This window comes from Actinomycetospora sp. CA-101289 (genome assembly GCF_050955895.1).
In the GTDB taxonomy this organism is placed as follows: domain Bacteria; phylum Actinomycetota; class Actinomycetes; order Mycobacteriales; family Pseudonocardiaceae; genus Actinomycetospora.
Window position 1 is genome coordinate 1,966,257 of record NZ_CP192093.1, and the last position, 112,023, is coordinate 2,078,279.

A 112,023-nucleotide genomic window follows, 5' to 3' on the forward strand; every position below is an offset into this window, starting at 1 on the left:
CAGCGGAGTGGCGCCGCTGACGATCAGTGTCCGTAGCGCCACTCTCATCGGCCGGTGGGTCGACGTCCGCGTCGTCGCTCGTCGCCTCGGCCTCGGCCTCGACCTCGACCTCGACCTCGGCCTCGGCCTCGGCCTCGGCCTCGACCTCGGCCTCGACCTCGGCCTCGACCTCGGCCTCGCGCTCCCGCAGCCGCGCCACCCGCATCCGCGTGGCCTCGAGCTCACGCTCGTGCTCGCGGGCCGCGGCGACCTCCTCGGGCGTGGGCATCGTGATCCGCCCGCCGCTGGCCTGCGCCACCCGGCCGAGGTCGCGGGCCCGGACACCGGTCAGCGCCTGCTCGCCCTCGCCGGTGCGCACCGCCCGCACCCAGCCGCGTGAGGCGACCCGCAGCGTCGCCACCTCGCCCCACGGCAGCCGGCGCGACCCGACCGCCGACACGACGCGCAGCGCGTCGGTGTCCACGACCGTGCGCGTGCGCACCAGCCACCACGCGAGCGCCAGGGGCACGAGGAAGAGCAGGAACCACGGCCCGCCCTGGAACGCGATGGGGGAGATGCCGACGGCCACGAACCCCACCGCGACCAGCGCGGGCAGGGGCACGGCCCGGAAGGTCGCGGGGCTCGCCGTGGGTGCTGCTCCGGCCGCCACCGTCTCCTCGCTCGTCACCGGGTCGATGGTGCCACTCCGGAGAACGGGGGGCGGTTTGACGCCACCTGGAGGCCACGCCTACTCTCGGGCTCGTGATCCAGCGTCGAATTCTCGTACTCCCGGGGCGCGTCAGCGCCTGACGGGTCGCGATCCACCGCACCCGCCCTGAGTACCTGCTGACGCGCCTGCCCTCCCCGCCCTCGAGGCGGTGGGGGCTTTTTCATGTTCGGCTCCTGCTCTCGCTCACCCAGCACCCGGAATCGACCTCTCGAGGCACACACCCGATGACCACAGCCAGACCCACCGCGCCCCCCGGCACCCCGGGCACCGCGGCGAACGGCTCGCGGCGCCCCGCGCCGCGCTCCGGCGTCCCCAGCGAGCAGCAGGACACCGCCCTGCAGGCCCCGCTGCACCCGGACGCCCCCCGCCCGACCCACGTCGACCCCGAGCCCGCGACCGGCGCGCAGTCGCTGGTGCGCTCGCTCGAGGCCGTCGGGTGCGAGGTCGTGTTCGGCATCCCGGGCGGCGCGATCCTCCCGGCCTACGACCCGCTGTTCGACTCGACGCTCGTGCGCCACATCCTCGTGCGCCACGAGCAGGGCGCGGGCCACGCGGCCACCGGGTACGCGCAGGCCACGGGCCGGGTCGGCGTCTGCATCGCCACGTCCGGCCCCGGCGCCACCAACCTCGTCACGCCGCTGGCGGACGCGATGCTCGACTCGGTGCCGGTCGTCGCGATCACGGGGCAGGTCGGGCGCAAGCTCATCGGCACCGACGCGTTCCAGGAAGCCGACATCTGCGGCATCACGCTGCCGATCACCAAGCACAACATGCTGGTGACCGACCCGGCGGACATCCCGCGGGCGATCACCGAGGCGTTCCACATCGCCTCGACCGGGCGTCCCGGGCCGGTGCTCGTCGACCTGCCCAAGGACGTCCTGCAGGCCGCCACCACCTTCCGCTGGCCGGTCGAGACCCAGCTGCCGGGCTACCGGCCCACGACCCGGCCCCACTCCAAGCAGATCCGGGAGGCCGCCCGCCTGATCGGCGAGGCGCGTCGTCCCGTCCTCTACGTCGGCGGCGGTGTGATCAAGGCCGAGGCCTCCACCGAGCTCCTCGACCTCGCCGACGAGACCGGCGCGCCCGTGGTCACCACCCTCATGGCCCGCGGCGCGTTCCCCGATGGCCACCGCCAGAACCTGGGGATGCCCGGCATGCACGGCACCGTCGCCGCCGTGGCGGCGATGCAGAAGGCCGACCTGCTCATCGCCCTCGGGGCGCGGTTCGACGACCGCGTCACCGGCGACCTGTCGACGTTCGCCCCGGACGCCAAGGTCGTCCACGCCGACGTCGACCCGGCCGAGATCGGCAAGAACCGCACGGCCGACGTGCCGATCGTGGGCGACGCCCGCGAGGTGATCACCGAGCTGACCACCGCGCTGCGCACCGCCGGCGGCCGGGACGACCGCCAGGAGGCGCTCGCTCCCTGGTGGGAGCAGCTCGAGCGGTGGCGCACCACGTTCCCGCTGGGCTACGACCACCCCGCCGACGGGACGCTGTCGCCCGAGTACGTCATCGAGCGCATCGGTGCCATCGCCGGCCCGGACGCCATCTACTCCGCGGGCGTCGGGCAGCACCAGATGTGGGCCGCCCAGTTCATCCGCTACGAGAAGCCGCGCACGTGGCTCAACTCCGGCGGCGCCGGGACGATGGGCTACGGCGTGCCCGCGGCGATGGGCGCCAAGGTCGGTATGCCCGACACCACGGTGTGGTGCATCGACGGCGACGGCTGCTTCCAGATGACCAACCAGGAGCTCGCCACCTGCGCGATCGAGGGCATCCCGATCAAGGTCGCGGTCATCAACAACGGCAACCTCGGCATGGTCCGCCAGTGGCAGACCCTGTTCTACGAGGAGCGCTACTCCAACACCGAGCTCGGCACGCACAAGCACCGCGTGCCCGACTTCGTGCTGCTCGCCGAGGCCCTCGGGTGCGTCGGGCTGCGCTGCGAGTCGCGTGACGACGTCGATCGCGTGATCCGTGAGGCCATGGCGATCGACGACCGCCCGGTGGTCATCGACTTCACGGTCGGCGCGGACGCGCAGGTGTGGCCGATGGTCGCCGCCGGCACGGGCAACGACCAGATCATGGCCGCGCGCCACATCCGCCCGCTGTTCGACGACCCCGAGGCCGTCCAGGCCGACGAGGTCTCGCGCGCGGACCACCCCGTCGACGGCGAGGGGCCGGTCGCATGACGACGCACACGCTGTCGGTCCTCGTCGAGGACAAGCCCGGCGTCCTGGCCCGCATCTCGGGCCTGTTCTCCCGCCGCGGCTACAACATCCAGTCGCTCGCCGTGGGCCCCACCGAGGAGGAGGGGATCTCGCGCATGACGATCTGCGTGACCGTCGACGAGTTCCCCCTCGAGCAGGTCACGAAGCAGCTCAACAAGCTCGTGCACGTCATCAAGATCGTCGAGCTGGAGCCGACCTCGTCGGTGCAGCGCGAGCTCGTGATGATGAAGGTGCGCGTCGACGCGACCGTGCGCTCGCAGGTCCTCGAGGTCACCCAGATGTTCCGCGCCAAGGTCGTCGACGTCTCGCCCGAGGCGGTCACGGTCGAGGCCACGGGCACCGAGGACAAGCTCGCCGCCCTGCGCCGCATGCTCGAGCCCTACGGCGTCCGCGAGGTCGTGCAGTCGGGGATGGTGGCGCTGGCCCGCGGGCCGCGCTCCATCGCCGCGCACCACCGCTAGATTGCCCCGTCATCAGTCCCGGAAGGAAGTAGTCCCAGATCATGAGTGCCCCGACCACCGGCAACGCCGAGGTCTTTTACGACGACGACGCCGACCTCTCGATCATCCAGGGGCGCAAGGTCGCCGTCATCGGCTACGGCAGCCAGGGGCACGCGCACGCGCTGTCGCTGCGTGACTCGGGCGTCGACGTGCGGGTCGGCCTGCCGGAGTCGTCGAAGAGCCGTGCCTCCGCCCAGGAGGAGGGGCTGCGCGTCGTCACGCCGGCCGAGGCGTCCGCCGAGGCCGACGTGATCATGATCCTGGCGCCGGACACCCGCCAGCGGTTCATCTACGCCGACGACATCGCGCCCAACCTGAACTCGGGCGACGCGATCTTCTTCGGGCACGGGTTCAACATCCGGTACGACCTCATCCAGCCGCCCAAGGACATCGACGTGGCCATGGTCGCGCCGAAGGGCCCGGGGCACCTGGTGCGCCGCCAGTTCGTCGACGGCAAGGGCGTGCCGTGCCTGATCGCCGTCGAGCAGGACGCGACGGGCGGGGCCCAGGCGCTCGCGCTGTCCTACGCCGCGGCGATCGGCGGCGCGCGGGCGGGCGTCATCAAGACGACCTTCACCGAGGAGACCGAGACCGACCTCTTCGGCGAGCAGGCCGTGCTCTGCGGCGGCACGTCGGCGCTGGTCCAGGCCGGGTTCGAGACGCTGGTCGAGGCCGGCTACCAGCCCGAGATCGCCTACTTCGAGTGCCTCCACGAGCTCAAGCTCATCGTCGACCTCATGTACGAGAACGGCATCTGGGGCCAGCGGTACTCGATCAGCGACACCGCCGAGTACGGCGACCTCACCCGCGGCCCGCGCATCGTCAACTCGGCGGTCAAGGACGAGATGCGCAAGATCCTGGGCGAGATCCAGGACGGCACCTTCGCCCGCGAGTGGGTGGCCGAGGACGACAACGGCCGCCCGAACTTCACCAAGCTCGAGGACGAGGGCAAGGCCCACCAGATCGAGCAGGTCGGGGCCAAGCTCCGCGGCCTCATGCCGTGGATGGCGCGCCCGACCAACTGAGCCGTCCGGAAGTAGTGCCTGAACGAACGAACGGCGCTTTCGTCGCATCAGAAGCAGCGAAAGCGCCGTTCGTTCGTCCGGCACGAAGGGCGCACCGGGCGCTCTCGGCCGTGTGAATCGGTTCACGACCGGTCGGTACGGTCGCCGTGATGCGGGCACGATGACCCGCGAGCACGTCGGCGTGTGACATCGGTAGTGCAGGGCTCGTCGGCGTGTGGACCCACCGCCGACCCCCGGGAGCGATCACACGTGACCACCGCCGCCAGCTTGCCCGTCGTCCTGATGGCCGAGAAGCTCGCGCCGTCGACGCTGGAGGTGTTCGGCGACGAGGTCGAGATCCGCACCGTCGACGGCACCGACCGCGCCGCGCTGCTCGAGGCCGTCGCGACCGCCGACGCCCTGCTGGTCCGCTCGGCCACGCAGGTCGACGCCGAGGTCTTCGGCGCCGCCAAGCAGCTGACGGTCGTCGGCCGCGCGGGCGTGGGCCTCGACAACGTCGACGTGCCCGCCGCCACGGCCGCGGGCGTCATGGTCGTCAACGCGCCGACCTCGAACATCGTCTCCGCCGCCGAGCACGCCATCGCGCTGCTGCTGGCCACCGCGCGCCACATCCCCGCCGCGGACGCGAGCCTGCGCGCGGGCCGCTGGGAGCGCAGCAAGCTCAACGGCGTCGAGATCCAGGGCAAGACCGTCGGCGTCATCGGCCTGGGCAAGATCGGGCAGCTGTTCGCCGCACGCATCGCCGCGTTCGGCACGCACGTCATCGCCTACGACCCCTATCTGCCGCAGAGCCGCGCCACCCAGCTGGGCATCGAGCTCGTCGAGCTCGACGAGCTGCTGCGCCGCAGCGACATGATGACCATCCACCTGCCGAAGACCCCGGAGACCCAGGGCCTCATCGGCAAGGAGGCGCTGGCCAAGACCAAGCCGGGCGTCATCATCGTCAACGCCGCGCGCGGCGGGCTCGTCGACGAGGACGCGCTGGCCGAGGCCGTGCGCACGGGCCACGTCGCCGGCGCGGGCATCGACGTCTACGTCACCGAGCCGACGACGTCCTCGCCGCTGTTCGAGCTGCCGCAGGTCACCGTGACCCCGCACCTCGGTGCCTCCACCGCCGAGGCCCAGGACCGCGCCGGCACCGACGTCGCGCACTCCGTGCTCGCGGGCCTGCGCGGCGACTTCGTCCCCGACGCCGTCAACGTCTCGGGCGGCGCGGTCGGCGAGGAGGTCCGGCCGTGGCTGGGCATCACGCAGAAGCTCGGCACCCTGCTCTCCGACCTCGTCGGCGCCCCTGGCGAGCTGCAGGTGCAGGTGCGCGGCGAGCTGGCGCACGAGGACGTCTCGGTGCTCTCGCTCGCGGCGCTGCGCGGGGTGTTCGGCGAGGTCGTCGACGAGCCCGTCACCTTCGTCAACGCCCCGGCCCTGGCCGAGGAGCGCGGCGTCCGCGTCTCCGTGGAGACGGCCAGCGAGAGCCCCAACCACCGCAGCATGGTCACGCTGCGGGCGGTGCGCGACGGCGGCGACGCCGTGACGGTGTCGGGCACCCTGACCGGCGCCGACGAGGTCGAGAAGCTCGTCGAGATCAACGGGCGCAGCTTCGACCTGCGCGCCGAGGGCCACGTGCTGCTGTTCGAGTACTCCGACCGCCCGGGCGCGATGGGCACCGTCGGGACGATGCTCGGCGAGTCCGACGTCAACATCGAGGCCGCCCAGCTCTCGCAGCTGCGCGATCGCTCCTCGTCGATCATGCTGCTGCGCGTCGACCAGCCGGTCGCGAGCGAGGTCCTCGAGCCGATCGGCCGGTCGCTCGGTGCGCGGACGACGCGGTTGATCTCCTTCGGCTAGCGGGGTTGCTCCCGGCGGGGGAGCGGGCCGAGCCCAAACCCCGCCGGGCGCACGAACCCCGGACGAGACCGAATTCGCTCGATGCGGCGATCCGGTTCCGTGATCGACCGACACGCCTAGTAGTCTCCGCGGGTCGGCCCCGGTCACCCCGTCGCGGGGCGACCCGCTCGTGGAGGTTGTTGCGGATGCGACTCGCGGTGGTGCCCGGCGACGGCATCGGTCCCGAGGTCGTCGGCGAGGCGCTGAAGGTGCTCGACGAGGTCGCCCCCTCGGTGGAGACGACCCAGTACGACCTCGGCGCGGCGCGGTGGCACTCCACCGGCGAGCTGCTGCCGGAGTCGGTGCTCTCGGAGCTGCGCGAGCAGGACGCGATCCTGCTCGGTGCGGTCGGCGACCCGTCGGTCCCCAGCGGGATCCTCGAGCGCGGCTTACTGCTGCGCCTGCGCTTCGAGCTCGACCACCACGTCAACCTGCGTCCGGCGCGGCTCTACCCGGGCGTGCGCGGGCCGCTGTCGGCGAACCCGGAGATCGACCTCGTCGTCGTGCGCGAGGGCACCGAGGGGCCCTACGCGGGCACCGGCGGCCTGCTGCGCAAGGACACGCCGCAGGAGATCGCCACCGAGGTCAGCATCAACACGGCGTTCGGCGTCGAGCGCGTGGTGCGCGACGCGTTCACGCGCGCGTCGAACCGCCCGCGGCGCAAGCTGACGCTGGTGCACAAGACGAACGTCCTGACCCACGCCGGCTCGCTGTGGTCGCGCGTGGTGGAGGAGGTCTCGCTCGAGCACCCCGAGGTCGCCGTCGACTACCAGCACGTCGACGCGACGACCATCCACATGGTCACCGACCCGTCGCGCTACGACGTGATCGTCACCGACAACCTGTTCGGCGACATCCTCACCGACCTCGCGGCGGCGGTCACCGGGGGCATCGGGCTCGCGGCGTCGGGCAACCTGGACGTCTCGCGCGCCAACCCGAGCATGTTCGAGCCGGTCCACGGGTCGGCGCCGGACATCGCGGGCAAGGGCATCGCCGACCCCACGGCCGCCATCCTGTCGGTGGCGCTGCTGCTCGACCACCTCGGTGAGCCCGAGCTCGCGCGCCGCGTCGAGGCCGCGGTGGCCTTCGACCTGGCCACCCGCGACCACGGCAGCCCGGGCGGCACCCACGCCGTGGGCGACCGCCTCGCCGCCCTCGTCTCCTCGGCCGCGGGCACCCGCACCCCGGCGTAGGCGCGGCGAGCCGGTGCCAGCGTGGCGGCCACGCTGGCGTTCAACGCCAGTATCCCCACCACGACCATGAGCCCGCGCCGGTGGGCGTGGGTCGTGGCCGCGGTGGAGCTCGCGTGCGGGATCGTGGTGGCGGCGTACTTCGTCGTCCTCGGCCTCACCGCGCCGGACACCTCGGACCGGACGATGTTCGACCGCGCCTTCCCGTTCGCGCTGGCGGTCCTCGGGTTGGCGCTGCTGGGGACGATGGCGTGGTGGAGCGCGCGCCGGGCGCGGACGCCCCCGGAGCGCGTCGATGATCGTGGGGGATTTGCTGGCGTTGAACGCCAGCGTGGCCCCCACGCTGGCACAACACGCCCGCTGAAGGGAGTGGGTCGACGAGCAGGAACCGGTGGCCGCGGGCGCGCCGTGAGCGCGGGCGCGGGATAGGGTCCGCGGCCGTGCGCCTCGCCCGGATCGCCCACGCCGAGGGCGTGTCGTTCGCCGCCCTGCAGTCGCCCACCACCGCGGGCGGCGAGCCCGACGGCGGGGACGTCTGCGCCGAGATCGCCGAGCACCCCTTCGGCGACCCCACCTTCACCGGCCGCACCTGGCCGCTCGCCGACGTCCGGCTGCTCGCGCCGATCCTGCCCACCAAGGTGGTGTGCATCGGCAAGAACTACGCCGACCACGTCAGCGAGATGGGCGGCGAGGCCCCGCCGGCGCCCCTGATCTTCATGAAGCCCTCGACCACGGTCATCGGGCCGGGCCTGCCGATCCAGATGCCGCCGGACTCCCGGCGCGTCGACTACGAGGGCGAGCTCGCCGTCGTCATCGGCCTCCCGTGCCGCGACGTCCCCGAGGCCCGCGCCCGCGACGTCGTGCTCGGCTACACCGTCGCCAACGACGTCACCGCCCGCGACCTGCAGCAGGCCGACGGCCAGTGGACCCGCGCCAAGGGCTACGACTCGTTCTGCCCCCTGGGCCCGTGGATCGAGACGTCCGTCGACCCCGGTGACCTCGCGATCCGCACCGAGCTCGACGGCGAGGTGCGCCAGCAGTCGCGCACCCACCTGCTCCTGCACCCGGTCGACGAGCTCATCGCCTACATCTCGCGGGTGATGACGCTGCTGCCCGGCGACGTCATCCTCACCGGCACCCCGGCCGGCGTCGGGCCGATGAGCAGCGGCCAGCAGGTCAGCGTCACCGTCGAGGGCATCGGGACGCTGACCAACCCGGTCCGCGCCCGATAGACCCGGCGCCGCCCCGTACCCTGGTCGTGATCGATCAGGAGGGACGGACGCTGGTGGTGGAGACGGCCGGGGCACCGGAGCCGGACTGGGTGTCGCGGATGGCCGACGAGGTGATCGAGGCCGCCGCCCGCCGCGGGTCCCCGCGCATCGTGTGCGCCTCGGGGCTCTCCCCGTCCGGGCCGATCCACCTCGGCAACCTGCGCGAGGTCATGACCCCGCACCTGGTCGCCGACGAGATCCGCCGCCGCGGCCACGACGTCGAGCACCTGATCTCCTGGGACGACTACGACCGCTTCCGCCGCGTCCCCGCCGGCATCGACCCGGCGTGGGAAGAGCACATCGGCAAGCCGCTGTCCGCGGTGCCCGCGCCGATGGGCAGCCCGTTCGCGAACTGGGCCGAGCACTTCAAGGCGCCCATGATCGCGGCGCTCGCCGACCTCGGCGTGCCCCACCGCGGGGTCAACCAGACCGAGCGATACACCGGGGGCGCCTACCGCGACCAGGTGCTGCTGGCCATGCGCGAGCGGGCGCGGATCGACGGCATCCTCGGGCGCTTCCGCACGAAGAAGAAGGACGCCCCCGACAGCGACGACGAGGACGGGGCGTCGGGCCGGGAGTACTACCCCTTCAAGCCCTACTGCAGCGCGTGCGGGCGCGACGACACCACGATCACCGCCTACGACGACGACACCACCGAGATGACCTACACGTGCGCGTGCGGGGCGTCCGAGACCGTGCTGCTGCGCGAGTTCACCCGCGGCAAGCTCGTGTGGAAGGTCGACTGGCCCATGCGCTGGGCCTACGAGGGCGTGCACTTCGAGCCCTCGGGCGTCGACCACTCCTCGCCGGGCTCGTCGTACCAGGTGGGCGGGCTGATCGTCGACGAGGTGTTCGGCGGCGAGGCCCCGATCGGCCCGATGTACGCGTTCGTCGGGATCACCGGGCAGGCGAAGATGTCGAGCTCGAAGGGCGCGGTGCCGACGCCGGGCGACGCGCTGGAGATCCTCGAGGTGCCGGTGCTGCGCTGGCTGTTCGCCCGCCGGCGGCCCAACCAGGCGATCAAGGTCGCGTTCGACCAGGAGCTCCACCGGCTCTACGACGAGTGGGACGCCCTGGAGCGCAAGGTCACCGCCGGCACAGCGGGGGCCGTCGAGACCACCGGGCACGTCCGCGCGGTCACCACCGCCGAGGGCGACCTGCCGCGCACCGCGCAGCCGGTGGCGTACCGGACGCTCGCGTCGGTCGTCGACATCACCGCGGGCGACCCCGCGCAGCTCGAGCGCATCCTCGCCGGGCTCGACGCCACGCCCGAGGGCGCCCGCCCCCGGCTGGACAAGGCCGCGCACTGGGTCGCGTCGTACATGCCCGACGAGGCGCACACCCGCTTGCGCGACGAGCCCGACGCGGCCCTGCTCGCGTCCCTCGACGAGCAGGACCGCGAGGCCGTCGCGATGCTGCGCGACCACCTCACCGACGACTGGTCGCTCGACGGACTCACGACGCTGGTCTACGGCGTGCCCAAGAAGCAGGCGGGCCTGCCGCTGGACGTCAAGCCCACCGACGAGCTCAAGGCCGCGCAGCGCCGCTTCTTCGTGGTCGTCTACCGGCTGCTCGTGGGCGCGGACACCGGCCCGCGCCTGCCCACGCTGCTGCTCGCCGCCGGCCCCGAGCGCGTCCGGCGCCTGCTCGGGGGCTGAGCCGCCCTACCGCAGGAAGCTGCCCAGCACCCCGCCGACGCCGCTCTGCCCGGCCTGCTGCCCGCTGCCCTGGCCGGCGACGCCGCTGACCGGCACCTCCTCGGAGGGCTGGACGATGACGAAGCCGCGGCCGGCGAAGCCCATCGTGAACGCCTCGCCGGTGGTGCGGCCCAGCAGCGTGCCGAGGCCGAGCTGGTCGGCGCGGTGCACGCCGACCTGCAGGCCCGCCGACCAGGCGATGGCGGCCTGCGGGTCGGCGAAGGTCGGCTGGTCGACGTTGAGCACGACCGGCGTGCCCTTGCAGGTGATCGCCAGGCGGCCCTGGCCGGAGAACACGCAGTTGAACAGGCCGGCGCCCGACATCATCCCGGCGCCCTGCACCATCTGGATGTCGTAGGACAGCGACGGCTCGAACGCCAGGACGTTCTTGCCGTTGATGGTCAGGGCGTCGTGGGGCCCCTCGAGGTCGATGAGGTGCACGTCGGACGCGGCGTCGGCGAGGAAGACGTCGCCGCGGCCCGAGACCTTCATCAGCGGCACGCCCTCGCCCGTGAGCTGCTGCTTGATGAACTTGCCGATGCCGCCCGAGCCCTGGGCCTCGAAGTGCACCTGGCCCTGGAACGCCACCATCGAGCCCTGGCGCGCCATGCACTCGCCGTTGAGCTCGACCTTGAGCATCTTGGAGTTCTGCAGCCGTAGGCCCGGCTGCGCCGACTCCTGCTCCTGGTTCTCCGGGGCGAAGAGGTTGCTGCGCATCGGGTTCTCCTCGTTACGCTCTGTGCTCGTCCGGGTGGGATTCGCCGAGATCATCCTCCCGTCGAACACACAGAGTCAACGTGGTGACGCGAAGACGACGACGTTGTCCACGTAGGACCGGGTGCTGCGGTCGAACGCCCCGCCGCAGGTGACCAGGCGCAGCGAGGGGCCGGCGGTCGGGCCGTAGACCCGCTCGGAGGGGAAGGCGTCCTTGTCGAAGCGCTCGACGGCGTCGACGACGAAGTGGGCGACGGTGCCGTCGCTGCGCGGGACGTCGACGGCGTCCCCGGCACGCAGGTCGCGCAGCCGCCAGAACACCCCCGGGCCGCGCCACGAGTCGACGTGCCCGACGAGCACCGACGGGCCCGCCTCGCCGGGCACCGCGCCCCCGGCGAACCAGCCCACGTCCTGCGGCCCGGGCGGGGCCTGCAGGGCGCCCGCACCGTCGACGCCCAGGTCGAGCAGGCGGCCGGCGTCCACGTCCGCGGCCGGGACGACGAGCCCGGTCGGGCGGACGGCGTCACGGGGCCCGGTGGGGACGGCGACGACGGGCATCGGGCGCGCCGCCGGGATCGCCGGCGCGTCCGCCGCGACCAGACCGCCGAAGCCGGCGGGCACCCCGCCCGTCGGCGTGCGGCGCGGGGAGGACGGCGCGGTGGGGGCGGAGGTGGCCGGCGCGCTCGCGGCCGGTGCTGCCGGTGCCGCCGGTGCCTCCGCGGCCGGCGTGGCCGACGCCGCGTCGGGCACGGCCGTGACGGCCAGGGCGCCCTGCGGGTCGCGGCTGACGATCACCGAGCTGACCGAGCGGCTGGCCACCGGCACCGTGACCTGCGTGGACTGCCCGGAGCTGGTGGTGATGTCCATGGTCCAGACGCGGGCGTCGACGGTGGCGTAATCGGACGTGGCGCCGTAGAACACGTCGTCTGCCAGCGGGCCGCCGCCCTGCGCCACGACGTCCACCGCTCCGACGCCCGCCGCGGCCGTGATCACGCGCACGAGCGCGGAGCCGGGCGGCGGGGCGGTCGTGCGGTCGGCGATGACCTCGGCCTGCGGGGTCGAGTTCGGGCCCACGTCGACGAACGCGGCGGTCTGCGCGGAGCCCGGCGTCACCGCGACCGTGGTGGTCAGGGCCGGCACGCTGGTGGCGGACGCCCCCGCGGGCCGGGCCGAGAGCGTGTAGGTCCCGGGCGCGGCCGGGAGGTAGGAGGTCAGCCCGCGGTACGACACCGCCGACGCCACGCGGGTCGCCGGCAGGCCCGGGCCCTCGGCGTACATGTCCACCGCGCCGGTCGACGGCGACAGGTGCGCGACGCGCAGCAGACCGTTCTCCTGCGGCGCCGTCGGTGCGGGGAGACGGTCCGGGGCCGGCGCCGCCGAGGGCAGCGAGGCCGCCGCGGCGATGCCGGTGACGCCCATCGCCGTGGTCACGAGCGCCAGCGCGGTGGTCCCCGCCCACCGGCCCAGCCGCGTCCGTCGCCCCATCGCCGTCTCCTTGCTCGCCGCGGAACCGCTGGACCCGCTGCCGTCCCCCGACGCCGTCAGCGTTCGGCCGATCGGGTGAGAAGGTTCAGCCGCCGGTGAGACGCCGGTCCCACGCCCGTCGTCCGCGGCGGGGTACTCGGCGACGTGGACGTCGACCTCGCGGGACCCGGCCAGCCCCTGCCTCCCGGGTGGCGGCCGCACACCCACGTGCACCGCTTCACCGTCCCGGCCCCGCGTGCCGCGGTGTGGGCGTGGCTGTGCGACCCGGCGACGTTCACCGACACCCAGGTCGGCCCGTTCCGCGTCGAGTTCCTCGGCGGCGGCTTCGAGACCGGCGTGATCGCCCGCTGAGCCTGCTCGCGGTGTTCGGTCTGCGCGAGGGGCTCGGCGGGACGGCGGAGGTCGAACCGACCGTCAGCCGACCGCCGGGGTGATCGCGACGGCCAGGGACAGGTCGTCGGAGCGCGCCGCCGCGTCCCCGTTCACCGTGCCCTCGGTCATCGAGACCGCGAGGACCTCCTCGGCGATGGTGCCCGCGTGGGTGCGCACCGCCTCGGCGACGTCGGTGCGCTCGGCGGTCCAGGTCAGCGCGATGCGGTCGGAGACCTCGAGGCCCCGGGTCTTGCGCGCCTCCTGCACGACGCGCACGACGTCGCGGGCGAGCCCCGCCGCGCGCAGGTCGTCGGTGAGCTCGGTGTCGAGGCCGACCGACAGGCCGCCCTCGGACCGCACCGCCCAGCCCTCGCGCGGGCTCTCCGACACCAGGATCTCGTCGCCGGCGAGCGTGACCTCGGCGCCGTCGACGACCACGGTGAGCTCGCCGTCGACCGGGGCCGCCGTCGTGGTCTTCACGGCCTCGGCGACGACCGGGGTCTGCTTGCCGAAGCGCTTGCCCAGGGCCCGGAAGTTCGGCTTCACGGTGACCTCGACGAGGTCGGAACCGGCCGCCTCGACGCGGGCGACGTTGAGCTCCTCGGCGATCTCGGCGAGCAGCGGCTCCTCGAGGTCGCCGAACCCGCGGGCGGCCACGACGGCCCGGGCGAGCGGCTGGCGGGTGCGGACCCCGCTGGCGGCGCGGGTGGCGCGCCCGAGCTCGACGACCCGGCGCACCAGCGCCATGCGCTCGGCGAGCCCGGCGTCGATCGCGGCCTCGTCGAGCGCCGGCCAGTCGGTGAGGTGCACCGAGTCGGGGGCGTCCGCGACGACGTCACCCTGGAGCAGCGTCCACAGGTAGTCGCTGGTGAACGGGGTGAACGGCGCCATGAGCCGCGAGAGGGTCTCGACGCAGGTGTGCAGCGTCGCCAGCGCCTCGGGCTCGCCGTGCCAGAAGCGGCGCCGCGAGCGGCGGACGTACCAGTTGGACAGGCCGTCGACGAACGACGTGATCGCGCGTCCCGCGCTCGAGGAGTCGAAGTCCTCGAGAGCGCGCGTGACCTCGCGGACGCAGCCGGCCAGCTCGCCGAGCACCCAGCGGTCCATCGGGTGGGCACTTGTCGTCGGCTCACCCGAAGGGCGCCACCCCGACGCGTTCGCGTAGGTGACCAGGAACGACGCGGTGTTCCAGTAGGTCAGCAGGACCTTGCGGACGATCTCGCGCAGCGTGTCGTGCCCGACGCGCCGGTCGACCCACGGCGAGCCCTGGGCCAGCATCAGCCAGCGCACCGCGTCCGCGCCGTGGGACTCGAAGAGCTCGAACGGGTCGAGCACGTTGCCCAGGTGCTTGGACATCTTGCGGCCCTGCTCGTCGAGCAGCAGGCCCAGGCACACGACGTTCTCGTAGGACGACCGGTCGAACACCAGCGTGCCGACGGCCATGAGCGAGTAGAACCAGCCGCGGGTCTGGTCGATGGCCTCGCAGATGTACTGCGCGGGGTAGGCGTGGGAGAAGTCGGCCTCGTGGTGGTGCGGCGCGCCCCACTGGGCGAACGGCATCGCGCCGGAGTCGTACCAGACGTCGATGACGTCGGTGACGCGGCGCATCGTGCCGGTGCCGCTGGGCGCCGGGAACACGACGTCGTCGACGAAGGGGCGGTGCGGGTCGAGCGCGGAGAGGTCCTCGCCCGCCCAGCGACCCAGCTCGGCCAGCGACCCGACGCACACCATCTCCGACGGGTCCGCGTCGTTGCGCCAGATCGGCAACGGCGTGCCCCAGTAGCGGTTGCGCGAGAGCGCCCAGTCGACGTTGTTCTCGAGCCACGCGCCGTAGCGACCGTGCTTGATGTGCGGCGGGTACCAGTTCGTCCGCTCGTTCTCCTCGACCAGCCGGTCGCGGACCTCGGTGGTGCGGATGAACCAGGAGGGGAGCGCGTAGTAGATCAACGGGGTGTGGCAGCGCCAGCAGTGCGGATACGAGTGCTCGTAGGACTCGGAGCGCCACAGCACGCCGCGGGCGCGCAGCTCCTCGACCAGCGTGGGGTCGGCGCCCTTGAAGAACATGCCGCCGACCAGGGGCACGTCGGGCAGGAAGTGCCCGTCGGGGCCGATCGGGTTGACCATCTCGAGGCCCTCGGCCTTGGCCACGAGGTGGTCCTCCGCACCGAAGGCGGGCGCCATGTGCACCAGGCCGGTGCCGGCGTCGGTGGTGACGTGGTCGCCGTGCACGACGCGGTGCGCGTCACCGAAGAGCTCGTCGGCGAGGAGGTCCAGCGGGCGGCGGTAGTGGCTGCCGAGCAGGTCGGCGCCGGTGGCGCGGTCGGTGACGGTGGCGGCGTGGTCGCCGGCGCCGAGCACGCCCAGGAGGTCCTCGGCGACGACCAGGTCGTCGCCGTCGACGGTGGTCGCGCGGACGTAGACGATGTCGCGGGCGACGGCGACGGCGGTGTTCGACGGCAGCGTCCAGGGCGTCGTCGTCCACACCAGCAGGTCGGCGCCGGCCCAGGGCCCGTCGGTGAGCGGGAAGCGGACGTAGACCGAGGGGTCGACGTCGTCCTCGTAGCCGAGCGCGACCTCGTGGTCCGACAGCGGCGTCTCGTCGCGCGGGCAGTAGGGCGTGACGCGGTGGTCCTCGACGAGCAGGCCGTCGTCGAAGATCTTCTTGAGCGACCACCACACGCTCTCGACGTAGCGCGGGGCCATGGTCAGGTAGGCCTCGTCGAGGTCGACCCAGTAGCCCATGCGCTCGGTCATCGCGGCGAAGGCCGAGACGTTGCGCAGCGCGGACTCGCGGCACTTCGCGTTGAACTCGGCGATGCCGTACTTCTCGATGTCGGCCTTGCCCGTGAAGCCGAGCTCCTTCTCGACGGCGAGCTCGACCGGCAGGCCGTGGCAGTCCCAGCCGGCGCGGCGCGGCACGTGGTAGCCGCGCATCGTCCGGAACCGCGGGAAGAGGTCCTTGAACGCCCGGGCCTCGACGTGGTGGGTGCCGGGCTGGCCGTTGGCCGTCGGCGGGCCCTCGTAGAAGATCCACGGCTCGCCGTCGGCGGTGCGCTCCAGGCTGCGCCGGAACACGTCGCGCTCGGACCAGCGGGCGAGGACCTCGCGCTCGACGGCGGGCAGGTCCACGTTCGCGGGCAGGGGAGCGAACACGGGCTCGCTGACCTCACGTGCCGGGGACGGCGGAGAACTCACGTCTCGATCTTCCTGGTCGTACGGTTGCCCAACTCGCCCAGGCTACCGGGGGTACCCGGCGCGCCCTGACGTGCGTCATCGCAGCGCCCCGGGGGGTGTCGAACGCGGTCGCGCGGATGTCCTAGACTGGGACCATCAGCGGGCGGGACGATCAGTCACGCACGGTGATCGCCATGGGGTATGGTGTAATTGGCAACACGGCTGATTCTGGTTCAGTTGTTCTAGGTTCGAGTCCTGGTACCCCAGCTGCGAGCGGTGCTCGGCCCTCGTCTAGGGTCATCGCCGTTCTCCTAGGGCCCCGTCGTCTAGCGGCCTAGGACGCCGCCCTCTCAAGGCGGTAGCGGGGGTTCGAATCCCCTCGGGGCTACATCCCGACCGACGCCCTGCACCCCGGTGCAGGGCGTTCGTCGTCTCCGGGGCGGTTGTGCCCCACCGCACGTGAGGAGTAGCCCTTCCCCGTGGTCGTCGCCGCCATCGTGTTCGGGATCGTCGCGCTCGCCGAGGTGGCCGACACCAGCGCGCTCGCGACGCTCGTCCTCGGCGCGCGCTTCCCGGCGCGGCTCGTGCTGCTCGGCGTGTGCGCCGCCTTCGTCCTGCACGTGGGCCTGGCGCTCCTGGCCGGGAGCCTGGTGGCACTGCTGCCCGAGCGGCCGCTCGAGATCGTGCTCGCCGTGATCTTCCTGGTCGGGGCGGTGCTGGTCCTGCGCGGGGACGACGACGACGACCTGGACCTCGACGCGCCCCCGCGGACGCGCTGGCGGGTGGTGGCGACCGCCTTCGGCGTCACCCTGCTCTCCGAGCTCGGCGACCCGACCCAGATCATCATCGCGACGCTGGCCGCCCGGTACGACGACCCGGTCGCCGTCGGGATCGGCGCGCTCCTCGCGCTGTGGGCCGTGTCGGTCCTCGCGGTGTACGGCGGCAACCGCCTGGCCCGGGTGATCGCGGTGCGCTGGCTCAACCGGGTCGTCGCGGCGATCCTCGTCGTCCTGGCGATCATCAGCGCGATCGCCGCGATCCGGGCCTGAACCCGCGGCGGGCGCCGCTCACCTCGCGACACGATCCGGTGACCGCACGTCACCGACCGCCGAGCCGGGCGCGGCGTTTCGGCGTCCTGAGCAGGGGAACCTCTCCGGTGACACGTTCGATCGGCCCGCACACCACCACGTGGTCGTCGGCCGCTCCACGCCGAGGAGGCCCTCGTGCTCGACGACCGTGAGCAGCAGATCCTGCGGGACATCGAGCGACACCTCGAGCTGACCGATCGACGGCTCGTGCGCCGCGGACGCCGTGAGACCGATCGCCGCTCGTACTGGTGGTCGGTCGTCGCCCTCGTCGCCGGTGTCGTGCTCGGCATGACGCTGGCCGCGCTGGGCCCCGTCGGGCACGGCCTGGTGCTGATCCTGGTGAGCGCGGTGCCGATGGCGCTGTGGCACTGGCGGCGTCCGGGGACGGCGGCCCCGCTGCCGTCCGGCCCGGTCCGCGAGCGACGCGGCTAGGTCGGCGGCTAGGCGGTCGACCGCCGCTGGTCCAGCACGGCCAGCAGGCCCTCGACGGCCCGGTCGAACCGGAGCCGGGCCGCCCCGTCCCCGAGTCGCCGCGCGGCGAGCCCCCGCGCCGCCTCGTCCCGCAGCGTCGCCGCGGGGCCGGCCATCGTCGGCGCGTGGTACGGCGGCAGGCTGGGCACGGTGTGCACCGGGATCGCGTAGCGCCGGGCCAGCGCCCGGAGGGCACCCTCGTCGGGTGTCGCGGGCGAGGCCTGATCGTCGTCCCGCCCGGGGGTCAGCCGCGGGAGCGCGACGTGGAGCACCTCTCCGCGGTCGCGCCGGTCGACGGTCGGCGCGAAGAGGACCAGCGGATAGCCCCGTTCGGCGCGCCAGCCCTCGGTCGCCTCGACCACGCGACCCCACAGCGCCGTGGCGCCGAGGACCGCGCCCGCGGTGACGACGTCGGTCAGGAGGTGGTCGAGCTGCGCCGTGGCGTAGAGGCCGCACCGGCACCCCCACGACGGCGGACGTCCGCAACCCGCCCGGCAGGCCGCCGTGGTCGCCACCCGGGCCGGCCACGGCGTCATCGCCCGGGGTGCGGTCAGCGCCGGGCCGTCGTCGTCGGCGTCCAGCAACCACAGGCGCCACCCGACGACCGGGATCGCCAGGTCGGGCGCCCCGGTCATCAGCGCCCGGGGACGGGCCGCCGCGCCGGCCGCGGGGTGGTGGCCCGGCCCGACCGCGGCGTCGGCCGCGGCGCGGGCGGGCGCACCTCCGCCGGGCGGTCGGGGAAGTCGCCGTCGGGCACGGGGTCGACGATCGGCTCGACGGTCAGCACGCGGACCTGCTCTCCGATGCGCACGGGCGGTCTCCTCTCTCCCGGCCCGGAGCAGGCGGTGGTGTTCCGGGTCTCACTCGAACGGGGTAGCGGCGACTGTACGCGCCCGCCGCTGGGGAGGGGCGACCGCCACCGGACGTCGGTGGATTTCGGGAGCAGGGCGAGGTCGCCGTGCTGACCGACCGCTGAGGGCGGAGGTGCTCGCACGACCGGGCCGACGGGTTCAGGCGACCGCGCCCGGGTCACGCTCCCGTTCCGCCTCCCCGGGACGGAGCACCACGGCCGACCGGACACCCTCACGCCGGCCCAGTCCCGCGTCGATCTCGTCCTGCAGGGCGACGAGGTCGCGCACGGCCCGGACGAGGACGTCAAGGTCGTCGGAGAGCCCGCGCAGGTCCTCGAGGCTCGGGCGGGGGGAGGGGATGTCCGGGACGGCGCGCACCTCGCTGAGCCTGCCGCCGGCGGGTCACGGGACGGGGCGCGCGCTCGTCACGGTTCGTCGTCGACCGGCGACGGAGCGTGCCCCGGGCTCACACGGCGGCGAGGCGGACCTCGAGGTTCCGAGCGGCCGCCAGGAGGGACTCGGCCCACCGGGCGCCGGGCCGGTGCCCGAGGCGGTCGACCGGGCCGGACACCGACACCGCGGCCACGACCGCCCCGTCGGGGGAGCGGACCGGGGCCGAGACGCTGGCGACGCCGGCCTCGCGCTCGGCGACGCTCTGGGCCCAGCCGCGGCGGCGGACCTCGTCGAGCACGAGGTCGGTGAACGCCGAGGGCAGCGGCGACCACGCGGCGAGCACCTTGGCCCCGGACCCCGCGGCCATCGACACGCGCACGCCCACGGGGACGGTGTCGCGCAGCCCGCTGACCGGCTCGGCGGCGGCGACGCACACGCGGGCCGCGGGGTCCACGTCGTCGCGGCGGTAGAGCTGGACGCTCTCGCCGGTGAGGTCGCGCAGCCCGGGCAGCACCTCCTCGGCGGCGATCAGGAGGGGGTCGCCGTGACCGTGGGCGAGCTCGCCGAGCGCGGGGCCGGGGCGCCAGCGGCCGTCGGCGTCGCGGGCGAGCAGCCGGTGCGCCTCGAGCCCGACGGCGAGGCGGTGCGCGGTGGCGCGGGGCAGCCCGGTGCGCTCGCACAGCTCGCCCAGGGCGCACGGCGCCGCCGCCGTGGCCCGCAGGACGACCACCGCCTTGTCGAGCACGCCGATACCGCTACCCTGTCCCACAGGACGACACAGTAGTCCCAAGATGTGAGAAAGAGGCGGAGACGTGGGACAGACGCTCGCAGAGAAGGTCTGGGACCAGCACGTGGTGCGGCGCGGTGAGGGCAGCAACAACGGCGAGCCCGACCTCCTCTACATCGACCTCCACCTCGTCCACGAGGTCACCAGCCCCCAGGCGTTCGACGGGCTGCGTCTCGCCGGTCGCCCCGTGCGCCGCCCCGACCTCACGATCGCCACCGAGGACCACAACGTCCCGACGCTGGACATCCTCGCGCCCATCGCCGACGAGGTCTCCCGCACGCAGGTCGAGACGCTGCGCCGCAACGTCGAGGAGTTCGGCGTCAAGCTCTACCCAATGGGCGACGCGAACCAGGGCATCGTCCACATGATCGGCCCGGAGCTGGGGCTGACGCAGCCGGGCACCACGGTGGTCTGCGGCGACTCGCACACCTCCACCCACGGTGCGTTCGGCGCGCTGGCGTTCGGCATCGGCACGTCCGAGGTCGAGCACGTGCTCGCCACCCAGACGCTGCCGCTGCGCCCGTTCAAGACCATGGCGATCGAGATCTCCGGCACCCTGCGCCCCGGCGTCACCAGCAAGGACGTCATCCTCGCGGTGATCGCGCAGATCGGCACCGGCGGCGGCGCGGGCTACGTGCTCGAGTACCGCGGCGAGGCCGTGCGGGACATGTCGATGGAAGCCCGCATGACGATGTGCAACATGTCGATCGAGGCGGGCGGGCGCGCCGGCATGGTCGCGCCGGACGAGACGACGTTCGAGTACCTCCAGGGCCGCCCGCACGCCCCGCAGGGCGAGCAGTGGGACGCCGCGGTCGAGGCCTGGCGCGAGCTGCGCACCGACGACGACGCCGAGTTCGACGCCGTCGTGCACATCGACGCGGACGCGCTGACCCCGTTCGTCACCTGGGGCACCAACCCCGGCCAGGGGCTGCCGCTGGCCGACAGCGTGCCGGACCCCGCGACGATGGACGACGACGACGCGGCGGCGACGCGCAAGGCGCTGCAGTACATGGCGCTGGAGCCCGGCACGAAGCTGCGCGACATCGCGGTCGACGTGGTGTTCCTCGGCTCGTGCACCAACGCCCGCATCGAGGACCTGCGCGCCGCCGCCGATGTCCTCAAGGGCCACCACGTCGCCGACGACGTGCAGATGCTCGTCGTGCCCGGCTCGATGAAGGTCAAGGCGCAGGCCGAGTCCGAGGGCCTGGACGCGGTGTTCACCGAGGCCGGTGCCGAATGGCGCTCCGCGGGCTGCTCGATGTGCCTGGGCATGAACCCCGACCAGCTCGCCCCCGGCCAGCGGTGCGCGTCGACGTCCAACCGCAACTTCGAGGGCCGTCAGGGCAAGGGCGGGCGCACGCACCTCGTGTCGCCGCTGGTCGCCGCGGCCACCGCGGTGCGCGGCACGCTCTCGTCGCCCGAGGACCTCACGCCCACCACGCTGCAGTTCGCCTGAGGAGCCCGAAGTGGACGCCTTCACCACCCACACCGGCATCGGCACGCCGCTGCGCGTGTCGAACGTCGACACCGACCAGATCATCCCGGCCGTCTACCTCAAGCGCGTGACGCGCACGGGCTTCGAGGACGGGCTGTTCGCCTCCTGGCGGTCGGACCCGGACTTCGTCCTCAACACCGAGCCCTACTCGCGCGGCAGCGTGCTCGTCGCCGGCTCGGACTTCGGTACCGGCTCGTCGCGCGAGCACGCCGTCTGGGCGCTGATGGACTTCGGCTTCCGCGTCGTCGTCTCGTCGCGCTTCGGCGAGATCTTCAAGGGGAACGCGTCGAAGGCGGGCCTGCTGGCCGCGACCGTCGCGCAGTCCGACGTCGAGCTGCTCTGGAAGAAGATCGAGGAGCGCCCGGGCCTGGAGCTCACCGTCGACCTGCAGGCCTGCACGATCACCGCGGACGACGTGGTCGTGTCGTTCACGGTCGACGAGTACAGCCGCTGGCGCCTGCTCGAGGGCCTCGACGACGTCGACCTGACGCTGCGCCACGAAGAGGACATCACGGCCTACGAGGCGACGCGGCCGGCGCACAAGCCGACGACCGTCTGAGTCTCCACCAGGGCCGCGTCACCAGGGGATCGGGCCGGCGTCGTCGAAGAAGCCGCCGGTCGGGCCGTCGTCGGGGAGCGTGGCCAGGCGGATCGCCGTCGCGGCGCCCTCCTGCGGGGTGCGGTGGCCGCGGTGGCCGTTGAGGTCGGTCGCGACGTAGCCGGGGCACGCCAGGTTGATCTTGATGTTCGTGCCCTCCAGCTCGCGGACGTACTGCAGCGTCACGGCGTTCAGGTAGGTCTTGGACGGCGAGTAGCCGATCGCGACCGGGCCGGCCTGGCCGGCGACCTGCCGGGCGAGGGAGCCGACGCTCGAGGACAGGTTGACGATCCGCGGCGCCGGGGAGCGGCGCAGCAGCGGCAGCAGCGCGTTCGTCGTGCGGATGACCCCGAAGACGTTGGTCTCCAGGACCGTGCGCAGGAGGTCGAGGTCGACGGTCGTCGGGTCCTGCGGCGTCCCGCCGGTGATGCCGGCGTTGTTGACGAGCACGTCGAGCCGGTCGAGGGAGGCCGCCGCCGCGGCGACGCTCGCGTCGTCGCTGACGTCGAGCGGCACCCCGAACGCGTCGACGCCCGCGGCCCGCAGCTTCTCGACGGCGTCCTCGCGCCGCTGCTCGTCGCGCGCACCGACGCCGACCCGCAGGCCGAGGGCGCCGAGGCCCGCCGCGATCTCGTAGCCGATGCCCTTGTTCGCCCCGGTGACCAGGGCGGTGGTCTTCTCGCTCATGTCCTCGATGCTCGTCCCGGTCCCGTCGCCGGTCCAAGACCATCTCGGCGCGCGGTGATACCCGGCGGGTATGAATGACGGGGTGGAGACCCGGGAGCTGCGCTACTTCGTCGCGGTGGCCGAGGAGCTGCACTTCGGGCGCGCAGCCGAGCGGCTCGGGATCGCCCAGCCCCCGCTCTCGCGCGCGATCCGGACGCTGGAGCGCCGGCTCGGTGCCCCGCTGTTCGACCGCACCACCCGCGCGGTGGCCCTCACGGACGCCGGCGCGGTGCTGCTCGCCGAGGGCCGGACCGCGCTCGACGCCGTCGACGCCGCGGAGCGCCGGACCCGGCGGGCCGCCGGCGAGCGCCCGGTGCTCGCGCTGGTGGCGAAGGCCGGGGCGTCGCAGGAGCTCCTCGCGAAGCTGCTCGACGCGTACGCCGCGGAGCCGGGGTCGGTCGAGGTCGACGTGACGCTGTGCGGGCCCGGCGAGCAGGAGCGGGTGCTGCGCGACGGCCGCGCCGACGTGGCCCTGCTGCACCGCCCCTTCGACGCCACCGACGGCTACGACACCGAGGAGCTCACCGAGGAGGGCCAGGCCCTGTTCGTCCCGACCGGGCACCCGCTGGCCGACCGCACCGAGCTGCGCCTGGCCGACGTCGTCGACCTGGCGCTGCCGCGCTGGCCCAGGCCCGACGGCGGGTTCCCCCCGGGCGAGGGCCCGCAGGTGCACGACAGCGCCCAGCTCCAGCAGCTCGTCGCGCTCGGGCGTGCGGTGGCGGTGCTGCCGGACTCCGTCCGCGGCGGCCTGCCCGGCGGCATCGTCGCGGTGCCCCTGGTCGACGCGCCCCGGGTGACCACCCTGCTGGCGTGGCCGCCCCGGAGCCGGTCGCGGGCCCTGGCCGACCTGGTCCGTGTGGCCTCGCGACTCTGAACTTAGGCTGCCCTAAGCGTCGGGGGTAGGGTCGTGCCCATGGCTGCTCCCGAGACCCAGGCCCCCGCCCCGCGATCCAAGGGCGGGCCGGGTCACCGCCTGCAGGTGCTGCGCACCGAGCGGCTGACGCCGCACCTGGTGCGCGTGGTGCTCGGCGGCCCCGGGCTCGAGGGCGTCGCCGACAACGGCTTCACCGACAAGTACGTCAAGCTCGCGTTCCCGCGCCCCGGCGTGGAGTACCCGACGCCGTTCGACGTCAGGGCGATCCGCGCGTCGATGCCGCGCGAGGCGTGGCCGATCGTGCGCACGTACACGGTCCGCTCGCTCGACCACGCCGCCGGCGAGATGGCGATCGACTTCGTGGTGCACGGCGACCGCGGGGTCGCGGGCCCGTGGGCGCTCGCCGCCGAGCCCGGCGACGTGCTGGTCTTCATGGGGCCGGGCGGCGCGTACAGCCCGTCGACCGAGGCCGACGCGCACGTCCTCGTCGGCGACGAGGCCGCCCTGCCCGCCATCACCGCGGCGCTCGAGCGGATCGCCCCCGGCGTGCCCGTCCACGCGTACGTGCAGGTCGACGGCCCGGACGACGAGATGGCGCTCGCCACCGACGCCGACCTGTCCCTGCGCTGGCTGCACCGCGACGCCGGCGAGGACCTCGTCGCTGCGGTGGAGGCGGCCGACTGGCCGGCGGGCACCGTGCACGCGTTCGTCCACGGCGAGACCGGCGACGTGAAGGCCCTGCGCCGCCACCTTCTCGACGAGCGCGGCCTCGACCGCGAGCGGCTGTCGATCTCGGGCTACTGGCGCCGCGGCGCCGACGAGGACACGTTCCAGGCGGAGAAGGTGCGCTGACGCGCACGTGAGCACTTCTTGGTGCTGCAGCACCGAGAAGTGCTCACGAGCACGCAGTGCACCTTCAGAAGGCGGCGTCGCGGTGGTAGTCCGCCGCGGCGAGCGTCCCGTCGGTGTCGAACGACAGCACCCACGCGCTGCCCTTGCGGCACGGCGGGTCGGCGAGGTCGCGGTCCGAGGCGGGCGCGTCGCCGGCCTTCTCCGCCGCCTGGGCCAGGGCGCGCACGAGGTGCGGGATGCCGTCGCCCTGCGCGCACACCGCGGCGGTGGCCCCGTCCGCCGCGAGCCGCTCCAGCGTGGCGCGCGCCGTCTCGTCGTCGCGCTCCACCGTGCCGTCGCCGAGCTCGGCGACCTCGTGCACGGGCAGGCCCGCGGCTTCGGCGTACGGCGCGAGCGTCTCCCGGCAGCGGGTCTTGGGCACCGCGTACAGCGCGCCGACGCCGAAGCGCGAGAACAGCGCCGCCAGCTTCTGCGCCTGCGCCCGGCCCTCCTCGACCAGCGGGCGCTCGCCGTCGGGACCCGCCCACTCCGAGCGCCGGCCGGCCAGCGCGTGGCGCACGAGCAGCAGGGTCCGCAGCGCGGGCGGGCGCGCGGTGAACGCCTCGAGGACCTCGCGGTCCGACGAGTACGACACGAGCTCGGCGGCCTCGGTGGGGGAGACCCAGAGCAGCTCGTCGGTCTCGTCGCCGGGGGTGAAGGCGCCGTCGCCGGCGCGCGCCGCCCAGAAGTCGACGATCTTGTCCTCGGCCCCGATCCGGTAGTGCACCGAGCGCAGGTGCCGGCCGAGGACGGCGGCGAAGCCCGTCTCCTCGGCCAGCTCGCGCACCGCGGCGTCGACCCGCGTCTCGCCGGGGTCGACCTTGCCCTTGGGCAGGCTCCAGTCCCGGTGGTGCGGGCGGTGGACCACCGCCACCTCGACCCCGGACGGGTCGGCGGTGGTCGGGCGCCACAGGACGGCCCCGGCGGCGTGGATCGTCATCGGCTCGGGCTCCGCTCGGGCGTCGTGAGTCGTCGTCGGGGGCGGCGGGGTCACTGGTCCTGGCGGCGCCGCAGCAGCTGCACCTGGTGGTCGGACACCGCGAGGCCCTGGTGGTCCTCGCCGGACGCCACGGGCCAGGGGTCCCACGACCCGTCGGGCTGCAGCACCCAGGACCGGGTCGACGGGGCGGTGGTGGAGTCGAGGATCTGGTCCAGCTGCGCGGTCAGGCGCGGGTCGGTGACGGGCACGAGCGCCTCGACCCGGCGGTCGAGGTTGCGGTGCATCATGTCGGCACTGCCGATCCAGTGCTCGTCGGCCCCCACGAAGTGGAAGATCCGCGAGTGCTCCAGGAAGCGCCCGAGGATCGAGCGCACCCGGATGTTCTCCGAGAGCCCCGGCACCCCCGCCCGCAGCGAGCACACGCCGCGCACGACGAGGTCGATCGACACCCCGGCCGCCGACGCCCGGTACAGTGCGTCGATCACCTGCTCGTCGACCAGCCCGTTGACTTTGATCCGGATTCCCGACGGCTCGCCGCGCTCGGCCCGCTCGCGCTCGCCGTCGATCCGCTCGACGACGCCGCGCCGCAGCCCGTACGGGGCCACCAGCAGCTTGCGGTACGACGTGCGGCGCGCGTAGCCCGTGAGCACGTTGAACAGGTCGGTGAGGTCGGCGGCGACGGTCTCGTCGGCGGTGAACACGCCGATGTCCTCGTAGAGCCGCGCGGTCTTCGGGTTGTAGTTGCCGGTGCCCAGGTGGCAGTACCGCTTGATCGTCGAGCCCTCCTGGCGCACGACGAGCACGGCCTTGCAGTGGGTCTTGAGGCCGACGAGGCCGTAGACGACGTGCACGCCCGCCCGCTCCAGGGCGCGCGCCCACCCGATGTTGGCGCGCTCGTCGAAGCGGGCCTTGATCTCCACGACGGCGACGACCTGCTTGCCCGCCTCGGCCGCGTCGATCAGCGACTCCACGATGGGCGAGTCGCCCGAGGTGCGGTAGAGCGTCTGCTTGATCGCGAGCACCTTCGGGTCCGACGCGGCCTGCTCGATGAAGCGGTGGACGCTCGTGGAGAACGAGTCGTAGGGGTGGTGCACGAGCACGTCGCCCTCGCGCAGGGTCGCGAAGACGCTGCGCGGCGTCTCGCCCTCGCTGAACGCCGGGTGCTTGGCCGGCACGAACACCGGGTCCTTGAGGTCCGGGCGGTTGAGCGCCATGAGCTCCATGAGCGCGGAGAGGTCGAGGCGCCCCGGCACCTGCACGACGTCGTGCGGGTCGACGTCGAGCTCGCGCAGCAGCAGCTCGAGCATGTGCTCGCTCATCGTGTCGGTGACCTCGAGGCGCACCGGCGGGCCGAAGCGGCGGCGGGCCAGCTCCCGCTCGAGGGCCTGCAGGAGGTCCTCGTCGCGGTCCTCCTCGACCTCGAGGTCGGCGTTGCGCGTCACCCGGAACACGTGGTGCTCGGTGACGCGCATGCCCTCGAAGAGCTGGTCGAGGTTCTCGGCGATGAGGTCCTCGATCGGCAGGAACCACGCCTCGCGGTCGGAGCCGCCGTCCTCCTCGGGGTCGCGCCCGACGCGCACCAGGCGCGGCACGTTGTTCGGGACCTTGACCCGCGCGAAGTGCTCGGTGCCCGTCTCGGGGTCGTGCACGGCGACCGCGAGGTTCAGCGAGCGGTTGGAGATGTAGGGGAAGGGGTGCGCGGGGTCGACGGCCAGCGGCGTGAGCACCGGGAACACCTGGCGCGCGAACCACTCCGAGAGCCGGGGGCGCGCGGCCTCGGTGACCTGGGACCAGTCGATGACGTGCACGCCGGCGTCCTCGAGGGCCGGGGCCACCTCGTCGCGGAACACGCGGGCGTGCTTGTGCGCCAGCTCCTGGGTGCGCTCGGCGATGCGGCCCAGCTGCTCGCGCGGCGTGAGCCCGTCGGCGCCGCGCACCGCGAGGCCGGCCTGGTCGCGGCGCTTCAGCCCGGCGACGCGCACCATGTAGAACTCGTCGAGGTTCGACGCGAAGATCGACAGGAACTTCGCCCGCTCGAGCAGCGGCTGGCTGGTGTCCTCGGCCAGCGCCAGCACGCGCGCGTTGAACTCCAGCCACGACAGCTCGCGGCTGTCGTACCGGTCGGCGGGCAGGTCGCCGGTGGCCTGCGCGGTCGGCGCCGCGGGGGCGCCCGGCGTGCGCCCGCGGACGCCGCGGCTGTGCTGGTCGGCCGCCGCGGGCGGGCGGGGGCCGACGGGCCCCGCGTCGTCGGCGCCGGGGACCTCGGTGGCCTCCCCGTCCTCGATGGTCGCGTCGGTGCCGGCGGACCCGTCGGTCGTGGCGGTGCCGGTGGCGCTACCGGTGGAGGACGAGGTGCTCACGCCCGCCGATCGTGCCGGAGGCGGGCGCAGGCCGCGAGGGAGCGCGACCCGGCCCTCGCGCGAGGCCGGCGCGTTCACCGCGGCGATACCGGCCCGACACCCGGTCCCGGGGCCGCTCCGTGGTCGATCCGGGCTCACCGCGGCCCGCAGGGTGCGCCGACGGCGGCGGGCGCCGTGACCCGGCCGCACCACGCATCGGTCTCGGGCCCGACGCCGAGCGCCCGGGCGCGGGCCAGGTCGTCGACGGTGTCGACGTCGCCGCGCAGGCCGGGCCAGTCGCCGTCGAGCGCCACCGCCCCGGCCAGCGCGTGGGCCCCGGCCGACCCGGGCCCGAAGCGCGGCCGCGGGGACCGGCCGGGCGCGGTGACCAGCAGCGTGGTCCCGGTGCCGGCGTGGTCGGCGACGAACGCGGCCGGGGCGCCGTCGGCGAACGCGGCCGCGGCGCGGGAGAGCGCGTCGTCGAGCTCGTCGGGACGCAGCGCGGGGAGGTCGGCCTGCAGCGCGGCGACCGCGCGCCGGGCGCCGGCGCGCCGCAGGTGCGCGGCGCCGGCCCGGATCGCGGCGTTGAGCCCGCCGCCGGGGTCGCGCACCGTCTCCCACGGCGCCCCCGCCCCCGCCAGCCGCTCGGCCGGCTCGGCGGTGACGACGACGAGGCGGCCGGCTAGCCCGGCGGCGCGGGCCGCGCGCAGTGTGTCGCGGGCCAGGGCGAGGGCCAGCGCGCGGTGGGCGTGCTCCCGGTCGGCGTCGTCACCGGGGAGGCCGGCGACGGCCGGGGCGAGGCGGGACTTCGCCCGGCGCAGCTCCTTGACCGGCACCACGAGGTCGACCGGATCGGGCACGGCCTCAGTCTGCCCCTTGGCGCCGACACCGGGGCGGGCCCGACCCGCCGGGGTGACCGGTCTCGCTGGACCGGCCCAACCGCTGCGGGAGAGACTGCGCGGCGACGGGTCCTTCCGGACCCGCACGACCTGACGGACGCGGAGGTGGGCGTGCCGGTGGCACGGGTGCGCGAGAAGGGCGGGTGGGCGGTCGCCCTGGCCGCCGCGACCTTCTACCCGCTGACCTGGTTGCTCGCGAAGCGCCGGATGGAGGGGCTCGACCAGGTCCCCGCCAAGGGCCCCGCGCTGCTGGTGTGCAACCACGTCTCCTACCTCGACCCGGTCTACACGGCGGTGTTCGTGCACCGGGCGAAGCGGGTGCCGCGGTTCCTCGCGAAGGCGTCGCTGTGGAAGGTGCCGGTGTTCGGGCGGGTGCTGAGCGGGAGCCGCCAGATCCCGGTGAGCCGGGGCTCGGCCGACGCCGGGGCGAGCCTCGAGGCCGCGCGCGCGTCGTTCGACGACGACGGGGTCGTCGTCATCTACCCGGAGGGCACGATCACCCGCGACGAGGCGGGGTGGCCGATGGCCGCCCGCTCGGGCGCGGCGCGGCTGGCGCTGCAGCGCGAGGGCGTGCCCGTCATCCCCGTCGTGCACTGGGGCACGCTGTCGGTCTACGACCACTACCGCCGCCGGTTCCGGCCGTCGCGGCGCACCATGATCACCGTGAAGGCGGGCGACCCGATCCCGATGGACGACCTGCGGGCCCGCGTGGCCCAGGCCGAGCCCGGCCGTGAGCGGATGGCGGAGGTGTCGGCGCTGCGCGAGGCCACCGAGCGGATGATGACCGCCGTGCGGGAGCTGCTCGGCGAGGTCCGCGGCGAGCCGGTGCCCGCCCCGACGCGCGGCGCGCGGGGCAGCGAGTGAGCGCCGGGAACGGCGTGGCCCCGCTGCGCCGGGTCGCGGTGCTGGGCGCCGGGTCGTGGGGCACCACGTTCGCCAAGGTGCTCGCCGACGCCGGCACGCCCGTCACCCTGTGGGCCCGCCGCGCCGAGGTCGCCGACGCCGTGGTCCGCGATCACCGCAACCACGAGTACCTGCCCGACGTGGCGCTGCCGACGGACCTCGTCGCCACCGCCGACGCCGACGAGGCGCTCGAGGGCGCCGAGGCCGTCGTGCTGGCGCTGCCCGCCCAGCGGCTGCGGGAGAACCTCGAGAACTGGCGCCCGCACCTGCCCGACGGCGTGACGCTGGTCAGCCTCGCCAAGGGGGTCGAGCGCGGCACGCTGCTGCGCATGAGCGAGGTGATCTACGAGGTCACCGGCGCCGAGGCGGGGCGCGTGGCGGTCGTGTCGGGCCCCAACCTCGCGGGCGAGATCGCCGCGGAGCAGCCCACCGCCACCGTCGTCGCCTGCCCCGACCACGACCGCGCGGTCGCCGTCCAGCACGCCTGCTCCACCGGCTACTTCAAGCCCTACACCAACACCGACGTCATCGGCTGCGAGCTCGGCGGGGCGTGCAAGAACGTCATCGCGCTCGCCTGCGGGACGGCTGCGGGGCTGGGCTACGGCGACAACACCGCGGCCTCGCTGATCACCCGCGGGCTGGCGGAGATCTCGCGCCTGGCCGTGGCCCTGGGCGCCGAGCACCTCACGCTCGCGGGCCTCGCCGGCATGGGCGACCTCGTGGCCACCTGCTCCTCGCCGCTGTCGCGCAACCGGCGCTTCGGCGAGGCCCTCGGCCGCGGCCTCACGGTGGCCGAGGCCGAGGAGGCCAACCACGGCCAGGTCGCCGAGGGCGTCAAGTCCTGCGACGCGATCGCCGAGCTCGCCCGCCGCCACGACGTCGACACCCCGATCGTCGACGCGGTCCGGCGGGTGTGCGCCGGGGAGGTGTCGGCCAAGGAGGTCGGCGAGGAGCTGATCAACCGGGAGCTCAAGGTCGAGTAGGGCCCCGTGACTCGACCCGGTGCGTCGACGTTTGCCGCCCCCGACCCCGGGAACACTGGCCGCGATGGACGTGCTGCAGCGCTTGGGCCCCCGGACGGAGCCACGCACCGCCGTGGCGCCGCTGGAGCTCTGTGCGCTCTCGACCACCGAGGACGCCGCGATGATGCGCCGGCGCTTCCGGAGCTGGGTCGGTCCGCTCACCGACGCCGACACCGCCGACGACCTCGCGCTCGCGGTGTACGAGGCCTTGGCCAACGTCGTCGACCACGCCTACGTCGAGCGCGGCGCGCCCGGGCTCATGACGCTGTGGGCCGTGGTGTCCCACCCGTTGCTCACCGGCCGCGACCTGGTCGTCACCGTCCTCGACGAGGGTGCGTGGCGGCCCAGCAGCGGCCCCGGCTGGCGGGGCCGCGGGCTGCCGCTGATGCGTGAGCTCATGCACGCCACCGCGGTGCTGTCCGACGACGACGGCACCACGGTGCAGCTGCGCCGCCGCATCGCCCCGGCGCCGGCCGCGACGCCCGCCCCGCGCACCGGGCCGGGCCGCGCCGCCGCGATGGCCTGACGCTCACCCCGTCGGCACGTGCGCGGGCACCGGGGTGTCCGCGGGGAGCGCCGGGCACGTCGTCACGCCCGTCACCCGCATCTCGAGGCCCACGACGCCCGCCCAGCGGTGGTCGCCGGCCGCGACGGCGTCGCCGTCTCCGGGCGGTCCGCTGCGCGTCTTGACGCTGGCCTCGGTGAGGTCGACGGCGACCATCCCGGTCGCAGCGAGCTCCTTGCGGCTCGGCGGGTCGGCGTGGTCCTCCTGTCCGGGGGCGACCTGGGTGACCAGGGCGCGCAGGGCGACCAGCGCCTCGTCGGGGTCGGTCACCGGCCGGGCGTGCCCGCGGACCACGGCGCTGCGGTAGTTCGCGGACTGGGTGAACCAGCGGCGGGCGTAGACGAGCCCGTCGACGAGCGTCACGGTCACGCACACCGGCTCGTCGCCGCGCAGGCTCGCCGCGCCGCTGGAGCCGTGCAGGTAGAGCGTCTCGCCGACGCGGGCGTGCAGGGTCGGGAGCACGACGGGCTCGCCGTCGACCACGCGCCCGAGGTGGGCGACCAGGGCCTCGTCGAGCACCGCGTGGAGCTCGGCGCGGTCGGTGCGCTGGCGGTCGCGGTGGCGGCGGACCTGCGAGCGTTCGGTGGGGGAGAGCGTCACGGTCACCATGGTCGGGCGCCGAGTGGCATCCTCGAACGGCCACTTCCGCGCGACTCGAGGAGGCCACCGTGCGTGGGCTGCCGCCGGAGCTCGTGCTCCCGCTCGACCGCGCCGGGGCGGCCCCGCTCGCGGTGCAGCTGGCCGACGGGCTGCGCGACGCCGCCGCCCGCGGGGTCCTGCGCGTCGGCCACCGCGTGCCGTCCACCCGCGCCCTGGCCGAGGAGCTGGGCGTCAGCCGCACGGTGACCGCGGCCGCCTACGACCAGCTCGTCGCCGAGGGCTGGCTCGGCCCCCGCCGCGGGGCCGGCACGTACGTGCTGGCGACCTCCTACATGCGTGATCTTCCCGGCTGTCGCCGAGAAGATCACGCACGTACGGGCGTCGACCTGCGGCCCGGGGCCCCGTGCACCGCGGTGCTCGACCGGCGGGCGTGGCGCCGGGCCTGGCGGCGCGCGGGCGACCTCGAGCCCGCAGCGCGCCCCGAGCACGCCGGGGTGCCCGCCTACCGCGACGCCGTCGCGCGCCTGCTGCTGCACCACCGCGGCCTCGCCGCCGCGCCCGGCGACGTCCTCGCCACCGCCGGCACCACCGACGGCTTCGCCGAGCTCGTCGCCCTGCTCGCCGCGCACCACGGGCACCCGCCGCGCGTCGCGGTCGAGGACCCCGGCTACCTGCGCGCGGTCGCGGTGCTGCGCGACGCCGGGGCCGACGTGGTCGGGGTCGGCGTCGACGACGAGGGCCTGCGCGTCGACGACGTCCCCGCCGGGGTCGACGCCGTCTACCTCACGCCCGCGCACCAGTACCCGCTCGGCGCCCGCCTGCCGGTGGCCCGCCGCGCCGCCCTCGTCGCCCGCGCCCGCGACGAGGGCCTGCTGCTCGTCGAGGACGACTACGACGGCGAGCTGCGCTACGACGTCGCGCCGCTGCCCCTGCTCGCCGGCCTCGCGCCCGACGTCACCGTGCACCTCGGCACTGCGAGCAAGGTGCTGACCCCGAGCCTCGGCGCCGGCTGGATGGTCGCCCCGCCGGCCTGGCGCGACCGGGTGCTCGCGCGCCGCCGGGCCACGGGCGTGCGGCCCGCGCCCGCCGGCCAGCACATCGTCGCCGCCCTGCACGCCGACGGCGCGCTGGCCCGCCACCTCGCGCGGCTGCGCCGCGAGCTCGCCGCCCGCCGGGTCCGGGTGGTCGACGCCGTCACCGCCGCGGGCCACCGGGTGCGCGGCGACCGGGCGGGCGCGCACCTCGTCGTCGACCTGCCCGACCGCGACGCCGAGCAGGCGGTGGTGGACGGCGCGGCGGCGGCGGGCGTGCACCTCGGCCCGCTCGGCGCCCACCACCTCGACCCCGCCGGGCCCCGCGCGCACGGCGTGCTCGTCGGCTGGGCCGGCCCGGGCGGCGACGAGCTCGACGAGGCGCTGGCGGTGCTCACCCGGGTGCTCACGGGGGTCGCGCCCGGGGCCGTCGGGCGACGAGGATCGGCGCCGTGCCCGAACACCTGACCTACGGGCGGTACCTGCACCTGGACGAGCTGCTCGCGGCGCAGACCCCGCTCTCGCGCCCCGAGGCGCACGACGAGCTGCTGTTCATCATCCAGCACCAGACCTCCGAGCTGTGGCTCAAGCTCGCCCTCCACGAGCTGACGGGCGCGTGCGACGACCTCGCGGGCGACGACGTCGCGCTCGCCCAGAAGCGCCTGGCGCGCGTGAAGCAGGTGCAGAAGCAGCTCATCGAGCAGTGGTCGGTGCTCGCGACGCTGACGCCGTCGGAGTACCAGCGCTTCCGCGGGTTCCTCGGCTCGTCGTCGGGGTTCCAGAGCTACCAGTACCGCGCCGTCGAGTTCCTGCTCGGCGCCAAGGACCCGGCGATGCTCGACGTGTTCGGCGACGACCCGGACGCCCGGGCGGTGCTCACCGCCGCGCTCGACCGGCGCAGCCTCTACGACGAGTTCCTGCGCCTGCTCGCCCGCCGCGGCCACGACGTGCCCGCCGACGTGCTCGCGCGGGACGTGCGCGAGCCCCACCGCGAGGATCCGCGGCTGGTCGAGGTGTTCCGCACGATCTACGACGACCCGCAGCGCAACTGGGACGTCTACGAGGTCTGCGAGGAGCTCGTCGACATCGAGGACAACCTGCAGCTCTGGCGCTTCCGCCACCTCAAGACGGTCGAGCGGACCATCGGCTTCCGCACCGGCACCGGTGGGACGACCGGGGCGTCGTTCCTGCGCCGCGTGCTCGACCTGTCCTTCTTCCCGGAGCTGTACGCGGTGCGGACCGCGCTGTAGCGCCGCGTAGGCTCCGCCGCCATGACGGGCCAGGCTGAGCCGGATCGCCCCCGCGTCGTCGTCCTCTTCGGGGGACGCAGCAGCGAGCACAAGATCTCCTGTCTCTCCGCGGGCAGCGTGCTCGCCCACCTCGACCCGGCGCGCTACGACGTGCTGCCCGTCGCGATCACGCCCGCCGGCGAGTGGGTGCTCGGCCCGACGGACCCCGAGGTCCTGCGCCTGCACGGCCGCGAGCTGCCCGAGGTCACCTCCGGGCGCCCGGTGGCGCTGCCCGCCGACCCCACGCGCCGTGAGCTGATCGCCCTCGACGACGGCACCTCGCTGGGTCGCGTCGACGTCGTCGTGCCCGTGCTGCACGGCCCCGGCGGGGAGGACGGCACGGTGCAGGGCCTGCTCGAGATGGCCGGCGTGCCCTACGTCGGCGCCGGGGTCTGCTCCAGCGCCGCGTCGATGGACAAGGACGTCACCAAGCGCCTGCTGCGCGACGCGGGCGTCCCCGTCGGCGACCACGCGGTGCTGCGCCCCGACCGCGACACCCTCACCGACGCGGAGAGGGAGCGCCTCGGGCTGCCGGTGTTCGTCAAGCCCGCGCGCGCCGGGTCGTCGGTGGGCATCAGCCGCGTCACCGACTGGTCCGGGCTCGCCGCGGCCGTCGCCACCGCCCGCGCCGAGGACCCGAAGGTGCTCGTCGAGGCCGCGATCGTCGGGCGCGAGATCGAGTGCGGGGTCCTCGAGCACCCCGACGGGCGCGTCGAGGCGAGCGTGCCGGCCGAGGTCCGCGTCGTCGGCGGGGACGCCGGCTGGTACGACTTCGACACCAAGTACCTCGACGACGCCTGCGAGCTCGACGTGCCCGCCAAGCTCGACGACGACGTGGCCGAGATGGTGCGCCGCACCGCGGTCGAGGTGTTCCGGGTGATGGACGTCGAGGGCCTGGCGCGCGTCGACTTCTTCCTCACCGGCGACGGACGGCTGCTGGTCAACGAGCTGAACACCATGCCGGGGTTCACGTCGACGTCGCTCTACCCGCGCATGTGGGCCACGGCGGGCATCGAGTACCCGGTGCTGGTGGAGACGCTGGTCGAGACCGCGCTCAGCCGGCGGGGCGGCTGACCAGCGCGATCTTCACCCCGCGCGAGACGTCCTGCACCGGGCCGGTGCCCACGTCGTCGGGGATCGTCAGCCCCACGTACACGGCGCGGTCGACGGTCACCCACGTCGTGCTGCCCGGCACGCCGTCCTCCACGGCGACCCAGTCGACGCCCGCCGCGTCGAGCGTGGACGCGCCGGGGGCGAGCTCGACGGGGCGCGGCAGGCCGCAGCGCAGCACGATCGGCGCCGCGCCGTCCTCGCCGCCCCACGCGAGCGTGGCCGCGGGGACCGGGTCGGCGAGCACGCGCCGGGGCATCAGGCCGCGCTCGGTGGGGATCTCGCCGGGCAGCCCGGAGAGCAGCCGCGAGCAGTCGGCGCTGGCCGCGGCGGGCACCGGCACGGCGGCGACGTGCAGGCGGACGGTGTCGGCGTCGGGCACGGGGTCGCGCACGAGCACCGCGGAGGCGACCAGCACGCCGGCCACGATCAGCACGGGCAGCGCGAGGGCGATCCCGACCAGGGCGCGGGGCAGCCGGCGCGCCACCCCGAGCCCCCGGGTGGGAGGCACCGCTCAGTCGGCGGACACGACGGGGCAGGTGAGCGTCCGGGTGATGCCCGGGACCTTCTGCACGGCGTTCACGACCGTGCGACCGAGCGACTCCACGTCGTCGGCCTCGGCGGCAACGATGACGTCGTAGGGTCCGGTGACGTCCTGAGCCCGGGTGACCCCGTCGATCCCGGCCACCTCCGAGGCGACCGCGGCGGCACGACCCACCTCGGTCTGGATCAGGATGTAGGCCTGGACCACGGATGTGCCTCCTCGGGGACGGGGGCCGGTCGGGGGCACCGGCACGGCGCAGCAGGCAAGGTACCGCAGGGAGTCGAGGGGTGAGCCGGACGGCGAACGGGCGCGGGGGACACGGACGGACCGGGGGCGCCGGGGGTCGGGCCCGCCGGGGCACCGGCGCGCCCGGCGGCGGACCGGACCGCGCGACGCCGGCCGACGCCGGGACCGCGGCGGAGCTCGGCGAGTTCGGCGTGATCGACCGTCTGACCGGCGACCGCTTCCAGCCCGAGCAGACGCTGCTGGGCCCGGGCGACGACGCGGCGGTGGTCGCGGCGCCCGACGGCCGGGTCGTCGCGACCGTGGACACGCTGGTCCAGGGCGTGCACTTCCGCCTCGACTGGTCGGCGCCCGAGCAGGTGGGCCGCAAGGCGGTGGCCGCGAACCTCGCCGACGTCGCGGCGATGGGCGCGGTGCCGACGGCGCTGCTGCTCTCGCTCGCGTGCCCCGGCGACACGAGCGCCGACGTGCTCGACGGCCTCGCGGCCGGCGTGTGGGACGCCGCGGCGGACGCCGGCGTCGGCGTCGTCGGGGGCGACACCGTGTCCGCCGACACCCTGGTGGTCTCGATCACGGCGCTCGGGGATCTGGAGGGCCGGGCGCCGGTGACGCGCTCCGGCGCGCGCCCCGGGGACGTGGTGGCCGTCTGCGGGCAGCTGGGGTGGTCGGCGGCGGGCATGGCCGTGCTGCGCCGGGGATTCCGCTCGCCGGTGGCGATGGTGGCCGCACACCGCACGCCCCGCCCGCCGTGGCGCGCGGGACCCGTGGCCGCGCGCGCGGGCGCCACGTCGATGATCGACACCTCGGACGGACTGCTCGCCGACCTCGGGCACGTGGCCGCGGCGTCGCGGGTGCACGTCGACCTGTCCTCGCGCCTGGTGCCCGTGGCCGACAAGCTCCGCGACGTGGCCTCGGCGCTCGGCGGCGACGCGCTGGGCTGGGCGCTCACGGGTGGCGAGGACCACGCGCTGGTCGCGACCTTCCCGCGCGAACAGGACGTGCCGGCCGACTGGGTGGTGTGCGGCGAGGTCCGCGCCGGCACGGGCTCGGTCACCGTCGACGCCGACCGCTGGGGCGGCTCCGGCGACCCCGGCTACCTGCACTGGCGCTAGTACGTGCGTGATCTTCTGAGCGATAGCTCAGAAGATCACGCACGTAGGACGGTCAGCCCATCTCCGGCGGGCGGACGCCGCGGATCGAGGCGTCGATCAGCTGGATCGGGTGCAGCATCGGCAGCTCGCCGTCGAGGTACTTGCGGATCTGCAGCAGGCACCCCGGGTTGGCCGTGACCAGCACGTCGGCCCCGGTCCCGCGGATGTTGTCGGCCTTGCGCCGCCCGAGGTCGCCCGCGGCCTCGGGCTGGAGCATGTTGTAGATCCCCGCCGACCCGCAGCAGATCTCGGCCTCGGGCAGCTCGACCAGCTCGACGCCCGGGATCGCGCGCAGCACCCGGCGCGGCTCCGTGCGGATCTTCTGCGCGTGCCCCAGGTGGCAGGCGTCGTGGTAGACGACCTTCGCCTCGATGGGGTGCCGGCGCGCGCGGGCGTCGGCGAGCGTCGCGTCGACGACCTCGGAGATGTCGCGGACCTTCGCCGCGAACGCCGACGCGCGCTCCGCCCACTCCGGGTCGTCGGCCAGCAGCTCGCCGTACTCCTTCATCGACGACCCGCAGCCGGCGACGTTGGTGGCGATCGTGTCGACCCCGGCGCGCTCGAACACCGCGATGAGCTTCTTCGCCCGCTCGATCGCCTCGGCCTCGCGGCCCGCGTGCAGTCCCAGCGCCCCGCAGCACGCCTGCTCGCGCGGCGCGATGACGTCCCAGCCCTCGGCGGCGAGCACGCGGGCGGTGGCCTCGTTGACCGGGTGGAAGAAGACGTCCTGCACGCACCCGGTGAGCAGCCCGACCCGGCCCCGGCGCTCGCCGACGGCCGGGGTGCGCTCGGGCATCCGCCGGAACGCCTGGCGCACGCTCACCGGCGGCAGCAGCGACTCCATCGCCACGAGCCGGGCGAACCGCTCCGGGACCCTCGCCAGCAGCCGGTCCATGCTCTTCGGCCGCAGCTTCTGGTACAGCGCGCCGCCGATCGACGCCGCGCGCAGGCGGCGCTTGTAGGGGAACAGCGTGAAGATCGCCTCGCGGAACCAGCGGTCCGACCGCGACCGCACCACGTTCCGCTCGATCTGCGGGCGGGTGGCCTCGAGCAGCCGGTCGTACTGCACGCCCGACGGGCAGGCCGTCACGCAGGCCATGCAGCCCAGACAGCGGTCCATGTGCGTGGTGAACGAGCCCTCGAGCGGGATCTCGCCCTTCTCCGCCATCTCCATGAGGTAGATGCGCCCGCGCGGGGAGTCCATCTCCTCGCCCCACAGCGCGTAGGTGGGGCACGTCGGCAGGCAGAAGCCACAGTGCACGCAGTCGTCGAGCAGCTCCTGCGCCGGCGGGTGGTGGTCGTCGAACGAGCCGAACTCGCCGCCGAGGACGTCGGCGCGCTCCGGGGCGGCCTTCTCGCCGCGCTCGGAGGAGAAGTCGGGGGAGGGACCGGCGGTCGGGTGGATGGTCATGCGCTGACTCCGCTCGGCTGGGGCGCCGGGATCCACGGGGCGAGGCGCCCGCGGCCGAAGCGCTGGTCGGGGTCGAGGGACGTGGCGACGGCGCGCAGCAGCGCCGCCGAGGTCGGTGCCGGCCCGAAGGCGGGCAGGGTCGCGCCGGGAGGCCGCTGGCGCAGCGACGACGTGCCGCCGGCCGCGGCGACCTGCCGGTGCGCCTCGGCCACGACGTCGGCGTCCGCGGGCAGCCCGACGGTGGCGACGCCGGTGCGCGGCGACGCGGTGACGTCGCTCAGGGCGGCCACCTCGCCGAGCGCGTCGAGGACGTCGGTGAGCTCCGAGGGCGTCACGCCGCAGCGGAGCACCGCCCGGTCGTCGGCGCGCCGGCGCACGGTGGCGGCGTGCGTCTCCCAGGCGGCCGCGGCGTCGTCGTCGGGGAGCACCGCGGCGCCGTCGCCGACGATCCCGACGAGGCGCTCGGCGCGCGAGGCCGCGCCCGCCGTCGAGCCCTCGATCATCACGAGCAGCCGGCCGCCGTGGTCGTCGGCGAGCCACTCGACCGCGACGGGCTCGACGGGGCTGTCGGCGACGCGGCGGGCCACGTCGGCCATCGCCGCCCGCGCGCACGGCACCGCGACGGTGATCGCCGCCTCCGGCGCGGGGTGCAGGCGCAGCACGAGCCGGACGAGCACGCCGAGCGTCCCGTGGGCGCCGTGCAGGAGCTTGGTGAGGTCGTAGCCGGCGACGTTCTTGATGACGTGGCCGCCCGAGTGCGCCACGGTGCCGTCGGCGAGCACGAGCGTCGCGCCGATGACGAGGTCGCGCAGCGAGCCGTACTGCAGCGCGCGCGGGCCGGCGTCGGCCGTGGCGAACAGCCCGCCGACGGTGGCGCCGTCGGCGGTGCGCGCGGGGTCGACGGCCACGCGCTGGTGGTGCGGGGCGAGCTCGGCCTGCAGGTCGCGCAGCGGCGTGCCGGCCCCGACCTCGACGGTCATGTCGCCGGGGTTGTGGGTGACGATCCCGGCGAGTCCGGCGGTGTCGAGCACCGTGTCGACGGGCTCCGGCGTGCCCGCCCAGTCGTGGGCGGTGCCCGCGCCGGCGATGCGGAGGGTGCCGGGGCGGTCGAGGACGGCGGCACGGACCTCGTCGACGGTGGTCGGCGTGACGGTGGTGGTCACAGGCGCTCGATCACTCCCGCTTCCTCGAGGGGATGGGGGCTGTACTTGCCCGGGCGCTCGCCGCAGAGCCGGGGCGTCGGGAAGAGCTTGCCGGGGTTGCAGCGGGAGTCCGGGTCGAAGGCGAGCCGCACGCGGTGCATGACGTTGAGGTCGTCCTCGGAGAACATCTTCGGCATCGAGCACGCCTTGTCGGTGCCGATGCCGTGCTCGCCCGAGAGCGACCCGCCCAGCTCGACGCACAGCTCGGCGATGTCGGTGGAGAGCTTCTCGGCCGCGTGGTGCTCGCCGGCCGCCTCCGAGTAGAGCACCAGCGGGTGCAGGTTGCCGTCGCCCGCGTGGAAGACGTTGGCGACGCGCAGCCCGGCGTCGCGGCCCATGTCCGCGATGCGGGCGAGCACCTCGGCCAGCCGGGTCCGCGGCACCACGCCGTCCTGGACGATGTAGTCGGGGCTGATCCGGCCGACGGCGGCGAAGGCGGCCTTGCGGCCCTTCCACACCTTCTGGCGCTCCTCGGCCGCCTGGGGCACGTGCTGGCGCGTGGCGCCGTGGCGCGTGCAGATGGCCGTGAGCTGCTCGAACTCGGCCTCGACCTCGTCGGCGGGCCCGTCCAGCTCGATGATCAGGGCGGCGGGGGCGTCGACGGTGAGCCCGGCGCCGGTCGCGGCCTCGGAGGCCTCCATCGCCAGCGAGTCCATCATCTCGACCGCGGCGGGGATGATCGCCTCGTCGACGATGTCGCCGACGGTGTCGCCGGCCGCCTCCACCGAGGGGAAGTCGGCGAGGACCGTGCGCACCGTCTCCGGGGTCTGCAGCAGCCGCACGGTGACGCGGGTGCAGACGCCCAGCGTGCCCTCGGAGCCGATGAACAGCCCGCGCAGGTCGGGGCCGGCCTGCTCGCCGGTGGGGCCGCCGAGCGTGACCACCGACCCGTCGGCGAGCACGACCTCCATCTCCAGCACGTGGTTGGTGGTGAAGCCGTACTTCAGGCAGTGGGCGCCGCCGGAGTTCTCCGCGACGTTGCCGCCGATGGTGCAGACCTGCTGGCTGGACGGGTCGGGGGCGTAGTAGAGGCCGCAGGGCGCGGCGGCCTTGGAGATCTCGAGGTTGTAGACGCCGGGCTCGAGCACCGCGCGCCGGTTCTCCACGTCGATCTCGAGGATGCGCCGCAGCTTCTGCAGCGAGATCACCACGCCGTCGGCGACGGGCATCGCCCCGCCGGACAGGCCCGTGCCCGCGCCGCGCGCGACGAACGGCACGCCGTGGCGGGCGCAGATCCGCACGCAGGCGGCGACCTCCTCGGCGGTGCGCGGCAGCACGACCAGGACCGGGACCTGGCGGAAGCCGGTGAGCCCGTCGCACTCGTAACTGCGGCGGCCGACCTCGTCGGTGATCACCAGGTCCGCGGGCAGGACATCGCGGAAGGCCCGGGCCAGCTGCGGTCCCACGTCCGCGGCCGGGGTCGCGGCCTCGGGGGCGTCGTTCCCGGTGCCACCGTGGGGGGTCTCCATCGTGCGCTCGGGCATCACGAGCCTCCTCGGGTGGTGTGCGACCAATCCTCGCGCGTGCCACGGACCACCGCCACCAGACGGCGCGGGTCGGACAGGTCGCCGAACACGTGCTCGGCACCGGAGGCGTGCAGATCGTCGACGCTCGCGGCGCCGGTGGCGACGCCGACGGCGATCGCGCCGGCGGCGTGCGCGGCCTCGACGTCGCGCGGGGTGTCGCCCACGACCACCAGGACCACGGGGGCGTCGTGGTGGGCCTCGAGGGCGGCGCGGGCCGCGTGCACGAGGGTCGAGCGGGGACCGCCGAGGTGGCCGTAGGCGCCGCGGTCGAGGTCGAGCGGCCCGTCCGGGTCGGCGAGCCCGGCGGCCCGCAGCTTGGCCTCGGCGCCCGCCCGCACGTTGCCGGTGACCACGACCTGGGTCACCTCCGGCTCGGCCGCGAGCGCGGCGACGGTCTCGGGCACTCCGGGCAGGGGGGCGGTGACGGCGGCCAGCTCCGCGTCCCGCCCGGCCCAGGCCCGGGTGACGGCGGCGGCGAAGGACACCCCGTACTCGTCGCCGCGGGCGTGCAGCGCCGCGGCGGCCTCGCGCGGCAGCAGGTCCCGGTAGGCGTCGGCCACGAGGCGGTCGGTGAGCCCGCCCATGACGACGCCCTCGGGCGCGTCCAGGCCGGTGACCTCGGCGAACGCGGCGCGCAGGACCGACCCCCCGACGCGCCCGGCGCGCAGCAGCGTGCCGTCCACGTCCCAGCAGACGGCGATCGGCGGGGTCACCGTGCGCCCCGTTCCGAGCGAAGGGCACCGTCGCTCAGAACAGTCGAGCGAAGGGGCCCTTCGCTCGGATCGTCGTCGGGCAGCCCCGCCAGCTCCAGGCCCAGGCGGGCGGCGGCGGCCACGACGGCGGGCCCGGCGCGCTCGGCCTCGGCGGGCGAGAACCGCGCCGCGGGCCCGGACACCGACACCGCGCACGGCGTCGGCGCGCCCGGCACCGGCGCCGCGACGCAGCGCACGCCGACCTCCTGCTCGCCCTCGTCGAGCACCCAGCCCCGTCCGCGCGCGGCGGCGAGCTCCTCGCGCAGCGCCGCGGGGTCGGTGAGGGTGGCCGGGGTGCGGGCGGGCATGCCGGTGCGCGCGACGAGGGCGTCGGCGGCGTCCGGCGCCATGGCCGCGAGCAGCGCCTTGCCGACCCCGGTGGCGTGCAGCGGCACGCGGCGCCCGATCTCGGTGAACATGCGCATCGGGTGCGGCGACGCGGCCTGTGCGAGGTACACCGCGGCGTCGCCGTCGAGGCCCGCGAGGTTGGCCGACTCGCCGGTGACCGCGACCAGCTCGCGCAGCACCGGCCCGACGCCCTCGCCGAGCACCTGGCCCGCGACGTCGCCGAGGCGCACCAGCCGCGGGCCCAGCGCGTAGCGGCGGCCGGCCTCGCGGCGCACGTGGCCCTGGGCGACGAGGGTGGCGAGCAGCCGGTGGACGCTCGCAGCGGGCAGGCCGGAGGCGGCGGCGAGCTCGGAGAGCGTCGCGCGGCCCCCGGCGTCGGCCAGGTGGTCGAGCAGGTCGAGTGCGCGGGTCAGCGACTGCACCGACGGCATCGGGCCCCTCCTCCCCGGGTACGCCCATGACGAGGGTCACGGACGCGATCACTCCATCATTCCGCATTGCGGAAGTCAACTTCCGTGATGTAGAAAAGAGCCAAGCAACACCGTCCCGTCGTGAAGGAGCGTTCAACCATGGCCACCGGTGTCGAGGTGTCGGGTTACACCGTCGAACGCCAGGAGGAGGTGCTCACCGACGACGCGCTGGCGTTCCTCGCCGAGCTGCACCGGCACGCGCAGCCGACGCGCCTCCAGCTCCTGGAGCGCCGCCGCGAGCGCCGCGCCGAGATCGCGCGCACCGGCACGCTGGACTTCCTGCCCGAGACCCAGGAGGTCCGCGACGGCGACTGGACCGTCGCCGAGGCGCCCGCCGACCTGCGCGACCGCCGCGTCGAGATGACCGGTCCCACCGACCGCAAGATGACGATCAACGCGCTGAACTCGGGCGCGAAGGTGTGGCTCGCCGACTTCGAGGACTCCCACGCGCCCACCTGGGAGCTGGTGATCTCGGGGCAGGTCAACCTCATCGACGCCCAGTCCGGCGACGGCAAGCTGACCTTCGACAGCCCCGAGGGCAAGCACTACGAGGTCACGGCCGACGCCCAGCCGACCGTCGTGCTGCGTCCCCGCGGGTGGCACCTCGACGAGAAGCACATCACCGTCGACGGCGAGAAGATCGCCGGCGGACTCGTCGACTTCGGCCTCTACTTCTTCCACAACGCGAAGAAGCTGGTCGACCGCGGCAGCGGGCCGTACTACTACCTGCCGAAGATGGAGTCGCACCTCGAGGCGCGGCTCTGGAACGACGTGTTCACCAAGGCGCAGGACCTGCTCGGCGTCCCGCAGGGCACCGTCCGGGCGACGGTGCTCATCGAGACGATCACCGCGGCGTTCGAGATGGAGGAGATCCTCTACGAGCTGCGCGACCACGCGTCGGGCCTCAACGCCGGGCGGTGGGACTACCTGTTCTCGGTGATCAAGAACTTCCGCGAGCAGGGCCGCGACTTCGTCCTGCCCGACCGCAACTCGGTCGGCATGACCGTGCCGTTCATGCGCGCCTACTCCGAGCTGCTCGTGCGCACCTGCCACAAGCGCGGCGCGTTCGCGATCGGCGGCATGGCCGCGTTCATCCCCTCGCGCAAGGACCCCGAGGCCAACGAGAAGGCCATGGCCAAGGTCCACGAGGACAAGGCCCGCGAGGCCGGCGACGGCTACGACGGCTCGTGGGTGGCGCACCCCGACCTGGTGGAGATCTGCGAGGAGGAGTTCACCAGGGTCCTCGGTGACCGCCCCAACCAGCTCGAGAAGACTCGTGAGGACGTGCGCGTCGGCGCCGCGGAGCTGCTCGACGTGGCCTCGACGCCGGGCGACATCACCGAGGCGGGCCTGCGCAACGACGTCTCGGTGGGCCTGCAGTACATCCAGTCCTGGCTCTCGGGCACCGGCGCGGCCGGCATCTTCAACATGATGGAGGACGCCGCCACCGCCGAGATCTCGCGCTCGCAGATCTGGCAGTGGATCCACAACGACATCGCGCTCGAGGACGGGCAGAAGGTGACGCCCGAGCTCGTCCGCCAGGTGATCGGCGAGGAGCTCGAGAAGATCAAGGACGCCGTCGGCGAGGAGACCTTCGAGAAGGGCCGCTGGCAGGACGCGCGCGACGTGTTCGAGTCGGTGGCGCTCGCCGACGACTACGTCGAGTTCCTCACCCTCCCGGCGTACGAGCTGATCGACTGACCGCGCCCGTGCCGACCGAAGGGCCCGTTCGCTCGGAACAGTCGAGCGGAGGGGCCCTTCGCTCGGATCGGGCGGTGTCGTTCCGCGTCGCCGCCTACGACGACCCGGAGAGCGTGCGCTTCGTCGACGCCGTCCAGGCCTTCTACGTCGAGCGCTACGGCGGCGCCGACGCCACGCCCGTCGACCCCGCCGAGTTCGCGCCGCCGCGCGGGATCTTCGTGCTCGGGAGCCCGCCGGGCTCCGGGCCGGTGTGCTGCGGGGGGTGGCGACGGCACGACGACGCGACGATCGCCGACGCCGACCGCGGCGTGCTGCGCCCGGGCGACGCCGAGATCAAGCGCATGTGGGTCGACCCCGCCCGCCGGCGCCAGGGGCTGGCGACCGCCGTGCTCGCGGAGCTGGAGCGCACGGCCCGGGCGGCCGGGTGCCGGCGGATGGTGCTCGAGACGGGCAGCGCGCAGCCCGAGGCGATCGCGTTCTACGAGGCCCGGGGCTACGCCGGGATGCCGGGGTTCGGCGTCTACCGCGACGCCCCGGCCAGCATCTGCTTCGCCCGCCAGCTGGTGATCACGGCTGCGGCCCCGGGTGGCCACGGCACGCCCACGGTCGGGCGCTAGCGTCGGCCGACCGCCCGACCCGACCCACGGAGGCACCAGCGTGGCCCGTCCCCTCGCAGAGACCGTCGAGGCCGGGTGGGCCGAGGCGCTCGCCCCGGTCGAGGACACCATCGGCGCCATGGGCGACTTCCTGCGCTCCGAGGTGGCGGCCGGGCGGAAGTACCTGCCGGCGGGCGCGAACGTGCTGCGCGCGTTCCAGCAGCCCTTCGACCAGGTGCGCGTGCTGGTGATGGGGCAGGACCCCTACCCGACGCCGGGGCACGCGGTGGGCCTGTCGTTCTCGGTGGCGCCCGACGTGCGCCCGCTGCCCAAGAGCCTGCAGAACATCTTCCGCGAGTACGCGAGCGACCTCGGGCACCCGCCGCCCACCAGCGGCGACCTCTCGCCCTGGGCGGCCAACGGCGTCCTGCTGCTCAACAGGGTGCTCACCGTCGAGCCCGGCGCGCCCGGATCGCACCGCGCGAAGGGGTGGGAGAAGGTCACCGAGGCCGCGGTGGAGGCCCTCGTCGCCCGTCTCGACCAGCCGCTGGTGGCGGTGTTGTGGGGGCGCGACGCGCAGACGGTGAAGCCGCTGCTCGGCGAGGACGTGCCCACCGTCGAGTCGGCGCACCCGAGCCCGATGTCGGCCGACCGCGGGTTCTTCGGATCGCGGCCGTTCAGCCGCGTGGACGAGCACCTGACCGAGCTCGGCGACGACCCGATCGACTGGCGCCTGCCCTAGGCCCCGGACCGGCTCAGCGCCGGCCCCAGCGCCGGCCCGGGGGACGCCGGCGCTGCGGAGCGAACATGCTCCAGCCCTGCGGGGGCGTGGTCTCCGGGCGGTGGCGCCCGGCGCGGCGGCGCGCGAACACCAGGCGCCACAGGTCGCTCATCCGCCGCCGCGGGACCGGGGCGACGACGGGCAGGGCGGGCCGGGCGATGACGGGCGCGGGGGGTGCCGCGACCGCGCCGCGGTACGGGCCCCCGGGGTCGGCGGCCCGGGGCGGCACGCTCGGCATCGGACCGGTCGGGGCGGCGGGCGCGGCGGCGCGCGCCTCCTCATCGGTGAGCCGTTGGGAGGCCACACGCAGCGGCGCGGGAGCCCGCCCCGCTGACCGCGGGTGACCCGGCTGGCTCACGCCGACCTCCGTTCGTCGCTCCGCCCGACGTTCGCGACGGCCCCGATACTCGCCCACGTAGATTGCCGATGCAAGAGCACATGCACCGACCGAGAGCCGGTGCACGTTCCGGGGGAGGGCTCGTGCCCGAGGTGCCGCACGTCGACACGGCCGGTCTGACCTGGCGCGAGAGCAGTCACCGCGACCCGCAGAGCGCAGGTGTGGAGGGTGTGGAGGTCGCGCCGCTGCCCGACGGCGGGGTGGCCGTGCGGAACTCCGGGCACCGCGAGGGGCCCGTGCTCGTCTACACGCGCGCGGAGATGACGGCGTTCGTCCTCGGCGCCAAGGACGGCGAGTTCGACGACCTGCTCGAGTCCGCCTGAGGGAACCGGAGACGCCGAACGCGCGGCCGTCCAGGACGACTGCGCGCTGGGTGGGGCTAAGGGTGCTGACGCGAGGTCAGCGGGCGACCTTGCCGGCCTTGAGGCAGGACGTGCACACGTTCATCCGCTGGCGGTTGCCGTTGCCCAGGCGGGCGTGCACGGTCTGCACGTTCGGGTTCCAGCGGCGGTTCGTGCGCACGTGCGAGTGCGACACCGACTTCCCGAAACCCGGGCCCTTCGCGCACACGTCACACACGGCACTCACGGCTGAACTCCTCGACACGCTGACGATTTCCGCACGCGCGACCCGCCAACCGGCGGTGCGCATCCCGACCAGCGTAACCGAGGACGCGCGCCGGGCCGGGTGGCGGGGTCGCCGGACGATCGCGGGGCGGGTCACCGGCGGCCGCTGTCGGTCCGGGGTGACATCCTCGGGGACGTGGTCGGCATGGAGACGTCGCTGCTCACGGCGCTGGGCGACAAGACCGCCAAGCCCCTCGCCCGCCAGCTCGAGCTGCACACGGTGGGCGACCTGCTGCGCCACTACCCGCGCAAGTACATCGCGCACGCGACCGTGACCCACGCCTCCGAGCGCGAGGACCAGCGGTTCCGTCCCGGCGAGCACGTCACGCTGCTCGGCACGGTGGACGCGGTCACCGGCCGGCGCATGCGCCAGCGCAAGGGCCACATCACCGAGGCCACGATCTCGGTGGGCGCCCAGCGCTTCACGTGCACGTTCTTCAACCAGCCCTACCGCGAGCGCGACCTCCAGCCGGGCACGAAGGCGCTGTTCTCGGGGGACCTGAGCCGCTACCGCGACAAGTGGCAGCTCGCCGCCCCGGAGTTCATCGTGCTGGGCGCGGGCGTCAGCGCCGACCTGCCGGGCCTCATCCCCATCTACCCGGCCACCAAGAAGCTGCGCTCCTGGTCGGTGATGATGGCCGTGCGCCAGGTGCTCGACGTGCTCGACGACCCCGAGGACCCTCTGCCCGAGGTGCTGCGCGCCAGCCACGGCCTGGCGTCGCTGGGCGACGCGCTGCGCCGCGTGCACCTGCCCGACACCTGGGACGAGCAGAAGGCCGCCCGCCGCCGTCTCGTGTGGGACGAGGCGTTCGGCCTGCAGCTCGCCATGGCCGGCCGGCGGGCGAGCGCGACCACCCGGCCGGCGCCGCTGTGCCCGCGCCGCGACGACGGGCTCGCCGCGGCGTTCGACGCACGGCTGCCGTTCGCCCTCACCGCGTCCCAGCGCGAGGTGGGCGAGTCGCTGTCCACCGCGCTGGCGGGTGGCGAGCCGCTCAACCGCCTGCTGCAGGGCGACGTCGGCTCGGGCAAGACGATCGTGGCCCTGCGGGCGATGCTGCAGGTCGTCGACGCCGGCCGGCAGGCGGTGCTGCTCGCGCCGACCGAGGTGCTGGCGTCCCAGCACGCGCGCTCGCTGCGGGCGATGCTCGGGTCGCTGGGCCGGGCGGGCGAGCTGGACGCGGACCCCGCGGGCGCCACGCGCATCACGCTGCTCACCGGGTCGCTGGGCGCCAAGGCCCGCCGCGAGGCGCTGCTCGACGCCCAGTCGGGGGCCGCCGGCATCGTCGTCGGCACCCACGCGGTGATCCAGCAGGGCGTGGGCTTCGCCGACCTCGGGCTCGTCGTCGTCGACGAGCAGCACCGCTTCGGGGTGCACCAGCGCGACGAGCTGCGCTCGCGGCCGGGCGACACCACGCCGCACGTGCTCGTCATGACCGCGACGCCGATCCCGCGCACGGTCGCCCTCACGCTCTACGGCGACCTCGACACCTCCGAGCTCACCGAGCTGCCCGCGGGCCGCCAGCCCATCGCCACCGTCGCGGTGCCGGCGGGCGTGCGGCCCCGCTGGCTCGACCGGGCGTGGGAGCGGGTGCACGAGGAGGTCGCCGCCGGCCACCAGGTGTACGTCGTCTGCCCGCGGATCGGTGAGGAGGGCGGCGAGCCGGGGGAGGAGGAGGCCCCGCCGCCGGCCGGCGACCTGCTCGACCCCGAGCGCGACACCGAGGGCGAGGGCCCGGAGGCGGAGGCGCGCCCGCCGCTCGCGGTGGCCGAGGTCGGGCCGATGCTCGCCGAGGGGCCGCTCGCCGGGCTGCGGCTGGAGATCCTGCACGGCCGGATGCCCACCGACGAGAAGGACGCGGTGATGCGGGCGTTCGGCGAGGGCAAGGTGGACGTGCTGGTGGCGACCACGGTGATCGAGGTCGGCGTCGACGTCCCCAACGCCACGATGATGATCATCATGGACGCCGACCGCTTCGGGGTCTCGCAGCTGCACCAGCTGCGCGGTCGGGTCGGGCGCGGATCGGCGGCGTCCTCCTGCCTGTTCGTCACCGAGGCCGCCGAGGGCTCGCCGGCGCTCGCGCGGCTCGAGCGCCTCGCCGCGACGCCCGACGGCTTCGAGGTGTCGCGGCTCGACCTCGAGGTCCGTGACGAGGGCGACGTCCTCGGCGCTCAGCAGTCGGGGCGCCGCTCGGGGCTGCACATGCTCTCGGTGCTCAAGCACGCCGACCTCGTCGCGGAGGCCCGTGACGAGGCCCGCGAGGTGGTCGGCGCCGACCCCACGCTCGCCCGTCACCCGGGTCTCGCCGGGCTCGTGCGCTCGGTGGTCGACGAGGCCTCGGCGGCGTTCCTCGACCGGCTGTGACACCCGGACGGACCCACCCCGGACGGCCGCACTCCGGCGACCGGGGGTGAACGAGGCCGCTCGTCGTCACCGGTTCGGGTCAGTGGCACGACGAGCGGCACAGGGTGCGGCCTGTCTGCCGATGAGCGCGGTGCGACGACCGGCGAGCGCGCTGTGACGGTGTGGCGTGGCGCCGTCTGGTCACGGATCGGTTACGTTCTGGTGGTCGCCGAGCATCAGCCCGGCGGCGCGCTCGGCCGCTCCGTCCGGTTCCCCGTCCGGCGGCCTCCCCGGAGCGCGAGTCCTCCCAGGACGGGGCGGGTGACCGACGTCGCGCCGCAGCTCCCCAGCGGCGACGCCGTCCGCGGACCCCGGAGCCGTCCCCAGCGGCCTCCCGGGTTCCGACGTGCGCTGCCCGGCGGACGAGGAGAACCGCATGACCGCTGTGCTGCCCGAGATCGACCCGGTCCCGACGCAGGTCCCGACCTCCCGCCCCGGCGGGCGTCACCGTGCCCCCGACGACGCGTCGACCGGCTCGATGGGCGTCCTGCCCGCCGACCTGCGGGCGCGTTCGGCGCACGGTCGTCCGGCCGGCCGCTCCGGGGGCCACGGCGAGCAGACCGGGTCGCACCCCCTGGGCCGCGCCGCGCGCACCGCCGGGCTGTCGCTGGCCGCCCTCGGCGCCGTCGCGACCGCCGGCGGGCTGGCCACGCACGGGCTGCTCGGCGACGACGCGCCGCCGCCGGCCACCGGCGAGACCGCGATCTCTCCGCAGCTCGCGTCGGCGAACCTCGCCCTCGCGCCCGCCGCCCCGGCCCTCGACGCCGCCACGTCCTCGGTGCTCCCGGTCGTGTCGCAGGCGTCGAGCGGCACCTCGTCGATCAAGCACGACTCGCCCGACTCGCGGGCGGCCGCCGCGCGCACCGCCGAGCAGGACCAGCAGCGCCAGAGCGAGCGCTTGTCGGCGTCGTCGGACAGCCAGGGCGAGGCGGCCCCGTCGTCGGCCGGCTCGTCGGTCGCCGCGCAGGCCATCGCCGCGGCGCGCAGCCAGCTCGGCGTGCCCTACGTCTGGGGCGGCACGACCCCCGACGGCTTCGACTGCTCCGGCCTCACGCAGTGGGCGTTCGAGCACGCCGGCATCGAGCTGCCCCGCACCTCGCGGGCGCAGGCGACCGAGGGCCAGGCGGTCGACGCCGACAGCATGCAGCCCGGCGACCTCATCTTCTTCAACAGCCCGGTCAGCCACGTCGGCATCTACATCGGCGGCGGCAAGATGATCGAGGCCCCGCAGACCGGCTCCGACGTGAAGATCTCGAACGTCGAGCGGCGCATGGACGACCTGAACACGATCCGGCGCCTCGCCTGAGGGCGATCCCCGACCTGAGGTAGAGGGGTCCGGGCCCGCCGCCCCGAACGGCGGGCCCGGACCATGCGGTGTGCGGAGGCTCCCCAGCTCCCACTCACCAGGTCTGTCCTCGTCGGGTGCCCGATGAGGGTGACGGCAAACACCGACACCGGGGCGATCGGTCGGATTCGCGGCGGCGGGTCATCCTGGGCAGCGTGATCCCCGGTCGCCTCGTCGCGAGGACGTCCGCCCTGCTCGGGGCCGTGGTCCTGGCGCTGATCGCGGGCTGCGCCCCTGGTGTGTCCCTCCCGGATTCCTGCGCGCCGGCCGTGCCCGGTGGATCGGTGCAGGCCGTCGACGTCCCCGGCGTCCGGCTGCACGTGACGCTGGCGGGACCGCCGACAGCGCCGGTCGTGGTGCTCCTGCACGGGTTCCCCGAGACCGCCGCGACCTGGCGCGCCGTCGCCACCGATCTCGCCGCCAACCACCGCGTCGTCGTGCCGGACCTGCGCGGCGCCGGGTGCTCGGGCCTCGCCCCGCCCGGGACCGACGCCTACGCGACGCGCGACCTCGCGGGCGACCTCGCCGCGCTCGCGGTGGCCCTGCGCCTGCCGCCCGCGACCGTCGTCGGCCACGATCTCGGCGCGATGACGGCGGTCGCCTGGGCCCGCGCGCGCCCCGGGCAGGTCGGGCGCCTGGTGCTCTCGGGCGGCGGGGTGCCGGGCTACGGGCTGGCCGAGCGCGGCCCGCCGCACCTGCGCGCCTTCGGCGACGCGCCGCCGGGGACCGTGGAGCGCGCCGAGCGACCCCGGCTCCGCGCGTTCCTCGCGGGCTTCACCGGGACGCCGGCGTTCCCGCTCGACGAGGCCGTCGCCGCGTACACCCCGTCCGGGCGCCTCGACGCGGCGATGGGCCGCTACCGCGCGCTGGACCGCGACGCGGCGGCGAACCGCGCCGACCCCCGCCCGCTGGCGATGCCGGTGCTCGTCGTCGCGGGCGGCGCGCCGGACCTCGCGGCCGAGACCGTCACCGCGCTGCGCCCGGACCGGCGCGTCGTCGTCGTGCCGGGCGCGGGGCACTACGTGCTCGTCGAGGCGCCGGGAGCCTTCGCGGACGCAGTGCGGTGATCGACGGGGACTTCGCGCGCGTAGAAGCAGCGAGTTCAGGGGAGCACGCCGATAGGCCGTTCGCTGCGGAAAGGGCTACGTGCGCAGGCGGTCGCGCAGATCGCGGGCCCCGCGGGCGGCGGCGCGACGGACGGCCTCGGCGGCCTGGGTGTACTCCGAGCCGGGCGGCGCGACCCGCGGGGGAGCGGGGTCGACGGCGCGGGTCTCGTGTACCGGGGGCGCGGTCCCGGCGGCCTCGCGCCGAGCTTGCGCGAGCCCCTCGGCCACGCGCTGGGCGCTCTCCCACGCCTCGACGGCTCGGTCGACGGCGACGCTGAACTCCGCCCGGCGCGGACCGGCCGGCTCGGCCTCGGTGGCGAGGAACTCGGCGTCGCCCATCGCCTGCACGAAGCGCGCGGTGGCGGGGACCGTGACGTCGGCGAGGGCCGGGCGCGCGGCGACGGCGTGCCGGTCGGCCTCGAACGCGGCGTACTCGGCCTGCAGGTCGGCGAAGCGCCGGCGGGCGAGGTGCCAGCGCGCGCTGTCGTGCTCGGCCATGCGCCCGGCGCGCCCCTGGGCGTGGCCGTGCACGACCGTGCGGACGCGGGTGACGCCCCGGCGGATCGCGAGGACGGTGGCGACCACCGCGGCGACCGCGGCCGCGACGAGGTCGGCCACGGCGGCGAGCAGCGCGACGCCGAAGCCCTCGACGTCGCCGGCGGCCACCCACACCGCGAGGAAGATGACCGGCGAGAGCAGCCCGAGCAGGACCGCGAGGCCGAACAGCCAGGGCGCGGCGGAGCGTCTCGGTCGGTCCACGGTGTCCTCCCCGGGCAGTTGCTTCAGTCCTTGATACCGCACCGACGCGATAGCGTGCTCCATCCCGCGCGGCGGTCGTGCTCGTCAGGAGGATTCCGAGGATGTTCCGCAAGGTGCTCGTGGCCAACCGCGGCGAGATCGCCATCCGGGCCTTCCGGGCCGCGTACGAGCTCGGTGCGCAGACGGTGGCCGTCTTCCCGCACGAGGACCGCAACTCCGAGCACCGGCTCAAGGCCGACGAGGCCTACCAGATCGGCGAGGTCGGCCACCCCGTCCGCGCGTACCTGTCGATCGAGGCGATCATCGACGCCGCGCGGCGCTCCGGCGCCGACGCCGTCTACCCCGGCTACGGCTTCCTGTCGGAGAACCCGGGCCTGGCGACCGCCTGCCAGGACGCGGGCATCACGTTCATCGGCCCGCCCCCGCGGGTGCTCGCGATGGCCGGCAACAAGCACCGCGCCGTGGCCGCGGCCCGCGAGGCCGGCGTCCCGGTGCTCGACTCCAGCGACCCGTCCGACGACCTCGACACCCTGCTCGCCTCGGCGGCCGAGATGACGTTCCCGCTGTTCGTCAAGGCGGTCGCCGGCGGCGGCGGGCGCGGCATGCGCCTGGTGCAGGAGGAGCACGCGCTGCGCGACGCGCTGCAGGCGGCGATGAACGAGGCGGGCTCGGCCTTCGGCGACCCGACGGTGATCCTCGAGCAGGCCGTGATCGACCCGCGGCACATCGAGGTGCAGATCCTCGCCGACGGCGAGGGCCACGTGATGCACCTCTTCGAGCGCGACTGCTCGGTGCAGCGACGTCACCAGAAGGTCGTGGAGATCGCCCCCGCGCCGCACCTGTCGCCCGAGCTGCGGATGAGGATCTGCGCGGACGCCGTCTCGTTCGCCGAGAAGATCGGCTACGTCAACGCGGGCACCGTCGAGTTCCTGCTCGACGCCGACGGGCAGCACCACTTCATCGAGATGAACCCGCGCATCCAGGTGGAGCACACGGTCACCGAGGAGGTCGCCGACGTCGACCTCGTGGCCGCCCAGATGCGCATCGCCGCCGGCGCCACGCTGGCCGACCTCGAGCTCTCGCAGGAGTCGGTGGCCCTGCACGGGTTCGCCGTCCAGTGCCGCATCACCACCGAGGACCCCGCCAACGAGTTCCGCCCCGACATCGGGATGATCTCGGCGTACCGCTCGGCCTCGGGCTCGGGCGTCCGTCTCGACGGCGGCACCGCCTACGCGGGCGCCGAGATCAGCGCCCACTTCGACTCGCTGCTGGTCAAGGTCACGTGCCGCGGCCGCACCTTCGAGACCGCCGTGCGCCGGGCGCGCCGCGCGCTCGCCGAGTTCCGCGTGCGCGGCGTGGCCACCAACATCCCGTTCCTCATGGCCCTGCTCGACGAGCCGGACTTCCGCGAGGGCCGGGTCACCACGTCGTTCATCGCCGAGCACCCCGAGCTCCTGGCCGCGCGGGCGCCCGCCGACCGCGGCACCCGGCTGATGAGCTACCTCGCCGACGTCACCGTCAACAAGCCGCACGGCGAGGCCCCGCAGCTGGCCGACCCGCGCGAGAAGCTCCCGGACGTCGACCTCACGGTCGCGCCGCCCGACGGATCGCGCCAGCGGCTCGCCGAGCTCGGTCCCGAGGGCTTCGCGTCGTGGCTGCGGGCGCAGACCACGGTGCCGGTCACCGACACGACGTTCCGCGACGCCCACCAGTCGCTGCTCGCGACCCGTGTGCGCACCCGCGATCTGCTCGGCATCGCCCCGCACGTGGCGCGCACCGTCCCGGAACTGCTCTCGCTCGAGTGCTGGGGCGGCGCGACCTACGACGTCGCGCTGCGCTTCCTCGCCGAGGACCCGTGGGAGCGGCTCGCCGGGCTGCGCGAGGCCGTGCCGAACCTCTGCCTGCAGATGCTGCTGCGCGGGCGCAACACCGTCGGCTACACGCCCTACCCGACCGAGGTCACCGACGCGTTCGTCGCCGAGGCGGCCCGGACCGGCATCGACATCTTCCGGATCTTCGACGCGCTCAACGACATCAGCCAGATGCGTCCCGCGATCGACGCCGTGCGCCAGTCCGGCGGGGCCGTCGCCGAGGTCGCCCTCTGCTACACGGGCGACCTGTCGGACCCGGGCGAGAAGCTCTACACGCTCGACTACTACCTGGGGCTCGCCGAGCAGATCGTCGAGGCCGGGGCGCACATCCTGGCGATCAAGGACATGGCGGGCCTGCTGCGCCCGCCGGCGGCCCGGACGCTGGTCACGGCGCTGCGCGAGCGCTTCGACCTGCCCGTGCACCTGCACACCCACGACACCGCGGGCGGCCAGCTGGCCACGCTGACGGCCGCGATCGACGCCGGGGTGGACGCCGTCGACGCCGCCGTCGCCTCGATGGCCGGCACGACCTCGCAGCCGTCGCTCTCGGCGCTGGTCGCGGCCACCGACCACTCCGCGCGGGAGACGGGCCTGTCGCTCGACGCCGTCAACGCGCTCGAGCCGTACTGGGAGGTCGTGCGCAAGGTCTACGCGCCGTTCGAGGCCGGCCTGACCTCGCCCACCGGTCGCGTCTACCACCACGAGATCCCCGGCGGGCAGCTGTCGAACCTGCGCACGCAGGCGGTGGCGCTGGGCCTGGGCGACCGGTTCGAGCAGATCGAGGACGCCTACGCCGCCGCCGACCGCATGCTCGGGCACCTGGTGAAGGTCACGCCGTCGTCGAAGGTCGTCGGCGACCTCGCGCTGCACTTCGTCGGCGCCGGCGTCGACCCGGCCGCGTTCGAGGCCGATCCGCGCCGCTACGACATCCCCGACTCGGTGATCGGGTTCCTGCGCGGCGAGCTGGGCGACCCGCCGGGGGGCTGGCCCGAGCCGCTGCGCACGAAGGCGCTCGAGGGCCGCGCCGAGCGTCCGGGCATCACCGACCTCACCGACGACGACCGCAAGGGCCTCGAGGCCGACCGCGCCGCGACGCTCAACGCGCTGCTCTTCCCCGGCCCGACGAAGGACTTCCGCGAGCACCGCCGCTCCTACGGCGACACGTCGGTGCTGCGCAGCCAGGAGTTCTTCTACGGCCTGGAATCCGAGCGCGAGTACGCCGTCGACATCGACACCGGCGTGCAGCTGCTCATCGAGCTCGAGGCCGTCGCCGAGCCGGACGAGCGCGGCATGCGCACCGTGCTGATGTCGCTCAACGGGCAGCTGCGGCCGGTGCAGGTGCGCGACCGGTCGATCACCACCGACGTCAAGGTCGCGGAGAAGGCCGACCGCAGCGAGCCCGGCCACGTCCCCGCGCCGTTCGCGGGCGTGGTGACGCTGCAGGTCGCCGAGGGCGACAGCGTCGACGCCGGGGACACCGTCGCGACCATCGAGGCGATGAAGATGGAGGCCGCGATCACCGCGCCGCAGGCCGGCACGGTCGAGCGGCTGGCGATCAACGCCGTCCAGCAGGTGGAGGGCGGCGACCTGGTGGTCGTGCTCGGTTAGTCGCGCCACGGTTGGGCTGCCCCAGCGCTCGTTCCTCGCGCTGTGCCAGCCCCACCGGCGCGGATCCGTAGCCTCCCGCGGTCGTGACGAGAATTATCGGCGGCGTCGCCGGCGGCCGGCGGATCGCCGTGCCCTCGACGGGGACGCGCCCGACGTCGGACCGGGTGCGGGAGGCGTTGTTCTCGGCGCTGGAGGCCCGCGGGGCGCTCGAGGACGCGGAGGTGCTCGACCTCTACGCCGGCTCCGGCGCGCTCGGGATCGAGGCGCTGTCGCGCGGCGCGTCCACGGCGGTGCTCGTCGAGCGCGATCCGCGGGCGTGCGCGGTGATCCAGGCCAACATCGGGACGGCGGGCGTGCGCGGCGCGCTCGTGCGGCGCTCGGCGGTGCTGGCGTTCCTGCGGCGGACGCCGAGCCCGGTCGACCTGGTGTTCGCCGACCCGCCCTACGCCGACCCGGTCGACGACGTGGTCGCGCTCCTGCCGCGGTGGACGCGCCCCGGTGCGCTCGTCGTCGTCGAGCGCGACGCCCGGTCGCCCGCGCCGGCGTGGCCCGACGGCCTCGAGCCCGAGGAGCCGCGCAGCTACGGGGAGACGACGCTGCACCTCGCGGTGGCGCCGTGAGGTGGGCGGCGGCGCTCGTGCTGGCGCTGTTCGTCGTCGCGGGGTGCACGGTCGGGGAGGCGCCCCGCGAGGACCGGGGCGGGGCCATCGAGGCGACCCCGGAGCGGGTCGCGCGGGCGCTGCGCTTCGCGGCGCTGGCGCCGCTGCCGGCCGCGGCGTCGGTGACCCGGCTCGAGGTGCAGAACGGCATCGACACCCGCGTCGCGCTCGCGGTGCGGCTCCCCGCGGACGCCGCCGGCCCGTGGTTCGCGGCGTCGGGACTGCCCGCCGACGGGTCGCAGCAGCGCGTCGCGAACCCCGACGGCGCGGTCGTCTACCGGTCGGCCATGCGGACCGGGCCGGACGGGGTCACGGTCACCGCGTTCACGACCTGACGGGTTTGAGCGGCGGACGGCGGCGTCCCGCGCGGCCCCGTGGCGCACCGCCGCGCGGTGCCGGGACGCACCGTCTGGACCGCACGGAGCCACTTGTCTCGACGCGCCGACGGCACCGCGTCGGGGCCCGGAGGTGCGGGAATGCCCGGCTCCCGCGCGGCGGGTCGAGCCCCCGGCCCCGGACCCGCGACCGACCGGACAGCGGTGTCCGGACCCCGGAAGGACCACCACACCCATGGACATCGAATCGGTCGACCTGCACGGCTCCGTCGTCATCGGCGGCAAGACCCTGCGGATCGACATCACGACCGAGGACGCCGACACCGACACCGACACCGACGACCTCGTGGAGCAGGACGAGGAGCTGGCCGAGGACGACCTGGCCGAGGACGACCTGGCCGAGGACGACGCCGACCTGGAAGCCGAGGACGTCGAGGAGACCGACGACGAGGCCGACCTGGAGGCCGAGGGCGACGAGGCCTCCGACGAGGACGTCGAGGAGACCGACGACGAGGCCGACCTGGAGTCCGAGGGCGACGAGGCCTCCGACGAGGACGTCGAGGACACCGACGACGAGGCCGAGGTCGAGGGCGAGGACGTCGAGGTGACCGACGACGAGGCCGAGGCCGAGGTCGAGGACGAGGACGAGGACGTCGAGGAGACCGACGACGAGGCCGAGGACGTCGAGGAGACCGACGACGAGGCCGACGTCGAGGAGACCGACGACGAGGCCGAGGACGTCGAGGAGACCGACGACGAGGCCGACGTCGAGGAGACCGACGACCACGCCGACGAGGGCGTCGACGTCGACGAGGCCGCGGAGCAGTCGGAGGAGCAGTCCGGCGAGCAGGACGGCGGGGGCGAGGAGAAGCACGGTCTCGCCGAGCGGTTCGGCCTCCGTCGGCACCGCCAGGGCGAGTCGTCGGACGGCCAGGAGGCCCAGGACGCCCCGTCACGGCGCTCGAAGCGCCCCGAGGACACCCCCGACGCCCAGCCGGGCCGGGGCGCGGGCACGCGGCGCCGCCGCTCGACCGGCGGAGGCGTTGCGGACGCGCCGGCCCGTCCGCGGGCGCCGCGCTCGGCGCGCCGCCCCGAGACCGGCGGCGAGGAGGACGGCGCACGCCCGGCGGGCACGCGCCGTCGCCGCTCGAGCGAGTCCGGCAGCTGACGCGCCCCGGGCGGCCGGTGCACGCCGGCCGCCCGGGCGGTCACTCCTCGGGCTGCTCGAGCCAGGACAGGATCGCGTGGTCGATGCGGACGTCGGTGTAGGTCACGTGCGGCTGCACGCGGTCGGGGAGGTTCTCCCGCTCGCTCCCGGACATCGAGGCGTCGCCCTGGTCGCCCGTCAGGTCGACGCGGACGTCGGGCACCTCCTCGAAGTGCAGTCGGCGCGCCCGCACCGTGCTGCGGACCTCGATGTCCGGCGCCCGGTCCTCGCTCACCCGGTCGCCCGGCGGGCGGGACGGGGCCGCGGGGTGGACGGCGAGCGGCCGCGCCGGGGCTGCGGGACCTCGGCCGGTGCCGGATCCTCGGTCGCGTCGGGCTCGTCGTCCGAGGTGTCGGAGCCGTCACCCGTGCCGGTCGCGTCGCCGACCGCGTCCGTCACGTCGCCGGCCGCGTCGCCGGCCTTGTCGGTGACCTCGCCGACCGCCTCGCCAGCCTTGTCGGCGATCTCGCCGACGGCGTTCCCGGCCCCGTCGGTGAGCTGCTCGACGGCCCCACCGGCCTGCCCGGCGACCTCGCCGACCGCGTCACCGGCCGCGCGCCCCACCGAGCCCACCGCGTCGCCCACGCCCGCGCCCACGTCCTGCACCGCGGTCTGCGCCGTGCGGGCGAGGGTCTCGAGGATCTGGGGGTTGCGGTCGATGGTGGTCAGGACCCGGTCGATGATCCCCGCGACCTCGTCGAGGCGGACCTTCAGCGTCGCCTCGGCCTGCACCCCGTCGATCTCGAGGGCGACGCGACCCAGCTGGACGTCGACGCCGACGTTGAGCTTGACCAGGTCGAGCACCTCGGCCTGCAGCGACACGTGCGCCCGCAGGTCCTCCACCTCCAGGCCGATGTGCTCGACCTCGAGCTTGGGGACGTCGAGGTAGACGTCGGGCCGGGACGCCGCGTCCCCCGAGGGCCGGCCGCGGGGCGCGCCGGCGTCGGGGGCCTCCTCGGACGGCGACGGGTCGGGTGCGCGACGACGACGGCGCTCGGGTGTTCCTGCCGGCATGGGTGCCTCCTCGGTGACCTCCTGAGGATCGGCCCTGCGATGACCTGGGGAAACGGGACCGGACGGCCCAGCGTCAGCCCCCGACCGCCGCCCGGAAGGCGTCCACGCCGTCCACGTCGACGTCGGGCAGGCGCCGGCGTCGCCACGCCGCCGGGGTCACGGCGAGGTGCACCTCGACCACGCCTTCGGGGCCGGGCCCGCGGTGGGTCTCGCGGTAGCCGCAGCGCTGGGACACCCGCAGGGAGGCGGCGTTGCCCTCGGCCGCGGCTGTCACCGCGCGCACCGCCCCGAGGTGGCCGAACGCCAGCTCCAGCAGCATCAGCCGCACCCGGCGCCCGAGCCCGCGTCCCTGCTCGGCGCGGGCGAGCCACGAGGAGGTGCGCACGGTGCCCGCCGGGTCGTGGTGGTCGTGGGAGAGCACCGCGAGGCCCAGGGCCCGCCCGCCGTCGATCACCGCGAGCGGCGCCCGCCAGCGCACCGCCGTCGGGGCCTCGCGTAGCCGCCAGGCCCCCTCCAGGAAGCGGCGCGCGGCAGCGTCGCCCTCGTCGACAGGCCACCCGAGCAGCTCGCTCTCGCGTCCGGGCTCGACCACCCCGCCCGGCTCGGCCACCACCGCGGCCAGCTCGAGGAGCTCCTCGTCGGTGGGCCCGACGAGCACCGTCCCAGCGTGGGCCACGCGCAGCCCGTACTGCGGGTAGAGCGCCGCGACGTCGGCGCGCAGCAGGTCCGCGTCCACCTCTGCGATGATCCCCGGCCATGGCGATCGCGGTCTGCCCCGGCTCGTTCGACCCCGTCACCCTCGGCCACGTCGACGTGGTGACCCGCGCCGCGGCGCTCTTCGAGGAGGTCGTCGTGGCGGTGGCGGTCAACCCCGCCAAGCAGGGCCTGTTCACCGTCGACGAGCGCCGCGACCTGCTCGCGACGGCGCTGGCGGGCGTCGACAACGTGCGCACCGACGCGTTCGAGGGCCTCGTCGTCGACTACTGCACCGCGATCGGCGCCGCGACGCTGATCAAGGGCCTGCGCTCGTCCACCGACTTCGGCTTCGAGGAGCCGATGGCCCAGATGAACCGCCACCAGACCGGCGTCGACTCGGTCTTCCTCATCACCGACCCGGCCCACTCGTTCGTCTCGAGCTCGCTGGTCAAGGAGGTCGCGCGCGGCGGCGGGGACGTCTCGGCGTTCCTGCACCCCGAGGTGCACCGCCGCCTGCTCGAGCGCCTGGGCTGAGGAGTCCCGACACGCCGGGCATCGGGGTGAATCCCGGACCACCGCGCGTGTCGGCGGCACACTCCACGGCGTGTACCGCGTGTTCGAGGCGCTCGACGAGCTCGTGACCCTCTGCGAGGAGGCGCGCGGGCTGCCCATGACGACCAGCTGCGTCGTGCCCCGCGGAGACGTCCTCGAGCTGCTCGACGACGTCCGCGAGGCCCTGCCGGGCGAGCTGGACGACGCCCAGGACGTGCTCGACCACCGCGACAAGCTCGTGGCCGACGCGACCGCGGAGGCCGAGCAGGCACGCGCGGAGGCCCGCGCGGAGGCCGACCGGATGTTGGCCGAGGCCCGCGAGCAGGCCCAGCAGATGATCGCCGAGGCCGAGCACGAGGCGGAGCGCACCGTCGGTCGCGGCCGTCGCGAGTACGCCGAGCTCACCGAGCGCGCCGACGCCGAGGCCCAGCGCATGGCCGAGGCCGGGCGGCAGGACTACGAGCGCTCGGTGGCCGAGGGGCGGGCCGAGCAGGCGCGCCTCGTCGACGCCCACGAGGTCACCCGCGCGGCGCACGCCGAGGGCGAGCGGATCGTCGACGCCGCCACCGACGAGGCCGACCGCCGCCGCGCCGAGTGCGACCACTACGTCGACGGCACCCTCGCCGACTTCTCCGAGACCCTCGAGTCGGTGCTCGACACCGTCGGGCGCCACCGCCACCAGCTGCGCATGAGCGCACCGGGGAGCCCCGTGGCCGGCGGCCCGCCGCGCGAGCGCCCCGAGGACGACCCCGAGGTGCGCGACGAGCCCCGCGAGGGCTGGCGGCGCTGGGGCGAGCGGCTGGGCGAGCGTCTCGGGGCCTGATCCCGCTCGCGTAGACTGATCCGTCGGGCCGCGGCGTGCGGCTCCCCCTGATCGATCAGCGAGATGACAGGCCGAATGACAGGCGCTGAGAAGCACCCGAACCCCACCGTGGACGCGCACAGTCCCTGGGTCGTCGACGTCGCGCGCGAGCTGCTGCGCCGTCCGGGCCAGATGAAGACGCTGCGCCGCGACGTGCCGGCGCCCGAGGGCTTCGGCCTCGAGATGATCGGCGTGCCCGTGGGCGAGCCGATCGAGCTCGACCTGCGCCTCGAGTCGGTGATGGAGGGCGTCCTGGCCTCCGGCACCGTCGACACCGACGTCACGGGGGAGTGCTCGCGCTGCCTCGAGCAGTTCACCGAGCACGTCGGCGTCGACCTCACCGAGCTCTACGCCTACCCGTCCTCGGTCACCGACGAGACGGCCGACGCCGACGAGGTCAGCCGCATCGTCGACGAGCGCATCGACCTGGAGCCGGCGGTGCGCGACGCGGTCCTGCTCGAGCTGCCGGTGACCCCGCTCTGCCGCGAGGACTGCCCCGGCGTGGTGTCCCCGGACCCCGACGCCTGGGCCTTCGTCCCCGCCGGAGAGGCGCATGAGAAGATTGACCCTCGCTGGGCCGCGCTGCAGGAGAAGTACGGCGGCGCCGGCCGCACCGAGAACTAGTCGATAGAGCACGCCCGTAGGGAGACTGAACCACCGTGGCTGTCCCGAAGCGCCGGATGTCCCGCGCCAACACCCACGCCCGCCGCTCGCAGTGGAAGGCGTCGGTGCCGCAGCTCATGGCGTGCCCGAACAAGGCCTGCGCGCAGCCGAAGCCGCCGCACGTGGCCTGCCCGCACTGCGGCCAGTACAACGGCCGCCGGGCCGTCACCCCGGCCTGAGGCCGCGCACGGCGACGTGACGTCCATGAGCGCGGAGCCGGTGGAGCAGCCCCCGTCCGAGCCGACTCTCGGTGAGGTCTTGGGGGTCGATCTCGACGCCGACCTGGTCGAGCTCGCCCTGACGCACCGCTCCTACGCCTACGAGCACGGCGGGCTGCCCACCAACGAGCGCCTGGAGTTCCTGGGCGACTCGGTGCTGGGCGTCGTCGTCACCGAGCGGCTCTACCGCGAGCACCCCGACCTGCCCGAGGGGCAGCTGGCCAAGCTGCGCGCGAGCGTGGTCAACATGCACGCGCTGGCCGGCGTGGCCCGCGAGCTCGACCTCGGCCAGCGCCTCTACCTCGGGCGCGGCGAGGAGCTCACCGGCGGTCGCGACAAGCCGAGCATCCTCGGCGACGCCGTCGAGGCGGTGCTCGGCGCGGTGCACCTCCAGCACGGCATCGAGACCTCGCGCACCGTCGTCGAGCGCCTGTTCGGCGAGCTGCTGCGCACCGCGCCGCTGCTGGGCGCGGGCCTGGACTGGAAGACCAGCCTCCAGGAGCTCACCGCCGCCCGCGACCTCGGCGTGCCGGAGTACCGGATGACCGAGCAGGGCCCGGACCACCTCAAGGAGTTCACGGCGACGGTCGTCGTCGCGGGCGTCGAGCGCGGCACCGGGATCGGGCGCACCAAGAAGGAGGCCGAGCAGAAGGCCGCGCGCTCGGCGTACCAGTACCTGGAGGGGGAGTCGGGCTCGGGCGATGCCTGAGCTCCCCGAGGTCGAGGTCGTCCGCCGGGGTCTCGCCGACCACGTGACCGGGCGCCGGGTCCGCGACGTCGAGGTCCTCCACCCCCGCTCCGTGCGCCGCCAGGCCGGTGGCGGGGCCGAGCTGGTCGAGCGCCTCACCGGGCAGCGCCTGCGCGCCGTGCGGCGCCGGGGCAAGTACTTGTGGGTGGAGCTGGGGGACGACGCCCCCGAGGCCGCCCTCCTGGCCCACCTCGGCATGAGCGGCCAGCTGCTCGTCCAGCCCGCCGACCGTCCCGACGAGAAGCACCTGCGGATCCGCGTGCGGTTCGATCCATCAGAGGAGCACGCCGATAGGGGCCGCGACGAGCTGCGGTTCGTCGACCAGCGCACGTTCGGCGGCCTGACCGTCACCGACGTGACCGGCGCCGACGCGCTACCCGTGCCCGTCGCCCACATCGGGCGCGACCCCATGGATCCGGTGTTCGACGCCGAGGCCGCGGTCGGCGGGCTGCGCCGGCGGCGCACCGGCCTCAAGCGCGCGCTGCTCGACCAGACGCTGGTCTCGGGGATCGGCAACATCTACGCGGACGAGTCGCTGTGGCGGGCGAAGCTGCACTACGAGCGGCCCACCGCGACGCTGACCCGGCCCGAGGGACGGCGGCTGCTCACGGCGGCGCGCGAGGTCATGGACGAGGCGCTGGCGGCCGGCGGCACCTCGTTCGACGCCCTCTACGTCGACGTCCACGGTGACTCGGGCTACTTCGACCGCGCGCTGGCGGTCTACGGGCAGGAGGACCGGCCCTGCCCGCGCTGCGGGACGCCCGTGCGGCGCGCGCCGTTCATGAACCGCTCGTCGTACTGGTGCCCGACGTGCCAGCCCCGGCCGCGGCGGCGCCACCCCTAGACCGTATGGAGGCCCGGCGCCTCGCTCGTAAGTTGGCGCGGGTCGCCGTCGCACTCGGTGACGGTGCCGCAATTACGGGAGGCGCCGGGTGTTGGCAGAGCGTACGTGGGTGGGTCTGGACGTTCATGCTCGTTCGGTCGTGGGGTGCGCGATCGATGACGAGGCGTGCGAGATCCGCACCCAGCGGGTGGCGCCGCAGACCGCCGCGATCGTGGCCTGGGTTCTCGCGCTGCCGGGGCCGGTGGCGGTGACCTATGAGGCCGGGCCGACCGGTTTCGGACTCGCGCGGGCGTTGGCCGCGGCCGGGGTCCGTTGCGAGGTGGTCGCGCCCTCGAAGCTCGAGCGTCCGGCCGGGGACAAGGTCAAGACCGATCGTCGGGACGCTGAGCGCCTGGCGCGGCTGCTGCGCATCGGGGAACTGCCCGCGGTGCGGGTCCCCAGCGAGGCCGAGGAAGCCGCCCGGGATCTGGTGCGGGCCCGTGAAGACGCGCGGGGAGACCTGATGCGTGCCCGGCATCGGCTCTCCAAGCTGCTGCTGCGCCAGGGCATCGTGTGGGACCGCAGCGCGTGGACCGGCGAGCACACCGACTGGTTGCGCCGCCAGCGCTTCGACCGGCGCGGGGTGCAGCTGGCCTTCGACGAAGCCCTCGATGCGGTGTTCAGCGTGCACGCCCGCCGCGACCGGCTCGACACCGCGATCGAGGAGATGGCCCAGACGACGTCGCTGGCCGGGCCGGTGGGACGGCTGCGCTGCTTGCGCGGGGTCTCCACGCTGACCGCGGTCGGGCTCTGCGTCGAGGTCGCCGACTGGCACCGCTTCACCGGCTCGACCATCGGTTCCTACCTCGGGCTGGTGCCCTCGGAGTTCTCCTCGGGAGCTCGGCGGGTCCAGGGCGGGATCACCAAGACCGGCAACGCGCACGCCCGCCGGTTGCTGGTCGAAGCCGCCTGGCATCACCGTCGCCCGCTGCGCCCCAGCCGGGAACGGGCCCGGCGCGCCGACGGTCAGCCCGCCGCGGTGCGGGCGCGCGCCGAGGCCGGCAACCGCCGCCTACACCAACGCTGGTGCCGTCTCGAGCAGCGCCGCAAGCGCCCGACGGTGTCGGTGGTGGCCGTGGCCCGCGAGCTCGCCGGCTGGTGCTGGAGCCTCGCGGTGCTCGACGAGCACCAGCATCACGCGGCCGCCTGACACGCGGCCGCCCCCACAAGCCCCGGCGGGTGCCGGGTGCGGATGCAGGCAGCGCGAGGAGCGACCCGCGAGTTAGCTATGAGCAGCTCCGCCCGACCCTCATCGAGCAGGGCGACGCTCGCCCCTAGATCCGCGGAACGCTCCCGACGAACACCCGGTCATGCGGTAACCAACCCGCGCATATCAGCCTGACCGCGCGTCGAGCCGGCACGCCTCCACCCCACCCGGCCCCGCCGGACCCACAACGCCCTGACCAGCCACGATGCACCGCATCGAGGGCCCATCACCCCTGCCCACTTGACAGAAGTGCCCTCCATATCAGCTAGGGCGTCTCGGCGCGCACGACCTCGAGGTTGTGGAAGGTGACCGGCCCGTCGCAGAGGGCCATCATCTTGCCGGCGAAGGCCGTGGTGACCGGGCTCTCGGAGTTGCGCTGGGCGGCCTCCGCGCTCGGGAACTCGACGACCTCCATGTACGTGCCGGCCCGGTCGCGGTCGCGGCCCATGACCATCCACTCCGCGGTCCGGTCGGTGCCGATCTCGTCCTTCCAGCTGTCGATGAGGGCGTCCATCTGGTCGTACTGCTGGGTCTGGAACTCGATGAGCTGCACGAACGCGCCCGGCCCGGTCGCCTGCGGGGCGGCCCGCAGCCCGGCCCGCAGCCCGGCGCGGAGCTCCTCGCCGTCGGTGTGCCCGTGGACCGCGACGGCGTGGGCGGCCCCGGCCTCGACGACCTCGTCCTCCTCGCCCGTCAGGGTCAGCGAACAGCCACTCTCGCTCGGCATCTCACGGCAGTCGAGCATCATGCGGGGCATGGCGGGCCTCCTGGGGCCGGGATACGGACGGCGGTGCGACCAGTGAAGTCGTGTCACGTATCCGTGATCGATACGGAGGGCTCCGTAGGCCGGACGGGTGACGTAGGCCCGGCGGGCCCTGGCGGGCACCGGCACGCAGGTCGACACTCGGTCACCCGCCCACGGAGCGTGGTCCATGACCGCCGAGCCCGTCCTGTCCGCGGCCCTCGACCTCGTGGCGGCCGCGGCGGTCGTGCGCGGGGCGGACGACCTGGGCGACGCCGTGTGGCCCGGGCTGGCGGCCCTCGTCGGCGGCGACGGGCTCGCGGCGACGGGTTTCGACGGCCGCGCGCTGTCCTGGCCGCCCGGAGCTGCGGCCGGGGTCGGCCGGGACCACCGGGTGACGCTCGTCGTGGACCGGGCGGGCGCCGAGGCGCGCGTGGCGCTCCACCGGGCGGGGCCGGAGTTCACCGACCGCGACCTGGCCCTGCTCGACCTCGTGCGCCCGCACCTCACCGACGCCCTGTGGCGCGTGACCCGGGGGACGCCGCCGCGCCGGCTGACCGCCCGGGAGCGGACGGTGGTCGCCGGCGTGGCCCGGGGCGCCACCGACTCCGCGATCGCCCACGAGCTGGGCATCAGCCGGCGGACGGTGGGCAAGCACCTCGAGAACGCCTACGCGGCCCTCGGCGTGCACGACCGCACCTCGGCGGCCCTGCTCGTCGGCGTCCGGTAGCCGGTCAGCCCTCGCCGCGCACCGAGCGGCGGATCTCCTCGAGCTTGTCGCGCGCGGCGCTCTCGTGCTCCGCCTCGCGCTCGGCCCGCTCCTGGCCCGCGGGGCTGTCGGCGACGAGCTCCTCGTACCCGGCGGCGGTGGCCGACCGCCGCTCGATGGTCTCCCGGACGTGCTCGAACGTCGGGACGCCCTCGTCGGTGTACCCACTCACGGGCGGGTCCGGCTCGCTCATCGACCCAGGCTAGCCGCGGCGGGCACGTCCCGGACACACGTCGGGCCCCGCACCACCTTCAGCGGTGCGGGGCCCGTGACGTGCGCGGGTGCGCGTCAGACGCGCTGGTTCGAGGACTCCATGAGCTGCTTGAACTCCTCGAGGGCCTTCTCGATCTTCTTCTGCGGGTCGGCGAAGAGCTTGGCGCCCAGGTCGCCGATCGCGCCGCCGGGGGTGTTCACGTGGAGGCTGACCTCGACCCCGGTGCTGTCACCGTGCGGGTCGAAGCGCACCGCGCCCCCGGTGTCGACGTGGTTGTTGCTCTCCTCGAGCGACTTCCACGCGATCTTCCGGTCGGTCTCCTCGTCGATGATCTTCGCGTCCCACTCGATCTGCTTGCCGAGCGGGCCGTCGACGACCCAGTGCGTCACGTCCGCGGAGCCGTCCTTGGGCTCGACCGAGGTCACGTCGTCCATAATCTGCGGCAGGTTGGTCAGCGGACGCCACCACTGGTAGCACTGGGCAGCCGGGGCGTTGATCTCGAGGTAGTGCGTTGCGGTTGCCATGCGGTCCGGGTCACCGCTCGCCGTGGGCCGCAAACGGCGCGTGACGGCGGCGACGTCGGGGTTTCGGCCGGTCGATCACCCTGTCGGGGCTCCCGGGTAGCGTCGGGCGCACCGGCGGGGGGAGGGACGTCCGCGTGCACCTGAAGAGCCTGACCCTCAAGGGCTTCAAGTCCTTCGCCTCGTCCACGACGCTGCGCTTCGAGCCCGGCATCACGTGCGTGGTCGGCCCCAACGGCTCGGGCAAGTCCAACGTCGTCGACGCCATCAGCTGGGTGCTGGGCGAGCAGGGCGCCAAGGCGCTGCGCGGCGGCAAGATGGAGGACGTCATCTTCGCCGGCACGGCGGGGCGGGCGCCGCTGGGGCGCGCCGAGGTCACGCTGACCATCGACAACGCCGACGGCGCCCTGCCGGTCGACTACGCCGAGGTGTCGATCACGCGGCGGGTGTTCCGGTCCGGCGCCGGCGAGTACGAGATCAACGGCAGCAGCTGCCGGCTGCTCGACGTGCAGGAGCTGCTGTCGGACTCCGGCATCGGGCGCGAGCTGCACGTGCTCGTCGGCCAGGGCCAGCTCGACGCGATCCTGCAGTCGCGGCCCGAGGAGCGGCGGGCGTTCATCGAGGAGGCGGCCGGCGTCCTCAAGCACCGCAAGCGCAAGGAGAAGGCGCTGCGCAAGCTCGAGGCGATGCAGGCCAACCTCACGCGCCTGTCCGACCTCACCACCGAGCTGCGCCGCCAGCTCAAGCCGCTGGGCCGCCAGGCCGAGATCGCCCGCCGGGCCCAGACCATCCAGGCCGACCTGCGCGACGCCCGCCTGCGCCTCGCCGCCGACGAGCTGGTGACGCTGCGCGGCACCATCGAGCGCGACCAGGCCGACGAGGACGCCGCGCGCCGCCGTCGCGACGAGACCGAGCGGGCGCTGGCCGAGGTCGCCGCCCGGGTCGCGGCGCTGGAGGCCGCGGTCGAGGCCGCGACGCCGGCGCACACGCGGGCCCAGGAGGGCTGGTTCCGGCTCTCCGCGCTGCAGGAGCGCCTGCGCGGCACCACGGCGCTGGCCGTCGAGCGCCACCGGCACGTGGCCACCGCGGAGGAGGCGCCCGCCGGCCCCGACCCCGACGAGCTCGAGCGCCGCGCCGACGAGGCCGCCGGGCAGGAGGCGGCGCTGGAGGCGGAGGTCGCCGAGGCCCGCGCCACCCTCGAGGGGCACGGCGAGCAGCGCGAGACCGCCGAGGACGCGCTGACCACCGCCGAGCGCCGGCTCGCCGCGGCCACGCGGGCGGCGGCCGACCGGCGCGAGGGCGTGGCGCGCCTGGCCGGGCAGGTCGAGACGTTGCGCGGGCGCCTCGCGGCGTCCACCGAGGAGCTCGAGCAGATCGCGGGCTCGCTCACCGCGGCCCAAGAGCGCGCGACCGTGGCCCGCGAGGAGCTGGCGGCGCTCGAGGACGCCGAGCCCGCGCCCGTTGCCGCCGCGGACGACGCCGGGCTGGCGGCTCAGCTCGATCCGGACGACCCCGACGCGCCCGACCCCGAGGCCGCCCTCGACGCCGCGGTCGAGCGCCACGAGGCCGCCCGCGCCGCCGTCGACGCCGCCGGGGCGGCCCACCGCGACGCCGAGCGCGACCGCGCGCACTGGAAGGCCCGCACCGACGCGCTGGCCCTGGGGCTCACCCGCCGCGACGGCGCCGGGGCCCTGCTGGCCGCCGCCGACCGCGTGCCGGGCGTGCTCGGGTCGGTCGCGGCGCTGCTGCGCGTGACGCCGGGCCACGAGGACGCGGTCGCCGCCGCGCTCGGTCCGGCCGCGGACGCGGTGGCCGTCACCGGGTCGGACGCCGCGGCCGACGCGGTCGAGACGCTGCACGCCACCGAGGGCGGGCGGGCGGGGCTGCTGGTGGGCGGGGCGTCGGTGCCCGCTGGGGCGCCGGGCGAGGCCCCGGACGGCGCGCGCTGGGCCGTCGACCTCGTCGCGGCCCCGGACGAGCTGGCCGGCGCGGTGGCGCGGGTCCTCGCCGGCACCGTGGTGGTCGAGGACCTGGCCGCCGCGCGCGCCGTCGTCGCGGGCCACCCGCACCTGCGCGCGGTCACCCGCGCCGGCGACCTCCTCGGGGCCGACTGGGCGGTCGGTGGCCCGTCGGGGCAGAACCTGCTCGAGATGCAGGCCGCCGCCGACGAGGCCGGCGACCGGCTGGCCGCCGCCGAGCGCCACCTGCACGAGGCCCACGCCGCGCTGGAGACCGCGCGCGAGGCCGAGTCCGCGGCGCGCGCCGAGGTCGGCGTCGCCCGCCAGGTCCGCGACGACCGCCGGCGCGCCGACGCCGAGGCCCGCCGCGCCGCCGACGCCCGGCGTGCCGCCGACGACGCCGCGCGCGCCGACTCCGCCCGCCGCCTCGGGCGCCTCGGCGAGGCGGTGCGGGCCGCGGAGGCCGAGGCCCAGCGGCTCACCGAGCGCCGCGCCGCCGTGGAGAACACCCGCGACGAGCGCCGCGCCGAGCTCGACGAGCTCACCGAGCGGCTCGCCATGGCTCAGGACGAGGCCGCCGACTCCTCCCACGGGGCCGCGGGCGAGGACACCGACGAGCACGCCGCCGCCCGCGACGCCGCGGCCGCCGCGCTCGGTGCCGCCCGTTCCGCCGAGGTCGACGCCCGCCTCGCGCTGCGCACGGCCGAGGAGCGCCTGCGCGCGGTCGCCGGCCGCGCCGAGGGCCTGCGGCGGCGGGCCGCCGGTGAGCGCGAGCAGCGCGCCCGGGCGCAGGAGCGGGCGCGGGCCCGGGCGCGGTCCGCCGCGCTGGCCGAGGAGGCCGTCCGCCACGGCCGCGACGCGTTGGCCCGCCTCGAGCACTCCCTGGCCCGCGCCGCGGCGGCCCGCGACGCGGCGGCGGCGGTGCGCATCGCGCGCGCGGGCGAGCTGGACACGGCGCGTGAGCGGCAGCGCGAGCTGCAGGCGAGCCTCGAGCGGCTCACCGACGCGGTGCACCGCGACGAGGTGGTGCGCGCCGAGCAGCGCACCCGGCTGCAGCAGATGGAGGCGGGCATCGGCGAGCGCTTCGGCATCGGGCTCGACGACCTGGTCACCGAGTACGGGCCCGACGTCCCGATCCCGCCGCCCGCCGGGGAGGTCGCCGAGGTCGAGGCCGCGCGCGAGCGTGGCGAGCAGGTCGTCATGCCCCCGCCGGAGCCCTTCGACCGCGCCGTCCAGCAGCGCCGGGCCGCCCGCGCCGAGAAGGAGCTGGGCACGCTCGGCAAGGTCAACCCGCTGGCGCTGGAGGAGTACGCGGCGCTGGAGGAGCGCTACCGCTTCCTCTCCACCCAGCTCGAGGACGTGCGCAACAGCCGCAAGGACCTCCTCGAGGTCGTCTCGCAGGTCGACGCCACCATCCTCGAGGTCTTCGCGTCCGCCTTCGCCGACGTGGCCCGCGAGTTCGAGGCCGTCTTCCCCGTGCTCTTCCCGGGCGGCGACGGGCGCCTGGTGCTCACCGACCCCGACGACCTGTTGGCCACCGGTGTCGACGTCGAGGCCCGGCCGCCGGGCAAGAAGGTCAAGCGGCTCTCGCTGCTCTCGGGCGGCGAGAAGTCGCTGACGGCCGTGGCGATGCTGGTGGCGATCTTCCGGGCCCGCCCGTCGCCGTTCTACGTCATGGACGAGGTCGAGGCCGCGCTCGACGACGCCAACCTCCGGCGCCTCATCGGCCTGCTGTCCGACCTGCGGCGCAGCTCCCAGCTCGTGATCATCACGCACCAGAAGCCGACCATGGAGATCGCCGATGCGCTCTACGGCGTGAGCATGCGCGGCGACGGCATCACCGCGGTGATCTCCCAGCGCCTGCGCGGCGCCGACGCCCCCGGACCGCTCGCGGGCACCACCTCAACGTGATCACCGAGCGTGCTGCTACGTTGCTCTGAGTGTCCAGGGCGGACCACATCGGGGGTCGAGGTCGACGCTGTCGTGGCCTCCCGGCGCGCACTCGGCGCCTCTACCGTGCGCGGTAGGGCGAGGAACGCGGAGGGGGAGCGGACATGACGGCGGTGCAACCCGGTCCGGCCCACGCCGCCCCCGCCGGTGGCCCGCGCACCGGCCGCCACGCCCGCCGCGACGGTGGCGCGCCGTCGGGCCCGCTCGTGCCGCTGCGGGCCCTCGCGCCCGCGCCGCAGCCCGCCCCCGGCCGCCTCGTCATCGACAGCTCCCACTGCCGGCTGACCCCGCACCTCGCGTCGCGGAAGGTCGCGGTCAGCGTCGACGGCCTGCCGCTGCGCTTCGCCTGGGGGCGCACGCCGATCGACCTGCCGCCGGGCCGCCACCTCGTCGAGATCGAGGTCGAGGGCGTCGGGGGCCGCCGGTCCTGGGGCCACGTCGCCGACGCGGTGCCCGTCGCCTCGGGCAACACCGTCGAGGTCTTCTACCGCGCGCCCGCCCTGCCCCGCCTCGCCGGCGCGCTCGGGCCGTCGCGCCAGCGCACCGCCGGGTTCTCCCTGTGCGTCGCGCTGTTGCTCGCCGGGGGCGTCGCCCTGGTGGCGGCGCTGCTCGTCGTCGCGGCCGTGCTGCTCGGCTGACCGCGCCGGAGATCACGAGCACCTCAGCCACCTCCGGGAGGCGTCCGGGGTGCACGGTGCGCTCCTGATCTCGGGGCCGGGCGGGTCGCAGAGATCACCAGGCCGAAAAGCACCTCCCGGAGCCTTTCCGCGGTGCGTTTCGCCCTGCTGATCTCCACGTCGACGCCGCACCCCCGACCGCGCGCCCTCTTGCTCCCGCGCCGGAGATCACGAGCACCTCAGCCACCTCCCGGAGGCGTCCGGGGTGCACGGTGCGCTCCTGATCTCGGGGCCGGGCGGGTCGCAGAGATCACCAGGCCGGGAGGCACCTCCCGGAGCCCTTCCGCGGTGCTTTTCGCCCTGCTGATCTCCGGGTCGGCGCCGCACCCCCGACCGCGCGCCCCCGCGGGGCCCGGCTGCGAGACTGGCGCGGTGTCGTCCCCGACCTCGCTGACCTCCCCGCTCGACCCCGTCACGGCCGACGTCGCGCTCGCCGCGCGGGTCGGGACCGGGACGCTGCCGCCCGGCGTCGTCGCGGCGATCGTGGTGGCGGCGATCGTCGTCGTCCTGCTGATCATCCTGGGGATCGGGCTCTACCTGCGCCGGCGTCGGCGGGTCTCGCTCGCCGAGCAGGAGCAGGAGCCCGTCAAGCCGACCAAGGGCACCTACCAGGCCGGCGGCGCCTTCAACTTCAGCGCGGGCGGCGCCTCGACCCTGACGCCACCGGCCCCTGAGCCGACCAGCCCCCCGGTCGACGCCGCGCCCACCGCCCCCGCGGCACCCACCACCCCCCCGGACACCGACGACGAGCCCGAGGTCGCCGGCCCGCAGGCCACCGCGCCGCCCGAGGCCGCCACCGAGGTTGTCGAGGCACCCCCCGCCGCCACTGCACCCACCACCCCCGCGGCCCCGCCCGTCGAGCCCGAGGTCGAGGCACCCCCCGCCGCCCCGGCCCCCACCACCGACATCACGGACACCACCGCGACGCCCGTCGCCCCCGTCGCCCCCGGCGCGCCCACCGAGGAGATCGCGCCCGCCGAGGGTCGCCTCGAGCGCCTGCGCGGGCGGCTCGGTCGATCGCGGTCGACGCTCGGGCAGGGCCTGCTCGGTCTGCTCGGCGCCGGCGACCTCGACGAGGACTCGTGGGAGGAGGTCGAGGACACCCTGCTCCTGGCCGACCTCGGCTCGGCGACGACCCAGGAGATCGTCGGCAAGCTCCGCGAGCGCATCGCGTCCCGCGGGGTCCGCACGCCCGAGCAGGCCCGCGAGCTGCTGCGCGAGGTGCTGGTCGAGCAGCTCGGGCCGGACATGGAGCGCTCGGTGCGGGCGCTGGCCCACGACGGGCGGCCCGCGGTGGTCCTCGTCGCCGGCGTCAACGGCACTGGCAAGACCACCACCACCGGCAAGCTCGCCCGCGTCCTCGTCGCCGGGGGCCACGTCGTGCTCCTCGGTGCCGCCGACACGTTCCGCGCCGCCGCGGCCGAGCAGCTCGCGACCTGGGGCGAGCGCGCCGGCGCCGAGACCGTGCGCGGCAAGGAGGGCGCCGACCCCGCGAGCGTCGCCTTCGACGCCGTGCGCCGCGGCACCGAGGCGGGCGTCGACGCCGTCCTGCTGGACACCGCGGGACGCCTGCACACCAAGACCGGGCTGATGGACGAGCTCGGCAAGGTCAAGCGGGTGGTCGAGCGCCAGGCCGAGGTGGACGAGGTGCTGCTGGTCCTCGACGCCACGACCGGCCAGAACGGGCTGACCCAGGCGCGGGTGTTCCGCGAGGTCGTCGACGTGACCGGCGTCGTGCTCACCAAGCTCGACGGCACGGCCAAGGGCGGCATCGTGTTCCAGGTCCAGCGCGAGCTGGGGGTGCCGGTGAAGCTCGTCGGCCTGGGCGAGGGGCCCGACGACCTCGCCCCCTTCGAGCCCGGCGCCTTCGTGGACGCGCTGCTGCGCTGAGCCGTCGCTGTCGGGGTGCGCTCCTATCCTGCGCGCCATGTCCGGCATCGCTCGCCTGCAGCTGACCGTCCTCGACACCCCGGAGCCGATGGCGCTCGCGCGCTTCTACTCGGCGCTGGTCGGGCTCCCGATCGCCGAGTCCGAGACCGACCACGACTGGGTCGAGCTCGACGGCGGCGGCGGCCCGTCCCTGGCGTTCCAGCTCGCGCCTCAGCGCACGGCGCCCGCCTGGCCCGAGGACGGCGCCCTGCAGTTCCACCTCGACCTCGAGGTGGACGATCTCGACGCCGGCGAGGCCGCCGTCCTCGAGGCCGGGGCGACGAAGAGCGCCCACCAGCCGGGCGAGACCTTCCGCGTCTTCCTCGACCCCGACGGCAACCCCTTCTGCCTGGTGCTCACCCCGTCCCGGGAGGCAGGCGGCGCGTGAGAGGGTGTCCTCCGATCGGACCGTGGTGATCGCGCAGTGTCATGACCTGCGTCTCGTCCCGAGGGGCGTCGGCCCGGGATGTCCGCCCGGGAAACACGAACGTCACATCGCTCGAGGCCCTGTTAACTGCGGCGAAACGAGCAGCGCAGCTGCGTGAAACACGCCGTACCCATCCTTCTCTCGCAGTGAGCACGACAGGAGCAGGAGGGACGAGCCGACGTGCCAGAACTCAACGCAGGTAGTACCGCGTGGGTCCTCGCCAGCGCTGCGCTGGTGATGCTGATGACCCCCGGACTGGCCTTCTTCTACGGCGGCATGGTCCGCTCTCGCAGTGTTCTGAACATGCTCATGATGAACTTCATGTGCCTGGCGATCGTCGGGGTGCTGTGGTGCCTCTACGGCTTCTCGCTCGCGTTCGGCAACGACGCCTTCGGCGGCCTCGTCGGGAACTTCGAGTTCCTGGGCATGGGCGGCATGGGGAGCGCCGACGCGCCGACGCTGATCGGCACCGCGCCGGACACGATCCCGATCTGGGCCTTCGCGATGTTCCAGCTGATGTTCGCCGTCATCACGCCGGCGCTCATCTCGGGCGCGCTGCCCGACCGCGTCAAGTTCTGGGGCTGGACGCTGTTCGTCGGCCTCTGGGTGACCATCGTCTACTTCCCGGTCGCCCACTGGGTGTTCTCGTTCGACGGGAGCACCGCGGAGACCGGCGGCTGGATCGCCAACACCCTCGGTGGCCTGATCGCCGAGGACGGCTCGGTGCTGGACTTCGCCGGTGGCACCGCGGTGCACATCAACGCCGGTGCCGCGGGCCTCGCGGTCGCGCTGATCGTCGGCAAGCGCCGCGGCTGGCCCCGTGACCCGGGCCGTCCGCACAGCCTGCCGTTCGTCCTGCTCGGTGCGGCGCTGCTGTGGTTCGGCTGGTTCGGCTTCAACGCCGGCTCGGCCCTGGGCGCGAACGTCAACGCCGCCATCGCGTTCACCAACACCATGCTCGCCACCTCGGCCGCCGTCATCGGCTGGCTGATCGTCGAGCAGGTCCGTGACGGCAAGCCCACCACGCTCGGCGCGGCCTCCGGGGCCATCGCCGGCCTGGTCGCGATCACCCCGGCCTGTGCGTTCGTCAACCCGCTCGGGGCCATGGCGATCGGCATCATCGCCGGTGCGCTCTGCGCCGCGGCGGTCTCGCTGAAGTTCCGCCTCGGCTTCGACGACTCGCTCGACGTGGTCGCCGTCCACCTCGTGGGTGGGCTCTGGGGCACGATCTCGCTGGGCTTCTTCGCCACCTCGTCGCTGAACTCCTCCAGCGCCGACGGCCTGTTCTACGGCGGCGGCTTCAGCCAGCTGATCATCCAGCTCGTCGCCGCGCTCGCGGTCCTCATCTACTCCTTCGTGGTCACCTCGATCATCGCCGTGGTGGTCAAGGCGACGGTCGGCCTGCGAGTCTCTGACGAGGACGAGAGCACCGGCATCGACGAGTCGCAGCACGCCGAGTCCGGGTACGACTACTCCGGTCTGCGCATCGGTGGCTCGAGCGGCTCGATGTTCGAGCACTCGACCGCCGGTGACCGCGCCCCTGCGACCCCGAGGGAGGGCTCGACGCCGTGAAGATGGTGACCGCGATCATCAAGCCGTTCGTGCTGGAGGACGTCAAGGGCGCCCTGGAGCAGCTCGGTGTGCTGGGCATGACCGTCAGCGAGGTCCAGGGCTACGGCCGCCAGAAGGGCCACACCGAGGTCTACCGGGGTGCGGAGTACTCCGTGGACTTCGTCCCCAAGGTCCGCATCGAGGTCGTCACCGACGACAGCACGGCCGAGAAGGTCGTCGACGCGATCACCGAGACCGCCCGCACCGGCAAGATCGGTGACGGGAAGGTCTGGGTGACCCCGGTCGAGACCGTGGTGCGCGTGCGCACCGGCGAGCGCGGGGTCGACGCCCTGTAACCGCCATCCACGACGACGGCGCCGGGTCCCCCAGGGGCCCGGCGCCGTCGTCTCACCACGGGCGCACGTGTGGAGAGGACACAGGGATGGCCACGGACGCGCAGCGCAGCGGGGCGACGGGGAACGGGGTGCCGTCGAGCCTCGACGACGAGCGGGGCACCACCAACGGCGACGCCGTCGACCTCGTGCGGGCCCGCGCCGCCCTGCTCGACCCGCCGCCCGGGGCCCGGCGGCTGGGACCGGCGGCCCTGCGCGAGGCCCTGGTGGAGCTGCACGACTTCTGGCTCTCGACGCGAGCGGCCGCGGTCGGGGTGGGGGAGGGCTCGGCGCTGATCGCGGTGGGCGCCCTGGGCCGCCAGGAGCTGGCGCCGTACTCGGACCTCGACCTCGTGCTCGTGCACGACGGGCGCGGCCGCCGCGACGACCGCGAGCGGATCAGCCAGGTCGCCGACGCCCTCTGGTACCCGCTGTGGGACGCCGGGATCGGGCTCGACCACTCCGTGCGCACCGTGGGCGAGGCCATCGAGGTGGCCACCACCGACCTGCGGGTGGCGCTGGGCCTGCTCGAGGCCCGGCACATCGCGGGCGACCCGGAGCTGACCGAGCGCCTGGCCGCCACCGCCCGCCAGGCCTGGCGGGCCGGCATCCGCGGGCGCTTCGACGACCTCGTCGACGCCACCCGGACGCGGTGGTCCCGCTCGGGGGAGGTCGCTCACCGCATCGAGCCCGACCTCAAGAACGGCCACGGGGGCCTGCGCGACATCCAGCTGCTCGACGCGCTCGCCGCGGCGCAGCTGGTGGACCGCCCCACCGTCGACGTCCAGGACGCGCGCCGGCTGATGCTCGACCTGAGGGTCGAGCTGCACCGCCGCGCCGGCCGGGCGCGCGACGTCCTGCAGGCCGAGGACGCCCACGAGGTGGTCGCCGCGGCGGCCGCCGACCTCGGCGTGACCGACCGCTTCGACCTCGCCCGCGCGCTCTCGGGCGCCGCGCGCACCGTCGTCTTCGCCACCGACACCGCCCTGCGCTCGGCGCGCAACGCGCTCCCGCGCCGGGGCCTGGCCGCGCTGCGCCGCACGCCCGCGCGCCGGCCGCTGGACGACGGGGTGGTCGAGCACGCCGGGGAGGTGGTGCTCGCCCGCGACGCGCAGGTGACGCGCGAGCCGGCCCTGGTGCTGCGCCTCGCCGCCACCGCCGCCCGCACGGGCCTGCCGATCGGCGCGAGCACCCTGCACCGCCTGGCCGACGCCGCCCCGGAGCTGCGCGAGCCCTGGCCGCGGGCGGCCCTCTCGGAGCTGCTCGCCCTGCTCGGGGCGGGCGACGGGATGGTCGACGTCGTCGAGGCGCTCGACCGCACCGGCCTGTGGGGGCGCCTGTTCCCCGAGTGGGGCGCGGTGCGCGACCTGCCCCCGCGCGACCGCCAGCACGTGTGGACCGTCGACCGCCACCTCGTCGAGGTGACGCGCCGCGCCGCGGAGCTGACGACCCGCGTCTCGCGGCCGGACCTGCTGCTGCTCGGCGCGCTCGTGCACGACATCGGCAAGGGCCGCGACGAGGACCACTCCGAGGTCGGCGAGCGCCTGGCCCGCCACATCGGGCGCCGCCTGGGGCTGTGGCCCGCGGACGTCGAGACGCTCGCGGCGATGGTGCGCCACCACCTGCTGCTGCCGCACACCGCGTCGCGCCGCGACCCCGAGGACCCGGCGACCGTCGAGCGCGTCGTCGAGACCCTCGGCGCCGACCCGGTGCTGCTCGAACTGCTGCACGCGCTGGCCGAGGCCGACTCGCTGGGCACCGGGCCGGGCGTGTGGACGCCCTGGCGCGCGACGCTCATGGGCGACCTGGTGCGCCGCTGCCGCGTGGTGATGTCCGGCGGGCCGGTGCCCGGGCCGTCGCCGCTGTCCGAGGACGCCGTCGACCTCGCCCGCCGCGTGGCCGACAGCGGGCAGCCGGAGGTCTCGATCTCCGGCGAGGGCGAGCTGACCACCATCACGATGACCGTCGCCGCGCCCGACCGTCCCGGCCTGCTCTCCCGCGCCGCGGGCGTGCTGGCGCTGCACTCGCTGCAGGTCCACACCGCCGATCTCGGCGAGCACGACGGGGTCGCCGTCGACGCGTTCTCGGTGTCGCCGCGCTTCGGACGCCTGCCCGAGGCGTCGCTGCTGCGCGAGGACCTGGTGCGCGTGCTGCGCGGCTCGCTGGACCTGCCCGCGCGGCTCGCGGCCAAGGAGCGCGACTACGACCGGCCGGGCCCCGCGCCCGCGCCGAGCCGGGTGGTCTGGTTCGACGACGAGGCCACGGGCGCGGTCGTCCTCGAGCTGCGCACGAGCAACCGCATCGGCCTGCTGTACCGCGTCGCCGCCGCGCTCGAGGGCCAAGGCCTCGACGTGCGCTGGGCGCGGGTGTCGACGCTGGGCAGCTCGGTGCTCGACGCCTTCTGCCTGGAGACCGCGGAGCACGCGGGCCTCGGGCCCGACCGGCGCCGGGCCGTGGAGGACGCGGTGCTCGGGGCGGCGACGAGCGGCCACACCCCGCCCGCACCGTGAGGCGGCCCCGGCCCGGCGGTTAAGCTGGAGCCAAGTCCCCGCAGGTCCTCCGGGACCTCGGCGCGCGCTACCCGGGAGTGACCACCGTGTTCGACACCCTGTCCGACCGTCTCACGTCGGTCCTGTCCGACCTGCGCGGCAAGGGCCGGCTGTCCGAGACCGACATCGACACCACGTGCCGCGAGATCCGCATCGCGCTGCTCGAGGCCGACGTCGCGCTGCCGGTCGTGCGGGCCTTCGTCAAGCAGGTCAAGGAGCGGGCGCGCGGCGCCGAGGTCTCCGAGGCGCTGAACCCCGCGCAGCAGGTCGTCAAGATCGTCAACGAGGAGCTCGTCGGCATCCTCGGCGGCGAGACCCGACGGCTGCGCTTCGCGAAGACCGCCCCGACGGTGATCATGCTCGCCGGCCTCCAGGGCTCCGGCAAGACGACGCTGGCGGGCAAGCTGGCGCACTGGCTCAAGGGCCAGGGCCACACCCCGATGCTCGCGGCCTGCGACCTGCAGCGCCCGAACGCGGTCACCCAGCTCCAGATCGTCGGCGAGCGCGCCGGGGTCGAGGTCTTCGCGCCCGAGCCCGGCAACGGCGTCGGCGACCCCGTGGACGTCGCCCGCCGCGCCGTCGCCGACGCGCGCAGCCGCCAGTACGACGTGCTCGTCGTCGACACCGCCGGCCGCCTCGGCGTCGACGAGGAGCTGATGCGCCAGGCCGCGGACATCCGCGACGCCGTCTCGCCCGACGAGACGCTGTTCGTCCTCGACGCCATGGTCGGCCAGGACGCCGTCCTCACCGCCGAGGCCTTCCGCGACGGCGTCGGCTTCTCCGGCGTGGTGCTCACCAAGCTCGACGGCGACGCCCGCGGTGGCGCCGCGCTGTCGGTCCGCGAGGTCACCGGCCAGCCCATCCTCTTCGCCTCCAACGGCGAGAAGCTCGACGAGTTCGACGTCTTCCACCCCGACCGGATGGCCTCGCGCATCCTCGGGATGGGCGACGTCCTCACCCTCATCGAGCAGGCCGAGCAGGCCTTCGAGGAGGGCCAGGCCGAGGCCGCCGCGGCCAAGATGGGCAGCGGCGAGCTCACGCTCGAGGACTTCCTCGAGCAGATGATGGCCGTCCGCAAGATGGGCCCGATCGCCAACGTGCTGGGCATGCTGCCCGGCGCGAACCAGATGAAGGACCAGCTCGCGGGGCTCGACGAGAAGCACCTCGACCGCGTGCAGGCCATCATCCGCGGCATGACGCCCGCCGAGCGGGCCGACCCGAAGATCATCAACGGCTCGCGGCGCCTGCGCATCGCCAACGGCTCGGGGGTGGGCGTCACCGACGTCAACCAGCTCGTCGAGCGGTTCTTCGAGGCCCGCAAGATGATGAAGAACATGGCCGGCCAGTTCGGTCTGCCGGGCATGGGCGGCGGGCGCAAGGGCAAGCGCCAGGCGGCGAAGGCCGTCAAGGGCCGCAAGGGCCCGAAGCAGATGCCGGCGATCGCGGGCATCGCCGCGGAGACCAGCACCGACCGCGGCGAGCGCTCGGTGGGCAGCTACCAGACCCCGGGGCTCAACCAGCTCCCGCCGGCGCTGGCCAACATGAACGAGCTCCCGGCGGGCTTCGACCCGGCCTCCCTGTTCCCCGGTACCGCGAGCGGCGCGGGCAACGGGGCCGGCGGGAACGGTGGCGGGGGAACGCGCAGCCCGAAGAAGGGCAACAAGAAGAAGCGCAAGTAGTCAGGAGTGCTCGGCGAGCCAGCGGGTGCGCCGGCGCTCCGAGGCCCGCGCGAGCCACGCGTCCTGCACGATCTCGGCCAGCTCCTCGCGGGACACCTGGTCGAGGTGGGCCGCCCGCAGGAGCACCGAGAGGTGCCCGTCGAAGTGCGGCGTCGTGAAGAACGGCGTCGACGGGTCGTGCACCAGCGCGTCCTTGTCCTCCTCCGACCCGACCCAGAACATGATCACGTCCGTGTACTTCTCGCCGGTGTCCGGATCGCGGGCGTCGGGTCGCGGCGTGCGGAAGAAGACGAACGACTTGCCGCCCACCTGGTAGACGGCGTTGCCCTTCGGCCCCTCCACCACGGTCACGTGCGGCATCGCGAGCGCCAGCGCGTGGACGTCGTCGACGGTCGGGGGCTCGCTCACGCCCGGAGCGTAGGCAGCCGCGCGGGCGGCCTGGCTACCCTGCGCGGCATGTCGCCGACCCCCCGCCCGGCCCTGCACCTGCGCGGCGTCCTGCTCGACGGCACCGCCGAGGGCGAGCACGCCGGCGAGCTGTGGGTCACCCCGGAGGGCCGGATCAGCCTCGAGCCGGTGCCGGACGCCGACACCGTCGTCGACGGCGCGTGGATCCTGCCGGGCCTGGTGGACGCGCACTGCCACGTCGGGATCGGCCCCGACGGCGCAGTCGACCTGGAGACCGCCCGCGAGCAGGGACACACCGACGCGGAGGCCGGCGCGCTGCTGGTGCGCGACTGCGGCAGCCCCGTCGACACCCGCCCGCTCGACGACGACCCGCGGATGCCCGAGATCGTCCGCGCCGGGCGGCACCTCGCGCGGCCCCGGCGCTACATCCGGGACCTCCCGATCGACCTCGAGCCCGACGAGCTGCCCGCCGCCGTCGCGGAGCAGGCGCGCGCCAACCCGTGGGTGAAGCTCGTCGGCGACTGGATCGACCGCGGCGAGGGCGACCTCGCGCCGCTGTGGCCCGACGACGTCCTGCGCGCGGCCATCGACGCCGCGCACGCCGAGGGCGCCCGCGTCACCGCGCACGTGTTCGGCGAGGACGCGCTGCCCGGGCTGATCGGGGCGGGGATCGACGGCATCGAGCACGGCACCGGCCTCACCGACGCGACGATCGCGATGATGGTCGAGCGCGGCACGGTGCTGGTGCCGACGCTGATCAACGTCGAGAACTTCCCGGAGTTCGCCGACGCGGCCGGCGGGAAGTTCCCGCGCTACGGCACCCACATGCGCGAGCTCTACGCCCGCGCGCCCCTGACGATCTCGGCCGCGATCGAGGCGGGCGTGCCCGTCTTCGCCGGCACCGACGCCGGGGGCGGCATCGTCCACGGGCGGATCGTCGACGAGGTCGTGGCGCTGGCGCGCGTGGGCCTCGGGCCGGCCCGGGCGCTGGCCGCGGCGTGCGACGACGCCCGCGCCTGGTTGCGCCGCCCCGGGCTCGCCCACGGCGCGCCGGCCGACCTCCTCGTCGTCGACGGCGACCCGCGCGCCGACCCCGAGGTCCTGCGGGCGCCGACAGCCGTGCTGCGGGCGGGCACGCGGCTGGCGTGATCCGTCAGGTGCGGGCGGGCAGCCGCCGGGAGAGCAGCAGGGCGAGCACCAGCACCCCCGCGATCACCAGCAGGGCGTCGGAGAACGCGGCGCCCGGCCCGTCGTGCAGCGGGTTCCACGAGCCGGCCCCGCTCGCCGACCGCGCGGCGAGCACCGTCCCGAGCACGGCCGCGCCCGTCCCGCCGCCGAGGAAGAACGCGCCCTGGTAGAGCCCGAGGCCGACGCCGGCGTGCTCCTCGGGCACCGCCGTCGCCACGGCGTTGATCAGCGGCGAGGTGATCGTCGCGAGCCCGACGCCGAGCGCGAACGTCACCGCGCCGAGGGCCACGGCCGACCCGCCGGCCAGCGTCGAGAGCGTGAGCACCGCGAGCGCGAGGACGCCCAGGCCCCCGCCGACGAGCCGCCGGGGTCCCAGCCGGTCGGACAGGCGCCCGGCGAACGACGAGAGCACGGCGACGGCGACGGCGCCGGGGAGCAGGACGAGACCCACCTGGCCGACCCCGAGCCCGTTGACGGTGGCGACCAGCAGGGGCACCAGCAGGATCGAGCCGAGGTAGCCGAACATCGCGAGGAAGCCGACGGCCACCGTCGTCACGAAGGGCCCGTGGACCAGCAGCGACGGCGGCGCGAACGGGCGCGGCGTGCGGCGGATGCGCCAGGTGAACGCGCCCGCGAGGGCGAGCGCCGCGAGCACCGCGCCCCACGACGTCGGCCCGCCGAAGCCGGTCTGCTGGGCGCGCGTGAGCCCGAAGAGACCGAGGCCCACCGCCCCGCCGAGCAGCACGCCGCCCACGAGGTCGACGGCGCTCCACGACCCGGGGGAGTCCGGACGGCCGTCGGGCAGTGCCCGGGGCGCGAGCACCAGCAGCGGGGCCACGAGCAGCGCCGCACCGAGGAACGGCCAGCGCCAGCCGAAGGCCTCGGCGACGAGTCCCGCGAGCGGCGGCCCGAGTGCCTGCCCCGCGCCGACGCCCGTGCCCACCACGCCGAACCCGAACCCGCGGCGTCCCGGCGGGAGCGACCGCGCCACCGCGACCGAGCCCAGCGCGGGCACCGCGGCGCTGCCGGCGCCCTGCAGCACGCGGCCGACGAGGTGCCAGCCGAGCTCGGGGGCGAGCCCGGCGACCAGCGAGCCGACGATGAAGATCGCCAGGCCCACGGCGAACACCCGGCGCACGCCGAAGACGTCGGCGATGCGCCCGTAGAGCGGGGTGGCGACCGCGAACGTCAGCGAGAACGCCGTCACCACCCAGGCCAGGCCCGCGGGCGACGCCGCGAAGGCGCGCCCGATCTCGGGCACGAGGACCAGCACCATGCTGTTGGCGAGCACCGCGACCGTCACCGCGATCAGCAGCACCCCGAGCAGCAGCCCGGTGCGCACCGGCGGCTCGGCGTCGACCGGCGGGGCGGGCTCGACCGTCACCGGCCGCGGGTCGCTCATGGGGCCAGCGTGCGCCCTCGATCACGCTCGAGGTCAAGGGGAACGGCGGGTCCTAGGCTGCGGGGGGTGACCGCGACGCTCGACCTCAACGCCGACCTCGCCGAGGGCTTCGGCATCTGGGCGCTGACCGACGACGACGCCCTGCTCGACGTCGTCACCTCGGCGAACGTGGCCTGCGGGTTCCACGCCGGCGACCCGGCCACGATGCGCCGGGTCTGCGCGCGCGCCGTCGAGCGGGGCGTGCGCATCGGCGCCCAGGTGTCCTACCGCGACCTCGCGGGCTTCGGGCGCCGGTTCGTGGACGTCGACCCCGAGGAGCTCACCGCCGACCTGCTCTACCAGGTCGGCGCGCTGCGGGAGTTCGCGCGCGCGGCCGGCGGGGAGGTCGCCTACCTCAAGCCGCACGGCGCGCTCTACAACGCGGTGGTCCACCACGACGCCCAGGCCGCGGCGGTGGTCGCGGCGGCGCGGGAGGCGCGCCTGCCGGTCCTGGGGCTGCCCGGGTCGACGTTCCTCGCCCGGGCGGACGAGGCCGGGCTGGCGACGCACGCCGAGGCCTTCGGCGACCGCGGCTACACGCCCGAGGGCACCCTCGTCCCGCGCCGCGAGCCCGGCGCCCTGCTGCCCGACGCCGACGCCGTGGTCGAGCGCGCCCGCCGCCTGGCCGCCGACGGCGAGATCGTCGCGGTCGACGGCACCGTGATCCCCACCGCGGCCGCGTCCCTGTGCCTGCACGGCGACTCCCCGGGCGCGGTCGACACCGCCCGCCGCGTCGCCGAGGCCCTCCGCGCCGCCGGCGTCACCCTCGCGCCGTTCGCCTGAGGAGCCGTCTGGCACAATTCGTCGGGTTGTCGTGACCACCCCCGGTCCCCGGGGCGTGGGGTCGCGATCGCGCACGAGCGGGCACGCCGTCCCCGGGGATCCCTCCCCGGCCGGGCGGCCCCGAGCACCATCGACCGAGGAGCACTCAGAGCAGTGGCTGTCAAGATCAAGCTGGCCCGCATGGGCAAGATCCGCGAGCCGCACTACCGCGTCGTCGTCGCGGACGCCAAGAACCGCCGCGACGGCCGGGTCATCGAGCAGATCGGTGAGTACCACCCGAAGAGCGAGCCGAGCGACATCAAGATCGACTCGGAGCGCGCGCAGTACTGGCTCGGGGTCGGCGCCATCCCCACCGAGCCGGTGCACAGCCTGCTCAAGATCACCGGCGACTGGCAGAAGTTCAAGGGCCTGCCGGGTGCCGAGGGCAAGCTCAAGCCGCAGCCCCAGAAGGTCGACAAGCAGGCCCGCTTCAACGAGGAGCTGGCCAAGGTTTCCGGCTCCGCGGAGTGAGCGAGCTCGCCGAGGCGCTCGAGCACCTCGTGCGCGGGATCGTCGCGCACCCCGACGACGTCGCGGTCGATCTCGTGACCAACCGTCGCGGTCGCACCCTCGAGGTCCGGGTCCACCCCGACGACCTCGGCAAGGTGATCGGCCGCAACGGGCGCACCGCCACCGCCCTGCGCACCGTCGTGGGCGGCATCGGCGGGCGCGGCGTGCGCGTCGACGTGGTCGACACCGACCGCTGATCAGCATGGACCCCGCCGCCGACGAGCGGGTCGTCGGGCGCGTCGTGCGCTCGCACGGCCTGCGCGGCGAGCTCGTCGTCGAGCCCCGCACCGACCACGTCGAGACCCGGTTCGCGCCGGGCGTCGTGCTCTCGGTGCGGGGCCGCACGCCGTCGTCCCTGACGGTCACCGGTGCCCGCCGCCACGGTGACCGCCTGCTGGTGACGGTCGAGGAGGTCGCCGACCGCGAGGGCGCCGACGCGCTGCGCACCGCGGAGCTCACGGCCCCGGCGCTCGACGAGGTCCCCGAGGACCCCGACGAGTTCCACGACCACCAGCTCGAGGGCCTCGCCGCGGTGCTCCTCGACGGCACCGCCGTGGGCACGGTCAGCGCGGTGATCCACGGCGCGGGGGGCGAGCTGCTCTCGGTCACCACGCCGGGCGGCGAGGTGCTGGTGCCCTTCGTCGCCGCGATCGTCCCCGAGGTCGACGTCGCCGGCGGGCGCGTCGTCCTCGACCCGCCCGAGGGTCTGCTCGAGGTCTGAGCCTCACTCCTCCTCGGTCGGCACCCCGACGGCGAGCACGCCCGGGAGCTCGGAGAGCTCGCCGGACAACGGTGCGAGCGAGCCCCGCCCCGCGAGCGACAGGGTCACGGAGGCGACGCGGGTGGTGCCCTCGACGCCGTCGGTGGAGTCCTCGCGGTCGACGTGCATCCCCGCCACCGAGAACCCCCGCTCGGTGCAGATCGACAGCACCGCGCGCAGCACCCCGCGCCCGTCGGCGTAGGAGAGGTGCAGGTCGCGGGGCACGGTCGACGAGCGCGTGATCAGCCGCGCCAGCGGCCGGTAGCCGCGGGTCACGAGGTAGTGCACGGCCGTGCCCGCCACCGCGAGCAGCGGCAGGCCCGCGCCGCACGCGGTGCCCACCGCGGCCGCCGCCCAGACCGTCGCCGCCGTCGTCAGGCCGCGGACGGCGTCGCGCCGCACGAAGATCAGACCGCCGCCGATGAACCCGATCCCGGAGACGATCTGGGCCGCGACCCGCGAGGGGTCCAGGTCGATGTCGGGGGAGGAGAGCAGGTCGTCGAAGCCGTACTTCGAGATCAGCATGAAGGCGGCCGAGCCGACGCCGACCAGCGTGTGCGTGCGCAGCCCGGCGCTCTTGGCGGCGAGCTCGCGCTCGAGCCCGATCAGCGTGCACAGCACGAGCGCCAGCCCCAGCGGCGCGAGCAGGCGCCACTGCTGCGGGTAGGACAGGAACTGCGCCACCCTGCGACCTCCTCGTGCGTCCGCCCGGGGCAGGATCGTGCCCGATGCGCATCGACGTCGTCACGATCTTCCCCGGCTACCTCGCCCCGCTCGACGAGGCGCTCGTCGGGCGCGCGCGCCGGGCCGGGCGGCTCGACGTCCGGGTGCACGACCTGCGCCGGTGGGCCACCGGCGTGCACCAGGCCGTCGACGACGCGCCGTACGGCGGCGGCCCGGGGATGCTCATGACCGCGCCGGTGTGGGGCGCGGCGCTCGACGAGGTCACGGGCTCGGGGGACGGCGTGCCCCGGCTGCTCGTGCCCACCCCGGCGGGGCCGCCGCTGACCCAGCGGCGGGCCGCGGACTGGGCCGTCGAGCCCTGGCTGGTGATCGCCTGCGGGCGCTACGAGGGCATCGACGCCCGCGTGCTCGCCGACGCGGCGCAGCGCATGCCCGTCGAGGAGGTCTCGCTCGGCGACTACGTGCTCGCGGGCGGTGAGGTCGCGGCGCTCGTCGTCGTCGAGGCCGTCTCGCGGCTCGTGCCCGGCGTGCTCGGCAACCCCGCGTCGGCCGAGCTCGACAGCTTCGCCGAGGGGACGGCCGGGCTCCTGGAGGCCCCCGCCTACACGCGGCCGGAGAGCTGGCGGGGGCACGACGTGCCCCCGGTCCTGCGCGGCGGCGACCACGGGGCGGTCGCGCGCTGGCGCCGGGACCGCTCGCTCGAGCGCACCGCGGCCGTGCGCCCCGACCTGCTCGACGCGCTGCTCGCCCGCGACGGCGACGCGGCGCTCGACGCGCGGGACCGCGAGGTGCTCGCCGCGTGCGGGTACGACCCGGCCGGACGTGCGGGCGCGGCGGCGTGGCAGACTGGGGAGGTTGCCGCGGACGGCGCACGGCCCGATCAGGGCCGCTGAGAGCCGCCCCGTGCCCGAGAACCGACCCCCCTCGGCCGCGCAGGACGCCCGCCCCGCGGGTTCCGGCGCCGAGCCCGTGAGACCGCGAGGACGCTGACGATGAACGCCCTGGACGAGCTCGACGCCAAGTCGCTGCGCTCCGACATCCCCGACTTCCGCGCCGGGGACACCGTGAAGGTGCACGTCCGGGTGATCGAGGGTTCACGCTCCCGTGTACAGGTCTTCCAGGGTGTCGTGATCCGTCGGCACGGCGGCGGGCTGCGCGAGACGTTCACCGTCCGCAAGGTCTCCTTCGGCGTCGGGGTGGAGCGCACCTTCCCGGTGCACACGCCCAACATCGACCACATCGAGGTCGTCACCCGCGGTGACGTCCGCCGGGCGAAGCTGTACTACCTCCGTGATCTGCGCGGCAAGGCCGCGAAGATTCGCGAGAAGCGCGAGACCACGCCGGCCTCCTGAGCCTGCCGCCCCGGTCTCCTAACCTGAGTCGCGTGCGCCCCCAGGAGCCCTCCGTCCCCCCGTTCCGGACCACCGGCCCGGGCGGGACGACCCGCCACGACGCGCCCGGCGCGTACGGGTCCGCCGGCTACGGGGGTCGCGCTCCGTCGCACGCCCGCCCGGACGACGAGCCGGACCACGACGATCCCTACGGGGACGTGGTCGCCCCGCCGTCACGGGGTGACGGCAACGGGATGCACGCGCCCTACGGCGCCTCGGGCTGGAGCGGTTCCGACCGGTACGAGGTCACCCCCGCGCCCGGTCCGGACGCCTACGGCGACCCCCTCGACGACGGGCGCCCCGGCGCCCCGGGTCCCGGGTCGCCGCCGTGGGGTGCGGGGCCTGCTCTCGGTGGTGGGTCGTTCGGGTCCTACGGCAGCGGTCCGTCCCCGGCGGGTCCGAACGGTGCCGGTCAGCGTGGGCCTGGTCCGAGCCCTCTCGCTGGAGGTCCTCTCGGTCCGGGTCGCAACGGTGCCGCACCGAACGGTGCGGGTCCTCTGGGCGCGGGCCCGAACGGTGCCGGCCCCAACGGTGCCGGGCCCCACGGCCCGGGCCCCTTCGGCGGTTCCCCTGCCGGGGGTCCCGGCGGCCCGGCCGGCCCTCCCGGTCCGCCCTGGGGCGCGGCCCCCGCCCCGCCGCCCTTCGGCGTCCCGCGGCCCGACGGCGGCGCGCCGGGCTCCGCGCCCGCCCGCCCCGGCGTGCCCTCCACGGCCCCCGGGAACGGCGCGCCCCGCCCGGCGGCCCCGTCGCCGAGCCCCGGCCCGCGCCCCGCGGCCGCCGCCGGTGCGGACGACCCGGCGGAGCCGACCTCCGCGACGCCCGCGCCCGCCCCCGACGGCGGGCTGGCCGGGTCCGACGGCTTCGCGTCGCGCCCGCGCACGACCCGCGACGGCGCCACGACCACCGGCTCCACCCGGACCGGGGGCGCGGGCGTCGGCCCGGGCCGTCACCGGCGGGCGGGCACCGGTCCGGGCCGCGACGACGACGGCCTCGAGGACCGCGACGACGACGTCGACCCCGACGAGGGCGACGACGAGGCCGAGCCCACCGGCCGCGCCGGCCGCCGCGCCGCGGCCAAGAGCGGCGGCAAGAAGGGCGGCAAGGCCAAGCGGAAGGGCTCCTTCTGGCGCGAGCTCCCGCTGCTCATCGTCGTCGCGGTCGTCCTGACGTTCGTCATCCAGACCTTCCTCGCGCGCATCTACGTCATCCCGTCCGCGTCGATGGAGCGCACGCTGCACGGCTGCAGCGGCTGCGCGAACGACCGCGTGGCGGTCGACAAGGTCACCTACCGCTTCTCGGACCCGGCGCCGGGCGACGTCGTGGTCTTCCGCGGCCCGCCCGCGTGGGGCGACAACGGCGAGGTCTCCGACAGCCAGCGCTCGGACAACGTGCTGATCCGCGGCCTGCAGGGCGGGCTGTCGCTGGTGGGCCTCGCGCCGCCGGACGAGAAGGACTTCGTCAAGCGCGTCATCGCGGTGGGCGGCCAGACGGTGGCCTGCTGCGACCCGCAGAACCGGGTGACGGTCGACGGCCAGCCGCTGACCGAGCCGTACATCTACTACCAGCCCGACCTGGACCGCACGACGCAGGACGACTTCCCGCCGGTGCGGGTCCCCGACGGCCAGCTCTGGGTCATGGGCGACAACCGCAACAACTCCGCCGACGCCCGCGTCCACGGCCCGATCTCGGTCACCGACGTCATCGGCAAGGCCCGCGTCATCGTGCTGCCCGTCGGCCGCTGGAGCGGCGTGCCGGACACCGACCCGCAGGCCCGCGTCGCCGCGATCGGTGCCCCGACCTGGCAGACGGGGGCGCCGCTGGCCGCCGGGGTGGTCGGCGCGCTCCCGCTCGTGGTGCTGTCGCGGCGCTGGCGCCGCTCCCTGCACGGCGGCGTCGACGGTCCCGTCGCGGCCGAGGGCGGTCCCGCCCCGCCGCCGTCCCCCGGCGATCCGGACCGGTGACGGCGGGACACGACGCGGGTCGTCGCCGCGTGGCCGGCCTGCGGGGTCCCCGGCGCCGCGTCGCGCTGCCTCCGCGCACGGGGATCCAGCCGCCACGCGCGATCGTCCGCCGCAGCACCGAGAGCTGGGCGCTGCAGTCGGCCCTCGAGCGCCACGGTCTGGGGCCGGTCGCCGGCGTCGACGAGGCGGGACGCGGCGCGTGCGCCGGCCCGCTGGCGGTCGCCGCGTGCATCCTGCGCCCCGGTGACGCCAAGCGGTTCGAGGGCCTGACCGACTCCAAGCTGCTCACCCCCGACGAGCGCGAGCGCTTCGCCTCCCTCATCCGCCGGCGTGCCCTCGACTGGCACGTCGTGCTCGTCGACCCGCCCGAGGTCGACCGGCGCGGCGTGCACGTGGCCAACATCGACGGGATGCGCCGGGCCGTGGCGCGCCTCGACGTGCGGCCCGGCTACGTGCTCACCGACGGCTTCCCGGTGTCCGGGTTCGGTGTCCCGGCGCTCGCGGTCCCCAAGGGCGACCTCGCGGCGGCGTGCGTCGCCGCGGCGTCCGTGCTGGCCAAGACCACCCGGGACCACCTGATGACCGCGCTCCACAAGAAGCGTCCGGAGTACGGGTTCGACGTCCACAAGGGCTACTGCACGCCGACGCACAGCGCAGCGCTGGCGGAGCACGGGCCGAGCGACGACCACCGGTTCAGCTTCGTCAACGTGGCCGCCGCCGCGCGGGGCCGGGACCAGGACGGCACCGCGGACGGCGTGCGACACAATGGGGCGGTGACGACGGTCGACCTGGTGGGAGCGGGTGCCGACGAGGCCGACGAGCTCGCCGGCGACCCGGACGACATCGACGCTGCGCCGGAGGGGGGAGAGCCGCGATGAGCGCGGAGGATCTCGAGAAGTACGAGACCGACATGGAGCTCTCGCTCTACCGCGAGTACCGCGACATCGTCGCGCAGTTCTCCTACGTGGTGGAGACCGAGCGCCGCTTCTACCTGGCCAACTCGGTGGACGTGAAGGTCCGCAACGCCGACGGCGAGGTCTACTTCGAGGTCACGATGTCCGACGCCTGGGTGTGGGACATGTACCGGCCGGCGCGCTTCGTCAAGAACGTGCGGGTGGTGACGTTCAAGGACGTCAACGTCGAGGAGCTCGACAAGCCCGACCTGCGCCTGGACGAGGGGCCCTTCAGCGGCTGACGCTCGGCCGCACGGACGCTGATCCGGCTCGGCCCGGCCGGGCTCCGTCCACACCCCCTCCGGTTGTCCCCAGGCCGCGAGGCGGTGCTCCCGCCCGCCGGGCTCCGCGCCGCAGGCTCGGTCCTGCCGCCGGACCGCCCGGCCGGCCCGGGTCCACGGCCCGGGGAGGACGAGGGGGCCGGGCATGGCCACCACGCACGACCACGGGAGCAGTCCGCGCGGGACGCCCGACCGCCGCGCGCTGGGGCAGCGCGGCGAGGACGTGGCCGCCGCGTTCCTCGCCGACCGCGGCCTGGTGGTGCTCGACCGCAACTGGCGCTGCCGCGAGGGCGAGCTCGACCTCGTCGCCGCCGACGGCGGGCGCCTCGTCGTCGCCGAGGTGAAGACCCGCTCCGGCACGGGCTACGGCCTGCCCGCGGAGGCGGTCACCGGGCAGAAGGCCGCCCGCATCCGCCGGCTGGCCCAGCGCTGGCTCGCCGCCCGGCACGCCGCCGGCGACAGCGGCTTCGCCGAGGTGCGCTTCGACGTCCTGGCCGTGCTGCTGGTCGGCGGGGCCGCGCCACGGGTCGAGCACTACGAGGGGGCGTTCTGAGGTGGCGCTCTCGTGTGCGTGGTCGATCGGGCTGCGCGGGGTCGACGGCGAGGTCGTCGAGATCGAGGCCGACATCGGCCAGGGCCTGCCCGGGGTGTCGCTGGTGGGGCTGCCGGACGCGGCGCTGGCCGAGTCACGCGACCGGGTGCGCGCCGCGGTGGTCAACTCGGGGGAGACGTGGCCCGCGCGCCGCATCACCCTCGCGCTGTCCCCGGCCACGCTGCCCAAGCAGGGCAGCGGCTACGACATGGCGCTGGCGTGCTCCGTGCTCGCCGCGGCCCGGGAGGTGCCCGCCGCGGCGCTGCGCGGGGTGGTGCTCGTGGGGGAGCTGGCCCTCGACGGGCGGGTCCGCGGGGTCCGGGGCGTCCTGCCGGCACTGCTCGCGGCCCGGCGTCTCGGGGTCGAGCGGGCGATCGTCCCGGCGGCCGCCGCGGTCGAGGCGGGTCTCGTCGAGGGGCTCGAGGTGCTCGGCGCGGAGCACCTGTCCGACGTGCTCGCCTGGCTGCGCGGCGACCACCGGCGCCTGCTGGCGGTGCGGCCGCGGGCACGCCCCGTCGCCCGTGGGCCGCGGGAGGACCTCGCCGACGTGGTGGGGCAGAAGGACGCCCGTCGCGCGGTCGAGGTGGCCGCCGCGGGCGGGCACCACCTGCTGATGCTCGGCCCGCCGGGGTCGGGCAAGACGATGCTGGCGCGCCGCATGACCGGCCTGCTCCCCGATCTCGACGTCGACTCCGCCCTGCAGGTGGCCGCGGTGCGCTCGCTGGCCGGCGCGCTGGACCCGCAGGAGGCGCTGCCCGCGTCCCCGCCGTTCGTCGCCCCGCACCACTCGGTGTCCTCCGCGGCCCTGGTCGGCGGCGGCAGCGGGCTGGCGCGGCCGGGCGCGGTGTCGCTGGCCCACCGCGGCGTCCTGTTCCTCGACGAGATCTACGAGTTCGGCCCGCACGTGCTCGAGATGCTGCGCACGCCGCTCGAGGAGGGCGAGGTCCGGCTCGCGCGCACCGACGGCGTCGTGCGCTACCCCGCGCGCTTCCAGCTCGTCATGGCCGCCAACCCCTGTCCCTGCGCGCCGCCGCGGCCCACCGACTGCCAGTGCTCGAGCCTCGAGAAGCGCCGCTACACCCAGCGGCTGTCGGGCCCGATGCTCGACCGCGTCGACCTGCGGGTCTCGCTGCAGGGGGTCGAGGCACTGTCGTGGGCGGGCGGGCCGACCGAGGACCTCGAGCCGCTCCCCGAGGACACGGCGACCGTGCGCACCCGGGTGCTGGCGGCCCGGGCCGCGGCGCGCGAGCGGTGGCGCGACGCGGGCTGGCGCACCAATGCCGAGGTGCCCGGGCCCGAGCTGCGCCGTCGGGGGCGCCTGCCGCGCGACGCCACCGCGATCCTCGAGAGCCAGCTGCGCACCGGCACCATGACCGCACGCGGCGCCGACCGGGCGCTGCGCGTCGCGAGGAATGACGTCTAGCAGACGTTGCGGCACACCTCGCCGCTGCAAGTCCGGCGCGCCAGCGTCGCTCCATCGGGCCGCGGGCGGCTCCCAGCGCGGCGCGGGCCTCTGTGGTGAGACGCGGTAGCCGCGGCGGTGGATGGTCCGGCCGCTGATGCTCCTTCGCTGTCGACCAGTCGAGCTCCGCGAGGTCCAGCCACGCGGTGACCACGGGCATCCCGCCGACCTCGGCGATGTCGAGCAGCAGCGGCGCGGTGCCGGACGAGCACAGGGCGTCCCAGGTGTCGGAGGGAAGGGCGATCAGCTCGTTTCCGCCCTGGTCCTCGGCAGCGATCTCCTCGTCTGACTGCTCGCGGGCGAGGCCGGCGAAGCGGCGCAGGTCCATGCGCTCCGACGTGGACCAGGTGAGCTGCCGGCGGCCGTGGCTGGCCTTCTCCCACTCCCACAGCAACGCCACGTCCTCCACGCGGTAGGTCTCCGTGGCGTCGCGGAGGATCGCGAGCGGTGACCGGCCGCCGCGGGAGTCCTTGGCGTAGGACGAGGTCACCTCGCGGGCGGCCTTGGTGAAGTAGTCGCCGAGCCCCTCGGCGCCAACGCGGACGCGGCGTGCGTCGACCCCGTGAACGGGGGTGGAGTCAAGGTCACGTCTACGGAGGGCGGCGTCCCAACGGCGCCAGCCGCGGTAGGCGATTCGCTGCGCAGCGAGATCGTCGACCTCGTGGTCCCAGGCCAGGAGAGCGTGCACGTGGACGTGCCACCCGGACCGGGGGGAGTGGGTGACCTCGACGACGCGGGCCCAGCCGAGCATGCCGGCCTGGTCCTGCACCCACGCCCTGCCGGACGTCACGGCGCCCCAGGCAGCGGAAACGGCGTCCCACAGGTCGCGGAGCCGCTGTCCCTGGTGGTGGCGCATCGTGTACGTGACGAGGTACGCGGACCCGCCGGCCCGGTGCACGGCTGCGATGACGTCGGCGAGCTCGGAGGCCCGGGCGGAAGCGATCTTCGCGGCGCAGCAGGGGCAGGCCCACACGCTGCCGCAGGTGGCGAGGCCCGCGTAGCCGGCGCCCCGGGTGCCGGACACCCGCAGCGTCGGGCCACCGGTGCCGGTGATCGTCGTGCGCCGGCACTTCCGCAGCCGCGACAGGGAGGTGACGGGGCGGGCCCGCTCGAGCAACGCCCACCGTTCGCCGCGGCGCACGCGGGCGGCGGTCTCGTCGTCGTCCCGGTCGGTCAGCTCGACACCGGTGGAAGGGCTGTCTGCGTAGTTACCAAGGGGCCCGGTGGGCGGGGGCGCGGCGGCGCCTACGGCGCCGCGCGCGCGGCGCCGCGCTCCTGTCTCCGACCCGCTCGCGCCGCGCGCCGCTGCTGCCTCGGGCACGACACGGAACACGCCGTCGGGCACGTTGGTCACACGCCAGCCGTCCGGACAGCCAGGGGGACCGAGGGGAGCCTCCGGCGGCCGCTCCGCGGGGGGCCTCGCTCCCGGGGGGTGGGAGGGGCGCCCCTCCTCCCCGCTCACGACGACGCCTCACGGGTCGCACGGAACGCCGGCCGCGGCAAGGCCCTGCGGTCGCGTTGGGTAGGCACGTGCGGGGGCCCTGGGGCCGGGTGGGGCCTTGCCCCGGCCGACAACCCGTGCGAGGCGGTGCCCGCCGACGCGACCGGGGAGGAGGGGCCGGGGGCCGGGGTGTGCGGCTGGGGCCGCAGGAGCCACGCCAGGCGGTCGCGCTGCGCCGGCGTGAGTGGTGGGAGGGCGGCGACGACCGCCGCGACGTACTCGGCGAGGTCTACGCGCTGCGGCTCAGGCATCGGCGAGGCCGTGGATGACGGCGAGGACCAGGAACAGCGCCCCGGCGATCGCGAGCAGCACGACGGCCGGCGTCCAGCGCCGGGCGCACGGCACGGCCAGGAACGCGAGTCCACCAGCAACGGTCCACAGCACAGCGGCGGTCATGCGGCGGTCCCGGCGTCGCCCTGGTGGTCGTCGTCGACCAAGTGCAGCGGCGGGCGGTCGAGCTCGGCGGCGGGCCCGACGGCATCGACGTACTCGACGTACTCGCCGAACCACGGGGCCCGCATGCGACACAGCGGCCGGCCGGGCGCGGAGACGACGGCGATGCCGGGGGCGGCGGTGCGGTGTGCGGCGCCGAGCTCGCGGGCGTCGTCGCCGTGGCCCATCACCAGCGAGTCGGCGGGGACGCGGAAAGACACGACGAGGGCGAACTGCTCGCGGGCGTAGCCTCCGCCGGTGGCCTCGGCCTCGGCGCGCTGGGCGAGCATCAGGACCCGGACGGCCACCTTGCGGCCCTCGGAGAGCAGCCGCAGCGTGGCGGACTTGATGCGGTCCAGGACCGGCCGCTCGCCCTTGCCGGGCTTGGGCAGGGATCCGGCGGCGCGCAGCAGCCCGGGGAACTCCTCGAGCACGACGAGCAGGAGCGGCACGGCGGCGGTGGGGTCAAGCTTGTCGACGCCGCGGGGCATGGTCGAGAGCCGGCGGTCCATCTCGGCCACGAGGCCCTCGAGCGCGGCGGCGTGGGCGTCGAGGTCGGCGGTGCCGGCCGCCTGGTGGTCGCGGTGCCGTGTGCCGTCCCAGGGACCACCGAGCAGCAGGCCTGTGATGTCGGAGCCGGTCACGAGGACGTCGGGGGCGTGGGCGCACTGGGCGAGCAGCCCGTAGGTGAAGCGGGACTTCCCGGACCCGTTCTGGCCTTGCACGAGGAGGTGCGCGGACTCGGCGAGGGCGTGGGCGATGGTCTCGCCGTCCTCGGCCCGGCCCAGGATGAGCCGGGTCGCCGCGCCGGTGACGGGTGCGAGCTGCGCGTGGAAGGCGTCGGCGAGCGGATCGGCCATCGACAGCCGGACGCGGGCCCAGCGCAGGCCGTAGGGCTCGACGGTGGCGCACACGGCGCCCAAGGCCGGCGCGATGCGGTGGGCCTGGGCGGCGAGGTCCTCGGCGAGCTGGCCGGGCAGCAGCTCGACGGTGAGGACGGGCTCGGGGTCGGAGCTGACGTCGACGAGCTTGGGCACGAGGACGGTGGTGCCGGCGGCGACGTCGACGGAGTGCACCAGCCCGACGCCCTCGCACACGGCGCGCCAGGCGGGGCGGTAGCCGGTGGTGCGCTCGCGCTGGGCCAAGAGCTCGGATCGGGCCGACGGGCGCCGGCGGGACAGCAGGGACACGGGGACCTCCGGAGACACGTCGGGCCCGGCCGCAGGGGAAGCGCGGCCGGGCCCGAGTGGTGGTGGGGCAGGCTCAGGCGGCCGGGTCGGGCTGTTCGGTCGCGATGACCTGCAGGGGACCGCGGGTGAGGGACCCGTCGGCGTGACGGACCTCGTGCTGCTCGACCTCGCGCCCGTCAGTGGTGCGGCCGAGGTGGATGCGCCGCGCGGTGGTGCCGGTCAGGAGTCCGTGGTTGCTGGGCCGCGTGCACCAGTGCGGGCAGTCCAGGACGAGCAGGTCGTGGGCCGTGGTGTCCATGGCCGCTACGTCTCGCACGACGACGCGAGGGTTACGCGTGATCGGCTCGACCACCGTGGCGGGGGCGCTCACGCCGCCTGCCCCTCGGGCTTGTGCTGGTCGTGGCGCTGCTGCTTGCCGCCGGCGTCGCGGACGGCGGCTGCCTGCCAGTACTGGGCGAGCTTGCCGTCCTTGCCGACGCGGACGTTGACCTCGAGGCCGTCGACCGCGACGGGGCCGAACTGGGTTAGCACGGGCTGCTGGCGGGCCGGGACGCGGACCTGCAGCACCTCCGGGCGCTCGGCGAGGGTGGGCATGAGGTAGCAGGTCCACAGGAAGTCGCCGGCGTCGTCCTTCTCCTGGTGCTCGGTGAGGACGCGGCGGCCGCCCTGGTCGTCCCAGCGCATCAGAGGCTCGGGCTGGCCGGCGGAGACGAAGCCGAGTGACTCGGCGGCGACGGGCAGTGTGCGAAGCATGGCAGGTCAGTTCCTCTCGATCACCGGTGCAACTGATGCATCCGGGGCGACACGAGAGTGGCACATCGAGGGAAACTGGTGCAAGTAGGGCAAGAGGTGGGATCGTGTCAACTGCGCTGCCAACATGCGCCCGTGCCCGAGGAGAGACGGTTGCTGTCGACCGGAGAAGCCGCCCGCCACGTTGGCGTGGACCGCAGCACCCTCGGCCGCTGGGTTGCAGCTGGCCTCATCACCCCAACTCGACGCACAGTCGGCGGGCAGTACCGCTGGGACCTTGAGGAGCTCGACGCTCAGCTGCAGGACCTCGAGCAGCGCGGCGCCGACCAGCCACCGTTCGCTAGGGAACTAGCAGATGCACCGCGACACCCGGAGGAACCGTCGTGAGCCGTGGGAGGACCGTGCGTCGCCGCCCCGGGACCGATGTCACCGGGACGGTCACGGTCGGGCGCCTGCATGAGCTGTCCGATGACGAGCTCGAAGAGGCGAAGCGGTGGCACATTCCCGGCGAGGACCCGGTAGCGCGTCTGCCTGACATCTACGCCGAGGAGCAGCGCCGCGCGGCTGAGCGATTGACCCGGGCGGCCCTGCGCCTGACCCGGTGGAACATGATCGTCGCCGTGACGGCGATCATCGTCGCGGCGACCTTGGGCATCATCCAGATCGTCACGGCGGGCTGACGCCGCCACACCCACAGCCACGCGAGGAGCCTGAGTAAATGCCACACAGCCGCGCGGAGTTCGTCAGCATCGCCGAGCGCGTTCGGAACGTGGTGCACACGATCCGGGCGACCGACGACCTCGGTGAGGCCGCACCGAAGTTCCTCGAGCTCGACGACGACCAGCGCGTGACCGGTGCTCTCATGTTGGCGGCTGTCCTGTCGACACTGCCGCCCGAACTCATCGACCGGAACATCGACGGGGTCGTGGGGGTCATGCTCGAGGGGCTGGCCCGCGAGGAGAACTAGCGGCGATCGAGGCGACGTCGCCCGCGTGCCGTGATGCGCGCAAGTCCCTCCGGGTCCAGGTCCACCCGCCACTGCAGTCCGGTCATCGCCCGCTCAACGGCAGCACCGATCTCACTGGGCGGCGAAGCATGCCCACGTGCAGTAGCTGGCCCTGTCGCCGTGGGGTCCCCGACTGCTGCAGTCGCCGCGGCTCGAGCGGGCGCGTAGACCGCAGCTCCTGACGCGTACGAAGGGCGGAGCCCCGAGAGCGAATCCTGCACAGGCGCCTGGATGCCGGCGGCGATCTGCCCGCCGATGGACTCGCCGACGCGAAGGAACCGCTGGTCGCGAGCGAGGATGTCGCCCTGGCGGATGACGTCGCGGGCGAGGAGCTGCATGGACGCGCGGACATCGCCGGCGCCGGCGTTGAGTCCCTGGACGAGGCCGGCGATCGCCTGCTGGCCAATCTCGCGGTCGAACACCTTCGACGGCGACTTGATCCCGAGGGCGCCCTTGACCGCTCTGATGGCGGCGGTGGCGACGGCGACCGCCGCGGCGACAACCATGGACAAGCCACCGGTGATGGCGGACGCCATGCCCGCGATGAGCATCGAGCCGGCAGCCGACCAACCGGGACGGGTGCCCTCGACCGAGGCCTGGCCCTGCCGGGCGGCATCGCCGGCGTGCTGCGGGATCGGGGCGGCGCCGTTCTTCACTCCGTCGGCCGCGCCAGCGCCCGCACCGCGCCCAGCGGCTTCCCACGCTCCGCGCTGACCGGTGATGTCCGCGGCACCTCGACGGGCAGCGTCACCAGCAGCACCTGGCAGCGGCACCAGACCGCCGCGAGTGCCATCGACAGCGCCCGACCCGACCGCGGTACCGGCGGCCTTCATCCCGGGCACGCCGGCGGCCAGGGCGGCGGTGCTCTGTGCGAGCTCGTTGTCGATGGCCATGGACAGCCCGTCGAACGCGGCCGCCGTGTTCCGCATGGACTCGCCCACCGAGTCCGGCACCCCGGGAATGAAGTCGATCACGGCAGCGAGCGCGCGGAGGATGCCGGCGCAGGCGCTGTACACGGTCGACGCGATCGTCAGGAACGCTGTCTTGAAGAAGTTGACCACCGCGCGGACCGCGCCGAGCAACAGCGTGAACCCGTCGATGACCATCGGGATCATGGTGAGCAGCAGCGTGAAGAACTGCTGCATGGCCGGGTCGTTGGACAACTCCTCGAACTTCAGGGAGAGGTCGCGGACCGAGTCGGCGATCATCTGCCAGACCCGGGGCGGCACCTTGTCGATGAACCGACCAACGGACGCCGCGAACCGGCCGAACGACTGCCCGAGGCTGCCGAAGTCGATCTCCTGAAGGGTGTTGTTGATCGAGTCGAAGAACTCCTTGAGGCCGGGCCCGGCGTTGGTGAAGAACTCGGTGGCCTTGAGGATCAGCGTCGAGATGACGCCGATGACCGAGAAGGTCACGTCGCGGAGCTGCTCAAGCGCCCGAGTCATCAAGGAGGACTCGCCGCCCTCGGAGAACTTCCGGAACAGGTTGCCGATGCGCTCGGCGACGCCCCCGACGATCTCGCCGAGGATGCGGAACGCGCCCGTGGTCTGAGCGGCCTCGAGGAGACCGGACACCAGGCTCTTCAGGCCGGGCGTCAGCGTGTCGAGGAAGACGCGGGTGTTGCCCAACACCACGTTGAGCTGCCGGATGCCCTCGGCGGAGGTGAACACCCCGAGCAGCTCGCGGATCATCCCCGAGACCGAGATGGCGACACCCTGGAAGCCCGTAGTCAGCTGCGGAAGGACGCGCTGGCCCAGGTCGCGGAACACGGGCGTGAGCTCGCGCTGGAAGGTGTCGGAGACCGCGCGGCGGAGGTTGTCCAGGCCAGGCTTGGCGGCCTCGGCAGCCTTCTTGATCCCGTCGAAGCCCAGGGCCACGGCGGCGCCGGCGCCCGCGACGCCGAACAGCAGCGCCGGCAGCCCCGAGACCGCAGCCCCGAGGGCGCCCACGACTGCGGTGACCGCGCCCGCCACGACGAGCATCGAGGCGAGCTGGGCGCCCATACCGACGAGCGCCGTCGCCGCGCCCACGATGACGGCGATCACCGCGCCGATCGGGCCACCCGCTCTACCGAGCATCGAGGTGAAGCCGCCGATGGTGCCTACGGTCTCGCCGAGAGCGGAGCCGAGCTTCCCGCCGGACTCCGCCGCGCCGGCGAGGCCGCCCGCGATGGACCCGAGCAGGCCCGGCAGCCGTGAGCCCGCCGAGAACAAGCCCTTGAAGGTGGTGGTGACGGCGTCCAGGCCGCCGCCCACGCCTCGACGATCCACGTCGACCTTGATCGTGGCCCGCTGGCGGCTGATGCGGGCAGCCGCAGCGCGGGCCTCGGCGAGTGCCTTGCTGGTGTCGGCGCCGACGTCGAAGCGGATGCGCCGGCCGTCGGTGGCCCTGACGAAACGCTCGGTCTCGCCGGAGGCCCGGGCGGTGTCAGCGCCAACGTTGACGTCTACGGCCTCGCGGCTGATGCGGCGCAGGCTGGCGGCGAGCTCGGCCTGGAGCTGCTTGAGGTCCGCGCCGATCTCGACATCGACGCGGGCACCGCGCTCGAACGCGTCCAGCTCGCGCTTGAGCTCGCGGGCGAACCCGCTCGTGTCTGGCGTTACGCGCGCGCTGACCTGCGCCACCTGACGCCCACCAGGGCCAGCCACAGGGTCACCTCGCCGTCGCACTCGTCATGTCGTTGCCGACACGGGACGAGGCGCCTGGCCCTGTGATCCGTGGTACCGCGAGAGGTGAGAGCGCCTGGCTCCGCACCGCCTCTGAGCAGCAAGAATACTAGACCGGGTGGACGATGGGGAAGCGGCGCCGCTGCTCAGCGACCACGTCACGGTGGGAAACGCCGGGAGCGTGCTCGAGCAGCCACGCGCGGCGAGCTCGGCGCCACGAGGGGAAGCCGGCGACGCGGAGCCACTCCTGGTCGCCGAAGGACCAGCCCGCCGGCGGGTCGTGTTCCGGCGGCCACGCCCGCCAGTCGTGGACGAGGAGCTCGTCGGGCATCGCCAACAGGGCAGCGGGACCCCCAGCGCGAGCGTCGCGGCGCCTCACCGGGCCACGCCCTGGATGCCGTAGGTGCCGCGGGCGCCGGCGCGGCGCTGGGGCCGGCGGCCTGCCGCGGGGTCGTCCTCGTCGCCGGTGGGCACGCGCAGCACCGCGAGCAGGCGGGCCAGGACCACGCGCTGCTGTCGGGCCTCGGCCAGCGCCGGGTGCGACACCTGCCCGCCGCGGCCACCGACGATGACCAGCCCGTCGGCCTGGGCCAGCTCGTGCAGCTGGTCGATCAGGTCGACGGTGCGGGCGGCCTCCCGCAGGATCGCCGACTCGTGCTCGTCGAGCTGCCACTGATCGGCGATGCTGCGCCACAGCCGGCGCCCGCTGGCGTGCAGGCCCTTGGGCGCGGGGTGGCGCTGCTCGGTGCCGGCCACGGGCTCACCTCCTGGTGTTCGGTGCGATTCAGGTCAGGCGGATCGGATTCCGCAGTGACCAGCGGGCGCGGGGCCGGGGTCGGGAGGGGCTCCCTGCCCCCGCCGGCCCCGCAGGGCCACGCGCAGGTCGCGCGACGATCCGCACGCCCGAATATTCTCTGCGAATTTGTTTGCATTTCTTTCTGCGATTTCTTGCAATAGTTTCTTCGCGATGTTGCACGAACTCATGTGCGAGAAGTGGCGCGGCACGCCGGCCACCCGTGGCTGAGGACGGGTGGTCGGCGTACCGCTCGGACGCTGGTCGATCTGTGCGCGGACCTGACGCGCTCCCGACCATCGCTCCCCGCGGCTCCCGCCCCCAAGGAGTGGGCGGTGGGGTGACGTTGACGTCCTGCTCAGGGCGCGACCTACCCGCGCTCGCCGTGCGCGGTGGTGTGGCCGGCTGCGATGTGGTCGCGCAGGACGCGGTAGCGCTGCTCGGTGGCGTCGGCCTCGGCCTGTCGTCCGGTCGGGTCGTGGCGCCGCTCGAGCTCCTGGCGCGCTGCCCGTCGCGTGTTGAGGTCGCGGTCGTGGTCGGCTCGGTACTCGAGCTGGCCGTCGTCGAGGTGGCGCACGCTGCCCTCGTCGTGCTGCTGGCGCTGGTGCCGCTGCTGGTAGAGCTCGCGCCCGCGGGCCACGCTCACGACTGCGTGCCCCACTCGCTCGTCCGGCTGGCGCGGTCGGTGCGGCGCTGCGTGCCGGGGTGCTGCTGGCGGTAGAGGTCACGGCCGGCGGCGATGGTGCCGCGCTCAGGCTGGCCGGCGCCGTCTGTGCCGCCCTGGCCGTCACTCCTGGTGCGCGGGTGGCGGCGGGCGTACTCGTCGCGGCCGGTCGCCGTGGTCGCACCGGACCGGCTGGCCGCAGCGAGGCGGGGCCGGTCGCGGACCGCGGTGCTGATGGCGGCGCCGAGCTGGCGGTCGTAGTCGCCGGCGTCGGTCGCGATGGCGCCGGCGGCGGCGGTGAACGCTGTGGAGTCGAGCAGAGCGGCCGGGTCGGCGCCGTGCTCGGCGGCCAGGCGGTTGACGGCGACGGTGAGGTGATCGGTCACGGGTGTGCTCCTCAGGCGATGGAGGCGGTCGCGGTCATGGCGAAGTCAGGGGCGTCGGCAGGCGCGGTGCGGCGCTCGACCTGCTCCTCGTCGGCGGCACGCATCTGCGCGAGGTCGGGGCACCACACGTGGGCGTCGCTGTCGGGGAGGGCCGTCGCGAGCCACCGCAGGCCGGCGCGGTCCCGGGTGGGGCCGTCCTCGGGGTGCAGCTCGACGTGGGGCCAAGGCGGGGTGCGGCCGGCCCAGAGGGTGTCGCGGTGGCGGACCTCGCCCTGCTCGCGGACGAGGCGGGCCCACTCGGCGTCACCGTGGCCGTCGGGTCGGACGACCTCGAGGTGGGCGCGCCGCAGCGCGAGGTAGCGGTCGACGAGCTCTCCGAGCCGGCCCCAGGCGGTGACGGCCTTGCCGCCGGCGGTGATGGCCTGGTCGGCGGTCTCGGCTGAGCCGAGGTGTCTGTCGAGGGTGCGGGCCTCGTCGAGGACCTCGCCGACGCCGGCGCGGATGACGTCGAGCGCGAGGTCCCGGTCGTCGTCGATGGCCTGCTCGAGCATGGAGGTCAGGCGGTTCTCGACGGCGGAGCGGACGTCGTTGGCCGCGCGGGCGGCGGCGATCTGGGCCTGGACCTCGGCCATGCGGGCGCCGGCGTCGGCCGGGTAGTCCTTGCCGCTGGCGATCTCGTCGGCGATGTTCGCGATGAGGGAGCGCCGCTCCTTCTCCCCGTCGGAGTCGACGGCGGCGAAGCGCTGGGCCCGGACGCGCGCGAGAGCAGCACGGAGGCCGTCGACCTCGGGGATGGCGGCGAGGGCGCGGCCGAGCTCGGAGCCGGGCGGGGTGTTGAGCAGGGTTCGGTTCATCGGGTGGGTTCCTTCTCTTCGGGGTCTGGACGGGGGTCCGTACCGTCGTGCTCTTCGACTGCGGCCCACTGCGGCCCACTGCGGCCGGCCGCGGTCGCCGGTGACTGCGGCCCACGGCCCCCCTCTAAGGGGGCCGCAGTCACGGCAGCAGTCCGGGCAGCAGTCGAGTCGTCATCACTGGCAGCGGTCACTGCTCGGTAGCCGCGGGCCTTCCGCTTGCCCTCGATCTCGACGACGCGGCCCTGCGCGATCAGGTCCTCTACGGCGTCTCGGATCGTCTTCTCGCGGAGGCTGAGGCCGGCCTTGCGCGCTTCGGCGAACAGCCGGCGCTCCGATGCGACGGTCCGGTCAGGGACCGCGGCGAGTACCTCGAGCAGGAGGTCGGCGCTCGTCGGGCCGCCGTCGCCGTGTTCGTCCGCGGCGTCGTGGTCGGCTGGTGGCCAGAACCTGAGCTCGAGGTCGGGGCTCCGCTGCTGGGTGTCGTCGACGGTCAGCTCACCCAGGAACGTCTTGCCGACCATCGCCGACGCGCGGCCGTGTCGACGCAGGGTGCCGGGTCGGTCCTTGGTGACGAACACATGTGACCGTCCGCGCTGGCCTCGGCCGAACGGCTCGGCGTTCTCGAGCAGGATGCAGGTCCCGGACAGGCCGTTGGCCTTATGCACCGAGCCGATCGCGCCACGGTTGCGGCGCTCGGGGTCTTTCGGGACGTGGTCGGCCGACAGGACGGCCGCTCCGACACGGGTGCAGGGCTTGACGAGGTGCCGGCGGAACAGGGCGGCGCCGTCTTCCTCGCGGATCGGCCAGCCGTGCAGGCTCATGGCCTCGTTGACCCCGTCGAGGATCACCAGCGATGGGACCGGGTCGAGCAGCGCAGCGAGCGCATCGGGGCTGACCCTGCGCTCGGGGCCGACGAACCTGAGTCTGGCGAGCATGTCGGCCGGCGGGACGCCGAGCGCGCGCAGTCGGTCGATGGTGTCGCCGGGGTCGGCTTCCTCGAAGTGCAGGTACACGACGTGTTGGCCGGCGACGAGCTCGGTGGCGGTGCTGGCGAGGGCGACCCAGGATTTGCCGGACTCCATCTCGCCGATGACGGCGTGCTCCTTGCCGGGGTAGAGCAGTCGTAGCCCGTCGCGGCGAGCGAGCCCGACGGACGGCTGGGCGGGCGTGATCTCGCCGCGGAGGTAGGGGCCGAGGTCGATCGGCGCCCACGAGTCGGGCCCGTCGTCCTCGGGGCCGGGGTAGTCGCGCCCGAAGTCGAGCACCGTCACGACGCTCGGCTCTGCTGCTCGAGGTCCCGCGCGGCTCGCATGCGACGGAACACGCCGCTCTCCGGTGTCTCGCCCCAGGCGCGGACGCCGGGGATGATGCCGTGCGCCGCGATGTCACTGGACGCTTCAACGAACGCGCGCGGGACGGGTGCCCCGATGCCTTGCTCTTCGGCCCAGCGGGCGAGCGCGGCGCGGACGACGCTAGCGAGCCATGGCTGCGACCCGGGCACGAGGGCGAGGTGCTCGGGGGTGAACGCCTCGGGGACGGGCCCGCACGTCAGGAACGGCCCGCAGAGGTCGTACACGGTGACGAGGTGGTCGACGGGGGGAAGGTCATCGTCGGGGCGGTCGATCACGTCGCCCACCACCCCGGCTGAACCTCGATCGCATATCGGCCGCGGCCGCAGTGCGCGCGCCGGATGTTGCCGTGCGGCTCCCTCACACGGTGAAGGTGAATGCTGACGACCCCGGGCACCGAACAGAACGGGCAGCCGACGGGGAGCCCCCACTGCGACCGGCCACACGAAGGCGGAAACACATCCCGGGCCAGCACCACAACAACCGGGCCGCCGTCCTGCGCGGTACGATTCGGGGGACTGGCGCTCTTCTCGGGGCTGGTCGGGTGAAGTGGGGAACTGGTGGGAAGCGCCGGCCGGGTGGGGGCATCTGGCCGGCCTTCTCGTCTCGGGGCGCTCACCCGTTGGCCACCGAACGCTGCGGGCGCAGAAGAGTCGCGATCCGGTCGCGCTGCGCGTCAGTGAGCGGTGGGAGCTGGTCGACGACTCGGCGGACGTGCGCCTCGAGGGACGCCGCGCGGAGCTCGCGGCGCTCCGACGACAGGTCGGCATCGGGGTTGTGTCTGCTGCGCGCGGCGAGTCGTGCGCGGGCTGTTCGCTGCTCAGGCGTCAGCGAGGTGGTCATGGCGGACCTCGTGGTGACGAGGTGCCTGCGGATCGGCGCTACGGGGAGGCGATCCCCAGGCACGAACGGGCCAGGGGTTCACGCTCGACCCGCCTAGGGCGCCTGGCCCACGATCACGCGGTCGTTCTCGGAATCCTCAGTTCCCGCCGCTGCGGCGCCTGGCCCACGGTCTTACGGAATGGCTTTCCCGATAGCGATCATGTTCTGTTGTGCTACATCACCGTAGCATTAACGACGTCGTCGGTGGCGCGGCACTAAGGACGCGTGTCGTCGCCGGGCTGCGGCTTGCCCACTATCTCGACGGTCTCGGGCCGGAAGATGCGGGTCCCGCGTCCTGGCGGGTGCAGCCGAACCACGACCAGGGCGTCGATGACTGCTCGTCGTCGGTCGACGTCGAGAGCGTCCCACGCCGCCGCAACATCGTCGGCGGCCACGAGCGGGGACAGGATGGACGCACGGCCGGCTTCCGCCTGGGCGGTCTGGACCTCGGCGAGGCGCGCCCGGAGCCGCTCGGTGGCGGTGCGGAGCTGCGAGGCGGTGAGCTCCCCGTCGGCGAACTCGGTGGCGAGGCTGTCGAGTCGAGCTCGCAGCATGGCGGCCTCGTCGCGCAGTGCCCCGGCGTCGGGTCTGTCGTGATCGACCAGGAGGTCGACGGCGTCGGCGCGTCCGAGGCGGCCGACGATCACTCGCGTCACGAAGTCGTCGACCGGGTCCCGGAGTCGGCTCAGGTGGCTGCTGACGGTGCACCGGTATACGGGCTTCCCGTGGCTCGCGCCGCCGCCGTGCACCGTTGCGCCGCAGACCCCGCACAGGCCGATGCCCGTGAGCAGTTGGCGATGGGCGCGCCCCATGCCGCCAGTGTTGCGTCCGGGGTCGGCCAGCACCGCACAGGCAGCGCGGAAGGTCTCGACGTCGACCAGCGCCGGCCACAGGGCGGGGCCGACCTCCTCGCCCAGGTGCGCGCGGATGCCGGCGTTGCGCGGATTCGACAGCACTCGCCGCACGGCGTCTGCCCGCCACGTGGTGGGCTCACCGCGGGTGCGAGCCCGGTAGGAGCGCTGTCCGGTGCGGAAGCCCTGGGCGTTCCAGTCACGGGCGATGCGGGCTAGCGGGACGCCTTCGAACAGGTCCTGGTAGCCGCGGCGGACCGCAGCCGCCTCGTCGTCCCGCACCGTCATGCCGTCGTCGCCGTAACCGAACGGGCGTCGTCCGCCGATGCGCCGACCCTGCTGCGCGGCCTGGACCGCGGCTCGTCGCTGACGGTCGGACTTCGCGTCGATCTCGTGCTGAGCGACCTCGCCGAGCACACCAGCCGTCAGCCGGCCCGCGGGCGTGGTCGGGTCGATGTCGGAGCCCCGGGCGAGCGCGATCATCACCCCGGCGTCGCGGCACGCATCGATGAGTGCGAGGCGGTCCCGGGCGGTACGCGCCAGCCGGTCGAGCGCCCACGCCACCACGATGTCGACCTGTTTGGCGCGGACGACACCTAGCAGCGCCTCGAACGCTGGCCGGCGCCGCTTGCCCGCGGCGCTGGTGTCGTTGTCGACGTACTCCCCGGCGAGGGACCAGCCGCGGCCGTCGATGAGGCTCTGGACGTCCTCCCTCTGGCGAGTGACTCCGAGCTCGTCGCCGGTCCGGTCGCTCGAGATGCGCAGGTAGACCGCCGCGCGCGCGGCGTCACTCCGGGTCACGTCGGCTAGGTTACTACCCTCGTGGTCGCGTGGACGCTCGCCGACCTGCGCGGGGCGGCGGGCCCCGAACGCTGCGACCTCGTCGAGGCCGTCCGGTTCAAGGGGTTCACCGGGGCCGGCGACGGCGCCGCCGACGACGAGGACGTGGCGTGAGCGCGGCGGCGGTGCCGGACGCCGGGTCGGTGGTCGCCCGCGACGTGCTGCTCGCCCGCGCCTACCTCTCGCGGGTCGCCGAGCCGCCCGCCCCCGCCCTGGCCGCGCTGGTGGCGGAGATCGGGCCGGTGGCGGCGGCGTGCAGGGTCCGCGAGGGCGCCCTCCACGGGCCGGGCGCGATCCCGCCGGCCGTGGCAGCCGAGACCGCGGCTCGCCGCGCCACCGACCGCGCCGAGGCCGACCTGGCCCTGCTCACGGCCCGCGGCGGGCGCCTGGTCGTCCCCGAGGACCCCGAGTGGCCGGCGCTCGCCCTCGCGGGCCTGGGCATCGCCGCGGGGGTCGACGGCGCCCCGGGGCTCGAGGGCGCCTCGGCACGCGACGGCCTCGCGGAGCCGCTGGCCCTGTGGGCGCGCGGGCCGCTGCGCCTCACCGGGGCGCCGGTCGACTGGGTCGGGATGGTGGGCGCACGGGCGGCGAGCGAGTACGGCCTGTGGGTGGCGCGCGACTGGGGCGCCGACCTCGCCGACCGCGGCAAGACGGTGGTGTCGGGCGCGGCGCTCGGCGTCGACGGGGCCGCGCACCGTGGCGCCCTCGCGGTCGAGGGGCGCACGGTGGCCGTGCTGGCCTGCGGCATCGACCGGGCCTACCCGCCCAGCCACGCCACGCTGCTCGACCACCTCGCCCGCCGGGGGCTGGTGGTCACCGAGTACCCGCCGGGGACGACCCCGGCGCGGCACCGCTTCCTGGTCCGCAACCGGCTGGTCGCCGCGCTCACCGCCGGCACGCTGGTCGTCGAGGCGGCCGCGCGCTCGGGGGCGATGCGCACCGCGCTCGTGGCCGAGGCCCTCGGCCGCTCGGTGATGGTGGTGCCCGGGCCCGTCACGTCCGCGCTCTCGGTGGGCTGCCACGAGCTCGCCCAGCGGCCCGAGGTGTCGGTCGTGGGGCGCCCGGCGCACGTCGCCGAGCGCGTGAGTCGAGTGGGGGACGGGCTCGCGACTCCACCGGGGACCCCGACGCGTCCGACGGACGGGCTTGACCCGGCGGCCCTCCGTGTGCACGAGGCCCTTCCCCTCCACGCGGCGCGCACAGCCGTACGTCTGGCCCACGACAGCGGCGTCGACCCGGCCCACATCGCCACTCACTTGAGTGATCTCCAGGCCTGCGGTCTCGTCGACCGGGAGGGTGACCGGTGGCGGCGTCGACCCGAGTGAACAGGCAGAGCGCGACGAGCGGTTGCAGAGCGCGACGAACGGGACCGCTCCTCGCCGGTGGCACACGGTCACCGCACGGGCCGTGGCGGTGCTTGACCCGCCGCGTCCTGATCGAGACTCTTCACCGCGATGACCGGCACGTTCTCTCCCGACGACTCGCGTGGACGCCTGCCCGGGCCGTCCCGGTCACCCGGTCGAGGGGCCTCTCGTGAGTTCCCCTTCGACCCGGTCACGTCGTCACGCTCCGCGTTCACCGAGACGGACGCCGCGAGCGGCCCGACCGCCACCGATGCACCCGTCGGGGACGCCACGCGCCGTGACCGGCCCGCCGCGGTCCCCGCGCCGCGCCGCCGATCGGCCGCGGAGACGCCCGCGTCCGCCCCGGCCACCGCCGCCGCGCACCTCGACGCCTTCGCGATGCACCTGCGCTACGAGCGGGCCCTCTCGCCGCACACCGTGCGCGCCTACCTCGGCGACGTCACCTCGCTGCTCGGGCACCTGCGGGACCCCGAGAGCGCCGGAGCCGGCGCCGACGCCGCGGTCGACCTGGCGGACCTCGACCTCGCCGTCCTGCGCTCGTGGCTCGCGGCGGGCCTGGCCCGCGGGGCGAGCCGGACCTCGATGGCCCGGCGCGCGGCCGCGGCACGCACCTTCACGGCGTGGACGGCCCGCACCGGGCGCGCCCCCACCGATGCGGGCGCGCGCCTCGCGTCGCCGCGCGCCCACCGCCGGCTGCCCGAGGTGCTGCGCGCGGACCAGGCCGCGGCGGCGCTGTCCGCGGCGGCCACCGGCGCCGCCGAGGGCGACCCCGTGGCGCTGCGCGACCACCTGCTGCTCGAGCTGCTCTACGCCACCGGCGTGCGGGTCTCCGAGCTGTGCGGGCTCGACGTCGACGACGTCGACGACGCCCGGCGCACGCTGCGCGTCCTGGGCAAGGGCGACAAGCAGCGCACGGTCGTCTACGGCACGCCCGCGGCCGCGGCCCTCGACGCCTGGCGTCGCGACGGCCGCCCGCACCTCGCCGTCCCCACCTCACCACCGGCCCTGCTGCTGGGCGCCCGCGGCGGGCGTCTCGACCCGCGGATCGCGCGGACGGTCGTGCACGACGCGGCCGGCGCGGTCCCGGGGGCACCCGACATCGCGCCGCACGGCCTCCGGCACTCGGCGGCCACACACCTGCTCGAGGGGGGAGCGGATCTGAGGAGCGTCCAGGAGCTGTTGGGTCACGCGTCACCGGCGACGACCCAGCTCTACACCCACGTGTCCGCCGAGCGCCTGAGGGCCATCCATGACACCGCCCACCCCCGCGCCTGACGCGGGCCGCGACGGCTCGGCGGTGGCCACGCTGGCCGCCGCGATCGCCGCCGCCAGTGCCGCGACCGGTGCCGCCAGCACTGCCGCCACCGACGCCCCGCCGACGGGGCCCCTGCCGGCTCTGCCCGGGCTCGACGCCGACGCCGCCGTCCGCGCGGCGCAGGCCGCGTCGCGCACCTCCGGGGGCGGTGGCAGCCCCCGCCGGCCCGCGCCGTCCCCGGCGCCCACCGACGGCGCGAACGCGCTGGCCCCCGTGCCGGCGCCCGCGCCCACCCGCGACGACCGGCCCGACGGCCCGCGTCCCGCCCACAGCGGCCCGGCCACGCTCGGCGCCGTTGCGCCCGGCGCGGCCGACGAGGAGGCGCTGGTCGAGGCCGGCATCGCCGAGCTCTGGGCCCGCTACACCGACGACCCGCGCAAGTCGACGAAGGACCGGCTGGTGCTGCACTACGCGCCGCTGGTCAAGTACGTCGCCGGCCGCGTCGGCACCGGGCTGCCCGCGCACGTCGACGTCGCCGACCTCATCCAGTGCGGGATCTTCGGCCTGGTCGACGCCATCGAGCGCTACGAACCCGACCGCGGCCGCAAGTTCGAGGTCTACGCGATGCAGCGCATCCGCGGCGCGATCCTCGACGAGCTGCGCTCGCAGGACTGGGTGCCGCGTTCCGTGCGCTCCCGCGCCCGCGAGATCGAGCGGGCGATCGAGCGCCTCGAGAGCCGCGAGCAGCGCTCGTGCAGCGACTCCGAGCTCGCCGCCGAGCTGGACACCTCCACCGAGGACCTGCGCGCCACCTTCGGGCAGATCGCCATGACGAGCGTCGCCGCGCTCGACGAGCTCGTCGCCGCCGGGCGCGGCGGGAGCTCGGCGCCCGCCGAGGGGGCGGCGCCGTCGCTGGTCGACTCGCTGCCCGACACGGGCGCCGAGGACCCGCTCGCGGCGATGGAGGACCAGGAGACCCGCCGGCTGCTCGCCGAGGCGGTCGGCCAGCTCGCCGAGCGCGACCGGACGGTCGTCGGGCTCTACTACTTCGAGAACCTCACGCTCGCCGAGATCGGCCGGGTGCTCGGGGTGACCGAGTCGCGGGTCTGCCAGCTGCACACCCGCGCGGTGATGCGCCTGCGGGCCCGGCTCGCCGAGCTCCAGCACGCCTGACCCGGCTCACGGGTCGGTCGGCAGGAGCCGCACCGGCCCGAGGCCGAGCAGCAGGAGCGGGTCGAGGTACTCGAGCGCGCCCGCCGCCGGGTCCGGGGACGGCTGGCGCAGGCCCCAGTGCAGGCACGCCGCGACCGGGCAGCCGCGGTGCCCGGGCTCGAGGGCGCCGAGCGGGTCCCCGCGACGGACCACCGCGCCCGGGGCCACGGCGACGGTGACGGGCTCGTAGGTCGTGCGCAGCCCGGCGTCGTGCTCCACCGACACGACGCCCCGGCCCGCCAGCCGCGCGGCGAACACGACCGTTCCCCCGCCCGCGGCGAGCACCGTCAGCCCCGGGTGCCCGGCCAGGTCGACGCCGCGGTGACCGCGGCCGTAGTAGTGCGGCGGCGGGTCGAACAGCCGGGTCGCCGTGCCCACCGCGCCGGCGCGTTCCGGGGCCGCGGTCCCGTCGACGCCGGCCAGCGGCCACGCGTAGGCCCCGACCGGCACCACGAGGGGCGGACCGGACGCGGCGGCGGCGGGCGGGGGCCCGGGGGCGAGGACGAGCGGCACCAGCACCAGCACGGCCAGCACCAGCACGCGGGGGGGCGGACGAGTCGTCACACGGGGTTCGACGCAGTGACCCCGCCATCGGCTCCCTCCTCGGGCGAGGTGGGGGATTTCCTGGCGTTCAACGCCAGCGTGGCCGCCAGGCTGGCACACCCCGTGTGCCACGACAGGGACCACGGCGGCGGGGCGAGGGCGGCGGGGAGGGTGGAGGTGGGGTCGGCGTACACTCCTGACCAGCGGTCCGTCGTCTCCTCGTCCTCGAGGGGGAGTGCGGGCCGACTTCGCGTGTCTTCTCAAGCGTCCGCAGGTCAGGCGCTGCCGGAGCCGCATCCGGGCGGTCCCGCCGAGCGGGTTCCGGATCGGCCACGAGGGCACCAGGGCGACGGCCCGACCGGGACCGTCGCGACAACCGCCAGGCCTGGTCTCGAGCACCGGGCCGCCGAGAGAGGTAGTTCCACCGCATGGCCGTCGTCACGATGCGCCAGCTGCTGGACTCGGGTGTCCACTTCGGACACCAGACCCGCCGCTGGAACCCCAAGATGCGCCGCTTCATCTTCACCGAGCGCAACGGCATCTACATCATCGACCTGCAGCAGACGCTGTCCTACGTCGATCGCGCCTACGAGTTCGTCAAGCAGACCGTCGCCCACGGCGGCACGGTGCTGTTCGTCGGCACGAAGAAGCAGGCCCAGGAG

Annotated in this window: 113 protein-coding genes, 2 tRNA genes and 4 pseudogenes (2 of these 119 running past the window's edge); 71 read left to right on the plus strand and 48 right to left on the minus strand. The window is 75.0% G+C overall.

Annotation, left to right across the window (positions count from 1 at the left end):
• A protein-coding gene (locus tag ACQPX6_RS09735; RefSeq protein WP_433787106.1) for a PH domain-containing protein crosses the window boundary here: on the minus strand, positions 1-667 show its 5' portion. The gene continues 35 nt to the left of window position 1, outside the view; only the first 667 of its 702 coding nucleotides appear in the window; it begins with the start codon at positions 665-667; the stop codon falls past the left edge of the window.
• Positions 668-933: 266 nt separating this feature from the next.
• Here ACQPX6_RS09735 and ACQPX6_RS09740 point away from each other — a divergent pair, with 266 nt between their 5' ends.
• From ACQPX6_RS09740 to lysS, 8 genes are all read left to right on the plus strand, one after another.
• Positions 934-2,904, plus strand: coding sequence for an acetolactate synthase large subunit (locus ACQPX6_RS09740; protein ID WP_433787107.1), 1,971 nt, complete (start codon positions 934-936; stop codon positions 2,902-2,904).
• The gene (ilvN, locus tag ACQPX6_RS09745; RefSeq protein ID WP_433787108.1) at positions 2,901-3,404 is read left to right on the plus strand and encodes an acetolactate synthase small subunit; all 504 of its coding nucleotides are present in this window, start codon (positions 2,901-2,903) and stop codon (positions 3,402-3,404) included. Before ACQPX6_RS09740 ends, ilvN begins: the two co-directional genes overlap by 4 nt.
• A gap of 41 nt (positions 3,405-3,445) precedes the next feature.
• Positions 3,446-4,468, plus strand: coding sequence for a ketol-acid reductoisomerase (gene ilvC, locus ACQPX6_RS09750; RefSeq protein ID WP_433787109.1), 1,023 nt, complete (start codon positions 3,446-3,448; stop codon positions 4,466-4,468).
• Positions 4,469-4,750: 282 nt separating this feature from the next.
• The gene (gene serA / locus ACQPX6_RS09755; RefSeq protein ID WP_433788235.1) at positions 4,751-6,313 is read left to right on the plus strand and encodes a phosphoglycerate dehydrogenase; all 1,563 of its coding nucleotides are present in this window, start codon (positions 4,751-4,753) and stop codon (positions 6,311-6,313) included.
• A gap of 185 nt (positions 6,314-6,498) precedes the next feature.
• Positions 6,499-7,545 (plus strand): 3-isopropylmalate dehydrogenase, encoded by a 1,047-nt coding sequence (locus ACQPX6_RS09760; protein WP_433787110.1) that lies wholly within the window; start codon positions 6,499-6,501, stop codon positions 7,543-7,545.
• A gap of 21 nt (positions 7,546-7,566) precedes the next feature.
• Complete coding sequence (locus ACQPX6_RS09765) at positions 7,567-7,971, plus strand: hypothetical protein (RefSeq protein ID WP_433787111.1); 405 nt, start codon at positions 7,567-7,569, stop codon at positions 7,969-7,971.
• A gap of 11 nt (positions 7,972-7,982) precedes the next feature.
• Positions 7,983-8,774 (plus strand): fumarylacetoacetate hydrolase family protein, encoded by a 792-nt coding sequence (locus ACQPX6_RS09770; protein ID WP_433787112.1) that lies wholly within the window; start codon positions 7,983-7,985, stop codon positions 8,772-8,774.
• A 26-nt stretch (positions 8,775-8,800) separates the two neighbouring features.
• A complete protein-coding gene (gene lysS / locus ACQPX6_RS09775; protein ID WP_433787113.1) occupies positions 8,801-10,471 on the plus strand; it encodes a lysine--tRNA ligase in 1,671 nt (556 codons plus the stop codon).
• Positions 10,472-10,477: 6 nt separating this feature from the next.
• On the opposite strand, the gene ACQPX6_RS09780 is transcribed toward lysS, so the two are convergent.
• The gene (locus ACQPX6_RS09780) at positions 10,478-11,227 is read right to left on the minus strand and encodes an AIM24 family protein (protein WP_433787114.1); all 750 of its coding nucleotides are present in this window, start codon (positions 11,225-11,227) and stop codon (positions 10,478-10,480) included.
• A gap of 75 nt (positions 11,228-11,302) precedes the next feature.
• Positions 11,303-12,709 (minus strand): class F sortase, encoded by a 1,407-nt coding sequence (locus ACQPX6_RS09785; protein WP_433787115.1) that lies wholly within the window; start codon positions 12,707-12,709, stop codon positions 11,303-11,305.
• A gap of 144 nt (positions 12,710-12,853) precedes the next feature.
• Here ACQPX6_RS09785 and ACQPX6_RS09790 point away from each other — a divergent pair, with 144 nt between their 5' ends.
• Complete coding sequence (locus ACQPX6_RS09790) at positions 12,854-13,060, plus strand: hypothetical protein (RefSeq protein ID WP_433787116.1); 207 nt, start codon at positions 12,854-12,856, stop codon at positions 13,058-13,060.
• A 63-nt stretch (positions 13,061-13,123) separates the two neighbouring features.
• Here ACQPX6_RS09790 and ileS read toward each other — a convergent pair whose 3' ends face one another.
• Positions 13,124-16,234 carry an isoleucine--tRNA ligase gene (gene ileS / locus ACQPX6_RS09795; RefSeq protein WP_433787117.1) on the minus strand — a complete coding sequence of 1,037 codons (3,111 nt, stop codon included), beginning with the start codon at positions 16,232-16,234 and terminating at the stop codon, positions 13,124-13,126.
• A gap of 216 nt (positions 16,235-16,450) precedes the next feature.
• Here ileS and ACQPX6_RS09800 point away from each other — a divergent pair.
• From ACQPX6_RS09800 to ACQPX6_RS09815, 4 genes are all read left to right on the plus strand, one after another.
• Positions 16,451-16,522, plus strand: a tRNA-Gln gene (locus tag ACQPX6_RS09800).
• Between the two features lie 48 nt (positions 16,523-16,570).
• Positions 16,571-16,643: transfer RNA gene (locus tag ACQPX6_RS09805), tRNA-Glu, on the plus strand.
• Between the two features lie 91 nt (positions 16,644-16,734).
• A complete protein-coding gene (locus ACQPX6_RS09810) occupies positions 16,735-17,304 on the plus strand; it encodes a TMEM165/GDT1 family protein (protein ID WP_433787118.1) in 570 nt (189 codons plus the stop codon).
• Positions 17,305-17,478: 174 nt separating this feature from the next.
• The gene (locus ACQPX6_RS09815) at positions 17,479-17,775 is read left to right on the plus strand and encodes a DUF3040 domain-containing protein (RefSeq protein ID WP_433787119.1); all 297 of its coding nucleotides are present in this window, start codon (positions 17,479-17,481) and stop codon (positions 17,773-17,775) included.
• An 8-nt stretch (positions 17,776-17,783) separates the two neighbouring features.
• On the opposite strand, the gene ACQPX6_RS09820 is transcribed toward ACQPX6_RS09815, so the two are convergent.
• The 4 genes from ACQPX6_RS09820 to ACQPX6_RS09835 all read right to left on the minus strand — a co-directional run bounded on the left by ACQPX6_RS09820 (position 17,784) and on the right by ACQPX6_RS09835 (position 19,827).
• On the minus strand, positions 17,784-18,449 hold the full coding sequence (locus ACQPX6_RS09820) for a hypothetical protein (RefSeq protein WP_433787120.1): 666 nt from the start codon (positions 18,447-18,449) through the stop codon (positions 17,784-17,786).
• A complete protein-coding gene (locus tag ACQPX6_RS09825) occupies positions 18,449-18,625 on the minus strand; it encodes a hypothetical protein (protein ID WP_433787121.1) in 177 nt (58 codons plus the stop codon). Before ACQPX6_RS09825 ends, ACQPX6_RS09820 begins: the two co-directional genes overlap by 1 nt.
• Before the next feature lie 199 nt (positions 18,626-18,824).
• The gene (locus ACQPX6_RS09830; protein WP_433787122.1) at positions 18,825-19,043 is read right to left on the minus strand and encodes a hypothetical protein; all 219 of its coding nucleotides are present in this window, start codon (positions 19,041-19,043) and stop codon (positions 18,825-18,827) included.
• 88 nt (positions 19,044-19,131) lie between these two features.
• A complete protein-coding gene (locus tag ACQPX6_RS09835) occupies positions 19,132-19,827 on the minus strand; it encodes an IclR family transcriptional regulator (RefSeq protein WP_433787123.1) in 696 nt (231 codons plus the stop codon).
• A gap of 43 nt (positions 19,828-19,870) precedes the next feature.
• Here ACQPX6_RS09835 and leuC point away from each other — a divergent pair, with 43 nt between their 5' ends.
• Positions 19,871-21,301, plus strand: coding sequence for a 3-isopropylmalate dehydratase large subunit (gene leuC / locus ACQPX6_RS09840; RefSeq protein WP_433787124.1), 1,431 nt, complete (start codon positions 19,871-19,873; stop codon positions 21,299-21,301).
• A gap of 10 nt (positions 21,302-21,311) precedes the next feature.
• A complete protein-coding gene (leuD, locus tag ACQPX6_RS09845; protein WP_433787125.1) occupies positions 21,312-21,899 on the plus strand; it encodes a 3-isopropylmalate dehydratase small subunit in 588 nt (195 codons plus the stop codon).
• 18 nt (positions 21,900-21,917) lie between these two features.
• Here the strand turns inward: leuD and ACQPX6_RS09850 are convergent, their stop codons facing one another.
• Complete coding sequence (locus ACQPX6_RS09850) at positions 21,918-22,625, minus strand: SDR family NAD(P)-dependent oxidoreductase (RefSeq protein ID WP_433787126.1); 708 nt, start codon at positions 22,623-22,625, stop codon at positions 21,918-21,920.
• 82 nt (positions 22,626-22,707) lie between these two features.
• Here ACQPX6_RS09850 and ACQPX6_RS09855 point away from each other — a divergent pair, with 82 nt between their 5' ends.
• A complete protein-coding gene (locus ACQPX6_RS09855; RefSeq protein WP_433787127.1) occupies positions 22,708-23,538 on the plus strand; it encodes a LysR family transcriptional regulator in 831 nt (276 codons plus the stop codon).
• A gap of 39 nt (positions 23,539-23,577) precedes the next feature.
• Entirely contained in the window at positions 23,578-24,390 is an 813-nt protein-coding gene (locus ACQPX6_RS09860) for a siderophore-interacting protein (protein WP_433787128.1), read from the plus strand.
• Between the two features lie 64 nt (positions 24,391-24,454).
• Here the strand turns inward: ACQPX6_RS09860 and ACQPX6_RS09865 are convergent, their stop codons facing one another.
• The 3 genes from ACQPX6_RS09865 to cofC all read right to left on the minus strand — a co-directional run bounded on the left by ACQPX6_RS09865 (position 24,455) and on the right by cofC (position 28,568).
• Entirely contained in the window at positions 24,455-25,369 is a 915-nt protein-coding gene (locus ACQPX6_RS09865) for an NUDIX hydrolase (protein ID WP_433787129.1), read from the minus strand.
• Between the two features lie 50 nt (positions 25,370-25,419).
• A complete protein-coding gene (locus tag ACQPX6_RS09870) occupies positions 25,420-27,729 on the minus strand; it encodes an RNA degradosome polyphosphate kinase (protein ID WP_433787130.1) in 2,310 nt (769 codons plus the stop codon).
• 134 nt (positions 27,730-27,863) lie between these two features.
• Positions 27,864-28,568: a 2-phospho-L-lactate guanylyltransferase gene (gene cofC, locus ACQPX6_RS09875; protein WP_433787131.1), complete on the minus strand. Its 705-nt coding sequence runs from the start codon at positions 28,566-28,568 to the stop codon at positions 27,864-27,866.
• 150 nt (positions 28,569-28,718) lie between these two features.
• Here cofC and ACQPX6_RS09880 point away from each other — a divergent pair, with 150 nt between their 5' ends.
• The 3 genes from ACQPX6_RS09880 to ACQPX6_RS09890 all read left to right on the plus strand — a co-directional run bounded on the left by ACQPX6_RS09880 (position 28,719) and on the right by ACQPX6_RS09890 (position 31,058).
• Positions 28,719-29,471 (plus strand): lysophospholipid acyltransferase family protein, encoded by a 753-nt coding sequence (locus tag ACQPX6_RS09880; protein ID WP_433787132.1) that lies wholly within the window; start codon positions 28,719-28,721, stop codon positions 29,469-29,471.
• Positions 29,468-30,493, plus strand: coding sequence for an NAD(P)H-dependent glycerol-3-phosphate dehydrogenase (locus ACQPX6_RS09885; protein WP_433787133.1), 1,026 nt, complete (start codon positions 29,468-29,470; stop codon positions 30,491-30,493). Before ACQPX6_RS09880 ends, ACQPX6_RS09885 begins: the two co-directional genes overlap by 4 nt.
• A gap of 64 nt (positions 30,494-30,557) precedes the next feature.
• Complete coding sequence (locus ACQPX6_RS09890) at positions 30,558-31,058, plus strand: ATP-binding protein (protein ID WP_433787134.1); 501 nt, start codon at positions 30,558-30,560, stop codon at positions 31,056-31,058.
• 3 nt (positions 31,059-31,061) lie between these two features.
• On the opposite strand, the gene ACQPX6_RS09895 is transcribed toward ACQPX6_RS09890, so the two are convergent.
• Positions 31,062-31,706, minus strand: a complete 645-nt coding sequence (locus tag ACQPX6_RS09895) for a pyridoxamine 5'-phosphate oxidase family protein (protein ID WP_433787135.1) — start codon at positions 31,704-31,706, stop codon at positions 31,062-31,064.
• 59 nt (positions 31,707-31,765) lie between these two features.
• Between ACQPX6_RS09895 and ACQPX6_RS09900 the strand changes: the two genes are divergently transcribed.
• The 3 genes from ACQPX6_RS09900 to ACQPX6_RS09910 are packed head-to-tail and all read left to right on the plus strand — an operon-like array spanning position 31,766 to position 35,091.
• Entirely contained in the window at positions 31,766-33,196 is a 1,431-nt protein-coding gene (locus ACQPX6_RS09900) for a PLP-dependent aminotransferase family protein (protein ID WP_433787136.1), read from the plus strand.
• Positions 33,181-33,978, plus strand: a complete 798-nt coding sequence (locus tag ACQPX6_RS09905) for a tryptophan 2,3-dioxygenase (protein WP_433787137.1) — start codon at positions 33,181-33,183, stop codon at positions 33,976-33,978. Before ACQPX6_RS09900 ends, ACQPX6_RS09905 begins: the two co-directional genes overlap by 16 nt.
• A 21-nt stretch (positions 33,979-33,999) precedes the next feature.
• Positions 34,000-35,091 carry a D-alanine--D-alanine ligase family protein gene (locus tag ACQPX6_RS09910; protein WP_433787138.1) on the plus strand — a complete coding sequence of 364 codons (1,092 nt, stop codon included), beginning with the start codon at positions 34,000-34,002 and terminating at the stop codon, positions 35,089-35,091.
• On the opposite strand, the gene ACQPX6_RS09915 is transcribed toward ACQPX6_RS09910, so the two are convergent.
• Together ACQPX6_RS09915 and ACQPX6_RS09920 are read right to left on the minus strand one after the other, a co-directional pair.
• Positions 35,072-35,638 carry a DUF3515 domain-containing protein gene (locus ACQPX6_RS09915; RefSeq protein ID WP_433787139.1) on the minus strand — a complete coding sequence of 189 codons (567 nt, stop codon included), beginning with the start codon at positions 35,636-35,638 and terminating at the stop codon, positions 35,072-35,074. The genes ACQPX6_RS09910 and ACQPX6_RS09915 overlap by 20 nt on opposite strands.
• Before the next feature lie 3 nt (positions 35,639-35,641).
• Positions 35,642-35,878 carry an Lrp/AsnC family transcriptional regulator gene (locus tag ACQPX6_RS09920; RefSeq protein ID WP_433787140.1) on the minus strand — a complete coding sequence of 79 codons (237 nt, stop codon included), beginning with the start codon at positions 35,876-35,878 and terminating at the stop codon, positions 35,642-35,644.
• An 80-nt stretch (positions 35,879-35,958) separates the two neighbouring features.
• Between ACQPX6_RS09920 and ACQPX6_RS09925 the strand changes: the two genes are divergently transcribed.
• Positions 35,959-37,026: a thiamine-phosphate kinase gene (locus ACQPX6_RS09925; protein WP_433787141.1), complete on the plus strand. Its 1,068-nt coding sequence runs from the start codon at positions 35,959-35,961 to the stop codon at positions 37,024-37,026.
• A 52-nt stretch (positions 37,027-37,078) separates the two neighbouring features.
• On the opposite strand, the gene ACQPX6_RS09930 is transcribed toward ACQPX6_RS09925, so the two are convergent.
• From ACQPX6_RS09930 to ACQPX6_RS09950, 5 genes are read right to left on the minus strand one after another with little or no spacing between them, the layout of a single operon-like run.
• Entirely contained in the window at positions 37,079-38,476 is a 1,398-nt protein-coding gene (locus ACQPX6_RS09930; protein WP_433787142.1) for a (Fe-S)-binding protein, read from the minus strand.
• A complete protein-coding gene (locus tag ACQPX6_RS09935) occupies positions 38,473-39,639 on the minus strand; it encodes an FAD-binding oxidoreductase (RefSeq protein WP_433787143.1) in 1,167 nt (388 codons plus the stop codon). The genes ACQPX6_RS09930 and ACQPX6_RS09935 overlap by 4 nt, the downstream gene beginning before the upstream one ends.
• A complete protein-coding gene (locus ACQPX6_RS09940; RefSeq protein ID WP_433787144.1) occupies positions 39,636-41,162 on the minus strand; it encodes an FAD-binding oxidoreductase in 1,527 nt (508 codons plus the stop codon). Before ACQPX6_RS09940 ends, ACQPX6_RS09935 begins: the two co-directional genes overlap by 4 nt.
• Positions 41,162-41,917 carry an HAD family hydrolase gene (locus tag ACQPX6_RS09945; RefSeq protein ID WP_433787145.1) on the minus strand — a complete coding sequence of 252 codons (756 nt, stop codon included), beginning with the start codon at positions 41,915-41,917 and terminating at the stop codon, positions 41,162-41,164. Before ACQPX6_RS09945 ends, ACQPX6_RS09940 begins: the two co-directional genes overlap by 1 nt.
• On the minus strand, positions 41,914-42,735 hold the full coding sequence (locus ACQPX6_RS09950) for an IclR family transcriptional regulator (protein ID WP_433787146.1): 822 nt from the start codon (positions 42,733-42,735) through the stop codon (positions 41,914-41,916). Before ACQPX6_RS09950 ends, ACQPX6_RS09945 begins: the two co-directional genes overlap by 4 nt.
• Before the next feature lie 138 nt (positions 42,736-42,873).
• Between ACQPX6_RS09950 and aceB the strand changes: the two genes are divergently transcribed.
• The 3 genes from aceB (at position 42,874) to ACQPX6_RS09965 (ending at position 45,813) form a co-directional block, all read left to right on the plus strand.
• Complete coding sequence (gene aceB, locus ACQPX6_RS09955; protein ID WP_433787147.1) at positions 42,874-44,475, plus strand: malate synthase A; 1,602 nt, start codon at positions 42,874-42,876, stop codon at positions 44,473-44,475.
• A gap of 74 nt (positions 44,476-44,549) precedes the next feature.
• On the plus strand, positions 44,550-45,092 hold the full coding sequence (locus ACQPX6_RS09960; RefSeq protein ID WP_433787148.1) for a GNAT family N-acetyltransferase: 543 nt from the start codon (positions 44,550-44,552) through the stop codon (positions 45,090-45,092).
• Positions 45,093-45,132: 40 nt separating this feature from the next.
• Positions 45,133-45,813, plus strand: a complete 681-nt coding sequence (locus ACQPX6_RS09965; RefSeq protein ID WP_433787149.1) for a uracil-DNA glycosylase — start codon at positions 45,133-45,135, stop codon at positions 45,811-45,813.
• Between the two features lie 13 nt (positions 45,814-45,826).
• On the opposite strand, the gene ACQPX6_RS09970 is transcribed toward ACQPX6_RS09965, so the two are convergent.
• Positions 45,827-46,210: a hypothetical protein gene (locus tag ACQPX6_RS09970; RefSeq protein ID WP_433787150.1), complete on the minus strand. Its 384-nt coding sequence runs from the start codon at positions 46,208-46,210 to the stop codon at positions 45,827-45,829.
• Between the two features lie 80 nt (positions 46,211-46,290).
• Between ACQPX6_RS09970 and ACQPX6_RS09975 the strand changes: the two genes are divergently transcribed.
• On the plus strand, positions 46,291-46,572 hold the full coding sequence (locus ACQPX6_RS09975) for a DUF397 domain-containing protein (protein WP_433787151.1): 282 nt from the start codon (positions 46,291-46,293) through the stop codon (positions 46,570-46,572).
• A 76-nt stretch (positions 46,573-46,648) separates the two neighbouring features.
• On the opposite strand, the gene rpmB is transcribed toward ACQPX6_RS09975, so the two are convergent.
• Positions 46,649-46,837, minus strand: coding sequence for a large ribosomal subunit protein bL28 (gene rpmB, locus ACQPX6_RS09980; RefSeq protein ID WP_433787152.1), 189 nt, complete (start codon positions 46,835-46,837; stop codon positions 46,649-46,651).
• A 183-nt stretch (positions 46,838-47,020) separates the two neighbouring features.
• On the opposite strand from rpmB, the gene recG reads away from it, so the two are divergent.
• The 3 genes from recG (at position 47,021) to ACQPX6_RS09995 (ending at position 51,688) form a co-directional block, all read left to right on the plus strand.
• Positions 47,021-49,237 (plus strand): ATP-dependent DNA helicase RecG, encoded by a 2,217-nt coding sequence (gene recG / locus ACQPX6_RS09985; protein ID WP_433788236.1) that lies wholly within the window; start codon positions 47,021-47,023, stop codon positions 49,235-49,237.
• A 415-nt stretch (positions 49,238-49,652) separates the two neighbouring features.
• Positions 49,653-50,582, plus strand: coding sequence for a C40 family peptidase (locus ACQPX6_RS09990; RefSeq protein WP_433787153.1), 930 nt, complete (start codon positions 49,653-49,655; stop codon positions 50,580-50,582).
• Between the two features lie 194 nt (positions 50,583-50,776).
• Positions 50,777-51,688, plus strand: a complete 912-nt coding sequence (locus ACQPX6_RS09995) for an alpha/beta fold hydrolase (protein ID WP_433787154.1) — start codon at positions 50,777-50,779, stop codon at positions 51,686-51,688.
• A gap of 75 nt (positions 51,689-51,763) precedes the next feature.
• Here the strand turns inward: ACQPX6_RS09995 and ACQPX6_RS10000 are convergent, their stop codons facing one another.
• Positions 51,764-52,486, minus strand: coding sequence for a hypothetical protein (locus ACQPX6_RS10000; protein WP_433787155.1), 723 nt, complete (start codon positions 52,484-52,486; stop codon positions 51,764-51,766).
• A gap of 101 nt (positions 52,487-52,587) precedes the next feature.
• Between ACQPX6_RS10000 and ACQPX6_RS10005 the strand changes: the two genes are divergently transcribed.
• The 4 genes from ACQPX6_RS10005 (at position 52,588) to ACQPX6_RS10020 (ending at position 58,127) form a co-directional block, all read left to right on the plus strand.
• Positions 52,588-55,965 carry a pyruvate carboxylase gene (locus tag ACQPX6_RS10005; RefSeq protein WP_433787156.1) on the plus strand — a complete coding sequence of 1,126 codons (3,378 nt, stop codon included), beginning with the start codon at positions 52,588-52,590 and terminating at the stop codon, positions 55,963-55,965.
• Between the two features lie 83 nt (positions 55,966-56,048).
• A complete protein-coding gene (gene rsmD, locus ACQPX6_RS10010; RefSeq protein ID WP_433787157.1) occupies positions 56,049-56,585 on the plus strand; it encodes a 16S rRNA (guanine(966)-N(2))-methyltransferase RsmD in 537 nt (178 codons plus the stop codon).
• Positions 56,582-56,959 carry a hypothetical protein gene (locus tag ACQPX6_RS10015; RefSeq protein WP_433787158.1) on the plus strand — a complete coding sequence of 126 codons (378 nt, stop codon included), beginning with the start codon at positions 56,582-56,584 and terminating at the stop codon, positions 56,957-56,959. Before rsmD ends, ACQPX6_RS10015 begins: the two co-directional genes overlap by 4 nt.
• 235 nt (positions 56,960-57,194) lie before the next feature.
• Positions 57,195-58,127, plus strand: a complete 933-nt coding sequence (locus tag ACQPX6_RS10020) for a hypothetical protein (protein ID WP_433787159.1) — start codon at positions 57,195-57,197, stop codon at positions 58,125-58,127.
• Positions 58,128-58,167: 40 nt separating this feature from the next.
• On the opposite strand, the gene ACQPX6_RS10025 is transcribed toward ACQPX6_RS10020, so the two are convergent.
• From ACQPX6_RS10025 to ACQPX6_RS10035, 3 genes are all read right to left on the minus strand, one after another.
• The gene (locus ACQPX6_RS10025) at positions 58,168-58,401 is read right to left on the minus strand and encodes a hypothetical protein (protein WP_433787160.1); all 234 of its coding nucleotides are present in this window, start codon (positions 58,399-58,401) and stop codon (positions 58,168-58,170) included.
• Positions 58,398-59,180 carry a hypothetical protein gene (locus ACQPX6_RS10030; RefSeq protein ID WP_433787161.1) on the minus strand — a complete coding sequence of 261 codons (783 nt, stop codon included), beginning with the start codon at positions 59,178-59,180 and terminating at the stop codon, positions 58,398-58,400. Before ACQPX6_RS10030 ends, ACQPX6_RS10025 begins: the two co-directional genes overlap by 4 nt.
• Positions 59,181-59,253: 73 nt before the next feature.
• Positions 59,254-59,916, minus strand: a complete 663-nt coding sequence (locus tag ACQPX6_RS10035) for a GNAT family N-acetyltransferase (protein WP_433787162.1) — start codon at positions 59,914-59,916, stop codon at positions 59,254-59,256.
• 20 nt (positions 59,917-59,936) lie between these two features.
• On the opposite strand from ACQPX6_RS10035, the gene coaD reads away from it, so the two are divergent.
• The 7 genes from coaD to ACQPX6_RS10070 all read left to right on the plus strand — a co-directional run bounded on the left by coaD (position 59,937) and on the right by ACQPX6_RS10070 (position 64,952).
• Positions 59,937-60,410, plus strand: coding sequence for a pantetheine-phosphate adenylyltransferase (gene coaD, locus ACQPX6_RS10040; RefSeq protein WP_433787163.1), 474 nt, complete (start codon positions 59,937-59,939; stop codon positions 60,408-60,410).
• Between the two features lie 70 nt (positions 60,411-60,480).
• Positions 60,481-61,251 (plus strand): DivIVA domain-containing protein, encoded by a 771-nt coding sequence (locus ACQPX6_RS10045; protein WP_433787164.1) that lies wholly within the window; start codon positions 60,481-60,483, stop codon positions 61,249-61,251.
• Between the two features lie 75 nt (positions 61,252-61,326).
• Positions 61,327-61,914 (plus strand): YceD family protein, encoded by a 588-nt coding sequence (locus tag ACQPX6_RS10050; protein WP_433787165.1) that lies wholly within the window; start codon positions 61,327-61,329, stop codon positions 61,912-61,914.
• A gap of 35 nt (positions 61,915-61,949) precedes the next feature.
• Positions 61,950-62,132, plus strand: coding sequence for a large ribosomal subunit protein bL32 (rpmF, locus tag ACQPX6_RS10055; RefSeq protein ID WP_433787166.1), 183 nt, complete (start codon positions 61,950-61,952; stop codon positions 62,130-62,132).
• 25 nt (positions 62,133-62,157) lie between these two features.
• Positions 62,158-62,880, plus strand: a complete 723-nt coding sequence (rnc, locus tag ACQPX6_RS10060; protein WP_433787167.1) for a ribonuclease III — start codon at positions 62,158-62,160, stop codon at positions 62,878-62,880.
• Positions 62,873-63,763, plus strand: a complete 891-nt coding sequence (gene mutM / locus ACQPX6_RS10065) for a bifunctional DNA-formamidopyrimidine glycosylase/DNA-(apurinic or apyrimidinic site) lyase (protein ID WP_433787168.1) — start codon at positions 62,873-62,875, stop codon at positions 63,761-63,763. The genes rnc and mutM overlap by 8 nt, the downstream gene beginning before the upstream one ends.
• Before the next feature lie 109 nt (positions 63,764-63,872).
• Entirely contained in the window at positions 63,873-64,952 is a 1,080-nt protein-coding gene (locus tag ACQPX6_RS10070) for an IS110 family transposase (protein ID WP_433781620.1), read from the plus strand.
• Between the two features lie 322 nt (positions 64,953-65,274).
• On the opposite strand, the gene ACQPX6_RS10075 is transcribed toward ACQPX6_RS10070, so the two are convergent.
• On the minus strand, positions 65,275-65,766 hold the full coding sequence (locus ACQPX6_RS10075; RefSeq protein WP_433787169.1) for a DUF1059 domain-containing protein: 492 nt from the start codon (positions 65,764-65,766) through the stop codon (positions 65,275-65,277).
• A 175-nt stretch (positions 65,767-65,941) separates the two neighbouring features.
• On the opposite strand from ACQPX6_RS10075, the gene ACQPX6_RS10080 reads away from it, so the two are divergent.
• Entirely contained in the window at positions 65,942-66,481 is a 540-nt protein-coding gene (locus tag ACQPX6_RS10080; RefSeq protein WP_433787170.1) for a response regulator transcription factor, read from the plus strand.
• A 4-nt stretch (positions 66,482-66,485) separates the two neighbouring features.
• Here the strand turns inward: ACQPX6_RS10080 and ACQPX6_RS10085 are convergent, their stop codons facing one another.
• Together ACQPX6_RS10085 and ACQPX6_RS10090 are read right to left on the minus strand one after the other, a co-directional pair.
• Positions 66,486-66,713, minus strand: a complete 228-nt coding sequence (locus ACQPX6_RS10085; RefSeq protein ID WP_433787171.1) for a hypothetical protein — start codon at positions 66,711-66,713, stop codon at positions 66,486-66,488.
• A gap of 95 nt (positions 66,714-66,808) precedes the next feature.
• Complete coding sequence (locus ACQPX6_RS10090) at positions 66,809-67,258, minus strand: SRPBCC family protein (RefSeq protein WP_433787172.1); 450 nt, start codon at positions 67,256-67,258, stop codon at positions 66,809-66,811.
• Positions 67,259-67,392: 134 nt separating this feature from the next.
• On the opposite strand from ACQPX6_RS10090, the gene smc reads away from it, so the two are divergent.
• The 8 genes from smc to ffh all read left to right on the plus strand — a co-directional run bounded on the left by smc (position 67,393) and on the right by ffh (position 80,367).
• Positions 67,393-71,124 carry a chromosome segregation protein SMC gene (smc, locus tag ACQPX6_RS10095; protein WP_433787173.1) on the plus strand — a complete coding sequence of 1,244 codons (3,732 nt, stop codon included), beginning with the start codon at positions 67,393-67,395 and terminating at the stop codon, positions 71,122-71,124.
• Positions 71,125-71,267: 143 nt separating this feature from the next.
• Entirely contained in the window at positions 71,268-71,801 is a 534-nt protein-coding gene (locus ACQPX6_RS10100; RefSeq protein WP_433787174.1) for a hypothetical protein, read from the plus strand.
• Between the two features lie 495 nt (positions 71,802-72,296).
• Positions 72,297-73,730, plus strand: a complete 1,434-nt coding sequence (gene ftsY / locus ACQPX6_RS10105; RefSeq protein WP_433788237.1) for a signal recognition particle-docking protein FtsY — start codon at positions 72,297-72,299, stop codon at positions 73,728-73,730.
• Between the two features lie 37 nt (positions 73,731-73,767).
• Positions 73,768-74,157: a VOC family protein gene (locus ACQPX6_RS10110; protein ID WP_433787175.1), complete on the plus strand. Its 390-nt coding sequence runs from the start codon at positions 73,768-73,770 to the stop codon at positions 74,155-74,157.
• A gap of 276 nt (positions 74,158-74,433) precedes the next feature.
• Positions 74,434-75,768 (plus strand): ammonium transporter, encoded by a 1,335-nt coding sequence (locus ACQPX6_RS10115; protein ID WP_433788238.1) that lies wholly within the window; start codon positions 74,434-74,436, stop codon positions 75,766-75,768.
• Positions 75,765-76,103, plus strand: coding sequence for a P-II family nitrogen regulator (locus tag ACQPX6_RS10120; protein ID WP_433787176.1), 339 nt, complete (start codon positions 75,765-75,767; stop codon positions 76,101-76,103). Before ACQPX6_RS10115 ends, ACQPX6_RS10120 begins: the two co-directional genes overlap by 4 nt.
• An 86-nt stretch (positions 76,104-76,189) precedes the next feature.
• On the plus strand, positions 76,190-78,649 hold the full coding sequence (locus ACQPX6_RS10125; RefSeq protein WP_433787177.1) for a [protein-PII] uridylyltransferase: 2,460 nt from the start codon (positions 76,190-76,192) through the stop codon (positions 78,647-78,649).
• 86 nt (positions 78,650-78,735) lie between these two features.
• Positions 78,736-80,367 (plus strand): signal recognition particle protein, encoded by a 1,632-nt coding sequence (ffh, locus tag ACQPX6_RS10130; RefSeq protein WP_433788239.1) that lies wholly within the window; start codon positions 78,736-78,738, stop codon positions 80,365-80,367.
• Here ffh and ACQPX6_RS10135 read toward each other — a convergent pair whose 3' ends face one another.
• The gene (locus ACQPX6_RS10135; protein WP_433787178.1) at positions 80,368-80,775 is read right to left on the minus strand and encodes an MmcQ/YjbR family DNA-binding protein; all 408 of its coding nucleotides are present in this window, start codon (positions 80,773-80,775) and stop codon (positions 80,368-80,370) included.
• 48 nt (positions 80,776-80,823) lie between these two features.
• On the opposite strand from ACQPX6_RS10135, the gene ACQPX6_RS10140 reads away from it, so the two are divergent.
• Positions 80,824-81,924 (plus strand): amidohydrolase family protein, encoded by a 1,101-nt coding sequence (locus ACQPX6_RS10140; protein ID WP_433787179.1) that lies wholly within the window; start codon positions 80,824-80,826, stop codon positions 81,922-81,924.
• 4 nt (positions 81,925-81,928) lie between these two features.
• Here the strand turns inward: ACQPX6_RS10140 and ACQPX6_RS10145 are convergent, their stop codons facing one another.
• Positions 81,929-83,365, minus strand: a complete 1,437-nt coding sequence (locus tag ACQPX6_RS10145; RefSeq protein WP_433787180.1) for an MFS transporter — start codon at positions 83,363-83,365, stop codon at positions 81,929-81,931.
• Between the two features lie 66 nt (positions 83,366-83,431).
• Between ACQPX6_RS10145 and ACQPX6_RS10150 the strand changes: the two genes are divergently transcribed.
• The 4 genes and pseudogenes from ACQPX6_RS10150 to rimM all read left to right on the plus strand — a co-directional run bounded on the left by ACQPX6_RS10150 (position 83,432) and on the right by rimM (position 85,457).
• Positions 83,432-84,187, plus strand: coding sequence for a LamB/YcsF family protein (locus ACQPX6_RS10150; protein ID WP_433787181.1), 756 nt, complete (start codon positions 83,432-83,434; stop codon positions 84,185-84,187).
• A 153-nt stretch (positions 84,188-84,340) separates the two neighbouring features.
• Positions 84,341-84,673: pseudogene (gene rpsP / locus ACQPX6_RS10155) on the plus strand (30S ribosomal protein S16); the annotation flags it as partial.
• Positions 84,674-84,693: 20 nt separating this feature from the next.
• Complete coding sequence (locus tag ACQPX6_RS10160; RefSeq protein WP_116706343.1) at positions 84,694-84,933, plus strand: RNA-binding protein; 240 nt, start codon at positions 84,694-84,696, stop codon at positions 84,931-84,933.
• Between the two features lie 5 nt (positions 84,934-84,938).
• Positions 84,939-85,457 carry a ribosome maturation factor RimM gene (rimM, locus tag ACQPX6_RS10165; protein ID WP_433787182.1) on the plus strand — a complete coding sequence of 173 codons (519 nt, stop codon included), beginning with the start codon at positions 84,939-84,941 and terminating at the stop codon, positions 85,455-85,457.
• A gap of 3 nt (positions 85,458-85,460) precedes the next feature.
• Here the strand turns inward: rimM and ACQPX6_RS10170 are convergent, their stop codons facing one another.
• Positions 85,461-86,180, minus strand: coding sequence for an MgtC/SapB family protein (locus ACQPX6_RS10170; protein ID WP_433787183.1), 720 nt, complete (start codon positions 86,178-86,180; stop codon positions 85,461-85,463).
• Positions 86,181-86,224: 44 nt separating this feature from the next.
• Here ACQPX6_RS10170 and trmD point away from each other — a divergent pair, with 44 nt between their 5' ends.
• The 7 genes and pseudogenes from trmD to ACQPX6_RS10205 all read left to right on the plus strand — a co-directional run bounded on the left by trmD (position 86,225) and on the right by ACQPX6_RS10205 (position 92,781).
• The gene (trmD, locus tag ACQPX6_RS10175; protein ID WP_433787184.1) at positions 86,225-87,073 is read left to right on the plus strand and encodes a tRNA (guanosine(37)-N1)-methyltransferase TrmD; all 849 of its coding nucleotides are present in this window, start codon (positions 86,225-86,227) and stop codon (positions 87,071-87,073) included.
• A gap of 99 nt (positions 87,074-87,172) precedes the next feature.
• Entirely contained in the window at positions 87,173-87,532 is a 360-nt protein-coding gene (rplS, locus tag ACQPX6_RS10180; protein ID WP_433787185.1) for a 50S ribosomal protein L19, read from the plus strand.
• A 1,052-nt stretch (positions 87,533-88,584) separates the two neighbouring features.
• Positions 88,585-89,532: pseudogene (gene lepB / locus ACQPX6_RS10185) on the plus strand (signal peptidase I); the annotation flags it as partial.
• Positions 89,533-89,615: 83 nt separating this feature from the next.
• Positions 89,616-90,410: a ribonuclease HII gene (locus ACQPX6_RS10190; RefSeq protein WP_433788240.1), complete on the plus strand. Its 795-nt coding sequence runs from the start codon at positions 89,616-89,618 to the stop codon at positions 90,408-90,410.
• Positions 90,407-90,727 (plus strand): DUF2469 domain-containing protein, encoded by a 321-nt coding sequence (locus ACQPX6_RS10195; RefSeq protein WP_116706339.1) that lies wholly within the window; start codon positions 90,407-90,409, stop codon positions 90,725-90,727. Before ACQPX6_RS10190 ends, ACQPX6_RS10195 begins: the two co-directional genes overlap by 4 nt.
• 184 nt (positions 90,728-90,911) lie before the next feature.
• The gene (locus tag ACQPX6_RS10200) at positions 90,912-91,319 is read left to right on the plus strand and encodes a YraN family protein (RefSeq protein WP_433787186.1); all 408 of its coding nucleotides are present in this window, start codon (positions 90,912-90,914) and stop codon (positions 91,317-91,319) included.
• A 1-nt stretch (position 91,320) separates the two neighbouring features.
• Positions 91,321-92,781 carry a YifB family Mg chelatase-like AAA ATPase gene (locus ACQPX6_RS10205; RefSeq protein WP_433787187.1) on the plus strand — a complete coding sequence of 487 codons (1,461 nt, stop codon included), beginning with the start codon at positions 91,321-91,323 and terminating at the stop codon, positions 92,779-92,781.
• Positions 92,782-93,169: 388 nt separating this feature from the next.
• Here the strand turns inward: ACQPX6_RS10205 and ACQPX6_RS10210 are convergent.
• The 5 genes and pseudogenes from ACQPX6_RS10210 to ACQPX6_RS10230 form a co-directional block, all read right to left on the minus strand.
• Positions 93,170-94,282 (minus strand): annotated as a pseudogene (locus ACQPX6_RS10210) (protein rep); the annotation flags it as partial.
• A 282-nt stretch (positions 94,283-94,564) separates the two neighbouring features.
• Entirely contained in the window at positions 94,565-94,717 is a 153-nt protein-coding gene (locus tag ACQPX6_RS10215; RefSeq protein WP_433787188.1) for a hypothetical protein, read from the minus strand.
• Positions 94,714-95,943 carry an FtsK/SpoIIIE domain-containing protein gene (locus tag ACQPX6_RS10220; protein ID WP_433787189.1) on the minus strand — a complete coding sequence of 410 codons (1,230 nt, stop codon included), beginning with the start codon at positions 95,941-95,943 and terminating at the stop codon, positions 94,714-94,716. The genes ACQPX6_RS10215 and ACQPX6_RS10220 overlap by 4 nt, the downstream gene beginning before the upstream one ends.
• Positions 95,944-96,016: 73 nt before the next feature.
• On the minus strand, positions 96,017-96,241 hold the full coding sequence (locus ACQPX6_RS10225; protein WP_433787190.1) for a hypothetical protein: 225 nt from the start codon (positions 96,239-96,241) through the stop codon (positions 96,017-96,019).
• Between the two features lie 68 nt (positions 96,242-96,309).
• Positions 96,310-96,696: a hypothetical protein gene (locus tag ACQPX6_RS10230; RefSeq protein WP_433787191.1), complete on the minus strand. Its 387-nt coding sequence runs from the start codon at positions 96,694-96,696 to the stop codon at positions 96,310-96,312.
• A 132-nt stretch (positions 96,697-96,828) separates the two neighbouring features.
• Here ACQPX6_RS10230 and ACQPX6_RS10235 point away from each other — a divergent pair, with 132 nt between their 5' ends.
• From ACQPX6_RS10235 to ACQPX6_RS10245, 3 genes are read left to right on the plus strand one after another with little or no spacing between them, the layout of a single operon-like run.
• The gene (locus ACQPX6_RS10235; protein ID WP_433787192.1) at positions 96,829-97,080 is read left to right on the plus strand and encodes a helix-turn-helix domain-containing protein; all 252 of its coding nucleotides are present in this window, start codon (positions 96,829-96,831) and stop codon (positions 97,078-97,080) included.
• 14 nt (positions 97,081-97,094) lie between these two features.
• The gene (locus ACQPX6_RS10240; protein WP_433787193.1) at positions 97,095-97,373 is read left to right on the plus strand and encodes a hypothetical protein; all 279 of its coding nucleotides are present in this window, start codon (positions 97,095-97,097) and stop codon (positions 97,371-97,373) included.
• Positions 97,374-97,411: 38 nt separating this feature from the next.
• The gene (locus ACQPX6_RS10245; RefSeq protein ID WP_433787194.1) at positions 97,412-97,660 is read left to right on the plus strand and encodes a hypothetical protein; all 249 of its coding nucleotides are present in this window, start codon (positions 97,412-97,414) and stop codon (positions 97,658-97,660) included.
• Here ACQPX6_RS10245 and ACQPX6_RS10250 read toward each other — a convergent pair.
• The 10 genes from ACQPX6_RS10250 to ACQPX6_RS10295 all read right to left on the minus strand — a co-directional run bounded on the left by ACQPX6_RS10250 (position 97,657) and on the right by ACQPX6_RS10295 (position 106,948).
• Entirely contained in the window at positions 97,657-100,326 is a 2,670-nt protein-coding gene (locus ACQPX6_RS10250) for a hypothetical protein (protein ID WP_433787195.1), read from the minus strand. The genes ACQPX6_RS10245 and ACQPX6_RS10250 overlap by 4 nt on opposite strands.
• Positions 100,327-100,477: 151 nt before the next feature.
• A complete protein-coding gene (locus ACQPX6_RS10255) occupies positions 100,478-100,699 on the minus strand; it encodes a hypothetical protein (protein ID WP_433782436.1) in 222 nt (73 codons plus the stop codon).
• A gap of 44 nt (positions 100,700-100,743) precedes the next feature.
• Positions 100,744-101,124, minus strand: a complete 381-nt coding sequence (locus ACQPX6_RS10260; protein ID WP_433782435.1) for a hypothetical protein — start codon at positions 101,122-101,124, stop codon at positions 100,744-100,746.
• A 407-nt stretch (positions 101,125-101,531) separates the two neighbouring features.
• Entirely contained in the window at positions 101,532-101,807 is a 276-nt protein-coding gene (locus ACQPX6_RS10265) for a hypothetical protein (protein WP_433787196.1), read from the minus strand.
• Positions 101,804-102,211 carry a hypothetical protein gene (locus ACQPX6_RS10270; protein WP_433787197.1) on the minus strand — a complete coding sequence of 136 codons (408 nt, stop codon included), beginning with the start codon at positions 102,209-102,211 and terminating at the stop codon, positions 101,804-101,806. The genes ACQPX6_RS10265 and ACQPX6_RS10270 overlap by 4 nt, the downstream gene beginning before the upstream one ends.
• Positions 102,212-102,222: 11 nt before the next feature.
• Positions 102,223-103,065, minus strand: coding sequence for a hypothetical protein (locus ACQPX6_RS10275; protein ID WP_433787198.1), 843 nt, complete (start codon positions 103,063-103,065; stop codon positions 102,223-102,225).
• The gene (locus ACQPX6_RS10280; RefSeq protein WP_433787199.1) at positions 103,062-104,336 is read right to left on the minus strand and encodes a hypothetical protein; all 1,275 of its coding nucleotides are present in this window, start codon (positions 104,334-104,336) and stop codon (positions 103,062-103,064) included. The genes ACQPX6_RS10275 and ACQPX6_RS10280 overlap by 4 nt, the downstream gene beginning before the upstream one ends.
• A complete protein-coding gene (locus tag ACQPX6_RS10285) occupies positions 104,333-104,692 on the minus strand; it encodes a hypothetical protein (protein ID WP_433787200.1) in 360 nt (119 codons plus the stop codon). Before ACQPX6_RS10285 ends, ACQPX6_RS10280 begins: the two co-directional genes overlap by 4 nt.
• Positions 104,693-105,029: 337 nt before the next feature.
• Positions 105,030-105,257, minus strand: coding sequence for a hypothetical protein (locus ACQPX6_RS10290; protein ID WP_433787201.1), 228 nt, complete (start codon positions 105,255-105,257; stop codon positions 105,030-105,032).
• Between the two features lie 254 nt (positions 105,258-105,511).
• Positions 105,512-106,948, minus strand: coding sequence for a recombinase family protein (locus ACQPX6_RS10295; RefSeq protein ID WP_433787202.1), 1,437 nt, complete (start codon positions 106,946-106,948; stop codon positions 105,512-105,514).
• Between the two features lie 21 nt (positions 106,949-106,969).
• On the opposite strand from ACQPX6_RS10295, the gene ACQPX6_RS10300 reads away from it, so the two are divergent.
• The 4 genes from ACQPX6_RS10300 (at position 106,970) to ACQPX6_RS10315 (ending at position 110,779) form a co-directional block, all read left to right on the plus strand.
• Positions 106,970-107,101: a hypothetical protein gene (locus tag ACQPX6_RS10300; protein ID WP_433787203.1), complete on the plus strand. Its 132-nt coding sequence runs from the start codon at positions 106,970-106,972 to the stop codon at positions 107,099-107,101.
• Positions 107,098-108,312: a DNA-processing protein DprA gene (gene dprA, locus ACQPX6_RS10305; protein ID WP_433787204.1), complete on the plus strand. Its 1,215-nt coding sequence runs from the start codon at positions 107,098-107,100 to the stop codon at positions 108,310-108,312. Before ACQPX6_RS10300 ends, dprA begins: the two co-directional genes overlap by 4 nt.
• Positions 108,313-108,729: 417 nt before the next feature.
• Complete coding sequence (locus ACQPX6_RS10310; RefSeq protein ID WP_433788241.1) at positions 108,730-109,626, plus strand: tyrosine-type recombinase/integrase; 897 nt, start codon at positions 108,730-108,732, stop codon at positions 109,624-109,626.
• Positions 109,601-110,779 (plus strand): FliA/WhiG family RNA polymerase sigma factor, encoded by a 1,179-nt coding sequence (locus ACQPX6_RS10315; RefSeq protein WP_433787205.1) that lies wholly within the window; start codon positions 109,601-109,603, stop codon positions 110,777-110,779. Before ACQPX6_RS10310 ends, ACQPX6_RS10315 begins: the two co-directional genes overlap by 26 nt.
• 6 nt (positions 110,780-110,785) lie before the next feature.
• On the opposite strand, the gene ACQPX6_RS10320 is transcribed toward ACQPX6_RS10315, so the two are convergent.
• Entirely contained in the window at positions 110,786-111,358 is a 573-nt protein-coding gene (locus tag ACQPX6_RS10320; RefSeq protein WP_433787206.1) for a peptidoglycan DD-metalloendopeptidase family protein, read from the minus strand.
• Positions 111,359-111,789: 431 nt separating this feature from the next.
• Here ACQPX6_RS10320 and rpsB point away from each other — a divergent pair.
• A pseudogene (rpsB, locus tag ACQPX6_RS10325) lies at positions 111,790-112,023 on the plus strand (30S ribosomal protein S2); its annotated part runs 630 nt beyond the window's last position; the annotation flags it as partial.

Bases quoted from the DNA above. Each gene is read 5' to 3' on its own strand.
- ACQPX6_RS09740 (WP_433787107.1), top strand. From the start codon at position 934: ATGACCACAGCCAGACCCACCGCGCCCCCCGGCACCCCGGGCACCGCG.
- ACQPX6_RS10030 (WP_433787161.1), bottom strand. From the start codon at position 59,180: ATGCCGGCAGGAACACCCGAGCGCCGTCGTCGTCGCGCACCCGACCCG.
- ACQPX6_RS09990 (WP_433787153.1), top strand. From the start codon at position 49,653: ATGACCGCTGTGCTGCCCGAGATCGACCCGGTCCCGACGCAGGTCCCG.
- serA (WP_433788235.1), top strand. From the start codon at position 4,751: ATGGCCGAGAAGCTCGCGCCGTCGACGCTGGAGGTGTTCGGCGACGAG.
- ACQPX6_RS09760 (WP_433787110.1), top strand. From the start codon at position 6,499: ATGCGACTCGCGGTGGTGCCCGGCGACGGCATCGGTCCCGAGGTCGTC.
- ACQPX6_RS10275 (WP_433787198.1), bottom strand. From the start codon at position 103,065: ATGAACCGAACCCTGCTCAACACCCCGCCCGGCTCCGAGCTCGGCCGC.
- ACQPX6_RS10005 (WP_433787156.1), top strand. From the start codon at position 52,588: ATGTTCCGCAAGGTGCTCGTGGCCAACCGCGGCGAGATCGCCATCCGG.
- recG (WP_433788236.1), top strand. From the start codon at position 47,021: ATGGAGACGTCGCTGCTCACGGCGCTGGGCGACAAGACCGCCAAGCCC.
- ACQPX6_RS09890 (WP_433787134.1), top strand. From the start codon at position 30,558: ATGGACGTGCTGCAGCGCTTGGGCCCCCGGACGGAGCCACGCACCGCC.
- mutM (WP_433787168.1), top strand. From the start codon at position 62,873: ATGCCTGAGCTCCCCGAGGTCGAGGTCGTCCGCCGGGGTCTCGCCGAC.
- ACQPX6_RS10225 (WP_433787190.1), bottom strand. From the start codon at position 96,241: ATGGACACCACGGCCCACGACCTGCTCGTCCTGGACTGCCCGCACTGG.
- ACQPX6_RS09850 (WP_433787126.1), bottom strand. From the start codon at position 22,625: ATGAGCGAGAAGACCACCGCCCTGGTCACCGGGGCGAACAAGGGCATC.
- ACQPX6_RS10195 (WP_116706339.1), top strand. From the start codon at position 90,407: ATGAGCGCGGAGGATCTCGAGAAGTACGAGACCGACATGGAGCTCTCG.
- ACQPX6_RS10090 (WP_433787172.1), bottom strand. From the start codon at position 67,258: ATGGCAACCGCAACGCACTACCTCGAGATCAACGCCCCGGCTGCCCAG.
- ACQPX6_RS10200 (WP_433787186.1), top strand. From the start codon at position 90,912: ATGGCCACCACGCACGACCACGGGAGCAGTCCGCGCGGGACGCCCGAC.
- ACQPX6_RS10255 (WP_433782436.1), bottom strand. From the start codon at position 100,699: ATGCCCGACGAGCTCCTCGTCCACGACTGGCGGGCGTGGCCGCCGGAA.
- ACQPX6_RS10050 (WP_433787165.1), top strand. From the start codon at position 61,327: ATGACAGGCGCTGAGAAGCACCCGAACCCCACCGTGGACGCGCACAGT.
- rimM (WP_433787182.1), top strand. From the start codon at position 84,939: ATGGACCCCGCCGCCGACGAGCGGGTCGTCGGGCGCGTCGTGCGCTCG.
- ACQPX6_RS09780 (WP_433787114.1), bottom strand. From the start codon at position 11,227: ATGCGCAGCAACCTCTTCGCCCCGGAGAACCAGGAGCAGGAGTCGGCG.
- ACQPX6_RS10215 (WP_433787188.1), bottom strand. From the start codon at position 94,717: ATGACCGCCGCTGTGCTGTGGACCGTTGCTGGTGGACTCGCGTTCCTG.
- ACQPX6_RS10020 (WP_433787159.1), top strand. From the start codon at position 57,195: ATGGACATCGAATCGGTCGACCTGCACGGCTCCGTCGTCATCGGCGGC.
- ACQPX6_RS09940 (WP_433787144.1), bottom strand. From the start codon at position 41,162: ATGCCCGAGCGCACGATGGAGACCCCCCACGGTGGCACCGGGAACGAC.
- ACQPX6_RS10145 (WP_433787180.1), bottom strand. From the start codon at position 83,365: ATGAGCGACCCGCGGCCGGTGACGGTCGAGCCCGCCCCGCCGGTCGAC.
- ACQPX6_RS10115 (WP_433788238.1), top strand. From the start codon at position 74,434: ATGCTGATGACCCCCGGACTGGCCTTCTTCTACGGCGGCATGGTCCGC.
- ACQPX6_RS10125 (WP_433787177.1), top strand. From the start codon at position 76,190: ATGGCCACGGACGCGCAGCGCAGCGGGGCGACGGGGAACGGGGTGCCG.
- ACQPX6_RS09910 (WP_433787138.1), top strand. From the start codon at position 34,000: ATGACGGGCCAGGCTGAGCCGGATCGCCCCCGCGTCGTCGTCCTCTTC.
- ACQPX6_RS10315 (WP_433787205.1), top strand. From the start codon at position 109,601: ATGACACCGCCCACCCCCGCGCCTGACGCGGGCCGCGACGGCTCGGCG.
- ACQPX6_RS10140 (WP_433787179.1), top strand. From the start codon at position 80,824: ATGTCGCCGACCCCCCGCCCGGCCCTGCACCTGCGCGGCGTCCTGCTC.
- ilvC (WP_433787109.1), top strand. From the start codon at position 3,446: ATGAGTGCCCCGACCACCGGCAACGCCGAGGTCTTTTACGACGACGAC.
- ACQPX6_RS09895 (WP_433787135.1), bottom strand. From the start codon at position 31,706: ATGGTGACCGTGACGCTCTCCCCCACCGAACGCTCGCAGGTCCGCCGC.
- aceB (WP_433787147.1), top strand. From the start codon at position 42,874: ATGGCCACCGGTGTCGAGGTGTCGGGTTACACCGTCGAACGCCAGGAG.
- ACQPX6_RS10290 (WP_433787201.1), bottom strand. From the start codon at position 105,257: ATGACCACCTCGCTGACGCCTGAGCAGCGAACAGCCCGCGCACGACTC.
- ACQPX6_RS10230 (WP_433787191.1), bottom strand. From the start codon at position 96,696: ATGCTTCGCACACTGCCCGTCGCCGCCGAGTCACTCGGCTTCGTCTCC.
- trmD (WP_433787184.1), top strand. From the start codon at position 86,225: ATGCGCATCGACGTCGTCACGATCTTCCCCGGCTACCTCGCCCCGCTC.
- ACQPX6_RS10075 (WP_433787169.1), bottom strand. From the start codon at position 65,766: ATGCCCCGCATGATGCTCGACTGCCGTGAGATGCCGAGCGAGAGTGGC.
- coaD (WP_433787163.1), top strand. From the start codon at position 59,937: ATGGCGATCGCGGTCTGCCCCGGCTCGTTCGACCCCGTCACCCTCGGC.
- ACQPX6_RS10310 (WP_433788241.1), top strand. From the start codon at position 108,730: ATGCACCTGCGCTACGAGCGGGCCCTCTCGCCGCACACCGTGCGCGCC.
- ACQPX6_RS09820 (WP_433787120.1), bottom strand. From the start codon at position 18,449: ATGACCGGGGCGCCCGACCTGGCGATCCCGGTCGTCGGGTGGCGCCTG.
- ACQPX6_RS10080 (WP_433787170.1), top strand. From the start codon at position 65,942: ATGACCGCCGAGCCCGTCCTGTCCGCGGCCCTCGACCTCGTGGCGGCC.
- ACQPX6_RS09975 (WP_433787151.1), top strand. From the start codon at position 46,291: ATGCACCGACCGAGAGCCGGTGCACGTTCCGGGGGAGGGCTCGTGCCC.
- ACQPX6_RS10100 (WP_433787174.1), top strand. From the start codon at position 71,268: ATGACGGCGGTGCAACCCGGTCCGGCCCACGCCGCCCCCGCCGGTGGC.
- ACQPX6_RS09865 (WP_433787129.1), bottom strand. From the start codon at position 25,369: ATGACGATCCACGCCGCCGGGGCCGTCCTGTGGCGCCCGACCACCGCC.
- ACQPX6_RS10085 (WP_433787171.1), bottom strand. From the start codon at position 66,713: ATGAGCGAGCCGGACCCGCCCGTGAGTGGGTACACCGACGAGGGCGTC.
- rplS (WP_433787185.1), top strand. From the start codon at position 87,173: ATGAACGCCCTGGACGAGCTCGACGCCAAGTCGCTGCGCTCCGACATC.
- ACQPX6_RS10110 (WP_433787175.1), top strand. From the start codon at position 73,768: ATGTCCGGCATCGCTCGCCTGCAGCTGACCGTCCTCGACACCCCGGAG.
- ACQPX6_RS09950 (WP_433787146.1), bottom strand. From the start codon at position 42,735: ATGCCGTCGGTGCAGTCGCTGACCCGCGCACTCGACCTGCTCGACCAC.
- ACQPX6_RS10245 (WP_433787194.1), top strand. From the start codon at position 97,412: ATGCCACACAGCCGCGCGGAGTTCGTCAGCATCGCCGAGCGCGTTCGG.
- ACQPX6_RS09785 (WP_433787115.1), bottom strand. From the start codon at position 12,709: ATGGGGCGACGGACGCGGCTGGGCCGGTGGGCGGGGACCACCGCGCTG.
- rnc (WP_433787167.1), top strand. From the start codon at position 62,158: ATGAGCGCGGAGCCGGTGGAGCAGCCCCCGTCCGAGCCGACTCTCGGT.
- ACQPX6_RS09860 (WP_433787128.1), top strand. From the start codon at position 23,578: ATGGCTGCTCCCGAGACCCAGGCCCCCGCCCCGCGATCCAAGGGCGGG.
- ilvN (WP_433787108.1), top strand. From the start codon at position 2,901: ATGACGACGCACACGCTGTCGGTCCTCGTCGAGGACAAGCCCGGCGTC.
- ACQPX6_RS09930 (WP_433787142.1), bottom strand. From the start codon at position 38,476: ATGACCATCCACCCGACCGCCGGTCCCTCCCCCGACTTCTCCTCCGAG.